An 88,330-nucleotide genomic window follows, 5' to 3' on the forward strand; every position below is an offset into this window, starting at 1 on the left:
CGCTCTGCGTCCTGAACACCTTGATATCCGGTGCTTCCGAGCCGTGGGACCGAGGACTCATCTCCGATCATGCGACCAAGCTCGGATACAAGGTGCCGCGGGTTATCGATCTAGCCCGCGTCGCCCTCGAATCGTTGATTGCCGAATGCGCCGAACACGGGGCAGTCGCGGTTGTCCTTCCGTCACTCGATCACCTCTCCATCAGTGCGCTGAAGACGTTGCAAGCGGCAGAGCTCGACGTTGCCACCGTCTATCCCGAAATCGCCCGTCACGACACTGTGAAGCCTGGTGCCCATTGAACGACTCGATCAATATCCGCTTGAAGCAGCTCAGTTACGAAACTTGCAGTGACCCGGTGACATGGCAGCGCGGCCGCATCGACCGTCCTCTAGATCATTTCGAAGCCGATGACCCACGCCGTCACGACACCGGCGTTCCCCAGAATCGCTCCGGGGAACAGTGGCCACCGGCGCTTTCCGCAGAAGATCGACAGTGTGATCCCAACAGCGGCCGCCACGGCGCCGCCGCCCAACATGATCGCCACGCCCAAGGTCGGATTGGATTCGCACGGAGGGTCCGCGCGGCAGATGTCGACTGAGACCATCATCGGGACGACGGCGATCAAGCTGATCGTCGCCAGCGTGCCGGGCACGATAAACCACAGCAGACCAGAAACGACGATGTCGGTGATCCGCAGCCAACCCAGCTTGTTCGGTGCCGACGGTGGCTGGATCGGGTATCCCTGTGGCACATAGTCATTCATGGTGCAAACCTGCCCATATCCTCGCTGTGCTCTCGGTACTCGTCCAGCGCTTGGACTATCTCGCGGGCAATGAGCTGGGCCAACGTCGTGGTGTTCGCGGGGATGATCGCCCGGGCGCGCCTTCCCGTTTCGAGATAGCGGCCATCCGGCCGGTCGTGCCACTGAATAGCAGAGATCCGGCGCGGCGGCTTCCCCTGCGTGGTGCGCGGCCCACGAAAGACCTGGATAAGCCCGGCAGACGTACAAGGCTCATCACGCAGTCTGCGGTAGCGCTCGCGCGGGCTCGGCCCGTCGATAACGGTCACCGAGGTCGGGTCCGCAGGTCGAAGGTCGATCTCGTCGTACCGCTCGGATGGTCGTTTTCCGGCCGCCGCTTCTGGCAGCACACCGGCGAGTCGGTGCGGAAGTCTTTCGGCGGCAATGATTGTGACGCGCACCCGGGCGCCACTCGCAGACTGTTCGGCGATTGCGGCGTGCTGGTCGTGGCGAGCCGCTACCGCTCGCAGCGGCCCACGCTCGTCGCGGCCGTGGATCTCCACCCATGCTTCAGGACCGGCCAGCACCTCGAACGCGCGATCGAGCTGCTCGGCCGAGTCCCAATCCAGACGTCCTTGTTCAGACCAATCATGGCGAACGGTGGACCGGAACTGCTCCAGTGCGTTCATGTGGCTGAAGCGGCTCAGGTAGTGCAGCGGGAACAACATGCGGTCAGCAGCCGGGCCGTACCAGAGCGCCGCGAACTCCTCGATATCGAAAACCCACGCCGTCATCGGTCACCGAGCACCGGCGGCACGGACTTGATGACGCCGAGCAGTTCGGTGGTGTGGTCGCCATGCGACAGGTCGACCTTCTTGTCCGACTTCTCTTGGTCCTCACCTTTACCGGCTGGTCGCCCAGCAGCGCCGGGCATACCGTGCATCCCGGTTCCAGCCGCATTCGCGGCGGCGGGCATCGCGGTACGGCCACCGGATGCAGATCCGGCACTCGACCCAGGCTGGGCGGCCCCGGGCGCAGGAACTGGAGATCCGCTCGAAATACCTTGTCCACCAGGGGTGCCGGAGCCGCCACCAGAACCGGCGGATAGCGGCGATGCTGATCTTGAGGGGTCGCTTCCGCCGGGGGATGTCGGCGAAGTGCCAGTCGGTGCATCAATCGCGGAACTCGGTGAGGCTGACGCGGCCTGGGTCGAGTCGTCCTGTGACGAGTCGGTCTGCGACCCATCCGATGCCGAATTGCCTTGTCCTACGCTGTCTTCTGTACCGCCGGTCGGCGACTCCGACTCATCCGATCCATCCGACGCCGCAGGATTCTCGGCAGGCGATTCAGGTTCGCTACCCGGTTCAGCAGGGTTGTTCGCAGCGACCATGTTCGGCGTTCCCGATGTACCACCGTTAACGGGCGATCCACCGGTTTCCGTGCCCGGAGCCTCACCGATCGCCATTGCTGGCGGAAAGGTCGGCAGCTTCTTGTCATGTTCCTGGAATCCGACGACGTAGCGTTCCTGCATGATCCGCCTGGCCTCGGCCTGCGCGGTCTCGGCTTCGCGCGTCTGCTGGTCGTAGCCTTCTGGGTCAGTGTTCTGGTCGGCGGTCACTGAAACAACAGGCGGGAGAAACGATTTCGACATAACAGCCGTCATCGCTGTGTTGCCGACAACCTGGGAGACCTCATCGAACAACTCGTCCAGTTCAGCCGAGTCGTTGCAGTACTGGGCGACCGTGGACACCGCGGAATCGGCTGCGGCTCCAGTCCAGTTGCCGTCCAAAGCTTTTCGAACTTCAGCAAGCATGCTCGTCGTGGAATCGCGGAAGTCAGCGTGCCCCTGCTTCCACACTTTGATCATGTTGCTCGTGGAGTTCACGACGGAGTTGAACGCATCGATGATCTGCTGATGAGTGAGCGCGTCGACATTCTCCGGATCGGTTATCCCCGGCGGATCGTATTGCTTCGTCATGGGTTTCCCCCGATGTCCAGACCCTGCGCGACCGCGAGTTCCTTGAACCTCGCAGCGAACGCGGCGTCGGTCTCTTCGTAGCGTTGACGAATGGTTCGGAAGAGGCTCAGCATTTCCTCGGCCGCTACTAGGTGACTCTCGAGCGCTGTCACTGCGTTGTTCGGTCCACTGTCGGCCTTCTCGCGAAATCGGCGTACAAGCGTTTGTGCTGATGTCAGAACAGCTGAGGCTTCGCCGAGGCCCCATGTCTCCTGCTCCGCAACCATGCGAATATCCTGTTGAATGATCGAGATCCGCTGCATACGCTCGGTCATTGTCTTCTCCAGTGCGACAAAGGCAGCGGGGTCTGCATTGAGCGAGAGTGCGCCGCTTTGCGCCTGGGCGATGAGATCCGCGACAGGGACAGCCATGATCATGCACCTTCAGGTATCGACGGAATCACCTTGTTGGCCAGGTCGGTAACCAGCTGGCAGCTGTCCATATGGCCGGTCTTCTTCCGCGTTGGAGGGTTGGCGAGATCGAACTCCAGGCTGCCGGTTTTCATCTCCAGGTTCATGACACAACTCTCGGATCCACGATCAGCGAACAAGCCGTAAAATGCGCCCGCGCGGGAACCGAACTGTTGTTCCCGATACGAATCGGGGAACTTGTCCTTGATCTGCGGCAACGTCAGGGTCGTACGAACTATTCGTACGTCATACCCTCCGACCATGAAGTAGCCGCAACCATGAGTTTTGATGCCGTTGCTATCACCATCCTCGGGCCGAGTCAGTGAAAGATTCTCTGACTTCAACACTTCGGCAGGGATGTCGGTGCACGGGTCGAAGTCTGCGGGTTTTGCGGTAGCCGGGGTCGGGTCGGCCGAAGTCGGCGCGGGGCCAGCGTTGTTGGAGCAGCCGACAGTTGCGAGCATCAACACGCAGGCTGCGAGGAGCTTGGGCCGTATCGCAGTTCGGTTGCTACTCATAATGTTTCGCATCGCTCTGGAATCTCCGAGTCTGCTCGTCGACGGTTACATCGAGTCGGTGTCACCGGTATGGTCCGCGCGTCAGCGCCGCACCTCTACGGCGTTTTGGGGGAGCCCTGCCACGATGGACGCGACGTTGTAGGTCGTTACCCTGGGAACCTCTTTACCGTCCACAGTTGCCGATCGGGGATAGTCGCTGTGGCCGGAGGCGCCGGGCAACGGTCGTGTGTCGCCTTCCAACGATTTCGACGCGTGCGTCTCGAGTTGCGTGAAATTCGGGTTCTTCGCCGGATCGGGGCCGAATCCGCCGTTGTCTGCGCCAACCCACGCATCCGCGACATAGGGGAACACGCCGCCCAGCCCTGGGACCCCGTAGTCGTTGACCTTCCCGACAATCGCCGGTCCGTCCTGCGACCATTTGATCGGGTCGTCATCGGTACGCATCACATACGCATGACCGTTGTCGAGGCCCAGTTGCTGGGGAGTCTCGGCCGCGATACCCGGAGAGCCGTAGACCACCATGTCAGTCACCGGGTGCTCGCCGTTTTGTAGGGCAAGTCCAGTGGTCAATGACCCGTAGGAATGCCCGACTGCGGTGATGTGCGGTGCCTCGCTACCCTCGTGTGACGCCTCGAGTCCGTTGTAGAACTGGTTGAGTAGCTTGCCACCTTCCGCGGCCTGGCCGGTTTGCCCGACCTCGGAGACACCTGCGGCGATATCGCCGAATTCTTCCTGGCTCTTGACTTGCGGCGGGTCATAGCCGATCCAAGCCACCGTCGCGACGCTCTCGCCTTCTCGACCAGGCTCCTGGCTGAGTTGGAACTGTGCTTCTTTCTGAAGTGCGGCAGCCTCATTCGTCATGCCGCCGATGCTCGTCACAGTCGTATCCAGCCCAGGCGTGGTGACGGATACATGATCGGCCTTGTCCGGATTGCCTACCGACACTGCTGCTCGAGTCTGGCGCCCGTTGGTGGTGTCGAGCAGGATCAGCTTGCGTTCAGATCCCGGTGCCACGTTCTCTGGGTTCGTCGCGGCCTTCTCCACCGCGCGTAGATCATCGAGCTTGGCAGTAGCGGCCTTGTATTGGTCGCTGTCGGTTCCGAACTGGGCCGCCACGGTCTGTTGATCACCCTCGGCAAGCGCGATGAGACCAGGCAGTCGGCCACGGTTCGCGGCGTCACGGGCTTCGACCGGGATACCGTCACGGTTGCCGATCAGATCGGGGTAAGTCGCGATCAGCTCCGTTCGCTGCGCGTCGGTGAGGGTGTTCCACCAGTGCCGGTTGGTTTCCACGCTGGCGTTGGCGGGCGGAACCGCCCCGATCGGTGTTGCCCACCGGTTCGGATCGGCGGCGGATTTGAAGTCTTTGAATGCGTCGCGGATCGCAGACTCAACGCGGAGATCGGCCGCGAGGAGGTCGGCCAGCGCTTGCTTGACCGTGGTTGTGCGGACTGCGGCATCGTCAACCAGTTTCTGCCACGTCTTCATCGCGAGTGCGGCGCCAACCCGGGCTACCAGCACCGTGTACATCTTCTTGCTGGCTGACACGGTGCCGTCGTCAGCAACGTCGTACAGGTTGGCGGTCGCATCATCAACGTGTTTGAGGGCGGTCACTCGATGTGACGAGATGTCGAGCGCACCGGTCGTTGCAGCTGTCGCGCCCAAGTCCAGGGCGGTGGCGACCTTGGATGCGTTGGTGTGGATGGTAGCGACCTGCGTTCGCATCGCGTCCCCGGAACCACCTTCCCAGTAACCGCCGGATTCGGCAGCCCCTGTAGTGACCGGAGTCACTTCATGCATGATCTTCTGAGAGGCCAGTTGCCACGCGATGCCGTGCAGGCCGAGTGTCTCGGGCTTCCAGCTTCGTGCTCGCGAAACAGTCATCGCAGCGACGGCGTTCGGGTCCGGGTTCATCGAACGCCCTGCGCGACCTTGTGGATACCATCCGCGATGGTTTCGTCCTTGCCGGTGAACTCGCTGACGGCGTGCAGCGTAGTCCCGCTGACCGCCAGGAACTCGGCCTTGACTGAGTTCAGCGCTTCGCGCGCCAGGCCAGACACAGTTCCGCACATCGATGCGCTCATCGAACCTGCTAGATCGCTCTGCACCAGGTCGAGGTTGCCGTCGACATCAGCGGCGACCACCGAGTAGGCAACAGTGTCGAGGCTGGTACCGAGCGTTCGCACGCGGTCCGGGTCGAAATTCAGCGTGGCCATCTGATCCCCTCCATCGAAGCAGGCCGTCTCCCGTTCGGGCTGCTTGCGGCGATTCTGCCATACTGTTTGGACACTAGTGGTGGGTCGAAGACCGGGGGATGGGTATGTCTTCAGACGTGAATCAGGTGGATCTACTCACCTTCGCGTTGAGCGAGCAGCGCACGATCATGACCGATCCGACGAACTCGGTGACGGTCGAGCTCACCGCGGACGGTTCGATCAAGGCGATCCGGTTGACTGAGAGCGGACATCGGATGACTCCGACGATGGTCGCCGAGCTGGTCATGTCCTTGCATACCGCTGGGCTGGCACAAGCACAGCTAGCGATCGAGGCCGCCCTGTTCTCTGATGCCGGGGATGGATTGACCGACCAGAGTGCCGTGTCGCAGCCCGCTGCGCCAGCCGCGACACCGTCCGCTCTTAGCAATCACCTTCCCGCAGTGGAAGTGTCACCTGAAGGGCTGGCCGAGGAGCTTGGTCTCCAGGCTTCGCCGGCCACCGGCGGGGATCGTTACGTGGCCGCGCCGACCGATGACAGCCCGCGACTGGTCTCAGCGCCAGGGGGCGCGAGGACGCACCATGACGGCGCCAATTTCGTTGCACCCCAACCAGCTGGGGCCAAATCCCGACCCGATGAACTCGTAGACGAGGACGAGGACGAGGACGAGTATTTCCGGAACTTCAGCGTCTTTGAACGCGACGATCACCGACCGCGAGCAACGGGACTTGGCTGATCGGCGGTGGCTGGTGAGGTGGGGGCCGAACATGACGCCCACGTCTTCCGATCCGCGCCTTACGGGACTGAAATGCCTGTGCCCCAAAGGGATCCAGCGCCACAGCGTACGCAAAATCGAGGAGACCTGATGGGATGGCACGGCTAGGCTTACGTAGGTGTCAGACGCTGCGACCGAAGGCCCAAGGACAGGGGTCCGATCTCTGTTTCCCGGCTACTACCCGCCAGACAGCGACGAGCTGAAGCGATTTGTAACGGAAGGTCTGGTAGTTCTCGACACGAACGCGCTGCTGGATATATACCGATTCACTGACGACGCCCGGTCGGAGTATGTCCAGGCATTAAGTTTGTTGGACGACCGGCTGTGGGTTCCACATCGAACCGCTCACGAGTTCCTCGATCGACGCACCACGGTAATCCGAAGCCGAAGTGCGGAGCGGGCCGAGTTCAATGAGGCGCTGAATGGTGCTCTCGCGGAAGCAACCGACGCTATTCTCCATTACGCCAAACGGCGCGGTCTAAGCCCTGGGGATGTTCAGTCCATTACTGCGCTGATCGATGATGCCCAGCAAAACATCCAGGAAACGCTTGACGAGGTGGTCGACTGTGGCACCGCCATAGACCCAGACTGTCATCCGGATAGCGATCCGATTCTGAAGCAGATCGAGGAAGTCGCCGACGGGAAGATCGGAAAGCAATCCTCCGACCCCAAGCAACTAGCAGCGCTGGAGAAGACTTGGCAGACGCGGCTCGCCGCGAAGATACCGCCGGGTTATGAGGACGCGAAGAAGGGCGACCGTTCGATTGGTGACTATCTGGTATGGCATCAAACGCTGGAAGAAGCGAAGCGCCGCCGTGGCATGCGAGTCTTGATGATCTCCAACGAGCAAAAACCAGACTGGGTTCGCCGGGACGGCTCCCATATCGGGCCTCGGCCTGAGCTAGTCAAAGAAATGCGCGATTACGCTGACCGAGCCTTTCATCTCATCGATGTCCGCACCTTTCTTAAGCTTGCGAACGAGTATCTCTCCGCTCGAATCAGTGAATCTACTGTGGACGAGGCATCGCGGCTGGGAGATAATTCAAAGTTGGAAGCGGCCAAGCGTCAACTGGAACAATTGGACCGGCAGATACAGATGGCAGGAATGGAACTTGAACGGGCTCATGCGCAATATTTTGACCTGTCCAACAATGCGCCCTCCGTCAAGAGCGCGTCGTTTCGTCGGGAACGAGACCAGTTGGCAACCGAGATCCGCTATGCCACACACAGGCATGAAGAGTTACAGGTAGAGCTGGATCATCACAGGCGTATCGTAGACGTGCTGACGCGCGGTGCATAACCGCATTGCAACCAGTGGACACTCCCAACTGCTGGGATGAACTCCGCTAGCTCTAGGGTGTCGGCCATAGTCGCTTCAGCTTTGAGAATGTGGATTCCTTTAGTTTGGTGGCAGGTTATGGGCAGGCTTGGGATTGGGTTGTTGAGAGGTGGGAAGAACAGGTAAGACGTAGGCCGGTCCCCGGAGTTGAATAGAGAATAAGAATCAGGTAGCCGGCAGAGAAGGGTTCAGTATCAGGTAAGAATACTTGCCGAATTTCTCTCTACAACATCAAGAGCGCGAACGCGCCGCCGCAGGGCCCCCTCCGCTACGCTCCGGGGACACCCGCGCGGCACGGAGCCCGGTGGCAAAACCCGTGCTCATTGGGGTGGATCGGTCAGAACGAATCGAATGATCCGCCAGCTTCGAACGCTGCCGCGCCCCGTACAGGGCTTGCCACGTATCGCAGGTGCGAGCGAACCCGCCGTCGCTTACCACTGGTGATCACTAGTGGTAAGCGACCTGTAGTGGCAGCAGCGCTCGAAATCGGACGCCTACCCACTATCTGTCGACAATCCGGACGGTTACCGCAATCCCTTCCTTGGCTGACTCGCGCATCAGATCCCGCTCAAGCCCGCGGGGATTCGCGAGCCTCCCGTCGTGATCCATTACTACACATACCAAGTGGCTAACATTCGGGTGAACCGCATACTTGTCGCGGTCGATCAGTAGCTCCTCACCGACTTTTCGTGCGGTCAGGCTTTCGCGGCTTTTCTTAACTTCTATTGCAATCCCATAGTCTGGCACCGTGAAATCGATTCGGGTCGCACCCCCAGCATAATCAGGTGACCAAGTCTCTTCTCGAACATCCTCAAAAAAGACGACGAGAAGCGACCGGAGGAGATCCTGTACGTCGTACTCATCTGTGACCTCAAGTGTCGGTCGCTGACTGTGACGTTTCTTCAAAGAGCGTTCGACGTACAGCATCCTATTAGCGAGCTGCAGAATTAACTTGACAGCATCGATCTGAGCTCCTGCGAATTCAACTGAGCCAGCCGACCCACTTGTAACCAGAGATCCGCTCATGAACCCGGAGAATAGCTGAGCGATGGCACGTGCCTTTTCTGAGGTGGAGCGCTGAATTGCGGTGTAATCTTCCTTGTCTGCCTTCTCTGCCTCGTCTTGACCTGAAATCCAATATCGTTGGCTCACCCTATTTAGCGCGACCAAATTTTTAAACTTTGGATGCGGGACGTAAGACTCGCCGTACTGTTCGGTAATGATCTGATCCAAATCGAACAGCCGGTCACTGGGTGGCCTGTACTGCGGCTCTTTTCCTGTGAGCCACCTGAATCGATTTGCGAGCGCTTCAAAACCGTAATCAGCCTTGTCCATATTCCAATGCAAGAGTTTTGCATCTTGATGCTCGTCCAGGAATGTAAAGAACCGCTCAAGCAATATTGACTCACGGTCCTCGCGAGAATCGCCTCGAATGTCTGAAAGACTGAAAGCTACATTGCTGCCGTGATCGTTGACCGATGTGGCGCTGATGCAAGTGACCGCGACTGGCTCGTTCTTAGCTTTATATAGGTTGTGCGAGGCGTAATGGACTGCCCAGATGGACTCTCCTCTGTCCATTGCCTGCTTGAGAACCTGTACCTGTATATCAGACGTGCCACTCACCGTGCTCCCCTAAATTGAATTACTGTGCGTTCTGGCCAGAGTAGTGCCGTGAGCGGAGCCCCGGGAATAGCTCCACAGCCGGTGTCGATCGCCATTAAGCCTTCTGAAATATAAGGACGACCATTCCGCTGTATGTAGTGCCCGCAGATTACCGTCTTACCAATATGTTCCAGTGGTGAAAATGAGAACAGTTCTGGATGAGATGCCGACGATACGGAATGTCGCGTTCGAGCTGTCGGATGCTTTGGGTCGAGGCCGCAGTGCGAGGCAAATACATCATCCCGTTCGAAGTAGTCCTCAAGATTTTCCAAGAAGTCAATATGTGTATCCGGCACCGTGCGTCTTAATTCACCCATCGTGTCAATGCCATATTGTCCCACGTATGAACGAGCTGTAGTCAGCCCTCCAAGCCGAACGAAATGCGCCGGGTCCGCACCTCTCATGAAGTCGAGGAATGCTTGATCATGGTTTCCGCGAAGGAGCGTAACGTGTTGGGGCCACAATTCTGTTGCCCCAATAAGGCAATTGATAACCTCTTTAGATCTCGGCCCCCGGTTCACATAGTCGCCGAGGAATATGATATGGCGAAGGCCGCCAAAAAATTTCAGGAGTTGATATAGCTCAGCGTCGCTCCCATGAATGTCTCCGGCGAACACGAGTCGTTCTGAGTTCATAATGGCGGCAGGGGCATATCGGCATAATTCAATGTATCTAGGTACTCAAGTACTTGCTGAATCAAAGCAGATGCATGCGGGTGCTCGGCAGCCAGTTCCCTAACTAGTTCCGAGAGGTTCTTGGATTCTTCTGGTTCTAGGCTAAAGGTGACCATCACCTTCGCCTGGATGGCCACCGCATCCTCGCGAGAAAGTGACTTCGCGCGACGTAAGCGCAGTATCTCTAGCATCTCGTTGTCGCCATGAGCCGTAGCGGCATCGTCGACTTCAAACGCAGTTATGCCAACTTTGACGTTCTCCAAGTATAGCCATGTTCGGAGTAGATATATACCCAGTCGTCCCAATTCTTCGTGAAGCGTCTCAAATTCAATTCCGTTTACTGCGACTGCACGCGCAGCCGACCGCAATTCGGCTAGGAGGCTTTCGTAGGAGCTGGGCGCTTTATACGCAGACAGTGCGTCACGTAACACTCCCTTGGGATCTTCCAGTTCTATTCCTTCTGATTGGAGATGTAGCACAAATAGGCTTCCGCGTTCGGCCATTCGTCGCAAATGCGCCGGTGTGTATGCAGTCACCGACACACGTCCATCCGAGTAGGAACCGGCCTTACGGTATGCGATTTGTAGGACGTCAACATCGGAGTTACTATCTGCGGACCCACGAGCCTGACTGCCATACAGCATCAACGCTACGGAGGGTCCGCGTACCACCGACTTGATCTCAGTCAGGAGCGAATCGCTCACAGTTTGGACCGCTCGGCCGTCGGCCTGCGAATTGACCTTGGACATGGACATACCGTACTCCAGGTTCTGGCCGGTTGTGCCCGAGATGCGCCAGCCAATGCTAAGCGGCTACGACTGTTGCGCCAGGACGATCGGATTGGGATGGAGGGGCCTCGTGTGCGATTGCTGTGGTGTTGCGAGCAGGGAGATGTGTGCGGCGTGTCTGGATCGCGACACGCACAAAGTCTCCCAATCAAGTCCCAATCAAATGTAATGCCATCGCCGTTGCCCGAACTGGCGCACGGTAGTCGAAAGTGGTCACTGATAGATCGTTTTACGAGTTCAGGGCGCTACTCAAGGTTGCCCTTGACTTTCCACAGTATTCTTTGGTAGTGCTTATCAGCTGTAATGAAAAGGTCGCGAGTTCGATTCTCGCAGGCGGCTCCACAAAAGGTCTCTGACATGTGTCAGGGACCTTTTTGCTGTCGAACGAAGAGTCGACATGCGTGCGCGATCTCCCACCGTGGCGGCGACCCAAATGTTGCATAAAGTTCTTTGCATAGATATTTGTGCAAAGAGTACGGTGCAAGTATGGCCGACGAGGTACCACCCAGAGAGATCACCGATCCGGCGGCGCTGCGGGCGCTCGCGCATCCGCTGCGTCAGCGCATTCTGCGCGCGCTCGCCGAGAACGGGCCTGCCACCGCGACAGCGTTGGGTGCTCGGTTGGGCGAGAACACCGGTGCTACCAGCTATCACCTGCGTCAACTCGCCGAACACGGATTTATCGAAGAGGCGCCGGAACTGGCCAAGGGGAAGGAGCGGTGGTGGCGTTCACCGCCGAAGGATCTGCGCTACCGGCTGGACAAGGAGCAGTCGCCGGAGATGCGTGAGCTGCTGGAAGGGCTTGTCGCGCAGCACATCACCGACGATATCGAGATGTTCCAGCGTTTTCAGGCCGAGCGGGCCGAGCTGGGCGAGTGGGCCGACATGATGCCCTTCTCTCGTGGCGCGATCTACGCGACGCCCGCCGAACTCGAGGAATTCTTCGAGGACTACATGGCACTGCTCAAGCGGTTTCAGGAGTCTCACCCGCAGGATCGTCCCGGCGCCCGCCGTGTGCTGACGCGCTTCCTCGCCTTTCCCGCACCTCGCACGAACACCGCAGACTAGGACTTGGCGTGCTCTCGATCTTTCGACGAATCATCCTGCTCACCATCATGATCGCCGCCGTCACGGGACTTCCGGCGGCGCACGCGCAGAACACCACGACCGTAGACATCGCCTTCACCCGCGCGGACGGCACGACCACAACCGGCACTGTGCACGCCCCGGCAGGCGCGACCGGCAGGCCGGGCGTCGTGCTCGTCCACGGATCGGGCAATGGCAGCGGCGAGCACTACGAATATGTCGCCGAGGCGTTCGCCCGTGCGGGCATCGTCGCGTTGCGCTACGGCAAGCGCACCGAGGGATACACGCCTTCGCACCGCGACTATTCCCTCCTGGCCGACGACGCGCTGGCCGGTGTCGCCGCACTGCGGAATCGGCCCGAGGTAGACCCGGCGCGAGTGGGTCTGTGGGGACTGTCGGAGGGCGGATGGGTCGCGCCCCTGGCTGCGTCGCGATCCGCCGATGCCGCCTTCCTGATCACGATCGGTGCGAATTCGGTCGCGCCCGCCGCGCAACAGAGTTGGGCGAACGAGACTCGGTTCGGCGCGGCGGGCGTGCGCGGTTCGATGGTCGATACGCTGGCCCGCAACGGTATTCGTCAGCTGGTCGCCGCCGGTCAGTTCGCGCAGGCCGACTACGACCCGATCCCGGTGCTGAACCGGATCGCGCAGCCGGTCCTCGCGATCTGGGGTGATCAGGACCGCCTCACCCCACCCGGTGACAGCCTGCGCGGCTTCCAGGTCGCCTTCGAGCAGGTCGGAAAAGCCAACTACACGCTGCGCACTCTCCCGAACGCCCAGCACGCCGGACAGCCGACCACCGACGGCTTCGACAAACTTCCCGGCTTGGCGCCGGGATACGGCGAGCTCATGGGCGAATGGGTCAACACGCTTCCCGGCTCCGCGACACCTCCGGCAACGGATCCGCCGGCGGCACAGGGGCATCCGGTGCGAGCACTGGCTCCCGCTTCCTGGTGGGAATCGACCGCGGTGCAACTGACCCTGCTGTTCGGCATGATCCTGGCGCTGGGCGGCTACACGCTCACCGGGATGGTCAAGTCCTGGCGACTGCCGGATCGGCTGCCCGCGCGAGTGCTGTTGTGCGCGACGGTGATCGGCATCGTGGGCACGGTCGTCCAGCTCGGCTACATCCTCACCACCCGCGCGACCTCCTTCGGCCCCTTGCTGTTCGGCCGCACCCTGCCGTGGCTGGCACTGCAACTGATCGCCCTCGGCGCGGTGGTGGCGCTCGGTTTCGTGCTCGCCCGCGCCCGCCACACGCTGGCAGGTGCGAGCGCCGGTGTCCGGGCTCGATGGGCCCTCTTGGTCTGCGGCGGAACAGGTTTCGTGTTCTGGGCACTGTATTGGGGCTTGCTGCTCCCCTGAACCAACGAGAAAGGCCCCCGACGAGGTCGAGGGCCTTTTTCGCGGTTACTCCTGAGCCGATCGCCGTTGATCGGTCTCAGGAGAACGGACTCGGGTCAGCGGGCAGCGACGTTGCGGCGGGTGGCCCGAGAGTTCACGGAACTGCGCAGGATCTGCTGGAGCACGGCGTCGAAGGCGTCGGTGTCTTCGATATTGCCGAGGTGACCGTGCGGCAGCACATGGAAATCGGCCAGATAACCGGTGCGGCGCAGGGTGTCGACGATCGGGCGCGAAAGGCGCTGCGGGAGCAGCCGGTCCTTGGCGCCTGCGATCACGGTGGTCGGCACATTCAGGTTGGCGGTGCCGGCCGACAGATCCATGTCGGCCATCGCGGCGGCGTGGCGGCCACGCGCGACCGGACGGCAGGAGCGGATGATGCCCATCGCGAAGTCGACCTCGTCGGCGGTGGCCTCGGGGGTGAGAATGCGACCGCGGAAAATCTGCTGGGTGAGCCAGCCGCCGGGGATCGGCAGCGGCGCGAACAGCAGCGACTCGCTGACCGGCTGCGGCATTCGCACCGGCGCGCCGAGCAGGGTGACCGGGTACTGCGCGACGGTGAGCTGCTTGTTCAGCACCGGCAGCATGTCGGTTTCCCAGCGGATCGCGGCATTGGCGGTGTTGGCGAGCAGCACGGCGGACGCGCGCCGCGACACCTGCTCAGGGTGGTGCTTGGCCCAGGCCTGGATGGTGAGCCCGCCCATGCTGTGCCCGGCCAGGACGGCCTTCTCGTCCCCACGCAGCGTCGCGTCGAGGACGGCGGACAGGTCGTCGGCCAGGGTGTGTTCGCTGGGTGCGGCGGTGCCGAGAGTGGATTCGCCGTGGCCGCGCTGGTCGTAGCTGACCACGCGGTACTCGCCGGCGAAGGCGGTGATCTGCGGGTTCCAGTATTCGATACTGCAGGCCCAGCCATGGATGAGGACCAGGGTGGGGGCGGTATCGGGACCGTAGACGTGAACCCGGAGCTGTGCGCCGTCCGCGGTGGTCACCGGGACGACCCGGTGCTCGGCGGTGGGGGCGTTCAGCTTCGCGGTCGCGAAACTGCGGGTTCGCAGCCCGGCACGGTACTGTGCGGTCAGTGCGCCGGTCTCGAGGTGAGAGACCATGGATCGCGCTGCCGCGAATGTCATCATCGACTTCGCAAGCATTGTCGGCACTCCTTTGTGTCGTAGGCCACCGTACAGTGCAAGCAGGGGTGCTAGCTAGGGTTAGCGGGTCACAGTGTCCCACTTGTTGTGAACTGGGTCACCGGCCGTTCTGGCATGGTGAAATCGTCGAAAATCGACGAAAAATTACACCGGAAGAGCACGATCGAGCATCGGTCGCACGAGACGTGTGCTGGCGGCGGCGGTCGGCCGCCGCTACCGTAGGGGAGTGGACAAAACGCACGTCACGGCCGAGTTTTCCGGCGCGGATCCGAACCAGGGTGCCGTGCGCTCGACCTGGCAGCGGATGACACCACCGCTGATCACCGCCGGTCTCGGCATCGGCACGCTGGCCCTGCTGCATTTGCGTGACCCACACGTCGAGGGCTCCTACGGTCTGTGCCCGGTGTACGCGCTGTTCGGGGTGTACTGCCCCGGCTGCGGCGGCATGCGCGCGATGCACAACCTCACCGACGGCAACATCATCGACTCGCTGCACAGCAATCTGCTCGCCCTGCCGCTGACCATCGTGTTCGCGGTCTTCGTCATCGACTGGATCGTGCGCGCCCGTCGCGGACAACGTTGGCGCCTGCCCGGCCTCAGCCCGGTGATCGTGTGGTCCTTCTTCGGCCTGCTCGCCGTCTACACCGTCGCGCGCAATACGCCGTGGGGCACCTGGCTCACCCCCGTCTGATGCTGGTGCGCGCGATGTTCGCCAGGCAGTCTGGAGAGATGGGCAATTCATTGAAGGACCGGGTCCGGCAGAAGCTGTTGCGCCAACTCGGCGAAGACGGTCCCGATCCCGAGCAGGACGACGCCCGCGCCATCTCGGTGGCCGCCGACCTCGAGGCGCTGGAGATGGTGTCCGACGACGATCCGCTGGTCGAGGAATTGGCCCAGCGCTATCTGGTGTTCTGATTCGCTTGTCCGCCCAGCGGCGGTAGCTGCGGCAGCGGCTTGGTCCCCAGCCAGATCGCGAACAACCCACGCAACGGCGCCACGCTGTAGTGACCGGCCAGGTCGACGAACTCCTCGGTGGTAATAGAGGAGTGCCGGTAGCGCGCGGTCCATTCCCTGATCAGTTCGAAGAACAGGTGATCGCGCAGTTCCAGCCGCAGCGTGTGCAGCGTGAGCGCCCCGCGCTTGTAGACCCGGTCGTCGAACATGTTCTTGGGGCCGGGGTCGCCGATGATGATGTCCTGCGGCTGACGGGCCAGGTTCGCGCGCGCGGCCCGAGCCAGTTGATCGGCGGTCGGTCCACCGGAGGCTTCCGACCAGATCCACTCCGCGTAACAGGCGAAGCCTTCGTGCAGCCAGATATCGCGCCACTGCTTCAGGGTGAGGCTGTTGCCGTACCACTGGTGCGCGAGTTCGTGGGCGACAAGACGTTCCGCGCCGCGCTTGCCATCGCAATGGTTGGCGCCGAAGATCGACATGCCCTGCGCCTCGATCGGGATGTCGAGTTCGTCATCGGTGACGACCACGGTGTAATCGTCGAACGGGTACGGCCCGAACTTCTCGGTGAACAGCGCCATCATCTCCGGCTGTCGCGCGAAGTCGTGGTCGAAGTTCACCCGCAACCGCGGGGGGACGACAGCGTGCATCGGCACCGGTTCGCCGACGGCGCCGACCCGGTACTTGCGGTAGTTGCCGATCTGGATCGTCGCCAGATAGCTCGCCATCGGCTCGGCCATCTCGTACACCCAGGTCGTCTGGCTGGCCTTGGCTTGCTTGCCGACCAGGGTGCCGTTCGCCACGGCATAGAACGGACTGTCGGTGGTGATCGAAATCCGGTAGGTCGCTTTGGAACTCGGGTGGTCGTCGCACGGGAACCAGGAGGCGGCACCGTTGGGCTGGCTCGCGACCAGCGCACCCTCGGTGAGCTCCTCCCAGCCGACCTCGCCCCACAGCCCGCGCACCGGTTTGGGCGTGCCCGAGTAGTGGATGGTGAGCTCGAGCACGCCACCGGCGGGGATCTTCTGCTGCGGGGTGACCGCGAGCTTGCCCTGCTGATGGACGAATTTCGCCGCCTTCAACCCGCTCACGAGCACCTTCGACACCGTCAGCGCCTGCGACATGTCGAGAGTGAACCACGGCCGCACCGCGGTGGTGATCGCGATGACCACCGCCCGTCCGGCGAGCCGATTACTGGCCGGTTTGTAGCTCAGTTCCAGCTCGTAGCGCGACACCCGGTAGCCGCGATTGCCGTTCTGCGGCAAGTACGTATCGATGGGATCCTCGTAGAACTTGCTCCGCATCAGGCGGCTCCGCGCTGCCTCGACTCCCGCGTCGAGGCGGGATCGGTCCAGTGCGAGATGGGGTTTCCCCACCAGCGAGTCGACGGCGGAACCACGTCGCCGCGCATCACGAGCGACGCCGGTCCGATGGTGGCGCCCGCCCCGATGTGGGCGGCGGGCAGGGCGACGCAGTGCGGGCCGAGGGTGGCGCCCGCGTCGAGTGTCACGGTGTCCATGGACATGATCCGGTCGTGGAACAGGTGCGTTTGCACCACGCAGCCGCGCTCCACGGTCGCGCCGTCACCGAGTGTCACCAGGTCCGCCTCCGGTAGCCAGTAGGACTCGCACCATACCCCGCGGCCGATCGTGGCACCGAGTCCGCGCAGCCACAGATTCATCACCGGAGTACCCGTGGCGGCCCGCGCGAACCACGGCGCCGCGACGGTCTCGACGAACGCGTCGGAGACCTCGTTGCGCCACACGAACGAGCTCCACAGCGGATACTCCACCGCGCGAATTCGCCCGACTATCAACCACTTGGCGGCCACGGCGATGGCACCGGCGAGCGCGCCGGCGGCCATCAGCACCAGTCCGGAGACGAGCGCGGCGACCAGGTAATCGGTGTGCTCGGCGATCAGCGCGAGCACGAGCAGCACGCCGAGGCCGATCGCGAAGGTCACCATCACCGGGATCAACCGGCAGGTCTCCACGAAGGCGCGGGCCAGCTTCAACCGCAGCGGTGGATCGAAAGTGCGTGAGGTGTCGCTGGATTCGGTCGCGCGACGCAGCCGCACCGGCGGGCTACCCAGCCAGGACGACCCCGCCTTGGCTTTGTTCGGCGCCGCCGAGAGCACCGCGACCAGGCCGTTCTTCGGCACGCGACGACCGGGCGCGGTCATGCCCGAATTGCCGAGGAAGGCGCGCTTGCCGACCTTGGATTCGCCGATGCGCAGCCAGCCGCCGCCGAGTTCGTAGCTGCCGATCATGGTGTCGTCGGCCAGGAACGCGCCGTCGGAGATCACGGTGAACTTGGGCAGCATCAGCACGGTCGACGCCTCGACGTTCTTGCCGATCTTCGCGCCGAGCAGCCGCAGCCAGACCGGGGTGAGCAGGCTGGCGTAGAGCGGGAACAGGAAGGTGCGCGCGGAGTCGAGCAGGCGTTCGGTGGCCCACACCTGCCAGCCGGTCCGGCTGCGCACGGGGTGGTAGCCCTCGCGCAAACCGATGCTGAGCAGGCGCACCGCGAGCACGGTGGCCACGGCGTACGCGCCGAGACTGAGCAGCGTGGCGAGCGGCAGGATGGCGAAACCGCGCAGGGCGGCGGCGCCGATGGTGGTCTCCTGGCGGACCCACCAGGCGATGAACGTGCCGCCGACGGCGAGGCCGAATACGGGCATCGCGGCCAGCACCATCGAGGACAGACCGAAGACGACCAGCCAGTGCCTGGCGCGTTCGGGGGAGTGGTCGGGCCAGCGGCGCGGTGCCTTACCGGTCTTGGTGGCAGGCGAGCCCGCCCATTCCTGATCGCCGCGGACCTTGCCCGATACCGCCGAACCGGGGGCGATCTCGGCCTTCTTGCCGATCTTGGTGCCGGGCAGCAGGATCGAGCGGGCACCGATCACCGCGCCGTCACCGATGGTGATGCCGCCGATGTGCACGATGTCGCCGTCGACCCAGTAGCCGGACAGGTCCACTTCGGGTTCGACGCTGGCGCCGTCGCCGAGTTCGAGCATGCCGGTGACCGGGGGCAGGCTGTGCAGGTCGACGCCCTTGCCGATCTTGGCGCCCAGCGCCCGCGCGAACGGGACCATCAGCGGTGCGCCGGAAAGACTTTCGGCACCGCTGGCTTCGGACAGACGTACAGCGGCCCATAGCCGCAAGTGCACCGACGAGCCGCGGGGGTAGGAACCGGGACGCAACCCGGCGAGCAGGATTCGGGCGCCGGCCACACAGATCGTCATCCGGCCGATCGGCGAGATGAACAGCACGAAGGCCAGCAGAATCCACCACCACGACAGGCGCGGCAACCACGGCAGCGAACCCGACCAGCCCGCGATGCCGGACACGACGGTCAGCCAGGTGACCCACTGCAATCCGGTGAGGGTGGTCAGCGGAATCGTGGCGAGCACCTGGGTGATCTGCGCGCGCAGCGGTGTCGGCTGCACGACACGTACGTCCACGGCCGCCACCGGTGCGCTGCCGTCCAGAAGTTCGACCAGCGAGCCAAGGCGCGGGTGGTCGTAGAGATCGGCGACGGTGATGTGCGGATACCGCTCACGCATCGCGCCGACGAGCTGCGCCGCCGACAGCGAACCGCCGCCCAGATCGAAGAATTCCGCATCGAGATCGGTGGCCTCGGCGCCGAGGATCGCGTCCCACAGGCCGGCCACCCAGGCCGCCGTGCCCGACAGCCCGGTCTCGGCGGGTTCGTCGGCGCTCGGCAGCGGCCATGGCAGTGCGTCGCGGTCGACCTTGCCGGAGGTGCGCGTCGGCAGGTCGGCGACGATCGCCAGGCGTGGCACCAGGGGCGCCGGAAGTTGTTCGGCCAGAATCTCTCTGGCCTTCTTCGCGTCGAAGCCGGGACCGGCGCCGGTGAGGTAGCCGACGAGAATCTTGTTGCCCGCCTTGGTGGTTCGGATCGCGGCGGCCGCGCCGCTGACACCGGGCAGGTGCTGTAGCGCGTTGTCGAGCTCGCCGAGTTCGATGCGACGGCCGCCGATCTTGATCTGGTCGTCGGCGCGGCCGAGGAAGATCAGGCCCTGGTAGTCGTTGCGCACCAGATCGCCACTGCGATAAGCGCGGTCCCAACCGAGGGCGGGCAGCGGCGCGTACTTCTCGGCGTCCTTGGCTGGATCGAGGTAGCGGGCCAGGCCGACGCCACCGATCACGAGTTCACCGGTTTCGCCTTCGGCCACCGGGTTGCCCTGCGGGTCGACGACGGTCAGATCCCAGCCGTCGAGGGGCAGGCCGATGCGAACGGGCATCTCACCGGTGAGCAGCGCCGCGCAGGCGACCACAGTTGCCTCGGTGGGGCCGTAGGTGTTCCACACTTCGCGGTCGGCACCCGCCAGCCGTTCGGCCAGCTCCGGAGGCACCGCCTCACCGCCGAAGATCAACAGCCGCACCGATTCCAGCGCTTCGGCGGGCCAGGTCGCGGCCAGTGTCGGCACCGTGGAGACGATGCTGATCTCGCGGCGCATCAGCCATGGGCCGAGATCGGCGCCGGTGCGCACCAGGTCGCGCGGGGCGGGGACCAGGCAGGCGCCGTTGCGCCAGGCCAGCCACATTTCCTCGCAGGAGGCGTCGAAGGCCACCGACAGCCCGGCCAGCACGCGGTCGCCGGGGCCGATCGGGGCCTTCCGCAGGAACAGGCGGGCCTCGGCGTCGACGAAGGCGGCGGCGTTGCGATGAGTTACCGCAACACCTTTGGGGGTGCCGGTGGAGCCGGAGGTGAAGATGATCCACGCGTCGTCGGCGGGGGTGGGCAGGGTGTTCCAGTCGTGGTCGCCCGCGGCCGTGGTGGCCGACTCGATGCCGTCGCCGGTGGCGATCGCGCTCACCCTCGCCTCGCCGAAGACGAGCTTGGCTCGCTCCTCCGGGTCGTCGGCGTCGACGGGCACATAGGCGGCGCCGCAGTAGAGCACGGCCAGAATCGTCACGTACAGCGCGGCGGAGCCCGACGGCATCCGTACGCCGACCCGGTCGCCCGGTCGCACGCCCGCCTCGACGAGCTCGGCCATCCTGGCCTCGATCGCGGCGATCAGTTCCATGTAGCCGAGCACGACGGTGCCGTCGTCGATGGCCGGTGCGTCCGGATGCGCGAGGGCGGTGCTGGTCAGGATGTCGACCAGGGTGCGCGGCGGCGCGGCGAGATCAGCGCGCAGCAGTGGGTCGCGAAGGACCGCCGGTACCTCAGTGTGTGGCTCGAGCATCGTGCTCAGTCCACCTCTCATCGGTTGACCCCCATCGGTGGTGTCTGTTGTTTCATGAGCGGGTTACCGGAGGGCAAACAGGATGGTCACCAGATGCCAACGGTACTCGGTGCGGGTGTTGCCGAGCGGCAGCGCGGGGCGTGCCGTCGGCGCTGTTCACGACGGCGATTCCGGCAATTCACCGAGGGCGATGACCGCCAGCCGGTGCAGCGTCCGTTGTTCGTCTTCGTCGAGGCGCCCGAGCACGCGCGCGGTGGCTTCGGCGATCAGCTTGTCGGTGCGCTTGCACTGCTTGCGGCCTGCCTCGGTGATCCGCAGCCGGTATTTGCGGCGATCCTTGCCGTCGCGGGTGCGTTCGACCAGGTCGGCGCGCTCCAGCGCGTCGATCAGGCGGACGACTTCACTGCGGTCGATGCCGAGCGCGTCGCCCACTTTCTTCTGCGTCAGGTCGGCGTTTTCGGAGATGAAGGTGAGCACCCAGTGATCGCGCAACGGGACGTCGATCTCGGCGTGTAGCGCCTTGGTGAGCCGGCCGAGCGCGTACACCGGATAGCGCGGCAGGCCGCGGACGGAGTTCGTGTTCGTGGACATGAGCGGGAACTATAGCAAATAGTGGAGGAGCCCAATCATTTGGATGCTCCATCATGGGGTGCATAGATGGTTGAGGAATGGGCGTGACCGGGCAACTCGCGGCAATCTTGTCAGGGTAAATCGCACGCGGACAGCCGATTTCCCGCTGCGGTCGAAACGGCCCGGCCGTCGTGCTGAACCGGGAGATGTCGTGCGGCGTCGGCGCGGACTCGGGGCGCAGTCGGTGGTGGGTGGTTGACAGGTCCGGCTGCCGTCTGTCACTCTCGTTGCAGGTCACGAGTACCAGCGTTCAGCCCCGGCTTGCTGGTCGGCAACCCTCCTCCGCGGTGGGGTGCTCCGGGTGACGACCAGGCCGACGTCCGAATTGGACGCGGCAAGCGCGGACCTCACCTCTTCTGGAGCGGGTCCCTGAGCCGACGGGATTTCGTCATGACCGCTGTAATCGACCCCACCTGTGCCATCGCCGCCGTTTCCGGTGCTGACCTGCGGGTTCCGCTCGTTCAAGGCGGCACCAGCTCCTACGCGAACTTCGACTACGCGGCGAGTGCGCCGGCGTTGAAGCAGGTTACCGACCGGATTTCGCAGTTGCTGCCGTTCTACGCCAGCGTGCATCGGGGCGCGGGGTACGCCTCGCGGATCTCGACCGAGTGCTACGAGGCTTCTCGTGGCGCGGTCGCCCGGTTCCTCGACGCCGACGCCGACCAGGTCGTCGTGTTCACCCGCAACACCACCGATTCGCTGAACCTGCTGGCCGGGTGCGTGCCGGGGGAGACCGTGGTCCTCGATATCGAGCACCACGCCAACTTCCTGCCGTGGACCGCGCACGGTCGCCGGGTCGTGCGGGCCGCCGACACCGTCGAGGAGACGATTCAGCGGATCGTCGCCGAGCTGTGCAGCAAGCCTGCCGCGTTGCTCGCGGTGACCGGGGCATCCAATGTCACCGGTGAGGTGCTGCCGCTGGAACGGCTCGCGACCATCGCCCACCTGTGTGGTGCCCGCATCCTCGTCGATGCGGCGCAGTTGGCGCCGCATCGGCGGATCTCCTTGCGCGAGAGCGGGATCGACTACCTCGCGTTCTCCGGGCACAAGCTGTACGCGCCGTTCGGTTCGGGCGTGCTCGTTGGCAGGCGGGACTGGCTGGACCAGGGCGAGCCGTACCTGGCAGGCGGCGGTGCGGTGCGCAATGTCGGTGTGTCAGAGGTCGAATGGGCTTGCGCGCCGCAGCGGCACGAGGCCGGTTCGCCGAACGTGCTCGGCGCGGCCGCTATCGCCGCCGCCTGCGACGCGCTCGCCGCGATCGACCCCACCGAACTCGTTGCCCACGAACGCTTCCTGGCCGACCGTCTCCGCGATGGCCTGTCCGCGGTCCCCGGCGTGAACCTGGTCAATATCTGGTCCGACAGCCCCGACTGTGTCGGCATCGTCGCCTTCACCATCGCCGACTACGCCCCCGGCAAGGTCGCCGCCTACCTCTCCGCCGAACACGCCATCGGCATCCGCGACGGCCGTTTCTGCGCCCACCCGCTGCTCACCAGCCTCGGCCTCGACGCCGCGCTCCGAGCCAGCATCGGCCTCGGCACCACCGCCGCCGACGTAGACCGCCTGATCGAAGCGGTCTCCACTTTGGTCACCAACGGCCCCACCTGGACCTACGCCGCCACCGACGGCCACTGGAACCCCACCCCCGAAACCCGCCCCCTCACCGCCTCTTCCCCCGAAGGCGCGGCCCCCTGTTTGATCGGGTAGGGGCGAACTACTCGTCGTAGTGGCCGCCGACACCGATGACGACTATTTCGGAATCGGTGACGTAGTAGACCATTCGGTGTTCTCTGGTAATTCGACGGGACCAGTTCCCCGCAAGATGATGCTTCAGTGGTTCGGGCTTGCCGATGCCCTCGAAAGGGTTCGCCAGAGCCGCGGCGATGACCTTATTGGCAGCCTTGAGGACGGTGCGATCTCTCATGAGCCACGAGGTGTACGTCTCCCACCCGAAGGCGCTGAACGCTAGCTTGCGGTCAGGCATCTGGATCAATCAGCTCATGGGCCTCGAACTTCCCATCGCGCGCGTCTCGTGCCGACTCGAGGAGTCGGACGCCGCCGTGTGTGGCAAGGACGTACAGAGTCTCTTGGATGGAGTTCCAATCGGCCTCGGAGACCAGCACGGCGTTCTCGCCTGACTTGGTTACGACAGTGACTGTGTCGTGGTCGTCATTGACCTGCTGAACGAGCTTGAACAAGTTCTGGCGGGCGGTCGAGATCGGTAGTGCAGTCATCGAAGCCTCACTCTGTAGTCGTACGAAATATAGTACGACTATGAGGTTGGTCTGTCGAACGCGATCACGGCGGGGCGTCTCAGGTGTCGAGGGCGGTGGGGCGGTGGTATTTGCCCTTGTAGTAGAGCAGCGGGGCCGCTGAGGGGGATTCTTCGGTTTGGTCGTGGACTCGGGTTACCAGGCCTACCGCGAGGGTGTGGTCGCCCAGGTCGATGAGTTTGTGGACGGTGGTGCGGAGCCAGATGGGGGTGCCGTGCAGGACCGGTTCGCCGGTGTCGAGGGTGGTCCAGAGGGCGCGGTCGGTGAAGCGGTCGGCGGCGGTGCGGGAGAAGCGGTGGGCCAGGTGTTGTTGGTGTTCGCCCAGGAAATGGATCACCACCGAGTCCGCGGCTCGCAGCGCGTCGATGCTCGATGAGGTGTGCGCGATATTGAACGACACCAGGGGTGGTTCCAGGGACAGGGAGGCGAACGAGGTCGCGGTGAAGCCCACCGGGCCGGTCGCCGAACCGATCGTCACCACGGTGACTCCGGCGGGATAGTGCCGCATCGAGCCCCGGTACTGCTCGGCCGTGATCGGACTCAGATCATCGGGAACCGTGAAGCCGGTCCGGGAAGGTTGCGCATCGCCCACCGCCCCAAACTACGCCCGGGTTTCGCTGGGGTCGCAGCCTTATCCGGTCGGGTTGTTTCAAATCACGGTAATAAAGATTGATTTAATCATGGCGTCATGACATCATTTCGTCATGATCTATCCGACCCCCACTCTGTCTTCTATCGACCTCGAAGTGCTGGCTGAGGTCGATCAGATGCGCGCGGACTTGCGGTTCGAGCTTCGGAGCCTGCCCGCGGTTTGGGTGGGCGGGCTTCGCAAGTTCCTCACCGCAGACGCCGTGTCGGCCTCGAACTCGATCGAAGGATTCAAGGTCTCGACCGTTGATGTGGAAGATGTGCTCGCGGGCGAGCGTGACGTCGACGTGTCGGAGGAGAACCGCGCCGAGACGGCCGCCTATGCGCGGATGATGACCTACATCCAGACGCTGCACGATGTCGAGGGCTTCGCCTACAGCGCGGGCTTTCTCAATGCGCTGCACTGGATGCTGCAAGGGCATCGACATTCGATGCGCAAACCGGCTGGGCAGTGGCGCCGCGGACCGGTGTACGTGACCAGTGCTCGAAATCCGCAGGTCGCCGCGTATACCGCGCCGCCCGCCGAAGAGGTTCCCGCGCTGATCGCGGAGCTGATCGACTGGCTCAACGAACCGGCGACGTCCCATCCGCTTGTGCGTGCAGCAATGGCGCACCTGCACTTGGTATCTATTCACCCGTGGGCGGACGGCAACGGGCGTATGTCTCGGTCACTGCAGACGCTGATGATTGCGCGCGAGGGGGTGCTCGCGCCGGAGTTCTCCTCGATCGAGGCATGGTTGGGAGAGCCCGGAAACACCTGGGAGTACTACCAGGTTCTGAATCGTCGAGGTAGCGAATTCCGGCCGAACCAGGATGTTGGCGAATGGCTTCGGTTCAATCTGACCGCGTACCACCAGCAGGCGCAGACGGTACGGATCCGAGCTGAGAGCTCGCGTCGGGTGTGGGACGTGGCTTCGGACTACCTGCGCGAGACCAACTCGGAAGAGCGGATCGTTTCGGCTCTGCATGACGTGGCCATGGCGGGCCGTGTTCGCCGCACCCGCTACGAGCAGGCGGAGGGGTTGAGTATGCAGCAAGCGCAACGCGACCTTCGTGATCTGGTGAAGCGGGAGGTTCTGGCCCCCGTCGGTCGCACGAGGGCTCGCTACTACGTTGCAGGTGAACGGTTTCCGGGGCGGATGCTCGAAATAGCGCGAACGCCTACCGCGCTGATCGACCCGTATCGTGACCGCGACTGACTCAGTCGATCTCGATCGGTAAGCCCGCGGTGATGCGGACCAGTTCGCGGAAGTTGGTGCGGAACACCGTGTTCGGGTGACCTCCCGCTGCCCAGACTTCGGGGTGGGCAGCCAGGGCGGTATCTACCCAGGTGGGGAGGTTGGTGGGGTGGCCGAGGGGGGCCGTGCCGTCGATGGGCTGGCCGGTGACGCGTTCGGCCAGGGCGGTGGGGGCGTGGGTGAGGGTGCCGTCGAGGCGTTTGCCGGTGCGGGCGAGGTCCACGTGGTGGTGGTCGGCGACCAGGAGCAGGACCGGGTCGTTGTCGAGAAGGAAGACCTGGGCGGTGAGGATCGCGGTGGGCTGGGCGCCCATGGCGCGGGCCGCATCGGCCGCGGTGGGGGCAGGCGTGTCGGGGCAGACGATGACGCCGTGGTGCCCTCGGGCGATCAGAGTTTCCGCGACCCGGCATGCGACCGGCGGTAATGACGACCTGCGCATGTCATCCAGAGTAGGTCGATTGCGGGAAATATGCTGTGTAACTGGAGCACTGGCGTGCTCGAGTTCGCGGCCCCGACGGTCGGTGCCGCCGCCCCCTCCTCGAGGTCGGGGGTGCGGGGCCCAGTGGTTGGCACGGTGGCAATAATCAGGGCATGAGCGAATGGAAAGCCTTTACCGTCGAGATCGCCGACAACGTTGCCCAGGTCACGCTGACCGGGCCGGGCAAGGGCAATGCGATGGGACCCGATTTCTGGCGCGAGCTGCCGGAAGTCTTCGCCGAGCTCGACGCGGACCCGCAGGTGCGGGCCGTGGTCCTCACCGGGTCGGGCAAGCACTTCTCGTTCGGCCTCGACCTGCCCGCGACCGGGGAATTGCTGGCTCCGGTGCTGGCCGACGACGCCAAGGCGGCGCCGCGCACGGAGTTCCTCAAGGAGATCCGCCGGATGCAGGACTCGATCACGGCGCTGGCCGAGTGCACCAAGCCGGTGATCGCGGCGGTGTCGGGCTGGTGCATCGGCGGTGGCCTCGACCTGATCACGGCTGCCGATATCCGTCTGGCCAGCGCGGACGCCAAGTTCAGCCTGCGCGAGGCGAAGGTCGCGATCGTTGCCGACATGGGTTCGCTGCAGCGGCTGCCCGGCATCATCGGCGAGGGCAATCTGCGTGAGCTGGCCTTCACCGCCAAGGACATCGACGCGGTGCGCGCCGAGCGGATGGGTCTGGTGAACGAGGTGTTCGCCGATCAGGAGGCCGTGCTGGCCGCAGCGCACGCGATGGCGCGCGAGATCGCGGCCAACCCGCCGCTGGTGGTGCAGGGCATCAAGGACGTGCTCGAGCAGCGGACCAGCCCGGCGGTGGCCGACGGCCTGCGTTATGTGTCGACGTGGAACGCGGCGTTCCTGCCGTCGAAGGATCTGCCCGAGGCGATCGCGGCGGTGTTCCAGAAGCGCGCGCCGGAGTTCAAGGGCGAGTAAAGGCAGGTCAAACGGTTGCCCCGGTGACCGTTCTGTCTACATACTTGCATCACACAACTAATTGTATGATGCAAGCAAAGGGGAGAGATGAGCGAGCCCGACCAGGCGATCGAGACGATCGCCTCCCAGCTCGTCCGGCTGCACCGCCTCCGCGACCGATCATTGGCCCAGATAAAAGACCGCTCGGGTGTCGACCCGGCCGGATTCGTCGTGCTGTTCCGGCTGGTGTGTGACGGCGCGATGCGCTCGGGGGCACTGGCCGACGCGGTGCATTCGGACGCGTCGACGGTGAGCAGGCAGGTCGCGCAGCTGGTCGAACGAGGACTGGTGGTGCGCACCGCCGACCCCGACGACGGCCGCGCGACCGTGCTACTCGCCACCGACGAAGGCCACGAAGTCGCCGCGCGCATCCGGGCGCGCAGTCAAGACAACATCGCGTTCATCACCGACGACTGGTCATCCGCCGACCGCGCGAGTTTCGCCGGCCTGCTCACCCGCTTCGTGAACGACTACGACCACGCCCGCGCGACCCTGCTCGCCCGGCCACATGCCATGAGCATCACCCCGACGGAGAACGATTCGTGACAACCACAGCCGCGCCAACGGTGGACTCGCCCGCCGGCTTCACCCATCGCCAGATCCTCACCATCCTGTCCGGCTTGATGCTCGGCATGCTGCTGGCATCACTCGATCAGACGATCGTGTCGACCTCCATCCGCACCATCGCCGACGACCTGGACGGCTACTCGCTGCAGGCCTGGGCAACCACGGCCTACCTGATCACGGCGACGATCAGTACCCCGCTCTACGGCAAACTCTCGGATATGTTCGGCCGAAAGCCGTTCTTCCTGGCGGCGATCGGCCTGTTCATCGTCGGTTCGCTGCTGTGTACGTTGGCTACTTCGATGTATCAGCTGGCCGCGTTCCGCGCGTTCCAAGGGCTGGGTGCGGGCGGACTGATGTCGCTGGCGCTGGCCATCATGGGCGACATCATCGGACCCCGCGAACGCGCCCGCTATCAGGGCTATTTCCTCGCCGTGTTCGGCATTTCGAGTGTGCTCGGGCCGGTGCTCGGTGGCCTGCTGGCCGGGCAGGACACCATTCTCGGTATCACCGGCTGGCGCTGGGTGTTTCTGGTGAACGTGCCGCTGGGGCTGCTCGCGCTGGTGGTGGTGACCCGGGTGCTGAACCTGCCGCGCAAGCCGCACGCCACCCACCGCATCGACTTCGCGGGTGCGATCGTGCTCGCGGTCGGCCTGGTTCCGCTGCTGATCGTGGCCGAACAAGGACGCGAATGGGGCTGGAGCAGTATCTCTTCGTTGATCTGCTACGCGATCGGCGCGATCGGCCTCGTCGGCTTCGTCGCGATCGAGAAGTTCATGGGCGACGCGGCGTTGATCCCGTTGCGGATCTTCAGCAACGTGACCTTCGCGCTCGGCGTGGTGATCTCGTTCGTCGTCGGTGCGGCGATGTTCGGCGGCATGCTGCTGCTGCCGCAGTACCTGCAGGTGGTGCGCGGTGCCGGGCCGACCGAGGCCGGTCTGCAGATGCTTCCGATGGTGCTCGGGTTGATGACCGGTTCGATCCTCTCGGGTCGGCTGATCTCGAAAACCGGCCGCTACCGGGCCTTCCCGCTGATCGGCGCGATCATGCTGACGCTCGGGTTGTTCCTGCTGCATCTGCTCGGCGCCGACAGCCCGCTGTGGCTGGCGATGGTGTTCATGGCGGTCACCGGCTTCGGCCTCGGCAACCTCATGCAGCCGCTGACCCTGGCACTGCAGAACGCGTTGCCGCCCAAGGACATGGGTGTGTCCACCGCGTCGGCGACCTTCTTCCGCCAGATCGGTGGCACCCTCGGTGCGGCGGTGTTCCTGTCGATCCTGTTCTCGCTGCTCACGCCGAATATCACCGCCGAAATGCAGCAGGCGGCGGCGGATCCCGCCTACCAGCAGGCCGTGATCGAAGGTGCGCGGAGCACCAATCCGGCCGATGCCGCGCTGGCCAAGGGCCTGCTCGCACACGACACTTCGGCCGCGGGCAAGGTGCTGCAGGACAGCTCGATCATCCAGCAGCTCGACCCCGACCTGGCCAAGCCGTTCCAGGTGGGCTTCGCCGACTCGATGTCGACGGTGTTCCTCGTCGCGGCCGCCGTCGCGCTGATCGCGCTGTTGCTCGTGTTGTTCTGGAAGGAAGTCCCGCTGCGGATGTCGGGCGGGATCCAGGCCGCGGGCAACGCGAAGCCCGCCGAAGGGGTGGGCAAGGAAGTGACCTAGGGGATACGAAAGCGGGAAGTCCGAAAACTCTTCGGACTTCCCGCTTTTCGTAGGTCTATCGGCTCAGTGGCCGGATTCCTTCAGCCGGGCGAAGGACTCGTCGATGATCTTCTCGGCCTCGGCGCGGCCCAGCCACTCCGAACCCTCGACGTACTTGCCGGGCTCGAGATCCTTGTAGCGCTCGAAGAAGTGCTTGATCGCCGACAGTTCGAACTCCGAGACGTCGCCCAGGTCCTGGATGTGGTCCCAGCGCGGGTCGCCCGCGGGGACACACAGCACCTTGTCGTCGCCACCGGCCTCGTCGGTCATGCGGTAGACGCCGACCGGGCGGGCCTCGACGATCACGCCAGGGAACACCGACTCGGGCAGCAGCACCAGCGCGTCGAGCGGGTCGCCGTCCTCGCCGAGGGTGTTCTCGATGAAGCCGTAATCGGCCGGGTAGCCCATGGAGGTGTACAGGTACCGGTCGAGCTTGACCCGGCCGCTCTCGTGATCGACCTCGTACTTGTTCCGAGAACCCTTGGGAATCTCGATGGTGACGTCGAACTCCACGCCATCTCCTTGCTCGTTCGAGTGCTGGTCTGTGCCGAATCGCCAGATCGTTCTGGGGAACCGTTGCGCAACGAGGATAGTGTGGTGTGCTGGTACACCGGTGCGGCAGGCGGCTGTAGTCGCGCAGTCGAGGCGTGTCGGACGGCGTTGAGGGAGACACGAGTCGTGGTCGATACAGGCGGCAGCAATCCGGGATCACCGGTGCAGGGGCGCCGCGGGTCCCGCTGGATCTGGTTGTCGGCGGTGGTCGTCGCGCTACTGGTGATCGCGGGCGGTTTCGCGGCGATCGCCCAGCCCTGGACGCCGGAATTCCGGCACGGCGGGCTCACCGTGGCGCCGCCGCCGGATACGGGCCAGGTGTTTCCCGAGGTGGCGCCTGCCCGCTCGGACGCGCCAGCGCCGACGATGGCGGGGATCGCCGCGGCACTCGCTCCGGTGGTCGGTAACCCTGATCTCGGTGCGTTCGCCGGGCAGGTCACCGATCCGAGCAGTGGGGCGGTGTTGTGGGGTCAGGATCAGGCCAAGGCCATGATTCCGTCGTCGACGGCGAAGATCATGCTGGTCGCGGCCGCATTGCTGACCTTGCCCGATGATCAGCGGGTGGTCACGAAGGTGCTCGCCGGTGCGCCCGGCGAGCTGGTGCTGGTCGCGGGCGGGGATCCGACGCTGACCACGCAGGCCGCAGGCGGCTACTACACCGACGGCGCGCGGATCTCGGATCTGGCCGCGCAGGTGCGGGCCGCGGGCAGGCAGGCGAACGCGATCGTGGTCGACACATCCGCCTACTCCGGGCCGACCATGGCTTCGGGCTGGGATCCGATCGACATTCCGGAAGGGTCGATCGCGCCGATCGAACCGATCATGCTCGATGGGGGCCGGTTCGATCCGTCGGCCGACTATTCCCCGCGCACCGCGAACCCAGCGCTCGACGCGGGTCGGGCGCTGGCTGCCGAGCTGGGTATCGACCCGGCCGCCGTGCGGGTCGGTCCGGCCGCGCAGAACGGAGCTCAGATCGCGAAGGTCGAGTCGGCACCTCTGCGAGTTCGCCTGCACGACATGATGATTCATTCCGACAATGTGCTGGCCGAGACCATCGGACGTGAGCTGGCGGTAGCGTCGGGACAGCCTGCCTCCTTCGCCGGAGCGGTCGCGGCTACCTCGGCGGCCCTGTCGGCGGCCGGATTCGATATCACCGGCCTGCATCTGGCCGACAGCAGCGGGCTTTCCGTCGATGACCGGGTGTCGCCGAAGCTGCTCGATTCGATCGTCGCGACCGCGGCCGAGCCGACCGGCACCGCGGCAGTGGTGCCCGCCGGAACCCAGGCCAGGCCCGAAAACGACCCGCGCGCAGCGGCTCTCGCGCCGATGCTGGATTACCTGCCCGTCGCGGGCGGCACCGGCACGCTCGCGCCGCGCTTCGTCACACAGAACCGGCAGGGCGCGGGATGGGTGCGGGCCAAGACCGGAACTCTGAGCGTGGCCAGCGCGTTGGTCGGATATGTACTCGACCGCGATGGGCGGGTGCTCACCTTCGCGCTCATGTCGAACGACCGGTTGCCGGAGCAGAGCAGGCCGGCGCTCGACGCGGTGGCGGGTGCCCTGCGCAACTGCGGATGCTCGTAGAGAACAGGTGGCGATGACCGACAAGACCGAACGCAAGAGTTCCGGATTCAGCGGAACGGTGGATTGGCGGCTGGCCGCGCGGACCGGGGCGCTGCTGGCGCCCTCCGGGCCGCGCGTGTCCAGGGCGACGGCGGAGCAGGTCGTCGCCGAGTTGGCGTCGGCCTCGGTGCTGGCCGAACTGCCGGTGCGTGAGGTCAGCGGGTTGCTCGACGATCGGCCGGTGCCGGAGGCACGGATCGTCGACCGGCCGGGGTGGATCTCCGCGGCCGCCGATTCGATGGCTGTGCTCACCGGCATCGATTCCGCCGACGGCGGCAAGCTCGTCGGGAAACCCGCGGGCGTCCAGGCCGGGACGATGCTGGCGTTCCTGTCCACCGCGATTCTCGGGCAGTACGACCCGTTCACCGGCGAGGACGGCACCTTGCTGCTGGTCGCGCCCAATATTCTCGGTGTCGAACGGGCGCTCGGCGTCGATCCGAGCGACTTCCGGTTGTGGGTGTGCCTGCACGAGGTGACCCACCGGGTGCAGTTCTCGTCGGCGCCCTGGCTGGCCGGGTATATGCGCACCAATGTGGACATCATGAGCGAGGTCGGCGAGGAGCCGATGAGCGAGATGCTCACCCGGTTGGTCGGTGAGGTGCGGGCTCGGCGCAATGGTGACAACGCCGACGATCCGAACAGCCGTGGCGTGGTCGGGCTGTTGCGTGCGGCCCAGGCGCCCCCGCAGCGAGAGGCGCTCGATCGGCTGTTGATGCTCGGCACGCTGCTCGAGGGGCACGCCGATCATGTGATGGACGCGGTGGGACCGGCCGTGGTGCCGACTGTCGCCGATATCCGGGCGGCCTTCGATCGGCGCAGGCAGCGGCCGTCGAATCCGATTCAGCGGTTACTCAGGGCGCTGCTCGGGGTGGATGCGAAGGTCGCGCAGTACGTCCGAGGCAAGAAGTTCGTGGACGCGGTGGTCGAGCGGGTGGGGGTCGCGGAGTTCAACACGGTGTGGACGAACGCGGACACGCTGCCGTTGCTGGACGAGGTCGACGATCCGGAGCGATGGATTCGCCGGGTACTCGGGTAGGCGTTTCCGCCTCCCAGCGTTGTACGCCGGACTCGGCTGCGTCAGTGTTCGTCGCGGTGAGTCAGCCCCTGCCCGGTGAGCGGCCCATGTACTCACGGTGGTCCGTCGTCGGCCTCGGTAGCCTGCACAGATGACTCACGCGGACGGGCGCGGTAGTGCCGGGCGATCTGGTGGTGGACCGCGGCTGCCGACATCGTCTCGTGAGATTCGCCTGCCGGAGACGCCTGCGGTGCTCGCTGTGCGGCGGGGTGTGCGGGAATGGGTTGCGGGGCAGGGCGGGCGTGGGCCGGTCGTCGTCGGGTTGTCCGGTGGGGCTGATTCGCTGGCTTTGGTGGCTGCCGCTGTTGTCGAGGCGGGTGAGGTGACCGCGGTGGTCGTCGATCACCGGTTGCAGGAGGGGTCTGGCGAGGTGGCCGCTCGGGCGGCTGAGCAAGCGATGGGGCTCGGGTGCGTTGGGGCGATGGTTGTGCCCGTCGAGGTGGGGCGCGAGGGGGGTGTGGAGGCGGCGGCTCGGGCGGCTCGGTATGCGGCGTTGGATTCGGTGCGCGACGGGCGGCCGGTGTTGCTCGGGCACACGCTCGATGATCAGGCCGAGACGGTGTTGCTCGGATTGGCTCGCGGGTCCGGTAGTCGGTCTATTCAGGGGATGGTGGCGTGGAATTCGCCCTGGGGGCGTCCGTTGCTCGGGGTGCGGCGGGCGCAGACGGTGCAGATGTGCGCGGATCTCGGGATCGAACCGTGGGACGACCCACACAACGCGGACCTCAGGTACACCCGGGTGCGCGTGCGTAATGAAGTGCTGCCGCTGCTCGAGGAGGTGTTGGGTGGCGGCGTGGCCAAGGCGCTGGTTCGCACCGCCGATCAGCTCCGTGCGGATGGGGCGGTCCTCGATGCCTACGCCGACGAGCTGTTTCGCGCGGCACGCAGGTACGGCCGGTCGCCCGACTCCGCTGCTGTGCCCAGACCAGGCGCGAGCGGCGATCGGTCCGACGACACGGTGGCGCGCGGACCCGGCACGGGCGACCGGTCCGGCTCAGCGACGCGCAGTGGCGTCGACGACAACGATCGACCCGCTCTCTCGACCGAGATCCTTGCCACTGCACCCGGAGCACTGCGTCGCCGGGCCGTACGACTCTGGCTCGCCGATCAGGGGATCGCCGGGCTCATGAATGCCCATTTGCAGGCGATCGACGAGCTGGTGAGTAATTGGCGTGGACAGGGCGGGGTGGCTGTGGGAGGCGGATCGAGGGACCACAGGTTGGTGGTGACGCGTGAACATGGCACGCTGGCGGTGCGAGCACAGCCGCGCATTTGATGCCACGAAGGGACACCCACTTCCGTGTACGGAGACGACATCGCATCGGTGCTGATCACCGAAGACGAGATCAAAGCCAAGATCGAGGAACTGGCCGAGCTCGTCGCCAAGCGATACCCGCCCGATTCCCCCGAAGGCGACCTCCTGCTGATCTGCGTCCTCAAGGGCGCGATCTTCTTCATGACCGACTTCGCCAGGGCGCTGCCGATTCCCACCCAGCTCGAATTCATGGCCGTGTCGTCCTACGGGTCGTCCACCTCGTCCTCGGGCGTCGTGCGGATCATGAAGGACCTGGACAAGGACATCGCGGGCCGCAACGTCCTGATCGTCGAGGACATCATCGACTCGGGTCTGACCCTGTCCTGGCTCAAGCGCAACCTGTCCACCCGCAACCCGGCCTCGCTGGAAGTAGTCACCCTGCTCCGCAAGCCCGATGCCTTGCGCACCCCCGTCGACGTCGCCCTTGTCGGCTTCGACATCCCCAACGAATTCGTCGTCGGCTACGGCCTCGACTACGCCGAGCGCTACCGCGACCTGCCGTTCATCGGGACTTTGGACCCGAAGGTCTATTCCTGACCCACTCGCCGCGAACCGACCACCTTGCCAGGGCACCGAGGTCGGCCTCGATGATCCGGAACAACACGTAGGACGCGACGAACCCGATCGCCCCGCCCACACAGATCGTGCGGAGCGGGGTGAGCGTCCTCAGCAGGTCCGGCATCGGCAGAAAGGTCGCGCTGGCCACCACCAACAGCGGGATCGATGCGGCGATGACGAGATAGCGCCGGCAGCGCCTGGCCAGCGTCGCCAGCAACCGCCGGTCATCGCGGAAGTAGCGACCGTGCCGCAGTAACGCCGGATACACGCAGCGCACCAGATACATGGTGATCAGGAAGAACGGGTACGTCATCGCCATGGCCGCGCAGATCACCCCGACCAGCAGTAGGTGCAACGCGGTGTGCACGGGCAGTGCCCCGTCGACTATTCGAAGGGTGATCGCGTAGAGCGCGGCGGCGGCGAGCCACAGCGCCGACACCACCACGACGGCCTGATGGCCCAGCCGCAGACAGTCTTGGCGGGCCCGGTCGAGGGTGGCGGGGTCGCAGCGGCTTCCGGTGCGTATTCGGCGCGGGATGGTCAGCAGCCGACGCCCCTGGTAGATCAGGACCACGGCGCCGGCGGAGAAGAAGACCAGATTCGCGATATTGGAGACGGCCCGCTGGGTCGCCCCGGTCTCGGGGGCGAGTCCGCTATGGATCAGCGCCGTATTCAGCTGGCGCTGGTAGTAGGCGGCGATCAGATTCGGGAGCGCGATCGACAGCGCCAGAAGCGGAAACAGATACGGCTGCAAGCGGATTCGCCAGCTGCCGGGTGGTGGATCGGTCAGGTCGCGAGCGTGCGGGTCGAGGCAGAGGTCGAGCTGCGCGGCCAGCATGTCGCCGTCGTCCCAACGGTCGGCACGATCGGCGGCCAGACAGGTGAGCAGCACTCGCTGTAACGCAGCCGGGCAGTCAGCGGGCACCAGGTCAAGGGCTGCCGGGGCGATACCCGCTGCGCGCCGCTCCAGCGCGGCGTCCAGTCCGAGCTCGGTGTGCCGGTCGCTGTCGGGGACGGTCGTGTCGTCGAACGGTTTCACGCCGGTCAGCAGTTCCCACAGCAGTACGCCGAGAGAGTAGATGTCGGCGCGCGTGTCGAGGTCGGCGGCGGTGCGGTCGTTTCGAGGGTGACCGGCTTCGAGCTGCTCGGGTGACATGTATGCCAGTGACCCACCGAAGTACGACGTCGGGCTCGCGTCGGGTACCGAGCGGCTGAAGCTGATGTTGAAGTCGGCCAGTTTCGGCACGCCCTCGGCGGTGAGCAGTACATTGGCCGGTTTCACGTCCCGATGAAGTACGCCGTTGTCGGCCGCGTGATGCAGGGCGGCGGCCAGTCTGCTGCCCAGCCACGCGACTGTCTCCGGCCAGCTCAGCCGCGCGATCTCGGCGCGCACGGCCGAGTCGGCCGGGCGGATCTCGCCCTTCTCCTCCATCGCCGCGTCGACGGCGTCGAGCAGGAGCTCACCCGTGCGCTCGGTCGGTGGGCTCGCGCGGACCCAGCGCAGCAGGCCCAGCAGCGTGCCCCCCGGGACGAGCTCCATGTACAGCATCCGCAGCCGGGGTGACCCGTCGGCGGGCTGGTCGAGCAGTTGCTGGTCGAATACGCGCACGATGAAGTCGTGGTCGAGTTGGGCCAGCGTCTGTGGTTCGGTGCCGGTATCCGCCGAGATCTTGACCGCGACAAGCCGCTGCATCGACCGCTGGCGGGCCAGGAAAACCCGGGCGAACGCGCCCGCCCCCAGCTCTGTGAGCAGCTCGAAGTCCCCGATCCGCAGACCGACCTCGATCCGGTCGAGACCGCGCCGATCCTCCGGATGCGCGGCGTCGGTCCGATCGAGCGCGGGCCGGGTCACCTCGCTGAGACGTGTTGAGCTCACGCTCGGTGGTACGGACGCGCCCGGCCGATAGTTCATCACGATCTGCTGACCGCCTGCCGACGCACGGAAGTTCATCCGCGCCGGCATCAGTCAGCCGACTACGCGTTCCAGGGCTTTCAAGTCGGCTTCGAGCGCCCGGAACAGCAGGTAGGAGGCGATGAAGGCGAAGATGCCGCCGACGCAGAGGACCCGAACGGCGACGATCACGGCCGGGATATCGCCGGGCGGGAGGAAGGTGACACCCGCTACGGCGAGCAGGGGCACCGAGGCCGCGACCGCGAGGTACCAGGTGCAGCGGCGGCTCAGCCCGCGCAGCCAGATGCTGTCGTCGGTGCTGATCTCACCGTGCCGAAGGAAGATCGGGTAGATGCAGCGGACCAGGTAGTACGTCACGAGGAAGAACGGGTACGCGACGGCTATCGCGCCGCAGACCAGCAGGGATGCGAGGAAGTGGACCACGGCGCGGACGGGGACATCACCGGCGGCCAATTGCAGTGCGATCGGGAAGGTGAGTCCTGAGACCGCCCACAGCGAGAACACGACGATCACGACCCGGTCGCCGATGCGCAGGGTGTCGTGCCTGGTGCGGCGCAGGATCTCTGGGTCGTAGCGGCGTCCGTGGCGAAGCCCGCGCGGCACGGAGAGCACGAAACGGGCGAGGTAGATGAGCACCGCGGCACCGAGTGGGAAGAAGACCACGTTCACGCCGGCGGTGATCACGACGAACGATTGCTGGGCGGTCTCACTGAGCCGGCTCACCACCAGATTCTGATTGTGCGCAATGTTGTACCAGGATGCCAGTGCGTTGGGAACGCCGATCGCCAGGATCATCACCAGCAACGGCCACTTGCGCCACTGCATCCGCCAGCTCTTCGGCGGCGGGTCGACGAGGTCGCGGGCGCGGGCGTCCAGGCACAGGTCGAACTGTTTGGCCAGTACGCCACCGTCGGCCCAGCGACGCGACCTGTCCGGGTCGAGGCAGGTCAGCAGAACGCGACGCAGGGCAGTGGGACAGTTCGCCGGAACCCGCTCGAGCGCGGCCGGGTCGACGCCGAGTGTTCGTCGTTCGAGCATCGCCTCGAGGGTGGTTTCGTCGCCACGACCCTCGGCTTCGGCGGTGCTGTCGTCGAACGGCTTCGCGCCGGTCAGCAGTTCCCACAGGACGACGCCGAGGGAGAAGATATCGCTGCGGGTGTCGAGGTCGGCGGCGGTGCGGCCGAGGCCGGGGTGACAGGCCTCCAGCTGTTCGGGCGACATGTAGGACAGCGATCCGCCGAAGTAGGCCACCGGGCTGGTGCCTGCGACGGTGCGGCTGAAACTGATGTTGAAGTCGGCGAGCTTGGGGACGCCCTCGGCGGTGAGCAGCACATTCGCCGGTTTCACATCGCGGTGCAAGACCCCGTGCGCGGCCGCGTAATCCAGGGCCTCGGCCAGCCGCCTGCCCAGCCAAGCGACCGTTTCCGGCCAGCTCAGTGCGGCGATCTCGGAGCGCACGCTCGAATCGGTCGGGCGGATCTCGCCCTTCTCCGCCATGGCCGCGTCCACCGCGTCGAGCAGCAGTTTGCCGCTGCGCTGCGCGGGTGGGGTCTCGCGGACCCAGCGCAGCAGGCCGAGCAGGGTGCCGCCGGGCAGGAACTGCATGTAGAGCAGGCGAAGGCGACGCGAACCCGAGGGGGCCGAGTCGGTGTCGAGCAGCCGTTGGTCGAACACGCGCACGATGTAGTCGTGGTCGAGTTGGGCCAGGGTCTGGGGTTCGGTGCCGCGGTCGGCGGAGATCTTCACCGCGACCAGACGCTGCATCGACGTCTGCCGAGCCAGGAAGACCCGCGCGAACGCACCGGCACCGAGCCCGGTGAGCAGTTCGAAATCGCCGATGCGCTGGCCGACTTCGATGCGGTCGAGCGGCTCGAACTCTCCGGGCCCGGAGTGCGCGACCGTCGCGGCCGACGTGGCGGTCGCGGTGAGGTCGAGCTGTGGGCTGGTCATCTCGATACTACGAGTCGAGTCCGGCGTTTGGTTCATCGTGGCGTCGAGATCGTCGGCCCTGCGGGTGCTCTGGTCGAGCTCGTCGGTATTGAGCAGGCCGCGCAGACTGGCCGCCTGCTCGGGGTATTCGCGCAGACAATCGCGCGGATCGACGCGCTCGCCGCTGTGTCTGCGGATGACGAATTCCTCGAACACCAGCCCGGCGGGCAGCGTCGCGCGATCGAGTTCGGGGAACTCGGCGCAGTAATTGATCAGCCGCTTGCGTGCGATGTCGGTGCCCGTGTGATGTAGCCAGCGCTGGCGCAGGTCGACCCGGATCAGTTCGTGCAGCGCCTGCGCGCGCAAGGTGGCCGCGTCGGGGAGGAACTCGGCGATCTCGGGCGGGCGCGCGGCGGCCGTGCCCCACGCGGCGGCGAACGCCTCGACCATGTCGACGCGCACATTCGTGGCCCGACCGGGTGTTGAGTCGGGTTGTTCCCCGCTTCCGGTGCTATCGCTCATCAACCGACCTAAGTGTTCGCGCGGATCGGTGCGAAATTCATTCCGCCACACCCGCCGCCATCGCCGGAGAGCTGTACTTGAAATGATAACTTGCGCCTCTAGAGCTGATCACCCGAATTTCGACGACCATGCGACGGGGGCGAATCCGCAGATGAACGAAGACCTCACAGCGGTAGCATGGGAGTCCGTCGACGACGACGGCGTAATGGACGCTGAGGTGACGATGGACTCGTCCCGCCCTCCTGCCGACGAATACCCCATCGGCGGCCCCGCCGCGGCACTGGCTGCCCGGGTTCGCGCGGGCACCATCACGCCCGCCGACGTCACCGCCGACGCGCTCGCCCGCATCGCCTCGGAGAATCGCAAGATCAACGCGTTCACGGTGGTGCGAGCCGAGCGGGCCAGAGCCGAAGCGCGCGAACTCGCCGCCCGACAAGACCTCGACGAGCTGCCGCTGGCCGGTGTGCCGGTGGCGGTGAAGCAGAACATCGCGGTGACAGGGGAGCCGACCCGCGCGGGTTCGGCGGCCACCTCCGCCGAGCCGGCCGGCGTCGATCACCCGGTGGTGGCCAGGTTGCGGGCCGCGGGCGCGATCGTTGTCGGGTTGACGGCCATGCCCGAACTCGGCATGTGGGCGAGTACCGACTCCGCAGGATGCGTCACGCGCAATCCACGCGATGTCGGCCGGTCATCGGGTGGATCCTCGGGTGGCGCGGCCGCGGCGGTGGCCGCCGGACTCGTCCCGATCGCGCACGGCAACGACGGCCTCGGCTCGATCCGGGTGCCCGCGGCGGCGTGCGGAGTTTTCGGAATCAAGCCGGGTAGACACGTCGTGCCCTCGCAGATCGGCGCTGACTCCTGGGCGGGACTGGCCGAGAACGGCGTCCTCGCGACGACGGTGTCGGACGCGGCACTGGCGCTTTCGGTGCTGGCGGGCCGCTCCGACCTGGCCGAACTACGCAAGCCACAGCGACTACGCATCGGACTGGCCGTGGCTCCGCCGTCGCGACTGGTCCGCATGGATCGGCATTGGACGGCGGCGGCGCGCACCGCGGGTGCGCGCGCGGCAGTGGCCGGGCACGAGGTGCGACCGGTCGAGCTACCCTACGGCGACGCGGCGCTGTTGCTGCTGCTGCGCTGGCCGAGCGCGGGTCTGGCCGACGCCGACACGCTCGCGAACCCCGAACTACTCCAGCAACGCACCCGGCGTCATCTGGCGCTCGGCCGGGTGATCCGGCGTCTCGGCCTGGTTCGCCCGAGTCAGGTCGACCGGACCGAAGCCAGACTGCTCGAATTCTTCGAAGACTTCGACGTGGTGATCACTCCGACGCTCGCCGCGCCGCCGCCGAAGGCCAGGCAGTGGAGCGGGCGCGGTTGGCTCGCGAATGTCGTGTCTTCGGCGCGCTACGCGCCGTTCACCGGGCTGTGGAATCTGCTCGGCTGGCCCGCGGCGTCACTGCCGATGGGCACGCACCCCGAGGCGCACACCCCGTTGGCCGCGCAACTGGTGGGTCCGCCGGGGAGCGAGGCCACTTTGCTCGGCCTCGCCGCCCAATTGGAACTGTCGAACTAGGCGTACTTCGCTCCGGCCATGCGCAGTCGAGGAGCGCCTGTGTCCTTTAGACCGCGATCGGCTGCGGCTGCGGCGTCGGCTCGGAGAAGCCGCCGTCGACGGCGCGAGCGGCGAATTCCAGGATGGTCGGGCGGGTGTCGTCGGCCCGCCACGCCACCGCCAGCTCACACGGGGTGAGACCGGCGACCGGACGCGCGGTCAGCCCGGGCCAGCGGTACATCGGCACATTGTTCTCGGCCAGCAGGCACACGCCGAGGCCGAGGCTCACGGCCTCGAGCTTGTCCTCGGGGGTGGCCGCCTCGGCGCCGATCTTGGCCGCCTTGCCGCCACGGGCATCGTTGCCGAGCCAGAAGTCGCGGACCGCGCCCGCCTCGGTTGGCAGCGCGACGAAGGGCTCGTCGAGCAGATCGGCGAAGTCGATGCTGTCCTGCTCGGCCAGCGGGTGCGACTCGGGCAGCAGCACCCAGCGCGGCTCGGTGCGCAGCACCTGCCAGCGATAACGGTTGGGGTCGGGCAACGGCAGCCACACCAGCGATAGGTCGGCCTGTCGACCGGCCAGGCCACTGGACGGGTCGTTCCAGGACGCGGCGTGCAGGGCGAGGCGGTGACCGCTCGCGCTCTCGAGGTCGTTGAGCAGACCGCGGCCGAGCGCGGACTGGATACCGACGCGCAGCACCTCGCCGGCTTCCTGGAGGGACACGTTGGTCACCTCCCACAGCTCGAGGATCTTGCGTGCGCCTTCGAGCAGTTCCTTACCGGCGACGGTCAGGGCGACACTTCGCTGGTTGCGGTCGAACAGGACCACGTCGAGCTGGCGTTCGAGCTGGCGGATCTGGCGTGACAACGTCGGCTGAGCGATATGCAGCCGCTGTGCGGCGTTGGTGAAATGCAGTTCCTCAGCGACGGCGACGAAATACCGCAGATCGCGCAAATGCGGGTCCATAGCACCTTGCTATCAGAATCGGTCGGGAAAATCCAGCCAAAACGGGCAAGGAAGTTCGCGGAGGTGGATCAAAACAGTCACCAGGTTGGTAATGCACAGCATATGGCCTGGCATGGTGAGCTGCACCATCGGATTGCCTTTTGTTCACGGCAATCGACCGTTGAGCGGACCGGCAGTGAAGCTGGGCGGCTGACCAGCGAAAATGCGTCGGCGTTCACACTCGCTGCCCGAATGCGGGCCGCGCCGCCTCGCTCTCGTGCACGCCGAAAGGTGCCGCTGACCACGGCGCTCGCCGCGGGGGCGGTTAGGGGGTGACGTTGATCACAAACGAGTTTCGAAGCGACGAATCCGGCTGCGAGCGAGTGCGCGTCGCAGCCGGAAAACAGCTACTCGCTCTTCTTGAGGCGCAGCACCGTCGGCAGGTCGATCCGGCGCATCCCACGCGCACCGGCGGCCCGCATCGCGGCGACCGCGACCACCAGCTTGTTCATGTCATACGGGTACCAGAACAATTCCTTGCCCATGGTCGGCAGCTTCGGCTTCGTCATCGCCTGCGCGCGACAGTATTTCCGCAGGCCAGAGGCGCCACCCCAGCGCGCGCCGACGCCGGATAGGCCCCAGCCGCCCATCGGCATCGCGGGATTGAACAGGTTCGAGAACACGTCGTTGATGTTCACCGCGCCCGTGTTCAACTGCCTGGCCACGCGTTCGCCGCGCGCCTTGTCGCCCGTCCAGACCGATGCCGAGAGGCCGTAGATCGAGTCGTTGGCCAGCCGGATCGCCTCGGCCTCGTCGGCCACCTTCATCACCGGCAGCGTGGGGCCGAAGGTCTCCTCGGCGACACACGACATCGAATGGTCCACATCGACGAGCACGGTCGGCTCGAAGAAAGTACCGACGCCGGTGCGTTTGCCGCCGGTGGTCACCCGCGCGCCCGCCGCCACCGCCTCGTCGACGTGGCGCTGCACGATCAGCACCTGGTTCTCGTTGGCCAGCGCGCCGACGTCGTTCTTCGATGCGCGACCGTCGGCGCCCTGGCGCAGTGCGGCGACCGCCGCGGTCAGCTTCGTGACGAACTCGTCGTAGACCGGTGCCTCGACGTAGACCCGCTCGACCGAGATACACACCTGCCCGGCGTTGAACATGCCGCCGAAGGCGATGCCGTGCGCGGCGCGGTCGATGTCGGCGTCGGCGAGCACGATCGCCGGATCCTTACCGCCGAGCTCGAGGCTGTAGGGCACCATCCGCTCCGCGCAGGTGGCCGCGATCTTGCGGCCGGTCGCGGTGGAACCGGTGAACTGGACGTAGTCGGCGTTGTCGACGACGGCCGCGCCGGTCGCGCCCGCGCCGGTGACCACCTTGAACACCGGCGGGGCACCGATCTCGGCCCAGCCGCGGGCCAGCTCCACCGCGGACAGCGGCGTCACCTCCGACGGCTTGAGGATCACCGCGGCACCGGCCGCAAGGGCGGGGAACACATCGATCGCCGGCATCGCGAGCGGGAAGTTCCACGGCGTGATCACCCCGACCACGGGATAGGGCCGGTAGGCGACGGTCAGCGACTTCACCCGCGCGAGCGGGCTGTGCGGGGACGGGTGCTCGTCGGCGAGGAACTTGCCCGCCCGGCGTGCGTAGTAGCCGAGGATGTCGACCGCGAACGCCGGATCGATGATCGCGTCGACGCGCGGCTTGGCGGTCTCGGACTGCAGCACCGCGGCCAGGTGCTCGGTGTTGTCGATCAGCCAGTCCTGCATCTTCAGCAGCCACATCTTGCGGCCCGCCGGTCCGATCGCCTCCCATTCGGGCTGGTAAAGGCGCAGTTCCCGCACCGCGGCCGCCACGTCGTCCGGCGTGGTGACCGGTACGGTACCGGCGAGTTCGCCCGTTGCCGGATTGTGTACTTCGATCACCGAGGCGGTCTTGTCGAGTTCGCTCACCGGTCGCTCCTCACGCATTGTCAAGAATTCAGCTCACCGACTATCGCGCGCGCCCCAACCAACAGGAGACGGCGTTCCTACTCGAGAGTAATAAGTCGGTGCGATACCTATGTCGTTTCCTGAACCTCACTCTCGCGCGCCGCGATCCGGCGCAGTGGCGGCTCGGTGGGCGGCGGGACCCGGCGATCGGGGAGCTCGGCCAGCAGCGCTGTGGTGGCCGCGGCGATGGCCGCGACAGCTTTGTCGACGGCGGGTTTGGTGGCGCTACTCAGGCCGGAGATGCCGCCGACTTTGCGCACATATTGCAAGGCGGCAGCGTAGATCTCCTGCTCGGTGGCGGCAGGCTCCAGACCACGCAAGACGGTGATATTTCTACACATGTCAGAACCATAGACCTGTGAGGCATGACACGACAGGCGAAGAATAAGGGGATCTGAAAATCTCGTAACCCACGTGAGATTCGCAGGCCGCCCGTGATCGCGGTCACCGCACTAGACTCGGCCGCATGGCTGCCAGGGGAGTACCAGCGCTGACCACTTTTCCCTACCCGGAACTAGATGAGCGCGAAGAAGATCACTGGTCGGGCGCGGGGGTGAGCGACGACGAACTGCGCGCACTCGCCCTCGGTGCCTTCTACTCCACGCGCTGGGACGCCTTCCACGACGCGATGGTGCTCGGCCCCGAACGCGAGCACCCGCTCGGTGACCGCCGTGAACTCGCCATCGACACCCTCACCGGTGCCTGGGGTATCACCGACGGCACCGAGGCCCGCGCCTCGATGGAGCAGCTGTTAGAGGGCATGCACGCACCGTTGTATTCACTGGTGCATCCGCTGGTGATGGCCTCGGTCAATGCCAGTGAGCGCGACCGTTTCGGTGAGCGGGCCGACAAGCAGCGCGCGTTTCTCCGCCAGGTCGGTTCGTTTCGGGGGATGGACAACCCCGAGGCGCTGGTCCGCGACTACGACATCTGGGCCCAGGCCATCAAGATCGGCTTCACCGACCATCTATCGCGCCCACTACCCAACGACATCCACGCCTGGGACCTGGCCCGCGTCGTCGCGGTGGCCCGCATGGCATTCACCGCGGGTTACATCGACGCCGACGTGGCGTGGGAATACTGCATGCGCGCGCTGGTCCCCGCGCAGCGTCGCTACCGCAACTGGCGCCAGTTCGGCGACGCCTACCTCACCGGCTGGACCTACTGGCAGGCCACCGAGGACCTCGCGGAACTGAAGAACGGCGGCGTCGACCGGCGGATGGAACTGGTGCGCCTGTGGACCCGGCCCACCAGCCCGTGGCGCCGTATCGAGCTCAACGAGCCGGATCAGAAGGCGGAAACCGAAGCGACCGAACCGAATTGAGTATTCGGTTCGGCCGCCGGCGATTACAGGCTGCGCAGAATCCCGCGGCCGTAGCGCTGGAATTGCGTGTCGTCGACCATGCCGAGCGAATGCCGCTCGACCAGTAATTCCCACTCCGCGTAGAGCTGGTTGACACCCGGGTCGGCAGGGCCTGCGGCACCGTCGGCGGCCTGCCTGCGGACGGCGAAGTTCACCGCGCAGGTGACCCGCTCGGTGTCGGCGCGATCCACGCCCGCGAAATGCAGGGTGCGATTGCCGTCGTTGATGTCGATGCCCGATCCACCGTGGCGCGTATCGACCTCGCCCGGCGCCGAGCGCGCGCCCTCGACGGTGCGGGCGCCGAGAATCGCGGCCACCGATAGTTCGAAGGCGTAGCGGTCGCCGCTGCCGATGGAGATGAACAGCACCCGCGAGGTTGTCGCCGCGATCAGGCCGGTGCCCGATCCCGCGGGCGGGGTGGCCACGGCAATGGCCGTTTCCAGGACGTATTCGTCGGGGGTGACATACCGGTTCAGCGCGGTGACGGCCGATCGGGCGTCCTTGCGCGGCGCCATGCGGCGCACGGCGCGCTCGACATCGGCGCGGGTCGGCCCCGACTTGCCCCACTCGGGAGCGGGTGGGGTGAGATCCGGCGCGGCTACGTCGATGCGCTGGGTCGTCATGATCTGGTCGTTGATCCGGTCGACGATGCCGAGGGCGGCAGGCACGTCGTGCTCGGCGATGAGCACCGGAAGGGGAGTGCGGTCGGCGGGCACCCCGGTGAGGACCGCCGTGGGATAACGCAGATAGATCTCGATCACCACCGCTTCGTCGGCGCGCCGATTGAGGCGCACCTTGAGCAGGTCGGCAATGGGAACGTCGAGAACACGTTCGCCGTCGGTACCCGGTCGGAGGACGACGAGCCGTCCACCGCCGTGGCGCAGAATCGCTGTGGGTGTTCGTAGCTCGACGATCTCAATACCCCCATGCGCTGTAGTTGTGTCGTGGCCCACGATAAGGCGGGCATGACATGATTGTGGCCACTTGCCACAACCCGGTCGGAGCGTTCGGGAACCTCTTGCGTTCTCCGGCCGTTTATCAGTGCAACTGCACCAGCAGCCGAACTGCGCGATGTATCGAACTAGACCGTACGCGGTAACGTGGCATGTCCGCATCCGAAACCCGCCGATCTCGACGCTTCGCTAGCACACCCGGAGTAATAACCGGAAAGGACTGGGCCGTCCGGCCGACGCTCTATGAACCGCAAGACAGTGTTTCGCACCTTGGCGATCATCTCGGGCATCATGCTCATGATCTGGCTGTTCAGCTTTCTCAGCGATGACACGCGCGGCTGGGAGAGTGTCGACACTTCCGTGGCGCTGACCCAGCTCGAAGACAAAGCGAACGTCAAGAATGTGCAGATCGATGACAAGGAGCAACAGCTCCGCATCGAACTGAACAACGGCAACGAAGCCACGAGCAACAACGCCAAGATCGTCGCCAAGTACCCCAGTGGTGGGGAGAACTCCGCGCAGATCCTCGACGCCGTGCAGAAGTCCGGCGCGCCGTACGACACGGTGGTCAAGCAGGAGAGCTGGCTTTCCCAGCTGCTGCTTTTCATCGTGCCGATGGTGCTGTTGGTCGGCCTGTTCATCTTCGTGATGTCGCGCATGCAGGGCGGTGGCCGTGGCGGAATGATGGGCTTCGGTAAGTCCAAAGCCAAGCTGCTGACCAAGGACATGCCGAAGACCACGTTCCAGGACGTGGCCGGTGCCGACGAGGCCGTCGAAGAGCTCTACGAGATCAAGGACTTCCTTCAGAATCCGGCTCGTTACCAGGCACTCGGCGCGAAGATCCCCAAGGGCGTGCTGCTCTACGGGCCGCCAGGAACCGGTAAGACGCTGCTGGCCCGCGCGGTCGCGGGCGAGGCCGGGGTGCCGTTCTTCACCATCTCCGGTTCGGACTTCGTCGAGATGTTCGTCGGTGTCGGCGCCTCCCGTGTGCGCGACCTGTTCGAGCAGGCCAAGCAGAACAGCCCGTGCATCATCTTCGTCGACGAGATCGACGCGGTCGGCCGCCAGCGCGGTGCCGGCCTCGGCGGCGGTCACGACGAGCGCGAGCAGACGCTCAACCAGCTCCTGGTCGAGATGGACGGCTTCGGCGATCGCTCCAACATCATCCTGATCGCGGCCACCAACCGGCCCGACATCCTCGACCCCGCGCTGCTGCGTCCCGGCCGTTTCGACCGGCAGATCCCGGTCGGCAATCCCGACCTGGCCGGTCGTCGCGCGATCCTGCGGGTGCACTCGGCGGGTAAGCCGATCTCGCAGGAAGCCGACCTCGAGGGTCTGGCCAAGCGGACCGTCGGAATGTCGGGCGCCGATCTGGCCAACGTCATCAACGAGGCCGCGCTGCTCACCGCCCGCGAGAACGGTTCGGTCATCACCGGCGAATCGCTCGAGGAGTCGGTCGACCGGGTGATCGGTGGCCCGCGCCGCAAGAGTCGCATCATCAGCGAGCACGAGAAGAAGATCACGGCTTATCACGAGGGCGGCCACACCCTGGCGGCCTGGGCGATGCCCGATATCGAGCCCGTCTACAAGGTCACCATCCTGGCCCGCGGCCGCACCGGCGGTCACGCCATGACGGTGCCCGAGGACGACAAGGGCCTGATGACCCGCTCGGAGATGATCTCCCGGCTGGTCTTCGCGATGGGTGGCCGTGCCGCCGAGGAGCTGGTGTTCCACGAGCCGACCACCGGCGCGTCCTCCGATATCGACCAGGCCACCAAGATCGCCCGCGGCATGGTCACCGAGTACGGCATGAGTGCCCGCCTCGGTGCCGTCCGCTACGGCCAGGAGCAGGGCGACCCGTTCCTCGGCCGCTCGATGGGCGTGCAGCCCGACTACTCGCACGAGGTCGCCCGCGAGATCGACGAGGAGGTGCGCAACCTCATCGAGGCCGCGCACACCGAGGCGTGGTCGATCCTCAGCGAGTACCGCGAGCAGCTCGACGCGTTGGCTACCGCGCTGCTCGAGCGCGAGACGCTGCACCGCAAGGATCTCGAGACCGTCCTGGCCGGTGTCGAGAAGCGTCCGCGGATCACCGCGTTCAACGATTTCGGTGACCGCCACCCGTCGGACAAGCCGCCGGTGAAGACGCCGGGCGAGTTGGCCGTGGAGCGCGGCGAGCCGTGGCCGCCGGTGCAGCCCGCGCCGGTGCCGGTACCCAATGGGGCGCCGCCGGTGGAGCCCAACGGCTACCCGGGTCAGCCTTACGGCCAGCCGGCACCGCCCGCGGCTGGTTACCCGCTGCCCGCCGCACCGACCCAGGCGTTCCCCCGGCCGTCGGGAACGCACGGTTCGCGGCCCGACTACGGCGCACCGGCCGGTTGGTCGGCTCCCGGCTGGCCGCCGCGCGAGGAGCAGCAGCAGGCACCGCAACAGCAGCCGCCGCAGCAACAGCCGCAGCCGCCGCAGCAGCAGCCGCCACAGGACCAGGGCAGTGCCTGGGGTCGACCCGAGCAGCAGCAGCCGCGGCACGCCAGCGACGGCTTCCAGCCGTGGGGTGCCCAGCCGCAGCCGCCCGTGCGTGACGCCGATCCGGAGAACAAGGACTGGGAAGGGCCGAACGGCCGCCACTGACCAGTGGCCAACTACGCTCGAACGTCGAATGCCGGATAACTTCGGCATTCGGCACTGGTTCTCGGACTACGCCCGGCTTTCGAATGTCAGGTAGTCGCCGGATTTTCGGCTCTGGTTCTCGGCCCGCCCGCCTCTGGACTGAGTGGAGGGTGCGACGAAGGAGTACCCGGAGGGAGGGAAGAGGCGGGGAACAGGGCCGAGAACCCGCGGCGCCAGCCGCAAGGATTACGGAGGTGCGGAGAAGTTGTCGGCCAACAAGCAGGATCTCGATCCGGCAGGTGAGCTGGGTGCCACGAGTCCGTCGGTGCTGACGGCGCTGGCGACCGGTTTGCCGTTCGATCAGGCGCGCGCCGAGAACGCGGTGCGTGAGCTGCTGCTCGCCGTCGGTGAGGACCCGGACCGCCCCGGTCTGCTCGACACGCCCGCCCGGGTGGCGCGCGCCTACCGGGAGATGTTCGCCGGGCTCTACACCGAGCCCGACGCGGTGCTGGCGACCACGTTCGACGAGGGTCATCAGGAACTTGTGCTGGTGCGCGACATCCCGATGTTCTCCACCTGTGAGCATCACCTGGTCTCGTTCCACGGCGTCGCGCACGTCGGCTACATCCCCGGCTCGCACGGCCGGGTGACGGGCCTGTCGAAGCTGGCCCGCGTCGTCGATCTCTACGCCAAACGCCCGCAGGTGCAGGAGCGGCTGACCAGCCAGATCGCCGACGCGGTGATGCGCAGGCTGGATCCGCGCGGCGCGATCGTGGTGATCGAGGCCGAGCACCTGTGCATGGCCATGCGGGGAATCCGCAAGCCCGGCGCCAGCACCACCACCTCGGCGGTGCGCGGCCAGCTGCAAACCGACTCCGCCTCGCGAGCCGAGGCGCTGGACCTGATCCTGCGCAAATGAGCGAGCCACTGGTGACCGCCCGTGACCACCGTTCGTGTGTGGTCATGGGAGTCGTCAATGTGACCGCTGATTCCTTCTCCGACGGCGGTCGGTACCTCGATCCAGAACTCGCGATCGCGCACGGTGTCGAGCTGTACGAGGCGGGCGCCGATATCGTCGATGTGGGTGGTGAATCCACCAGGCCGGGTGCCGACCGGGTCGATCCGGCCGCCGAGGCCGCTCGGGTCGCTCCGGTGATTCGCGGGCTGGTCGCCGCGGGTGTGCCGACCAGCGTCGACACCATGCGCGCCGAGGTCGCCGAGGCCGCGCTGGCGGCAGGCGTCTCGGTGGTCAACGATGTCTCCGGCGGCCGCGCCGACCCGAACATGGTGAAAGTCGTCGCCGAAGCCGGCGTGCCGTGGATCCTCATGCACTGGCGGGCCGACGCCGACTACCGGCACACCGGCCCCGCCGACCACTACGACGATGTGGTCGCCGAGGTCGGCGCCGAACTCACCGCCCAGGTCGACCTGGCTGTCGCCGCCGGCGTGACGCCGGACCGGCTGATCCTCGACCCCGGCCTGGGTTTCGCCAAGAACGCCGAACACAATTGGGAACTCCTGGCCGCCCTCCCGGAACTGGTGGCAGGCGGCTTCCCGATCCTGATCGGCGCCTCCCGCAAACGCTTCCTCGGCGCCCTCCTGGCCGATGAATCCGGCCCCCGGCCGCCGGACGGCCGCGAAACCGCCACCGCCACCCTGTCCGCCCTCGCGGCCACCCACGGCGCCTGGGGCGTGCGAGTCCACGACGTCCGCGCTTCGCTCGACGCGATCACCGTCGTCGACGCCTGGCGCCGAGCCACCCAATCGCGAGCCGCTGCCACCCGAGGAGCCACTCGGTGACCGCCGCTGCCGCCCGTTCCGACCAGCCGACTGCCGACGGGGTTCACCTCGTCCGAGGAGCTATCCGATGAACTCGCCTTTGCTGCCGCCGCCCGCGGGCAGGCCCGCGTCGTCGCGGATCGAGTTGCGCGGGCTGACCGCGTTCGGCAGGCACGGCGTGTTCGATTTCGAGCGTCGTGACGGCCAGGAGTTCGTCGTCGATCTGACGGTGTGGGTCGATTTCGCCGCGGCCGCCGCGTCCGACGACCTCGCCGACACCGTCGACTACGGCGTGCTCGCCGAGCGGGCAGTGCGCATCGTGACCGGTCCGCCGCGCGATCTGATCGAAACGGTGGTCTCCGAGATCGCCGACGACGTGATGGCCGATCCGAGGATCGAGGCGGTGGAGGTGGTCGTGCACAAGCCGTCGGCGCCGATCCCGCACACGTTCGCCGACGTGCGCGTGGTGGCCACCCGGAATCGCACGCTGGCCCCGGAGCCGCGGCGATGACTCGCGCGGTGCTCTCGATCGGCTCGAATCTGGGCGATCGGCTCGCGCATCTGCGCAGCGTGCTCGCCGCGCTGGGGGAGCGGGTTGTGGCGGTCTCGCCGGTCTACACGACCGCGCCGTGGGGCGGCGTCGACCAAGACGATTACCTCAATGCTGTTGTCATCGCAGAAGATCCGGCCTTCGACGACTACGCCTGGCTGCGTTTCGGTCAGGAGCTCGAGCAGGCGGCGGGCCGCGTGCGCGAGATCCGCTGGGGTGCGCGCACCCTCGACGTCGACGTGGTCCAGTGCGCCGACAACACCGGAACGGCGATCGCCCGCGTCACCGACCCCGCACTGATCCTCCCGCACCCGCAGGCCCACAACCGGGCCTTCGTGCTCATCCCATGGCTGGCCGTCGAACCGTCCGCGCATCTGCTCGTCGACGGTGTCGCCCGCCCGATCACGGAACTGCTCGCCGGACTCGACCCGTCCGAAAAGGACGGCGTGGTTCGCACCGATCTGGTGCTCGGCGACGAAAGCGCCCGCTCGTGCTGAAACCCACCCGGGTACTCGACCTCGCGCTGAACGTGGTGATGGCCGCCGCGGTTGCCTGGGTCGCCACCCGGTTCGCCTATTTCAGCTTCCCGGCGATCTCGGTGGCCGCCGGTGCCTCGCTGCTGCCGGTCGCCGCGATCGAGGCGGCGCTCGGGTTCGCGATCAAGGCCAAGATCGCCGATGAGCAGATCGGCGACGGCTCGGGGCAGATGCATCCGATCAACGTCGCCAGGGGTGTGGCACTGGCGAAGGCGTCGCTGCAGGTGGGTTCGCTGGCTGCCGGTGTGTGGCTGGGATTTCTGCTGTGGGTTTTCCCACAGCGCGGGACGGTGACCGCGGCTGCTGCCGATTCGCCGGGTGCGGTAGTTGGTCTGCTGGCTGGTTCAGCCCTGGTTGCTGCGGCTTTGTGGCTGGAGTATTGCTGTCGGGCACCCGAGGACCCGCACGAGGATCCCGCTACTACATAGCAATTTTCGAATGGAATCACCGCGGACTTTGGTGGGCCGACCAGCCGATTCCGGCTACCCTGGCCCTCATGGTTTCACCCTCCCGCAGCACGGCGCCCCGACGACGGCGGGACGACGCGGGAAAATTCTTCGTCGGTTTCCTCATTCTGCTCGGTCTGACGGCCAGTGTTTTCCTGATCTTCAGCGAAAACGTCCAGTACGTTCGGATCGGCCTGGTAGCAGCCCTGTGGGCAGCGGTGATCGGCGCGCTCGCGGCAACCCGTTACCGCAAGGACGCGGCCGTCGACAAGGCGAAGGTGCGCGATCTTCAGACGGTGTACGAGTTGCAGCTAGAGCGCGAGATCAACGCCCGTCGTGAGTACGAGATGGGTGTCGAGGCGCGGGTGCGGGCCGAAGTCGGCGCCGACTCCTCCGAAATCGCCGCACTGCGCGCCGAGCTGACCCTGCTTCGCCAGAATCTGCAGGTCCTCTTCGAGGGCGCGCTACCCGACGAGCAACCGGCGCTGCAGGCCGATGCTGTGCGGATCGACGCGTTGCCGGCCGGTGGCTTCAATGCCTTCGACGAGCCAGACCACGATTTCGACGTTAGCCCCGAGGATGCCACCGCCGCCTGGTTCGGTCCATGGCAGCAACCGCCCAGCGCACTGAAACCCGTCTTCATGCAACCGGTTTCGGCCAATTTCGCCGACCCCTACGACGACCCGGTCACCGCCGAAACCTCGGCCATCCAGCTCGACGAGTACGCCGAAACCCAGCAGGCGACCACCACACCGCAGCCCGCCGCGCCGACCACCCCGTCGGGAAAGACACCCCCGCCGCGCCTGTCCTCGCCGAACACCCGCCAGGTAACGGATACGGTCCTCCCGACCGAACCCACCTCCAACGGCAATTCGTCGACCCCCGCTCCGGCCGAGCCCACTGCCACCGAGCCGACCCCGGTCCCGGTCGCCACCGCCGAACCCACTCCGGCACCCGCAGCCGATCCCACCCAGACGCCCGCGGCCACGGCCGACCTGGAGCCCGCTCAACCCCCGGCCACCCGCCCCGAAAAGGCCCCGTCGGTCGGCACCAGCTCCCGCCGACGCCGCCGCGCCGAAACCGAAGGCACCACCCGCCTATCGGTGGCCGACATCATGGCCAACCTGGAATCAGAATCCACCCGCTGACCCAACAACTGATTTCGCAAGAACATCGGTAACTCCCCGGGCACGAGCAAACGCACCACACCACCTGCCCGCCGGCCGCCAACACCCAGTTCACACCACCTAGATCTGGCCTGAAGACGCGGAGAGGCGGGGAGGGCGTGCGCTAGATCACGGTGGGGGGTGATGGCGTCTCGCCCACAAACCCCTCTATCCTCGACCCGTAACGTCTGGTACCCGCATCGCGGGACTGGAACGCAATCGAGAGGACAACGTTGACCTCGAGAAGTGTCAACTCTGATGGCGCGAGTACGAGTGTTGACCCAGCGCCCGCACGACTGACGGTAGGAATCGTCTCGGCGGGACGAGTGGGTTCCGCACTCGGCGTAGCGCTCGAGCGAACCGGCCATGTGGTCTTCGGTGTCGCCGCGATCTCTGACGCCTCGGTGCATCGCGCCCGTACCCGACTGCCCGAGGCCCAGGTTCTGCCCATCGAGCAGATCGCTCAGCGCAGTGAACTACTCCTGCTCGCGGTTCCCGACGCCGAACTGGCCGGTCTGGTCCGCGGCCTCGCCGGTGCGAACGTGGTCCGCCCCGGCACCATCGTCGTGCACACCTCCGGTGCGAACGGCGTCGCGATTCTCGAGCCGCTGACGAAACAGGGTGCGCTCGGCCTCGCGATCCACCCCGCCATGACCTTCACCGGCCACGACGAGGACATCGCGCGCCTGGCCAACGCCTGTTTCGGCGTCACCGCCGCCGACGAGGTCGGTTACGCCATCGCGCAGGCGCTGGTGATCGAGATGGGTGGCGAACCGGTCCGCGTCGAGGAAGACCAGCGTTCGCTCTATCACGCGGCTCTCGCCCACGGCAGCAATCACCTGGTCACGGTCATCGTCGACGCCGTCGCGGCCCTGCGCGAATCCCTCTCCGGCCCCGGTCTGCTCGGCCAGCCGCTGGTCGACGATCAGCCCGGCGGCCTCCCCGCACGTCTGCTCGCCCCCCTCGCCTCGGCCGCCCTCGACAACGCACTGCGCCGCGGTCAGGCGGCGCTGACCGGCCCGGTCGCCCGCGGCGATGTCGCTGCCGTGGCCGCCCACCTCGCCGCGCTCGCGCAGGTCGACGACCGCCTGGCCGAGGCCTACCGCGCCAACTCGCTGCGCACCGCCGAACTCGCACAAACCGATCCGGCACTGCTGGAGCTCCTCGCCAAGGAAGGCCACTGATGGAACCCCGAGAAGTGCATCACCACCAGGGCGGCGCGCGCGCCACCGGCGCCTTCAAGGCGGGCGTCCTGACCGTGCACCACAACCCCGAGGTGCTCGACACCGTCGCCAAGGCACTGCGCGGTGCCGGGCGCACGGTCGGTTTCGTGCCGACCATGGGCGCGCTGCACGAGGGTCATCTGGCGCTCATCCGCCAGGCCAAGCTCGCCAACCAGGTCGTGATCGTCTCGATCTTCGTCAACCCCCTGCAGTTCGGCGCGAACGAGAACCTCGACGCCTATCCGCGCACCCTCGACGCCGACCTCGAACTGCTCCGGACCGAGGGCGTCGACCTGGTCTTCGCGCCGACCGTCTCCGACATGTACCCGGAGGGCATGCGCACCACGATCCAGCCCGGCCCGCTCGGTGCCGAGCTCGAAGGCGGCAGCAGGCCGACGCATTTCGCGGGCATGCTCACCGTTGTCGCGAAGCTGCTCAACATCACCCACGCCTCCGAGGCGTATTTCGGTGAGAAGGACTACCAGCAGCTCACCTTGATCCGGCAGATGGTGCGCGACCTGAACATGGACGCCACGATCGTCGCCTACCCGACGGTCCGCGAGCCCGACGGCCTCGCCCTCTCCTCGCGCAACCGCTTCCTCGACGCCACCCAGCGTGAGTCGGCACTCGCCCTGTCGGCCGCACTCGCCGCGGGCCGCCATGCCGCCGGTCTCGGCCCGGACGCGGTTGTCCAGACCGCCCGCTCGGTCCTCGACGCGGTCGACGGCCTCGATGTCGACTACCTCGAACTGCGCGACTCGAACCTGGGTCCGGCTCCCACCGCGGGCAACGCCCGCCTGCTCGTCGCCGCCAAGCTCGGCGACACCCGCCTGATCGACAACGCTCCCGTTGTACTCGGCGCCCAGATCGATGGGCACCCCGACGCGAACTCCCTACCTGCCTCGCAGGCGCACTGAAAGGCGACGACGATGTTGCGCACCATGATGAAGTCGAAGATCCACCGTGCCACCGTGACCCATGCCGACCTGCACTATGTCGGCTCGGTGACCGTCGACCAGGACCTGCTCGACGCCGCCGATCTGCTCGAGGGTGAGCAGGTCTGCATCGTCGACATCGACAACGGCGCCCGCCTCGAGACCTATGTGATCGCCGGCGAGCGCGGTTCGGGCGTGATCGGCATCAACGGTGCCGCCGCCCACCTCGTGCACCCCGGTGACCTGGTCATCCTCATCGCCTACGGCCAGATGGACGAGGCCGAGGTCCGCGACTACGACCCCAAGGTGGTCTTCGTCGACGACCACAACCGTCCGGTGGAGCTGGGCAGCGACCCCGCGCACGCACCGGAGGGCTCCGGCCTCACCTCACCGCGTTCACTGTCGTTCGTCTGAGCCGGGCGGGGGAGCCAGGACAATGCTGCTGACGATCGACGTCCGCAACACGGGGATCGAGCTCGGCCTGTTCTCCGGCAGCGGTGAACACGCGACGCTGGTGCGGCACTGGCGGATTCACACGAATCCGCTGATCACCGCGGACGAGTTCGCGATGCAGGTGCGTGGCCTGGTCGGCGACGACCTCGACCAGATCGTCGGCGTCTCGGCGCTGTCGACCGTGCCGCCGGTGCTGCGCGAACTGCGCGCCATGCTCGCGCGCTACTGGTCTCATGTGCCGCATGTGCTGGTGGAACCCGGTGTGCGAACCGGTATTCCGCTGCTGGTCGACAATCCGAAGGAAGTCGGCGCCGACCGTATCGTCAATTGCCTCGCCGCCTTCCGTAGCTTCGGCGGGCCCGCGATCGTGGTCGATTTCGGCACCGCGATCTGCGTCGACCTGGTTTCGGCCAAGGGCGAATTCCTCGGCGGCGTGATCGCGCCCGGTGTGGAGATCTCCGCCGAGGCGCTGGTGGAACGCAGTGCGATGCGCCGCGTCGAGCTGGCGCGGCCGCGTTCGGTGGTGGGCAAGAACAGCATGGAGTGCATTCAGTCCGGCGCGATTTTCGGCTTCGCCGGGCTGGTCGACGGGCTGGTCGACCGCATCCGCGACGAATTCGACGCGTTCGCGGGCACCGATGTCACCGTCGTCGCCACGGGGGCGGGCGCACCGCTGATCGTGCCGGAGTCGGAAACGATCGACCAGCACGTACCGCACCTCACGCTGACCGGCCTGCGCCATGTCTACGAGCGCAACAAAAAGTAGTGTCTGCTAAACTAGCGCTCGTGATCTTTCGTGTGAGCACCCAGGAGTGTTGTCGAGGCTAATCTGCCTCGACCGTTCGAGGCTGACGTTTTCCCTCGACCGATTCTCACCTCCTGGAGATGCGCTCATGCGTTCTTCTGTCCTTTCCCTTCCGTCCGCACGCGACGAGTACTCCGCGACGCCCCCGCTCGACCGGGCGATCGCCTCGGCATTGCCGACCCGGTTGCGTCCCGCTGACCTGCTGCGACTCACCGACGAAGGCGCCGAAGACGTGCTCTCCGGCCGCTTCGACCACCTCCTGCCCGCCGACGGCATCTGGCCGGCCGACGAACGCTGGGCGGTCCGCCTTTCCCACGACGACGAGGTCGATGTCTGGCTGATCAGCTGGACGCCGGGCAAATTCACCGATTTGCACGATCACGCCGGCTCGCTCGGCGCGTTGACCGTGCTCAGCGGCGCCCTCTCGGAATACCGCTGGAATGGTTCGGAGTTACGCAGGCGCACGCTCGCCGCGGGTGATCAGGCATCGTTCCCGATCGGCTGGGTGCACGACGTGGTGCGCGCCCCCGCCGCCGCCGAATCTGTCGGCCCGCTGGACCCCACCTTGAGCGTGCACGCCTATTCCCCGCCGTTGTCGGCGATGTCGTATTACGAAGTGACCGGCCACGGCACGCTGCGCCGAACCAAAACCGTCCTCACCGACCAGCCCGAAGGTGATCTGTGATGAGCCGTTTGTCGATTGATCAGATGCTCGAGAACGCGCGCGCGCGATTGGACCGGGTGTATGTGTACGACGTGGCCGCCGCGCTGGAGCGCGGCGCGATTCTGGTCGACATCCGGCCCGCCGCCCAGCGGGTGCGCGAAGGCTCCCTGCCCGGCGCGCTGGTGATCGAGCGGAATGTCCTGGAATGGCGGCTGGATCCAACCTCGTCGGCACGGTTGTCCCTCGCCGTAGATCACGATGTGGAGTGGATCATTTTCTGCTCGGAGGGGTACACGTCGAGTTTGGCCGCGGCCGCCTTGCAGGAGTTGGGGTTGCACCGGGCCAGCGATGTGATCGGCGGGTACCAGGCGCTGAAGTCGGCGGGGTTGTTGACGGTCGGCACCGGCGTCCCGCATTTCGCCCGTGAGGTCGACGCGCTGGCTTCGCTGTAAGGGGGTCGCCGCCCGCGAGTTGGGTTGTCCACGTGGGCAATCAGAGGCCGTCGCGGGCGGTTTGTGTTTCAGTTATGTGACGTTGATTGCATCCGGCGGGGGAATGGTCGGTGTGGGGCGGGGTTTGCCCCCCGTACTTTGCGGGCGGGGGTAAATCCATTTCGCGGTGCCGCTAATGTTGTCGGACGTGAGCACTCCTAACCCCGCCGCACCCGGCCGCGCCGCCACTTCCGCTGTGGACATCGACGTTCCCGAGCAGATGCGGATTCGCCGGGACAAGCGCGAACGGCTGCTCACCAACGGTGGTGAGGCCTATCCGGTGGTGGTGCCGCGCACCCACACGCTGGCCGAAATCCGTGCCGCCTACCCGGATCTGGAAGCCGACACCCAGACCGGTCTGCAGGCAGGAATCGCGGGACGCGTCATTTTTGTTCGTAATACCGGCAAGCTGTGCTTTGCCACGCTGCAGGAAGGCGACGGCACCAAGCTGCAGGCCATGATCAGCCTCAACGGTGTCGGTGCCGACGCGCTGGCGGCCTGGAAGGCCGATGTCGACCTCGGTGACTTCGTTTTCGTGCAGGGCGAGGTCATCTCCTCGCGCACCGGTGAATTGAGCGTAATGGCCGATTCCTGGTCGATGGCGGCCAAGTCGCTTCGCCCGCTGCCGGTGGCGCACAAGGAGATGAACGAGGAGTCGCGCGTCCGTGCGCGCTATGTCGACCTGATCGTGCGTCCCGAGGCCAGGGAAATGGCACGTACCCGGGTGAATGTGGTCCGTGCGCTGCGCACCGCGCTCGAGCGCCGCGGCTTCCTCGAGGTCGAGACCCCGATGCTGCAGACCATCCACGGCGGCGCCGCCGCGCGCCCCTTCGTCACCCATTCCAACGCGCTGGACATGGATCTTTTCCTGCGTATCGCGCCGGAGCTGTTCCTCAAGCGTTGCGTGGTCGGCGGCTTGGAGAAGGTCTTCGAGATCAACCGGAACTTCCGCAACGAAGGCGCTGACTCGACCCATTCGCCCGAGTTCGCGATGCTGGAAACCTACGAGGCCTACGGCACCTATGACGACTCGGCGACGATGACTCGGGAATTGATCCAGGAAGTCGCGCAAGAGGCATTCGGCACCCTCCTTGTGACACTTGCCGACGGCACTGAATATGATCTCGGTGGCGAGTGGACGACCGTCGAGATGTATCCCTCGCTGTCGGAGTCGATCGGTGTCGAGGTCACTCCGGAAACCACTGTCGAGGAATTGCTCGCACTCGCCGATCGGGTGGGTCTGGAAATTCCCACCGGCAAGGGCTACGGTCACGGGAAACTGGTCGAAGAACTATGGGAGCACGCGTATGGCGACAAGCTCTACGCGCCGACTTTCGTTCGCGACTTCCCGGTCGAGACTTCACCGCTGACGCGTCAGCATCGCAGCAAGTCCGGTGTCACCGAGAAGTGGGACCTCTATGTTCGCGGCTTCGAGTTGGCAACGGGCTATTCGGAACTGGTGGACCCGGTGATCCAGCGGGAACGCTTCGTCGACCAGGCGCGGTTGGCCGCGGCAGGCGATGACGAGGCCATGGTGCTCGATGAAGACTTCCTCGCCGCGATGGAACACGGCATGCCGCCGACCACCGGAACCGGTATGGGAATCGATCGCTTGTTGATGGCACTCACGGGTTCGGGAATCCGGGAAACGATCCTGTTCCCGATTGTGCGACCCACTAGTCGCTGACCAGTGAATTCATGGGGTGAAGACCCCATGTTGGAAATTTCGCATTTCGGGGTATTCTTGCCTCGGGTATTCGGCCTGGAGGCAGGCTTGACGATTTCGAGAGGACGTTCATCTCATGGCAAAGAAGGTCACCGTTAGCCTGATCGACGATGTCGACGGTGAGTCCATCGCGGACGAGACCATCGAGTTCGCTATCGATGGGGTGTCGTACGAGATCGATCTGTCGGACGCAAATGCGGCGCGCCTGCGTGAAGGCCTGGACGAGTGGGTCGCCAACGCCCGCCGTGTGAGTGGCCGTCGCCGGGTGAAGGCTGCCGGTGCACCCGCGCCGCAGGGCAAGAGCCGCGTTTCCATGGACCGTGAACAGAGCGCCGCAATTCGCGAATGGGCTCGCCGTAAGGGCCACAAGGTCTCGGCTCGCGGTCGTATCTCGGCGGAAATCACCGACGCGTACAACAAAGAGGTCGGCAAGAGCTGAGTTTTTGGCGGCGCGGGCGCCGCGTGGTTCGCGGCCCCGCCGGTCCCGTCGTTGCGACCTCGAGACTAACGCCTTCGGCGTAGCGCTTTCGAGGCCGCAACGACGGGACGGCCGCGAACGGCAGGCTGCGCCTGCCTGCCCCTCCTCAGGGTCGGGGCGTGCGGGGCCGGGTTTGTGGGGTTGGGTCTCGAGTCCGGATCGTGTGGAGTTGGGGTCGTAGGGAAGTAGACTGTTGGCCGTGCACAAGGTGTTTCGAGTATCCGGCGGTGGTGCGCGGTGAGCTCTTTCCTGCGGTACACCGACGACACCGGTAAGCAGCATGAATTGGCCTTGGAGGCCGGGCAGCAGCGCGTCACCATCGGGCGCAATGTGCAGGCCGACCTCGTGCTCGCGTGGGACGCCGAGGTTTCGCGTCTGCACGCGGCCGTCGAGCATCTAGGTGCGCACTGGACCATCATCGATGACGGACTTTCCCGTAACGGCACCTTCGTCAACGGTGAGCGGCTGGTCGGGCGGCGCAGGTTGAGTCCTGGCGACCGGATTCGGGTCGGGACCACGCTCGTGCATTTCTTCGATTTCGGCGGTGTGGTGGACGACGCGACGCATACCGCGTCCGGATCCATCCCCACGATGCGCTCACTGACCGAGACCCAGCGCGCGGTGCTGGTCGCGCTGTGCCGGCCGTACAAACACGGCACCGGATTCGCGACGCCCGCGTCGAATCAGCAGATCGCCGAGGAATTGTTCCTCTCCATCGACGCCATCAAAACCCACCTGCGCGCGTTGTTCGCGAAGTTCGGGGTGGAAAACCTGCCGCAGAACCAGAAGCGCACCCGGCTGGCCGCGCTGGCCATGCAGAGCGGCCTGATCTCCGACCACGATTTGTGACCGTGACGCTCGCGTAGGTCGATGAGCGTTTGAACTATGTCGTGGACGGGCGCTGGACGGTTGACTTACTCGTATCACCGGAGCGCGGGATCTCGAGCTCCGGACCACGAGTCAGGAGACGTCACATGTTCGCAGTTCGGATGGCCACCATGGTGCTCGCCGTGCTCAGTACGGGGCTCATCGCCGGGGTGTTCTACGCCTACGCGATCTCGGTGATGCCCGCGCTGGCCCGCGCCGACGACCGCACGCTCATCGACGTGATGCAGAAGATCAACGTCGTGATCATCAACCCCTGGTTCATGTTGGGCTTCATGGGCACGGTCGGCTTCACCGCGCTGGCAGCCGCTCTGCACCTGGGCAGCGACCAGCGCACGGCCCTGATCTGGCTCGGAATCGCGTTGGTGCTCAACGTGATCGCGTTCGGCGTCACCGTCGGACTCAATGTGCCGCTCAACGATGCGCTCGCCGCGGCGGGTGATCCGGCGTCGATCGCCGACACCGCTGCTGTCCGTGCCGATTTCGAGGCCACGTGGGTTCGCTGGAACATCGTCCGTGCGGTGCTGCACACCGCCGCGTTCCTGGTGCTGTGTGGCGCGTTGTTCGCCGCGGGCGTGCAGCAGGGCAAGTCGAATTCGACCACCGACGCGGTTGCCGGCCAGTCGTTCGCCCAGGTCAGTGGGCAGGCGGTCGCTCAGACCGGCGGTCCTGTCGCCGGACAGCGGTTTTCGCAGCAGCCCGGCAGCCCGGCAGCCGGTGCGCCGTACGGCCAGCAGCACCAGCGTCGATGAATTCCGGTCGGTAGTGCCACGCGATCACTAGAACGTGTTCCATGATCAGTGGAACACGTTCTAGTGAGGAGTCGTTCATGCGACGTAGTTCGCTTCTGGTGATGGCCGCGGCGGCCCTGCTCGCCTGCCTGCCCGCCACCGCGTCAGCCCAGCCGCTCCCGGTCGACTACAACTTCTTCGCCGGCATCCCGAATGAGCTCGCCGATCCCGGTGGCTCGCTGCCCGGTTCCAACGACTGGTCCTGCCGCCCGAGCGCTATGCATCCGAATCCCGTCGTGCTCATTCACGGCACGGCAGGTGGCGCACAGACCAATTGGGGCGCGTACGTTCCGCTGCTCGCGAATGAGGGCTACTGCGTCTACGCCCTCAACTATGGCGCGCTGGATGTGCCGTGGCCGCTGTCGGCCATGGGCGGAATGCGTCCGATCGCCGAGAGCGGCGCGCAGTTGGCCGCTTTCGTGGAGCGCGTGCGGTCGGCCACTGGCGCGCGACAGGTGGACTTCCTCAGTCACTCGCAGGGGAGTCTGGTGGGGAGTTACTACCTGAAGCGTCTCGACGGTGCTGAGACGGTGGACAAGTTCGTTTCCCTGGCGGGACCGTGGCTGGGTGTGTACGGCGATCAGATGGACGTATGGCGGACCGTCGGGCAGCGGCTCGGCGTGGCCGCCGACGATCTGGACCGCATGGTCTCCGCCGGCGTGTGCTCGCCGTGCTCGGAATTGATGGGGGGATCGGCGTTCATGCGGGCGCTGAACGCCGACGGCGTCTATGTCCCTGGCGTCGCCTACACCAACATCGCTACGGTCTACGACGAGATAGCCACCCCCTACACCAGCGGCCTGGTGGCCGGGCCCAACGCGGCGAATATCGTGGTGCAGGACGGGTGCCCGGCTGACTTCTCCGAGCACCTGGCAATCGCGGGCAGCCAACGCGCGGCCGGTTACGTCCTCAACGCTCTCGATCCCGCCAGGCAGGCCGCGGTGCCCTGCGAGTTCGTCCCACCCTTCACCGGTTAACCAACCCCGGCGCGATTTCGCTGTAGGCAAAACTGAAGGGGAAACGAATGCCGCGACGTGCGCGTTGTGAGTGAATGACCATGTTGTCGCCGGTCTTCAATAGGGTGGACCGGCGGCGGCGGAATCCCCTGCCAACTAGAGTGGATGGCGGGGGCCGCAACCCCCGGGCTTCATGGCAGGCTGACGGCGAAAGTTGTCGGTCCGACGCCCTAGGTTGTATCGAGCATACTGCGGCGTCTGTTGCCAGAATGTCGGAGCAGGAGAGTGAGGGAGCGATGTTCGAGAGGTTCACCGACCGCGCGAGGCGTGTCGTTGTCCTGGCCCAAGAAGAGGCCCGGATGCTCAACCACAACTACATCGGCACCGAGCACATCCTGCTTGGGTTGATCCACGAGGGCGAGGGTGTGGCGGCGAAGTCGCTGGAGTCCCTTGGTATCTCGCTGGAGGGTGTGCGTAGCCAGGTCGAGGAGATCATCGGGCAGGGCCAGCAGGCGCCGTCCGGTCACATCCCCTTCACCCCGCGTGCCAAAAAGGTGCTGGAGCTGAGCCTTCGCGAGGCGCTGCAGCTCGGCCACAACTACATCGGTACCGAGCACATCCTGCTCGGCCTCATCCGCGAGGGCGAGGGCGTTGCGGCCCAGGTGCTGGTCAAGCTCGGTGCCGACCTCAACCGTGTCCGTCAGCAGGTCATCCAGCTGCTGTCCGGGTACCAGGGCAAGGAGCCCGTCGAGGGCGCCGGTCCGCGCGGCGAGGCGGGCACTCCGTCCACATCGCTGGTGCTCGACCAGTTCGGCCGCAACCTCACTCAGGCCGCGCTCGAGGGCAAGCTCGACCCGGTCATCGGCCGCTCGAAGGAAATCGAGCGCGTCATGCAGGTGCTGAGCCGCCGCACCAAGAACAACCCGGTGCTGATCGGCGAGCCCGGTGTCGGTAAGACCGCGGTCGTCGAGGGCCTCGCACAGGCCATCGTCAACGGCGAGGTCCCCGAGACCCTCAAGGACAAGCAGCTCTACACCCTCGACCTGGGCTCCCTGGTCGCGGGCAGCCGCTACCGCGGTGACTTCGAAGAGCGCCTCAAGAAGGTGCTCAAGGAGATCAACACCCGCGGCGACATCATCCTGTTCATCGACGAGCTGCACACGCTCGTCGGCGCGGGTGCTGCCGAAGGCGCCATCGACGCGGCCTCGATCCTGAAGCCGAAGCTGGCCCGTGGCGAGCTGCAGACCATCGGTGCCACCACGCTCGACGAGTACCGCAAGTACATCGAGAAGGATGCCGCCCTGGAACGCCGTTTCCAGCCGGTCCAGGTGGGCGAGCCGACCGTCGAGCACACCATCGACATCCTCAAGGGTCTGCGCGATCGCTACGAGGCACACCACCGGGTCTCCATCACCGATAGTGCGCTCGTCGCCGCCGCCACCCTGGCCGATCGCTACATCAACGACCGGTTCCTGCCGGACAAGGCGATCGACCTGATCGACGAAGCGGGCGCGCGCATGCGCATCCGCCGGATGACCGCTCCGCCGGACCTGCGCGACTTCGACGACAAGATCGCCGATGCTCGCCGGGAGAAGGAAAGCGCTATCGACGCGCAGGACTTCGAGAAGGCCGCGCGTCTGCGCGACAAAGAGAAGCAGCTCGTCGCCAAGCGTGCCGAGCGCGAAAAGCAGTGGCGCTCAGGCGATCTGGATGTCGTGGCCGAGGTCGACGACGAGCAGATCGCGGAGGTGCTCGCCAACTGGACCGGCATCCCCGTCTTCAAGCTCACCGAGGAGGAGACCACCCGTCTGCTCCGCATGGAGGACGAGATCCACAAGCGGATCATCGGCCAGGAGGATGCCGTCAAGGCCGTCTCCAAGGCGATCCGCCGCACTCGCGCCGGTCTGAAGGACCCCAAGCGTCCGTCGGGCTCGTTCATCTTCGCCGGCCCCTCGGGTGTCGGTAAGACCGAGCTCGCCAAGTCGCTGGCGAACTTCCTGTTCGGCGACGACGACGCGCTCATCCAGATCGATATGGGCGAGTTCCACGACCGCTTCACCGCTTCTCGTCTGTTCGGTGCCCCTCCCGGGTACGTGGGCTACGAGGAGGGCGGCCAGCTCACCGAGAAGGTGCGCCGCAAGCCGTTCTCGGTGGTGCTGTTCGACGAGATCGAGAAGGCGCACCAGGAGATCTACAACACCCTCCTGCAGGTGCTCGAGGACGGTCGTCTCACCGACGGTCAGGGTCGTACGGTCGACTTCAAGAACACCGTGCTGATCTTCACCTCGAACCTGGGCACCTCCGACATTTCCAAGGCTGTCGGCCTGGGCTTCACCCAGTCCAACGCCGAGGGCTCGAACTACGAGCGGATGAAGCTCAAGGTCAACGACGAGCTGAAGAAGCACTTCCGCCCCGAGTTCCTCAACCGCATCGACGACGTGATCGTCTTCCACCAGCTCACGAGCGAACAGATCGTGCAGATGGTTGACCTGATGATCGCCCGCGTCTCGAAGCAGCTGAAGAACAAGGACATGGCGATGGAGCTGACCGATCAGGCCAAGAGCCTGCTCGCCAAGCGCGGTTTCGACCCGGTCCTCGGTGCGCGTCCGCTGCGTCGCACGATCCAGCGCGAGATCGAAGACCAGCTGTCGGAGAAGATCCTCTTCGGCGAGATCGGCGCGGGCCAGACCATCGTGGTCGACGTCGAAGGCTGGAACGGCGAGGGTCTCGGCGAGGACGCCAAGTTCACCTTCACCGGCAAGACGAAGCTGACCAAGGCTTCCGCGGGCGACGACAAGCCCGAGGTGGTCCTCACCGGCGCAGCCGAGGGCACCGCGCCCGAGTCTGCCGCCTCCGGCGAGTAGTCAGCAGAACCGAAAAAGCCCGCCCCCGAACTGTTCGGGGGCGGGCTTGTTCGTTATCCGAACCGGCTAGCCGTCTTAGCCACCGGTGACTTCGCGAGACCGCGCGAGGACCGGGGCGAAGGCGGTAGTCAGCCGAATCGCTACTTCTTCCCGCGCGGTTCGCTCAGCACCGCGAGCCTGGTGCGGTATTCGTCCTCGGTGATCTCGCCGCGAGCGAAGCCTTCACGCAGCGCGCCCACCGCGCCGCCGCGTCCCACGCACCGTCGGCGGGCGAAGAAGAGCAGTCCGATCACGGCGATCCAGAAGATCACGGGGAAAATCCAGAAGAACGGCCAGGGATGCCACCCTCCGTCGTAGTGGTCGGCCAGCAGGGTCAGCGTTGTCGCGCTATCGAAAATGTTCATGTCTCGAGCGTGCTCGCTCGAATGATCGACGACATCGGCCGCGAGACCCGACCCGGTGTACGTCCCGACGCGTACGAGCCGCCGACCGGTACCGTGAAGTGCAGCCGAATTCCATCATGAGGGGTGCGCAGTGACGCAGACAGATGGTGCGCTGAGCCTCGATGATGTGTTGGCCGGTGTGCAGTGGCGGTTCGCGGGGCGCGACGAGTTCGCGCTGACGGCGGGCCAGTGGGAGTTCATGACCGAACCGAGTGCGCTCGTTGTGCTCGACGGGCTGGTCCGCGTCGAAGGGCTCAGTACGGCAGAGGATCTGGCCAGCGGTGACTTTCTGTTCGTCCCTGGCACAACACGATTCGCGATCAACGCGCTGTCGGCGGGCCGGGTGCTTCGGGTGCGCCTCGAACCCGTCGGGACCGGCAGCGCCATGGCAGCGCTGCCGCAACGGCTGCTGCTGACCGGTTTCGTCGACCACACGCCGCTGGCCGCGACCATGTTTCGCCACTTGGTCGAACAATGCCCTGATCCATTCGGTGTTCAGGGCGACCGGGTGGCCACGTTGATCACCTCGATGGCGATCGAGTCCTGGCACGCTCGTGGCTGCGCGCCGCCACGGTGGCTACTGCGGGTGAACGAGCCCGGATTGGCGCATGCGGTGGCCGCGATGCATGCCGACCCGGGACAGGTTTGGACCGTCGAGGGGCTGGCGAAGATCGCGCTGGCCTCGCGGTCCGGGTTCGCCGCCAGGTTCCAGGCAGCGACCGGTCTCACGCCGGGCCGGTACCTGACGAAACTGCGGATCGAGCGGGCGCAACTGCTGTTGGCCGACCACGCGGTGCCGGTCGGCACGGTGGCCCGCCGCCTCGGCTATCGCTCGGAGACGGCATTCGGCCGGGCGTTCCGGCGGCACACGGGTCGCACGCCGTCGGATTGGCGGCGTGCGACCCGTGTATCGATGTCAGTGCCCCGCTCGGGTGAGTGAGCGCCGGATCAGCACGCCGCCGAGTACCGCGGCGACGGCGCCGAGCGCGTAGGTAGGGGCCAGACCGATGCTGTCCACGCCGCGTCCACCGACCGCGGAGCCGAGAATGATCGCCAACTGGAAACCGCCGACGACCAGCCCGCTGCCCGCTTCCATCCGATCGGGCAGCACCCGCGACACCCACACCTGCACGAGATTGAGGATGCCGCCGAACGCGGTCCCCCAGATGACCACGGCCAGGTAGGCGAGCGGGGCGAACGCCGCGGAGGCGATGATCGCCAGCAGGGAAAGCCCGATGGCCGTTGGCACCGCCAGCAGCAGGGCCCCGAGGTGGCGGTCGGCGAGTGCGCCGAGGACGAAGTTGCCGAACAGACCACCGACACCGAACAGGGCGAGCAGGACCGGGATCGCCGCTGGGCCCGCGCCGAGCAGGTCGGCCATGGCCGGGCGGATGTAGGTGTATCCCGCGAAGTGCCCGCCGACAACGGCGACCATGCTGGCCAGGCCGAGCGTCACCCCCGGAGCCCGCAGCGCGCTACCGAGTGCGGCGAACCCGATGCCGTTGCTCGGCGCGATCGGCGGCAGCACCAGCCGCACGGCGACGGCGGTGGCGGCGGTCAGTGCGGCCGTGACCAGAAATGTCGTCCGCCAGCCGGCGTAGGTGCTCAACAGCACCCCGAGCGGCACCCCCGCCACCGTCGCGACCGTGGTCCCCGCGTTCACGATCATCATTGCCTTGCCGAGCCGTTCGGCGGGCACGAGCTTCGCGGCGATCACCAGCGCCATCGACCAGTAGCCACCGACGGCGAGCCCGAGCAGCAGCCGCGCGATCAGCAACAGCGCGATGTTCGGTGCAAGCGCCACAACAACATTCGAAACCGCGGCCCCGATGGTCAACACGATCAGCAACGTGCGCCGATTCACCCGTGGAAACAGCGAACCCAGCCCGAGCGCGGCCACCAAAGCGGTCAGCGCCGTCGCGCTCACCGACAATCCGACAACCCCTTCGGGTACACCGAGGTCGTTCGCGAGCGCGGTGAGCACGCCCGGCGGCAGGAACTCCGCGGTCACCAGCGTGAAGCTGCCGAGGAACATGGTCAGCAAGGCGGGCAACGCGGCGCGACGCGAAAGTCCCGATGCCGCAGCGCTCGTCGTCAATGTGTTGGTCATGTCGGATGCAACAGCGCGAACATCGCCGGCACGCGACCCAAACGCCACGGCGATCGACCTGAACGCCAATGTCGCGCTTGCTGGTTCGCCACCGGATCGGCAGTTCTCGGCAATGGCCGTGGCGGGTTACGCGAATCGACCGATAACCGCAGAATTCGTCGAAGACGCGTAGGCGAAGAATTCCCGCAGTTGGGCGTAGCCGTCGCCCAGGTATTCGAGCGCTTCGTCGCGGTCATCCCAGATGTCCGGGCGCGCGGCCTCCTCGTCCATCAACTCGGGGGAGAAAACCGCGGCGAGCCGGTCGAACGGTGTCGAGCTGAGGACCTTCGCTGCCGCGGCGACCTCTTCCGGGGTCCACACGCTGAGGCAGTCCTCTCGATGAGTCGGCTGGTCGTCGTGCAAGAGGTCGAAGTCGACGGCGGCCGCGGGGAACAGCAGGCGCAGTCCGTCCCATGCTTGGTCGAGGTCGCCGGACGGTTCCCCCTCGGCCAGGGTCGGTGCGTCGAGGAATTCATCGGGGACATCGAGTGACCCGGTGATGCGGTCGGCATCGGCGGGGGAAATGCGGGTGAAGATGAAAATGATGCTCATGGCGTGACGCTCATTTCGGACGCGGTGGCGGGATCGTGGTGACGGTAGAAATCGCGCCTTGGCGATAGCTTGGCGTCTGCTTTTCGCCGGCTCGACAGCGCAATTGCGCGGCGTACCGTGGGAATTGCTCTATCCAACCGACACGGGGGTGTTCGCACACATGACTGATACCGACCGCACTCTGATTGCCGTTCTGCTCGATCGTTCCGGGTCGATGCAGACGATCAAGGCCGATACCGAAGGTGGGTTGGCCGCCTATTTCGAGCAGCAGCGGGCGGTGCCGAAGCAGATCGAGGTCACGCTCGCTCAGTTCGACACCACCTACGACGTCGTCTACTCGAACGTGCCGCTGGCCCAGGTGCCAGCGCCGAGTCTGCATCCGCGGGGCGGGACCGCGCTCTACGACGCACTCGGCAAGCTCGTCACCAGCGTGGGCGCCGAACTGGCCGAGCGCCCCGAGCACGAACGTCCCGGCACCGTGATCATCGTCGTCCTCACCGACGGTCACGAGAACTCCAGCCGCGAATGGACGCACGCCGCCGTGAAGTCGCTGATCACCCAGCAGCAGGACGTCTACAACTGGACCTTCGTCTTCCTCGGCGCCAACATGGATGCCGTCGAAGTAGGCTCCAACCTCGGCTTCGACCCCGGCTCGGCCATCACCTACGCCCCGGTCGCCGGCGGCGTCCGAGGCGCCTTCGACGCCCTCTCCGCCTACTCCGCCCGAGCCCAAGCCGCCCCCGCGGGCGCCGCCCGCCGCGCCCGCTTCTCCGCCTCCGAACGTCGACAAGCAGACCAGGGCAAGTAGTCACCTATCGCCAACCTGGGCGGACCAGGCCTGATTCGTAGGCGAGGACTACGAGTTGGGTGCGGTCTCGGGCGTCGAGTTTGGTGAGGATTCGGCTGACGTGGGTGCGGGCGGTGGCGGGGGACATGTAGAGGCGGGCGCCTATTTCGGCGTTGGTGAGGCCCTCGGCCACCAGGGTCATCACCTCGCGTTCGCGGTCGGTGAGTTCGGCGAAGGCGGCGGGGGGTGGTTGTTTGGCGTGGGTGGAGAACTCGGCGAGGAGGCGACGGGTGACGCCGGGGGAGAGGAGGGCGTCGCCCGCGGCTACGACGCGGACGGCACGGAGCAGGTCGGCGGGTTCGGTGTGCTTGACCAGGAAGCCCGCGGCGCCGGCGCGGATCGCTTCGAAGACGTATTCGTCGAGTTCGAAGGTGGTGAGGACGACGACGCGGACCGGCGCGAGCTGGGGGTCATCGGCGATCATCCGGGTGGCGGCGAGGCCGTCGAGGATCGGCATGCGGATGTCCATCAGCACCACATCGGGGACCAGGGCGCGGGTCATCCGGACGGCCTGCTCACCGTTTTCGGCCTCGCCGATCACCTCGATGTCGTCCTGGGCATCGAGCAGGGCGACGAATCCGCCGCGAACCAGCGCTTGATCGTCGGCGACGAGGAGACGGATCTTCGCAGGTCCCACACCGATCGGCGGCACGTCGGCACCTGAGAAGCCGGAACTGTGCGGGGTGCTCATGCTTGGTCCGTTCGGCGGCCTGGGTCCGGGCGTCGGCCGCTCATGCGCTGGCCTCCTTACCGTTGGTCGACGTCGGGCTGGCATCGGTAGCCGCTGGTCGAGCGGGCAATCTCGCCGCCACTCGGAACCCGCCCGAGGGGCGCGGTCCCGCGGTGAGCGCCCCACCCAAAGCGTGTGCCCGTTCCCGCATCCCGATGATCCCGTTGCCGCCGATCCCGGTTCGGACAGCGGTCTCGGTCGGCCGGGTGTTGTCGACGGTGATGTCCACCGATTCCGGTGTGTACCGCAGGGTGATCAGCGCTGTCGCGCCGGGCGCGTGCCGCACCACGTTGGTCAGCGATTCCTGAACGATCCTGGCCGCCGCCACATCGATAACGCTGGGCAGTTTCTTGGGCGTACCGATGATCTTGGTGTCGACGTCGAGCCCGGTCGCCCGGGTGCGCTCGAGCAGGGTGTCGAGGTCGTCGAGGGTTGGTGCGGGAGCACGCGGCGCGGGGCGTGGCGGAACGGGCACGTCATCGGACACGCCAACATGTTCGGGGTACTCCGGCACCACCGCGGTCCCGCTGCGAATCGCGTGCAGCAGCGTATGCACCTCGGTCAGCGCCTCTTTCGACGTTGTCTTGATGGTCGCCAACGCCGCGGCCGCCTGCTGCGGCTTGCGATCGAACAGCTCGAGCGCCACCGACGACTGCACATTGATCAGCGAAAGACTGTGCGCGAGAACATCGTGCAGCTCCCTGGCAATGGCCAACCGCTCCTCGGACGCCGCCCTGGCCTGCTGTGCCTGTTCGTCGCGCTGGGCCGCCTCGGCCCGCTGCTTGCGCGCGAGCACCACCGCGCGCCGCTGCCGTACCCCCTCCGCGATCGCGACCAGCACGCCCATCCAGGCCAGCAGCCCGAAGATCTGCCACGCGTCGGAGTGCCGCCCGAGCAGGGCGGGCAACGGCCACACCATCGTCAGGTAGACGATCGCGACCACCGGGTATGTGCGCCATCGTGATCCGGTGATGGCCGCCGTCAGGAAGGCGATCACCAGCGAAAGGAAAATCGGCCCGTACCCGTAGTCGCGCAACACATACGTCACCGCGGCGACCAACGCCACCAGCAGCACCGGTTCGGGCACCAGCCGCCGGAAACCGAGCGCGATCGGTCCCGCGAGCAGCAGCAGATACGCGAGCGCGTCCAGCGACCGCACTCCGGTTTGATGCGAATTCGCACCCGAACTACCGGCCAGCTGGATCAGCGCGACCACCACTGCCAGGCCCCAGTCCGCAACGACTGAGCCACGCTCCCACTTCGCAGACGTTCCCACGTGTCCAACCCTATTGCGTACCCGTGCCAGCCGCGTCGGCCTGCGCGCGTATTTCCCGCGAGAGGCGCACTGGGCCACCGCTTCGGCCGGTCAGCAGGCCCTTCTCGCCGGATACTCGCCGACGCTGTCGACCTGCCGTAGTCCGCGCGGCGTAGCACGATGCACGCCGCAGGACGGATGCCCCGGCACCCACTGAGCGCGGATTCTGAGTCCCATGAACGAATCGATCGTGGTCACCACCGAGCTGACCAAACGCTATGGCGAGCACCTCGCCGTGGACGCGGTGAGCATGCGGGTCGCGGCCGGGGAGATCTACGGATTCCTCGGACCCAACGGCGCGGGCAAGACCACCACGCTGCGAATGCTGGCCGGCCTCATCCGGCCCAGTGCGGGCACCGCGACCGTCCAGGGCCTGTCGCCAGGCGACCCGGAGGTGCTGCGCCGGATCGGCGTACTCATCGAAGGCCCCGGCTTCTACCCGTACCTCTCCGGTCGCGACAACCTGCGGGTACTGGCCCGTTATCGCGGCCACGGCAGTGCCGAGGTCGAGACGGCGCTGGAACGCGTCGGCCTGGCCGACCGGGCAGGCGACCGCTTCCGCACCTATTCGCTCGGCATGAAACAGCGCCTCGGCGTCGGCGCGGCCATGCTCGGCGACCCGGACCTGCTGATCCTCGACGAACCGACCAACGGCCTCGATCCAGCGGGCTTGGCCGAAATGCGCACGCTCATCACCGATCTCGCGGCTGACGGCCACACCGTGCTGCTGTCGAGCCACCAGCTCACCGAGGTGCAGGAGATCTGCCACCGCGTCGGAGTGATCTCCGGTGGCCGCTTGCTCGCGGAATCTACGGTGGCCGAATTGCGCGGAACCGCAACGCTTCTAGTTCGCGCAGAGCCCGTGGACGTGGCTCTCGACGCGGTGCGGGCGGTCACCGATGCGCCCGCACGGGCGGGCGCGGACGGCATCAGAGTGGAAACGAGCGCCGCGATGGCGCCGGATGTCGCGCGAGCTGTCGTATCGGCAGGCGCGGACCTGCTCGAACTGCTGGTGGACGAGAAATCCCTGGAAGAAGTGTTCTTCGAGATGACGGCTGTGGAGGTAGCGAAATGAACACCATGACAAGGGATCTCACCGCGAGCGTGCGCGCGGAAGCGGTACGCCTGAGCCGCTGGCCCGCCTTCTGGATCGTCCTCGGCACCTGGATCCTGCTCAACCTGACCTTCGCCTACCTCTTCAACTACCTCGCCTACACCTCGGGCGAAAACGGTGCGATGTCGGACGGGCTACCCCGCGACGTCCTCCTCGGACAACTCATGCCCGCCGCCGTCCCCGAGGTGTTCACCCAGGGCATGTCGATGTTCGGCGGGGCGCTGGTGCTGATCCTCGGTGCCCTCGCTGTCGGCAGCGGATATGGCTGGGGCACTTGGAAAACCGTGTTCACCCAGGGGCCGAGCCGGGCCGCGGCGGTGGCGGGACTCCTGTTGACCCTGCTGGGGGTGGTCATCGCCCTCGTTCTGGTCGCCTTCGCCGTCGACGTCGGGATCGCTACCGTGATCGCGGCCGGCGAATCCCAGCCGATCACCATGCCCTCGCTCGAGGATTCTCTCGTCGGAATCATCACCGGTACAGCCATTCTCGGCATGTGGACCTTCGCCGGTGCCCTCATCGGTGCCATCGCCCGCGGCCCCGCCCTCGCCGTCGGCCTCGGGCTGGTCTGGGTCCTGGTCGTGGAGAATCTGCTCCGCGGCGTCGCGGGGATCTTCGGCCCGATCGAAGCCGTCACCAACTTGCTCCCCGGCACCGCCGCGGGCTCGCTGGCCGGAGCGATGCGCACCGTGGAGGGCCCAGCCAACCCGGGCGTTCTCGACATCCTCACCCGCGGCGAATCTTTCGCTCTGCTGGCTGTCTACGTGACGGCCTTCGCGGGCGGCACGATCTGGCTCATGACCCGCCGCGATCTCACCTGACCCGCGCCTGCGAGCACGCCTCAACCCCGGCGTCGTTCCCGACGATGCCGGGGTTTTGCGCGAGAACTAAGACGCACCCAGGATTCGGTGGGCAAGCGTCGACAGGCCCTCGGCGATCTGCTCGGGTGACAACCCACGTTCGCGTTGCTGGAGGTAGACCTCGGCGGCGAGTGGCGCGAGGACTGTGTCGACCAGCGAATCCGGTTGTGGCACAGCAGCGTCGATCAGCAGCGATCGCACGTGCATCGACCAGAACCCATAGGCGCCGGTGGCGAAGCGGGCACCGCCGGTTTCCGCGCCGAGTACCAGATGCGCGTGGGCGGTGAGCAATTCGATCATCGCCGCGTAGAAGGCGGCGAGTCGATCGGCGGGGGGAGCGCCGGGGCCGAGTGGGGGTGCGCCGCGGAGCAGCTGTTCCTGGAGGGCGCGTTCGTGCTCGTCGAGGAGGGCGACGGCGATCGCGGTGCGGTCGGGGTAGCGGCGGTAGAGGGTGCCGCGGCCGACGCCGGCGGCCTTGGCGATGTCGTCCATCGTGACGGTGCGTGGGTCGCGGGTGGCGAAGAGTTCGGCGGCGGCCGCCAGCACTTTCGCGCGATTGCGGGCCGCGTCGGTGCGCTCGGCAGGTGGCGGCGCATCCCGCGCTGCGCCGGTGAGCAGGTCGGATCGGGGCTCCATGGGTCGACTGTAGCCCAGCGAGAAGTATCTGGACAGTCTGTCCGTTTGTGTTCTATCGTCGAGGAATCAACAAGCGGACAGGCTGTCCAGTTAGGAAAATGTCATGACGCACCTGCTGCATCTCGACGCCAGCGCTCGAACGAACTCCCTCAGTCGCAAGCTGGGTGCCGAATTCGTCCGCGCCTGGCGCGACGCGGAACCCGGCGGTACTTACACCTACCGCGACCTCGCCGCCGAGCCGACGCCGTTCATCGAGGAGGGCTGGACCGAACTGTGTGACGCCGTCCTCGCCGCCGGGGTCACCGACCTCGACCGGCTCGCGGAACTGGCCGTCACGCCCGCGGCGAAGACCGCATGGCAGATGGTCGAACCGCTGCTGGCGCAGGTGCTGGCCGCTGACGTGATCCTGATCGGCACCCCGATGTACAACTACTCCATCCCCGCCGCCCTCAAGGCGTGGCTCGACCAGATCACTTTTCCCCGAATGTCGCTGGGGCGGCGCAGGTTCGTTGTGGTCACGGCCCGTGGCGGTGCGTACTCGCCCGGCGCGCCGAAAGCCGCGTTCGACTATCAGGAGCGTTTCCTGCGTGACTTCTTCGCGGGCCACTTCGCCGTCACCGACACGGTTTTCGTCAACGCGGAACTGGCCAATGCCGTTCAGGACCCGAACCTGTCACACCTGCGCGACGTACACGAAGCCTCGCTCGCCGCCGCGCAGGCCGAAGTGCGCTCTCTCGCCAAGGAATACGCGCGATGAGCTGGCTGGTGCTCGGCCTGGCCGGGCTGGTCGAAATCGTCTGGTCGCAGACCATCAAACCGACCGAGAACTTCACCAAACCCGTCCCGACCCTGCTCTGCGTCGCGCTCGGCTCGCTGGCCGTCTACCTGCTCTCGCGCGCTATGCAGACCCTCCCGGTGGGCACTGCCTACGCGGTATTCACCGGAATCGGGGCACTCGGCGCGATCGGTCTCGGCGTGCTCGTGCACAAGGATCCGCTCAGCGCGGGCCGAGCGCTGGCACTGGCGCTGATCCTCGGCGGCATCGTGCTCGCGCGCGTGACGAATCCCGAGTAACGCTGTCGCGCACCCGATGCGAGGATCAGCCGGTCATGACCGGTAAGGTCGGCTGATGGACCAGCCAGTTCGCCCTCCGGACCTGTCCACGCGGCCACATGAGCTCACGGTCGAGCGCGTGATGAAAGCCTCGCCCAGCCTGCTCTACGCGGCCTGGACCCAAGGCATGGACCTGTGGCTGGCCGTCCCCGGATCGGTGCTGATGCGCCCCGCCGTCAACGAGCCCCTCTACTTCGACACCGGCTCGCCGGAAAAACGCAACCCCCATTACGGCCGTATCCTGCTGCTCGAGCCGAACCGGCGCATCGAATTCACCTGGGTCACCGCCGCCACCGACGGTGTCGAAACCGTGGTCGCCGCCGAATTCCTCAAGCAGCCACGCGGCATCCGCCTGCGCCTACGCCACTCCGGTTTCCCCACCGCGGCGATCCGGGATCTGCATCAGCAGGTCTGGCCGGACAAACTCGAGCGTCTCGACGAAATCACCAGCGCCACCGCCTGAGCACCCGAGTAGGTTCGTCATCGCAACGCAAGACAACTCGAACCGAAAGGATCGCAATGCCGACTCGTAGCGCACGCACTCTCTGGTCAGGCGGACTGCAGGATGGGTCCGGGCAGGTCGAACTGGTCAGCTCGGGTGTGGGCAAGTTCGATGTGAGCTTCCCGCGCCGGGCGGCCGAGACGGCCGAGGGCACCAGCCCGGAGGAACTGATCGCGGCGGCGCATTCGTCGTGCTATTCGATGGCGCTCTCGGCGGAGATCGCCAACGCCGGTGGGACACCGGAAGGCCTGGACGTCAACGCCGATGTGACGCTCGCGCCCGACCCGGCCGGTGGTTTCCAGATCAGCAAGATCAAGCTCACCGTGCGCGGGCGTGCGTCGGGCCTTGACGCCGACGGGTTCGCCGCGGCCGCCCTCGCGGCGAAGAACGGTTGCCCGGTCAGCAAGGCGCTCGCCGGGGTGGCCGACATCGAACTGGACGCGGCACTGGCCTGATCAAAACTGGCGTATTCGTGCGATCGGCCGTCGCAGAATCAGAAAACTGATTCCGGACGGCCGTTTTGCACGATTACGCCGGTGCTCACCGCTGGGTGAACCAGCGATGCGCAGCAGGGGTGTACATGGCCGGAATCGCGATGGCGACGGCCAGGATATGCACAGTGCGGCAGCTGGCCAGCACGATCGAACTGTCGGACATGCCGTCGAACAGTGTCGTGTAGTCGTCGGTGGACAACACGACCGCCAGCGGCTCGATGATCAGCGAGACCAGGCCGACCACGCCGATCCCGACGGTGAGCACCGCGCGGGCCACGCGGCTGCCGTTCCACATGTACAGCGCGACCCCGGCGACGGCCAGGTAGATGGCGAGTCGAGGTAGCAAACCCGTGGCGGTGGCGCCGAATTCGTCGCCGCCACGCACAGCGCGCAACAGTCCTTCCGCGACTCCCGCCGCCAGGGCGGTGATGAGTCCGCCGAACGCGACATTCACGGCGCGGGGGCGAGTGCGGGAAACAAGAAAGGCAGTGCCGGTCATGACACCGACACTGCCGTCCTCAGCTGCTCGCAGGGATCACCCTGCGGTAGGAACCTGGTCCACTACCGGAGTGCTACGCCGCGAAGCGAATTCCGTGAGCGCGGCGAACGCCAGCCCCAAACTCACCCACAGGGTGGTGGTTTCGGCCAGCGAGGCCACCCGGAAATTCCACAGCAGGGTGGCGGGGAAGTCGTCGGCCACCTCGTTCACGCCGGGCAGCAGCACGTAGCCGACCGTGGTGACCACGACGAACGCACCCACTCCGGCGATGAGCCGCAGCGTGTCCGACGCGGCGAGCGCGCGGTAGGCCGCGACGGCTGCCGCGACGGCCAGCAGGCCGAGGACGACGGTCGCGACCCACAGCCAGGTGCGGTCGTTGATGGTTTCCGGATCACCGACCGCGGGCGGGTTGGCCGGATACTTGAAGAACGGCACCGCGACGATCGCCGCCCACGCGAGAACCGCCGAGGTCAGCGACAATTGGGGCCCGGACAGGGTGGTGAACCGGCGTGCCACATTCACCGCCGACGCGAACAACGCGCCGAACGCCATGCCTGCCAAGCCGAGCGCGAGGAACTGTCCCGCCTTCTGACCCGACCGGCTGACCAGCGGTTCTTCTTCGCCTCCGTGGGAATGGCCCTGCGGTTGCGCGGCTTCGTGGCCGTGTTCGGCCGGCGCGGCCGCGGCTTCTTCGATAGCGATCGCGGCGTCCACCTGGGGCTCGCCGACGAAGTAGCCCACTGTCGCGGCCAGCAGGCCGGCGATCAGGCCGGCCAGCAGGCCGCGCAACAGCAGGGTCTTGAGTGATCCGATCAGTGGCACGGAACACCCAGCAGGTGACGTCCGTCGTGCATCAGCTCATGCAAGAACATCCCGCTACGCGAGACGGCCCCCTGGTCGAAACCGACCAGGTACAGGGCGAGCAGTGCAAGCAGGACGACACCGACCGTGACGAGCACGGTTGCGAGGGTGTCGAGGCCGGTAGACCGGCTGGGTGAATGCGCGATAGCCATTCGGGTCCTCCTCTAGGGATACGCGTCCCACGGTTGAAGTGTGGTGCGAAGGTGCCGGTGTCTGGCTCTCCGGCACCGGTGACCCGGTACTTGGATACAGTGGCGCGACCGCTCCGGACTCACACCGGAATTACCGCGCACCCTCGCGGATGTTCCCTCGAACTGTGACAGCCGCGAGCCACCCACGTCAATACACGCAACCGCATGTCCAGCGGAAACGCCGCTGTCAGGCCTTCGCGGGCACGTCGAGGACAACCTCGAACTCGAGCAGCGAGGCACCTGTCGATACCGGCTTCGGACGCTCACCGTCGCCACCGTTCCCGGCGTGCGCCGCGCGGGCCGGACCGTCACGCCACGCGGCGAACGATTCCTCCGAATCCCATTGCGTCACCACGAAATACCGGTTGTCGCCGGCCACCGGGCGCAGCAACTGGAAGCCGAGGAAACCGGGGGAGTTCTCCACCGCACCCGCACGCGCGGCGAACCGCTTCTCCAGCTCGGGGCCCGCGCCCTCGGGAACTTCGATCGCATTGATCTTCACAACAGCCATAGGGCTGACAATACGACCGCGCGGGAAACATCCCGCTCTGGGGCACAATCGGCAGGGTGTTGAACGACGAAGGTGGGTCCGGTGTCCCGATCCTGCTGCTGCACGGACTGATGGGGAGTGCGCGGACCTGGGCCGACCAGGTGCCGTGGTTGCGCGGATACGGGCATGTCTATGCCGTGGATGCCGCTGGGCACGGGCGGCCGACACCGGCCGAGCTCACGACGGAGGCGTTCGTGGCCGACCTGGCCGAGCGCACCGCCACGATCACCGAACCGATGGTGATCGTCGGGCATTCGATGGGCGCGATCCACGGTTGGGTGTTCGCGGCGACCTATCCCGAACGGGTGCGGGCGATCGTCGTCGAGGACATCGCCCCCGATTTCACCGGCCGCACCGCCGCCCACTGGGCCGAGCTGATCCACTCCTGGCCACAACCGTTCGCCGACGAGCAGGCGGTGCTCGACTACTTCGGCCCGGTCGCGGGCACCTACTTCCTGCGCGCGTTCACCGCGGCACCGGACGGCTACCGCCTACACGGCGAGGTGGACACCTTCCGCGCGATCTCCGAAGAGTGGGGCACGCGCGACTTCTGGGCCGAGTGGAAGTCGCTGCGGGTGCCCGCGTTGCTCATCGAAGGTGAGCACACCATCACCCCGCCGGGCCAGATGCTGACGATGGCCGAGGTGCATCCCGATGCGGAGTACGTACGCGTCGACGGGGCGGGGCATCTTGTGCACGACGAACAACCCGAGGCATACCGCGAACACGTCGGCCGGTTCCTGCGACGCGTCACGAGCTGAGCCGGTTGGCGCCGGCGGCCCGGCGGCGGTGCTGGTCGACCGGCGAAGGCAGTCGGTTCCTTCGGCCTGAGCCGGTTGGCGGCGGTGCTGGTCGACCGGCGAAGGCAGTTGGTTCCGGACGGGCCGACCTCTCGCCACGTGTCGAGATCCAGGGTTACCCGGCGGCGCTTCCTTCGCCCGCGAGCGCGAACAGTCCGTCATCGGTCTGCTCGATCAGCCCGTCGACCAGCAGCGAGTCCAACGCCCGCGCTCGCTGACCCGGATCGCGGGTCCAGGCCAGGTCGAGGCGAATTCGTTCAACCGGACCCGATGAGTCGCGCAGCACATCGAGGAGCCGCCCACGCGCCTGGCGGTCGGTGCCCTCGTACTTCTGCACCTTGCGCGCGACTTCGGCGGCGGGTTTGCCCGCGGCGACCCAGGCGCAGCTAGGCAGGGGGCAGCGGGCGCAGTCGGGGTTGCGGGCGGTGCAGACCAGGGCGCCCAGTTCCATCAGGGCCGCCGAGAACGTCGCCGCTCGCGGTACCGGAACAGGAAGCAGCGCTTCGGTTTCGGCGAGATCGCGCGACGAGGGGTTGCCAGGCTCGCGGCCGTGCACCGCACGCGCGACAACGCGCCGAACATTGGTGTCCACCACGGGAACTCGCTGGCCGTAGGCGAAACAGGCCACCGCGCGAGCGGTGTACGCGCCGATGCCGGGCAGGCCGAGCAGCACGTCGACATCGGCGGGGACCACGTCACCGTGTTCGGCCGCCAGCACCCGCGCGCACTCGTGCAACCGCAACGCCCGCCGCGGATATCCCAACTTGCCCCACGCCCGCAGCACCTCCGCTTGCGACGACGCTGCCATCGCCGACGGCACCGGCCAGCGCGCCACCCATTCGCGCCAGATCGGCTCCACCCGCACCACCGGCGTCTGCTGCAGCATGATCTCGCTCATCAGGATGTGCCAAGCGGTCGCGTCCCGCTCGCGCCACGGCAGCGCCCGCGCCGTGTCGCCGAACCAGTCGAGCAGGGATTCCGCGTCGATACTCACCGTTCTCGTTTTCTCTCGGTCGGGCGCTCTTTGCCGATGCGTAACGTGGCGGACTCGCTGGTAGCCAAGGGCATGTGCACAATGGTCGGTATGCCTGGTTCTAATCCGATAAGTGCCTGGAAGTCGTTGCGCGAAGGCAACGAGCGTTTCGTCAATGACACGTTGCAGCATCCTAGCCAGGGTGCCGCGGACCGAGCCAAACTCGTCAAGGGCCAAAACCCCCACGCGATCCTGTTCGGCTGCGGTGATTCCCGCGTCGCCGCCGAACTGATCTTCGACCAGGGACTCGGCGACATGTTCGTGGTGCGCACCGCGGGCCACGTCGTGGACAGCTCGGTGCTCGGCTCGATCGAATACGGCGTCGAGGTGCTCAACGTGCCCCTGATCGTGGTCCTCGGTCACGACAGCTGCGGCGCCGTGAAGGCCACCATCGACGCGCTCGACGGCGGCGAGGTGCCCGGTGGGTTCATTCGCAGCCTGGTCGAGCGGGTGACGCCGTCGATCCTGCTCGGACGCCGCGAAGGACTCGACACGGTCGACGAGCTAGAGGCGCGCCACGTGGAGGAGACCAGCAAGCTGCTCATGCAGCGTTCGATGATCATCTCCCAGCGGGTTGCCACTGGTCAGTTGGCTATCGCCTGTGTCACCTACCAGCTCGAAGACGGGCGTGCGCAGTTGCGGCGCACTGTCGGCAACATCGGCGAGGTGGTCTGAACCGCAGGCGCTGACCCGGTTCGGCTTCCGACACGCCGAGGTCATCGAGCATGCCCTTGTGTGCTGCGCTTACCGTTGAGGCGTGCTGGAACCGAATGGACCGCTGTCACCGGAGATCTACTGGCGCCGCCGTGCACTCGCGATCGGTGTCATCGTCGTCGCGCTCGCGATCGTGATCTGGCTCGTCACCATGGTCGCGCGCGGTGGGGACTCGTCCGGGGCCGATAACGCGGCCGCGACTACCACCACCTCGGCGGAGCCGACCGCGAGTGCGTCGGAGACGAGCTCAGCGCCGAGCAGCGCGTCGAGTACGCCCAGCAGTGGGTCGGCCACGCCGAGCACCACCGCGAGCGCCGCCGACCCGGCGGCACAGCCGTGCTCGGATCAGTCGCTGGCGCTGAAGGTGACAGTCGGCCAGCCGACCTATCGCGTGGGCGACCAGCCCGCGTTCGGCACCGTGATCACCAACATCTCGTCCGCGGCGTGCTCGCGCGACCTCGGTGCGGGCCCACAGTTCCTCGTCTACACCCTCGACGGGCAGCGCAGGCTCTGGGCGAGCAACGACTGCAACCCTGACGGCCCGGTGGACCAGAAGACACTGGAGGCCGGTCAACAACTCTCGTACAAGGGCACCTGGTTCGGCACCACCTCGCAGCCGCAGTGCGCGGGCGACCGACTGCAGGTGCCCGCGGGCGCGTACATGGTCGTCGCCCAGCTCGGTGCCGTTCGCAGCGCCGCGGAGCCCTTCAACCTCGCCTCTTGACGCCGTATTCGCGCATGCCGGGGCATTGTGCGGGTGCGCCGTAGGTCACATGTTCGAGATGGGTTGATTTGCAGTGTTCGCAGGATCGGCCACCCCGTCAATGGACATTGGCGGGGAGATAGCTGATGGGCGCTGATTCGGGCGATTGCCGGGGTTATTCCACGGCCACCACCTCGCGGGGTGCGCGGGATTTGCGGAGTTCGGCCAATCGCAGCGCCGAGCGCAGATCCCCGACCTCGTGGATACGCATCGTGCCGGTCTTGGTCTTCTCCGAACCGGGCGGAACGAGAGCCGTGGTGAACCCCAAACGCTCGGCCTCGGCCAGGCGTCTGCCCAGCCCGGTGACCTTGCGAACCTCACCCGCCAGCCCGACCTCGCCGAGGATCACCCAGCCCGCGGGCAGGGCGATATCGGCCTCGGCGGACGCGATGGCCAAGGCGATGGCCAGATCGGCCGTCGGCTCGAGCAGGCGCATGCCGCCGACGGTCGCCGCGTACACATCGTGCTTGCCGAGAAAGACGCGCCCTCGGCTCTGCAGCACCGCGAGCACCATGGCGACGCGGTTGTAGTCCAGCCCGCTCACGGCACGGCGCGGCTGCGGAATCTCGGTCTTGACGGTCAGCCCCTGTACCTCGGCCACCAGCGGCCGTTTGCCGTCCATCGCGACGGTCACCGCGGTGCCGGGGACGGTGTCGGTGCGATGGTGCAGGAATAGCCCGGACGGATCGTCGACGCAGGCGATGCCGTCGTCGTGCAGTTCGAAGCAGCCCACCTCGTCGGCGCTACCGAAGCGGTTCTTGATGCCGCGAACCATCCGCAGCGACGAATTCTTGTCACCCTCGAACTGCAGCACCACGTCCACCAGGTGCTCGAGCGTGCGCGGGCCCGCCACATTCCCGTCCTTGGTGACGTGGCCGACCAGCAGCACCGCGATCCCGGTCGCCTTGGCCAGCGAGGTGAGCGCCGCGGTGACCGCGCGCACCTGGGTGACACCGCCGATCACACCGTCGACCTCCGGCGCCAGCATGGTCTGTACCGAGTCCACCACCAGCAGTGACGGCCGTACCTGCTCCACATGTCCGAGCACGATCGACAGATCTGATTCGGCCGCCAGATATACCCGGTCGTGCACCGCCCCGGTCCGATCGGCCCGCAACCGCACCTGTCCGGCCGACTCCTCGGCGGTGACGTACAGCGCGGTCTCCTCGCGCGCCGCCGCCCACCGGAACGCGACCTCGAGCAACAGCGTCGACTTGCCTACGCCCGGCTCACCCGACAGCAGCACCACCGACCCCGGCACCACACCGCCGCCGAGTACCCGATCGAGCTCGCTCACCCCCGTCGACCGCGCCTGCGTGACCTTGGCGTCGATCTGCGACAGCGGTGCCGCCGCGGTACTCGGCAGCATCGCCCGCCGACCCGGCGCGGCGGTGGACGCCGAGACGGCCACCTCGTTCACCGTGCCCCAGGCACCACAATCAGGGCACTTACCCACCCATTTGGACACCTCGTGCGTGCACGCGGAGCACCGGAAGACTGCTTTGGTCTTGGCCACAGGCGCACCCTACGGACGTGGACCGACACAAAAGAAAAGCCGCCGCGAAGTTCGCGACGGCTCTTCCTTACTGCTGGTCTCAGTGACCGCCGCCCGCACCCTCGGGCGCGGGGCCGGACTTCTCGTTCTCGATGCGCGCGACCGCGGCGGCGTCGACCGGGACGGCCACCTGCACGGTGCCCGCGTCCTTGAAGTTGAAGGTGACGTTGTAGGTGAGGCCGGGCACGATGTCCTTGGCCAGGCCCGTGATCTCGATCGTGGCCGGGTCCGTCACCGGATCGATCGACGGGGTGTCCTGGCCGGCTGCGGCAGTGGTCGGTGCGGCCGTGGTGGTCGGCGCCGCCGTGGTGGTGCCGTGGTGATCGTCGGCCGCGGCGGGCTTGGTCTCGCCCGTGCCGACGACCACGGTCTGCTGGGGCTTCAGCACGAACTTGGCGTCGCCGCCAGGCCCGGTGATCTTGATCTGGCCCAGGTCGGTGCTCACACTGGTCAGCTCGTCGGTGACGGTCTCGCTGGTGTTGATGATCGACAGCGCGATCACCGCCTTGCCGCCCTTGCTGTGCTCGGCGGTGGCCTCGGGGTACACGATGTGCACGTTGCGCAGGGCGATGTCGCCGACATTGGCGTGGTTGCCGTTGATGGCGGCGGCCTGCGACGAGGTCTGGGTGATCTGGCCGGCACTGCAGCCGGTCAGGGCGATACCCGCGGCAGCGGCGAGCGCGGCAACCGTCACCATGCGACGTCGCGCCGACAGGGCGGTCACAGCTTTCAGGGCAGTCACGGTTTGTCCTCCATGTCGACCGGGCTCACTCCGTCCACACGGGGATCGGAGGGTAGTAACTAGGCAGCGTAGTAGTTCACTCCGCGCGGGTGACGTTCGGGCTCGCGACGCGCGGGTGCGGAAGTAACAGTTCGGTGTCTCGAGCCGGTTTGCCGGATCGATGCCGGGTTCCCGATGTGCGATAACCGGTCGCTATGCTGGTGGTTAACCCGTTCTGGCGCAACACAATGCACAACGATTCTCATATGTCAACCCCCGCGATGCCCTCGTTGTGGCCCTGACCTGCACAGTTGATCGCGCCGTTATCGAGTCGCATGTTAAACTGTGAACATCGAAAGGGGCACGGGACACATGATTTTTAAGGTCGGAGACACCGTCGTTTACCCCCACCACGGAGCGGCGCTGATCGAAGCAATCGAGACCCGCACCATCAAGGGTGTGCAGAAAGAGTATCTGGTCCTGAAGGTTGCGCAAGGCGACCTGACCGTTCGGGTTCCCGCAGAGAACGCTGAATACGTCGGCGTCCGTGACGTCGTCGGCCAGGAAGGTCTCGACCGCGTCTTCCAGGTGCTGCGCGCGCCACACACGGAGGAGCCGACCAACTGGTCCCGCCGTTACAAGGCCAACCTCGAGAAACTCGCCTCCGGCGATGTGAACAAGGTGGCCGAAGTGGTTCGTGACCTGTGGCGTCGTGAGCAGGACCGCGGCCTGTCCGCCGGTGAGAAGCGAATGCTCGCCAAGGCTCGTCAGATCCTCGTCGGTGAGCTCGCGCTCGCCGAGGGCACCGACGACGGCAAGGCGGAATCGCTGCTCGACGAGGTCCTCGCCGCGGCTTCCTAGAAATTTGAACAAGTGCGACCTGTCGTAGCACTGGTCCCTGCCGCCGGTCGTGGCGTGCGCCTGGGTGAACCCACCCCGAAGGCGTTCGTTCCGGTCGGCGGCACACCTATGGTCCGGTTGGCCGTCGACGGTCTGATCGCGTCCGGTGCGGTGCACCGGGTTGTCGTGGTCGTGCCCGCCGAACTGGTCGAGGCCGCATCCGCGCTGCTGTCCACCACCACCTCGCTGACCGGCGGTTCGATGCCCCCTGTGCCGGTGCAGGTGGTCGTGGGCGGCGCCGAGCGCACCGATTCGGTGCGCGCGGGCATCGCGGCCGCGCCCGACGCCGCGTTCTACCTCGTGCACGATGCCGCACGCGCGCTCACGCCACCGGAGCTGATCGCGCGGGTGGCCGCCGAGTTGCAAGCGGGAAGCCAGGCCGTGGTCCCCGCGCTGCCCGTTGTCGACACCGTGAAATCGGTCGACGACGCGGGCGTCGTCACCGGCACTCCCGATCGCGCCCACCTGCGCGCCATCCAGACGCCCCAGGGCTTCGACGCGGACCTCCTGCGCCGCGCGTACGCCACCGAGGTCGGCGCCACCGATGACGCGGGCCTTGTCGAACGCCTCGGCGTCGACGTGCGGACCGTCGCCGGAGACCCCCTCGCCTTCAAGATCACGACCCCGTTGGACCTCCGCTTGGCCGAAGCACTGCGCGCCGACTCCCCGGCTGCCGCTGCCGACGCGACGACTGGCCAGGGCGACCGGACGGTCCTGGCCGCTCAGGCCGACTCGGCCGATCACGCTACCGAGGCGGTTGCCCGATGAGAGTCGGAATCGGCAGCGACGTGCACCCCATCGAGCCGGGACGCCCCTGCTGGATGGCCGGTCTGCTGTTCGCCGACGCCGACGGTTGCGCCGGCCACTCCGACGGTGACGTGGCCGCCCACGCCCTCTGCGATGCCCTGCTCTCCGCCGCGGGCCTGGGCGACGTCGGCGCCGTTTTCGGCGTCGGACGCCCCGAATGGGCCGGAGTCACCGGCGCCGCCATGCTCACCGAGGTCCGCAGGCTGCTGGCCGAAGACGGCTTCGAAGTCGTGAACGCCTCGGTGCAGGTCATCGGCAATCGTCCGAAGATCGGCCCCCGCCGCGTCGAGGCGCAAAAGGTACTCGGCGAACTCCTCGACGCCCCGGTCTCGGTGTCGGGCACCACGACGGACGGTCTCGGTCTGACCGGACGCGGCGAGGGTATCGCCGCCATCGCCACCTGTTTGATCGCCGCATGTTCGTAGCCCCGACGGGCCACTGAAACTTTCCTACCCGCAGTGCCTTCTCGCCGATTCGATCAGCCGTTGCATAAACCACGGCGCCACGAACCGGCCGGTCAACCCCACCACAATCCCACCGACTAGGATCGAATGCCGTGACCTTGCGCCTTTTTGACACCGACACGCGGACCATGCGGGAATTCACCCCGCTGGTCCCCGGCCGTGCCTCGGTGTATCTGTGTGGGGCCACCGTGCAGGGGCAGCCCCATATCGGTCACGTGCGCAGTGGCGTCGCCTTCGACGTGCTGCGGCGCTGGCTGCTCGCGCACGACTACGACGTGCTGTTCATCCGCAATGTCACCGATATCGACGACAAGATCCTGAACAAGGCCGCCGAAGCGGGCAGGCCGTGGTGGGAATGGGCCGCGACCCACGAGCGCGCTTTCGACTCCGCCTACGAAACCCTCGGTGTCCTGCCGCCTTCGGCCGAACCGCGCGCCACCGGTCACATCACCCAGATGGTCGGCCTGATGCAGCGTCTGATCGAGCGCGGCCACGCCTACGCCGCCGACGGCGACGTGTATTTCGACGTGATGAGCTGGCCGAATTACGGCGAGCTGTCCGGCCACCGCCTCGACGACGTGCACCAGGGCGAAACCCCGACCCGCGGCAAACGTGATCCCCGCGACTTCACGCTGTGGAAGGCCGCCAAGCCCGGCGAACCGAGCTGGCCTTCGCCGTGGGGTCCCGGTCGCCCCGGCTGGCACCTGGAATGCTCGGCGATGGCCGAGTTCTATCTCGGCCCGGAATTCGATATCCACTGCGGTGGAATGGATTTGATTTTCCCGCACCACGAGAACGAGATCGCCCAGTCCAAAGCGGCAGGCGACGGTTTCGCGCGTTACTGGCTACACAACGGCTGGGTGACGATGGGCGGGGAGAAAATGTCGAAGTCACTCGGCAATGTGCTCTCGGTGCCGAATGTGCTCACCCGGGTGCGCCCGGTAGAATTGCGTTTCTACTTGGGCAGCGCGCATTACCGCTCGATGCTCGAATACTCCGACAAGGCACTCGACGACGCGGTCGCCTCGTATCAGCGCATCGAAGCCTTCGTGCAGCGAGTGCTGGACCGAGCGGGCGAGGTGCCGGTCGGAAAATGGACCGACGGATTCGCCGCCGCGATCGATGACGATCTGGCAATCCCCAAGGCGCTCGCCGAAATCCACCACGTGGTGCACGAGGGCAATCGCGCGCTGGAAGCGGGTGCGGTGGAGACCGCGGCCGAACTGGCCGGTCAAGTGCGGGCGATGCTGGGAATTCTCGGCGTCGACCCGCTCGACGAACACTGGTACACCCCCGCCGACAATTCGGCGGCGATCGACGCGCTCGACGTGCTCATCCGCACGGAGCTGGATCGCCGGGCGAACGCGCGGGCCGAAAAGAATTGGGCAGAAGCCGATGCCGCACGGGATCGGCTCATCGCCGCGGGTATCGAGGTAACCGATACCCCGCAGGGGCCGGAATGGTCGCTGGGCGCATCTAGCGGAAAGGCGAACTGATGGCAGGCAATTCACAGCGACGCGGAGCAGTACGGAAGGGCGGCACCAAGAAGGGGCAGGTCGCCGGTTCCGGTGGCAAGCACCGCCGCGGGCTGGAGGGCCGGGGTGCGACCCCGCCTGCCGTCGCGCGCACCAAGCACCCCGCCGCCAAGCGGGCCCGAGCGGCCGAGAAGGCCAAAGCCAATGCCGCACAGGGCCGTCCGACCGGTAAGTCCGGTGTGCCGCGCGTCGGCCGCAAGTCCGACGAGGGTCCCGAGTTGGTGCTCGGCCGCAATCCCGTGCTCGAGTGTCTGCGCGCCGACGTGCCCGCGACCGCCCTGTACGTGGCGGTCGGCACCGAGAACGACGACCGGCTCTCGGAGAGCGTGCAGCGCGCCGCCGACATGGGCATCTCCATCCTCGAGGTGCCGCGCACCGATCTGGATCGGCTCAGCGCCAATGGTATGCACCAGGGCGTCGCCCTGCAGGTGCCGCCGTACCGCTACGCCCACCCCGACGACCTGATGGACCGGGTGAAGGCCACGGCCGAGCCCGCGCTGCTGGTCGCGCTGGACAACATCACCGACCCGCGCAACCTCGGTGCTGTGATCCGTTCGGTGTCCGCGTTCGGTGGGCAGGGCGTGGTGATCCCGCAGCGTCGCAGCGCGAGTGTCACCGCCGTGGCATGGCGTACCAGTGCGGGTGCCGCCGCCCGGCTGCCTGTCGCGCGGGCTACCAATCTGACTCGCACGCTGAAGGATTGGGCCGCGAACGGCATCCAGATCGTTGGCCTCGATGCCGATGGTGACACCACCCTCGACGATTTCGACGGCAGTGTCCCGACGGTCGTGGTCGTTGGCTCCGAGGGCAAGGGGCTCTCGCGCCTTGTGCGTGAGAACTGTGATTCGATTCTTAGCATCCCGATGGCGGGTCCGGTCGAGTCTTTGAATGCTTCGGTTGCCGCTGGGGTTGTTCTGGCTGATATTGCTCGACAGCGGCGGTTGGGGTGATGCGCGGATTCTGGGTTCGGTAGTCCCAGAGGTTTGAGGCTGTGTTTATTGGCGCGCTGGCGCGCGCGTGTCCGCGGCCCTGAGGGGTCGCCGATCAGGGCTCGAGACTAACGCCTTCGGCGTAGCGCTTTCG

The 88,330-nt window shown here is 66.4% G+C and carries 90 protein-coding genes, 1 pseudogene and 1 riboswitch (1 of these 92 running past the window's edge); of the genes and pseudogenes, 53 read left to right on the plus strand and 38 right to left on the minus strand.

Annotated elements, in window-relative coordinates:
• Positions 1-299, plus strand: the 3' portion of a protein-coding gene (locus ACFWO8_RS23940; RefSeq protein ID WP_378962051.1) for a hypothetical protein. Its footprint begins 25 nt before the window's first position; 299 of the gene's 324 nt are visible here — the last part of the coding sequence; the start codon falls outside the window, past its left edge; it ends in the stop codon at positions 297-299.
• Between the two features lie 89 nt (positions 300-388).
• Here the strand turns inward: ACFWO8_RS23940 and ACFWO8_RS23945 are convergent, their stop codons facing one another.
• The 7 genes from ACFWO8_RS23945 to ACFWO8_RS23975 form a co-directional block, all read right to left on the minus strand.
• A complete protein-coding gene (locus ACFWO8_RS23945; protein WP_378962054.1) occupies positions 389-763 on the minus strand; it encodes a hypothetical protein in 375 nt (124 codons plus the stop codon).
• Positions 760-1,533: an ESX secretion-associated protein EspG gene (locus ACFWO8_RS23950; RefSeq protein WP_378962062.1), complete on the minus strand. Its 774-nt coding sequence runs from the start codon at positions 1,531-1,533 to the stop codon at positions 760-762. The genes ACFWO8_RS23945 and ACFWO8_RS23950 overlap by 4 nt, the downstream gene beginning before the upstream one ends.
• Positions 1,530-2,717 (minus strand): hypothetical protein, encoded by a 1,188-nt coding sequence (locus tag ACFWO8_RS23955; RefSeq protein ID WP_378962066.1) that lies wholly within the window; start codon positions 2,715-2,717, stop codon positions 1,530-1,532. Before ACFWO8_RS23955 ends, ACFWO8_RS23950 begins: the two co-directional genes overlap by 4 nt.
• Positions 2,714-3,127 (minus strand): hypothetical protein, encoded by a 414-nt coding sequence (locus ACFWO8_RS23960; protein ID WP_378962073.1) that lies wholly within the window; start codon positions 3,125-3,127, stop codon positions 2,714-2,716. The genes ACFWO8_RS23955 and ACFWO8_RS23960 overlap by 4 nt, the downstream gene beginning before the upstream one ends.
• A 2-nt stretch (positions 3,128-3,129) precedes the next feature.
• Positions 3,130-3,630: a DUF3558 domain-containing protein gene (locus ACFWO8_RS23965; protein ID WP_378962079.1), complete on the minus strand. Its 501-nt coding sequence runs from the start codon at positions 3,628-3,630 to the stop codon at positions 3,130-3,132.
• 135 nt (positions 3,631-3,765) lie between these two features.
• Positions 3,766-5,598, minus strand: a complete 1,833-nt coding sequence (locus tag ACFWO8_RS23970) for an alpha/beta hydrolase (protein ID WP_378962089.1) — start codon at positions 5,596-5,598, stop codon at positions 3,766-3,768.
• A complete protein-coding gene (locus tag ACFWO8_RS23975) occupies positions 5,595-5,900 on the minus strand; it encodes a hypothetical protein (RefSeq protein WP_378962101.1) in 306 nt (101 codons plus the stop codon). The genes ACFWO8_RS23970 and ACFWO8_RS23975 overlap by 4 nt, the downstream gene beginning before the upstream one ends.
• 104 nt (positions 5,901-6,004) lie before the next feature.
• On the opposite strand from ACFWO8_RS23975, the gene ACFWO8_RS23980 reads away from it, so the two are divergent.
• Complete coding sequence (locus tag ACFWO8_RS23980) at positions 6,005-6,634, plus strand: hypothetical protein (protein WP_378962107.1); 630 nt, start codon at positions 6,005-6,007, stop codon at positions 6,632-6,634.
• 157 nt (positions 6,635-6,791) lie between these two features.
• Positions 6,792-7,973 (plus strand): PIN-like domain-containing protein, encoded by a 1,182-nt coding sequence (locus tag ACFWO8_RS23985; RefSeq protein ID WP_378962120.1) that lies wholly within the window; start codon positions 6,792-6,794, stop codon positions 7,971-7,973.
• Positions 7,974-8,513: 540 nt separating this feature from the next.
• Here ACFWO8_RS23985 and ACFWO8_RS23990 read toward each other — a convergent pair.
• The 3 genes from ACFWO8_RS23990 to ACFWO8_RS24000 are packed head-to-tail and all read right to left on the minus strand — an operon-like array spanning position 8,514 to position 11,097.
• Complete coding sequence (locus tag ACFWO8_RS23990; RefSeq protein WP_378962127.1) at positions 8,514-9,635, minus strand: hypothetical protein; 1,122 nt, start codon at positions 9,633-9,635, stop codon at positions 8,514-8,516.
• Positions 9,632-10,309, minus strand: coding sequence for a metallophosphoesterase (locus tag ACFWO8_RS23995; protein WP_378962136.1), 678 nt, complete (start codon positions 10,307-10,309; stop codon positions 9,632-9,634). Before ACFWO8_RS23995 ends, ACFWO8_RS23990 begins: the two co-directional genes overlap by 4 nt.
• Positions 10,306-11,097, minus strand: coding sequence for a hypothetical protein (locus ACFWO8_RS24000; RefSeq protein ID WP_378962141.1), 792 nt, complete (start codon positions 11,095-11,097; stop codon positions 10,306-10,308). Before ACFWO8_RS24000 ends, ACFWO8_RS23995 begins: the two co-directional genes overlap by 4 nt.
• A gap of 525 nt (positions 11,098-11,622) precedes the next feature.
• Between ACFWO8_RS24000 and ACFWO8_RS24005 the strand changes: the two genes are divergently transcribed.
• Both ACFWO8_RS24005 and ACFWO8_RS24010 read left to right on the plus strand, forming a co-directional pair.
• Positions 11,623-12,204 carry an ArsR/SmtB family transcription factor gene (locus ACFWO8_RS24005; protein WP_378962148.1) on the plus strand — a complete coding sequence of 194 codons (582 nt, stop codon included), beginning with the start codon at positions 11,623-11,625 and terminating at the stop codon, positions 12,202-12,204.
• Between the two features lie 8 nt (positions 12,205-12,212).
• Positions 12,213-13,586 (plus strand): alpha/beta hydrolase family protein, encoded by a 1,374-nt coding sequence (locus ACFWO8_RS24010; protein ID WP_378962155.1) that lies wholly within the window; start codon positions 12,213-12,215, stop codon positions 13,584-13,586.
• Positions 13,587-13,681: 95 nt separating this feature from the next.
• Here ACFWO8_RS24010 and ACFWO8_RS24015 read toward each other — a convergent pair whose 3' ends face one another.
• Positions 13,682-14,770, minus strand: a complete 1,089-nt coding sequence (locus tag ACFWO8_RS24015) for an alpha/beta fold hydrolase (protein ID WP_378962163.1) — start codon at positions 14,768-14,770, stop codon at positions 13,682-13,684.
• A gap of 226 nt (positions 14,771-14,996) precedes the next feature.
• Here ACFWO8_RS24015 and ACFWO8_RS24020 point away from each other — a divergent pair, with 226 nt between their 5' ends.
• Together ACFWO8_RS24020 and ACFWO8_RS24025 are read left to right on the plus strand one after the other, a co-directional pair.
• Positions 14,997-15,461, plus strand: coding sequence for a DUF2752 domain-containing protein (locus ACFWO8_RS24020; protein WP_378962171.1), 465 nt, complete (start codon positions 14,997-14,999; stop codon positions 15,459-15,461).
• 38 nt (positions 15,462-15,499) lie between these two features.
• Positions 15,500-15,685 (plus strand): hypothetical protein, encoded by a 186-nt coding sequence (locus ACFWO8_RS24025; protein ID WP_378962176.1) that lies wholly within the window; start codon positions 15,500-15,502, stop codon positions 15,683-15,685.
• On the opposite strand, the gene ACFWO8_RS24030 is transcribed toward ACFWO8_RS24025, so the two are convergent.
• From ACFWO8_RS24030 to ACFWO8_RS24040, 3 genes are all read right to left on the minus strand, one after another.
• Positions 15,670-17,025, minus strand: coding sequence for a M1 family metallopeptidase (locus tag ACFWO8_RS24030; RefSeq protein ID WP_378962189.1), 1,356 nt, complete (start codon positions 17,023-17,025; stop codon positions 15,670-15,672). The two genes, ACFWO8_RS24025 and ACFWO8_RS24030, sit on opposite strands and share 16 nt — an antisense overlap.
• A complete protein-coding gene (locus ACFWO8_RS24035) occupies positions 17,025-20,936 on the minus strand; it encodes a Pls/PosA family non-ribosomal peptide synthetase (RefSeq protein WP_378962207.1) in 3,912 nt (1,303 codons plus the stop codon). Before ACFWO8_RS24035 ends, ACFWO8_RS24030 begins: the two co-directional genes overlap by 1 nt.
• Positions 20,937-21,092: 156 nt before the next feature.
• Complete coding sequence (locus tag ACFWO8_RS24040; RefSeq protein WP_378962221.1) at positions 21,093-21,527, minus strand: MarR family winged helix-turn-helix transcriptional regulator; 435 nt, start codon at positions 21,525-21,527, stop codon at positions 21,093-21,095.
• 271 nt (positions 21,528-21,798) lie between these two features.
• Positions 21,799-21,913, plus strand: a riboswitch (SAM riboswitch).
• 43 nt (positions 21,914-21,956) lie between these two features.
• Here ACFWO8_RS24040 and ACFWO8_RS24045 point away from each other — a divergent pair.
• Entirely contained in the window at positions 21,957-23,273 is a 1,317-nt protein-coding gene (locus ACFWO8_RS24045) for an aminotransferase class V-fold PLP-dependent enzyme (protein WP_378962230.1), read from the plus strand.
• Positions 23,274-23,280: 7 nt separating this feature from the next.
• Here ACFWO8_RS24045 and ACFWO8_RS24050 read toward each other — a convergent pair whose 3' ends face one another.
• The 3 genes from ACFWO8_RS24050 to ACFWO8_RS24060 form a co-directional block, all read right to left on the minus strand.
• Entirely contained in the window at positions 23,281-23,550 is a 270-nt protein-coding gene (locus tag ACFWO8_RS24050; RefSeq protein WP_378962242.1) for a Txe/YoeB family addiction module toxin, read from the minus strand.
• Positions 23,543-23,800 carry a type II toxin-antitoxin system Phd/YefM family antitoxin gene (locus ACFWO8_RS24055; protein ID WP_378962266.1) on the minus strand — a complete coding sequence of 86 codons (258 nt, stop codon included), beginning with the start codon at positions 23,798-23,800 and terminating at the stop codon, positions 23,543-23,545. The genes ACFWO8_RS24050 and ACFWO8_RS24055 overlap by 8 nt, the downstream gene beginning before the upstream one ends.
• A gap of 79 nt (positions 23,801-23,879) precedes the next feature.
• Positions 23,880-24,347: a flavin reductase family protein gene (locus ACFWO8_RS24060; protein WP_378962759.1), complete on the minus strand. Its 468-nt coding sequence runs from the start codon at positions 24,345-24,347 to the stop codon at positions 23,880-23,882.
• A 196-nt stretch (positions 24,348-24,543) separates the two neighbouring features.
• Here ACFWO8_RS24060 and ACFWO8_RS24065 point away from each other — a divergent pair, with 196 nt between their 5' ends.
• Positions 24,544-25,686 carry a Fic family protein gene (locus ACFWO8_RS24065; protein ID WP_378962273.1) on the plus strand — a complete coding sequence of 381 codons (1,143 nt, stop codon included), beginning with the start codon at positions 24,544-24,546 and terminating at the stop codon, positions 25,684-25,686.
• Between the two features lies 1 nt (position 25,687).
• On the opposite strand, the gene ACFWO8_RS24070 is transcribed toward ACFWO8_RS24065, so the two are convergent.
• Positions 25,688-26,164, minus strand: coding sequence for a YbaK/EbsC family protein (locus ACFWO8_RS24070; RefSeq protein WP_378962304.1), 477 nt, complete (start codon positions 26,162-26,164; stop codon positions 25,688-25,690).
• Between the two features lie 152 nt (positions 26,165-26,316).
• On the opposite strand from ACFWO8_RS24070, the gene ACFWO8_RS24075 reads away from it, so the two are divergent.
• From ACFWO8_RS24075 to ACFWO8_RS24085, 3 genes are all read left to right on the plus strand, one after another.
• Complete coding sequence (locus tag ACFWO8_RS24075; protein WP_378962315.1) at positions 26,317-27,138, plus strand: crotonase/enoyl-CoA hydratase family protein; 822 nt, start codon at positions 26,317-26,319, stop codon at positions 27,136-27,138.
• Between the two features lie 87 nt (positions 27,139-27,225).
• The gene (locus tag ACFWO8_RS24080) at positions 27,226-27,723 is read left to right on the plus strand and encodes a MarR family winged helix-turn-helix transcriptional regulator (RefSeq protein WP_378962333.1); all 498 of its coding nucleotides are present in this window, start codon (positions 27,226-27,228) and stop codon (positions 27,721-27,723) included.
• The gene (locus tag ACFWO8_RS24085; protein WP_378962348.1) at positions 27,720-29,411 is read left to right on the plus strand and encodes an MDR family MFS transporter; all 1,692 of its coding nucleotides are present in this window, start codon (positions 27,720-27,722) and stop codon (positions 29,409-29,411) included. The genes ACFWO8_RS24080 and ACFWO8_RS24085 overlap by 4 nt, the downstream gene beginning before the upstream one ends.
• Positions 29,412-29,474: 63 nt before the next feature.
• On the opposite strand, the gene ACFWO8_RS24090 is transcribed toward ACFWO8_RS24085, so the two are convergent.
• Positions 29,475-29,963 (minus strand): inorganic diphosphatase, encoded by a 489-nt coding sequence (locus ACFWO8_RS24090; protein WP_266297542.1) that lies wholly within the window; start codon positions 29,961-29,963, stop codon positions 29,475-29,477.
• A 165-nt stretch (positions 29,964-30,128) separates the two neighbouring features.
• On the opposite strand from ACFWO8_RS24090, the gene dacB reads away from it, so the two are divergent.
• From dacB to hpt, 4 genes are all read left to right on the plus strand, one after another.
• The gene (dacB, locus tag ACFWO8_RS24095; protein ID WP_378962363.1) at positions 30,129-31,586 is read left to right on the plus strand and encodes a D-alanyl-D-alanine carboxypeptidase/D-alanyl-D-alanine-endopeptidase; all 1,458 of its coding nucleotides are present in this window, start codon (positions 30,129-30,131) and stop codon (positions 31,584-31,586) included.
• Positions 31,587-31,599: 13 nt separating this feature from the next.
• Positions 31,600-32,661, plus strand: coding sequence for a zinc-dependent metalloprotease (locus tag ACFWO8_RS24100; RefSeq protein ID WP_378962367.1), 1,062 nt, complete (start codon positions 31,600-31,602; stop codon positions 32,659-32,661).
• 205 nt (positions 32,662-32,866) lie between these two features.
• Positions 32,867-33,976 (plus strand): tRNA lysidine(34) synthetase TilS, encoded by a 1,110-nt coding sequence (tilS, locus tag ACFWO8_RS24105; protein ID WP_378962770.1) that lies wholly within the window; start codon positions 32,867-32,869, stop codon positions 33,974-33,976.
• A 24-nt stretch (positions 33,977-34,000) separates the two neighbouring features.
• Complete coding sequence (gene hpt, locus ACFWO8_RS24110) at positions 34,001-34,552, plus strand: hypoxanthine phosphoribosyltransferase (RefSeq protein WP_378962379.1); 552 nt, start codon at positions 34,001-34,003, stop codon at positions 34,550-34,552.
• Here the strand turns inward: hpt and ACFWO8_RS24115 are convergent.
• Positions 34,518-36,449 (minus strand): serine/threonine-protein kinase, encoded by a 1,932-nt coding sequence (locus ACFWO8_RS24115; protein ID WP_378962390.1) that lies wholly within the window; start codon positions 36,447-36,449, stop codon positions 34,518-34,520. The two genes, hpt and ACFWO8_RS24115, sit on opposite strands and share 35 nt — an antisense overlap.
• Before the next feature lie 90 nt (positions 36,450-36,539).
• Positions 36,540-38,936, minus strand: coding sequence for a protein kinase (locus ACFWO8_RS24120; protein ID WP_378962406.1), 2,397 nt, complete (start codon positions 38,934-38,936; stop codon positions 36,540-36,542).
• A 223-nt stretch (positions 38,937-39,159) separates the two neighbouring features.
• On the opposite strand from ACFWO8_RS24120, the gene ACFWO8_RS24125 reads away from it, so the two are divergent.
• Positions 39,160-40,509 carry an amidase gene (locus tag ACFWO8_RS24125; protein WP_378962785.1) on the plus strand — a complete coding sequence of 450 codons (1,350 nt, stop codon included), beginning with the start codon at positions 39,160-39,162 and terminating at the stop codon, positions 40,507-40,509.
• Positions 40,510-40,555: 46 nt separating this feature from the next.
• Here the strand turns inward: ACFWO8_RS24125 and ACFWO8_RS24130 are convergent, their stop codons facing one another.
• The 3 genes from ACFWO8_RS24130 to ACFWO8_RS24140 form a co-directional block, all read right to left on the minus strand.
• On the minus strand, positions 40,556-41,452 hold the full coding sequence (locus tag ACFWO8_RS24130) for a LysR family transcriptional regulator (RefSeq protein WP_378962416.1): 897 nt from the start codon (positions 41,450-41,452) through the stop codon (positions 40,556-40,558).
• A gap of 386 nt (positions 41,453-41,838) precedes the next feature.
• Complete coding sequence (locus ACFWO8_RS24135) at positions 41,839-43,389, minus strand: aldehyde dehydrogenase family protein (RefSeq protein WP_378962422.1); 1,551 nt, start codon at positions 43,387-43,389, stop codon at positions 41,839-41,841.
• Positions 43,390-43,496: 107 nt separating this feature from the next.
• Positions 43,497-43,769 (minus strand): DUF2277 domain-containing protein, encoded by a 273-nt coding sequence (locus ACFWO8_RS24140; protein ID WP_378962427.1) that lies wholly within the window; start codon positions 43,767-43,769, stop codon positions 43,497-43,499.
• A 125-nt stretch (positions 43,770-43,894) separates the two neighbouring features.
• Here ACFWO8_RS24140 and ACFWO8_RS24145 point away from each other — a divergent pair, with 125 nt between their 5' ends.
• Positions 43,895-44,752 (plus strand): DUF1266 domain-containing protein, encoded by an 858-nt coding sequence (locus ACFWO8_RS24145; protein WP_378962431.1) that lies wholly within the window; start codon positions 43,895-43,897, stop codon positions 44,750-44,752.
• A 23-nt stretch (positions 44,753-44,775) separates the two neighbouring features.
• Here the strand turns inward: ACFWO8_RS24145 and ACFWO8_RS24150 are convergent, their stop codons facing one another.
• Complete coding sequence (locus ACFWO8_RS24150) at positions 44,776-45,744, minus strand: hypothetical protein (protein WP_378962435.1); 969 nt, start codon at positions 45,742-45,744, stop codon at positions 44,776-44,778.
• A 243-nt stretch (positions 45,745-45,987) separates the two neighbouring features.
• On the opposite strand from ACFWO8_RS24150, the gene ftsH reads away from it, so the two are divergent.
• The 19 genes from ftsH to ACFWO8_RS24245 all read left to right on the plus strand — a co-directional run bounded on the left by ftsH (position 45,988) and on the right by ACFWO8_RS24245 (position 65,102).
• Positions 45,988-48,375 carry an ATP-dependent zinc metalloprotease FtsH gene (ftsH, locus tag ACFWO8_RS24155; RefSeq protein WP_378962448.1) on the plus strand — a complete coding sequence of 796 codons (2,388 nt, stop codon included), beginning with the start codon at positions 45,988-45,990 and terminating at the stop codon, positions 48,373-48,375.
• A gap of 283 nt (positions 48,376-48,658) precedes the next feature.
• A complete protein-coding gene (gene folE / locus ACFWO8_RS24160; RefSeq protein WP_378962794.1) occupies positions 48,659-49,273 on the plus strand; it encodes a GTP cyclohydrolase I FolE in 615 nt (204 codons plus the stop codon).
• The gene (gene folP / locus ACFWO8_RS24165) at positions 49,270-50,154 is read left to right on the plus strand and encodes a dihydropteroate synthase (RefSeq protein WP_378962456.1); all 885 of its coding nucleotides are present in this window, start codon (positions 49,270-49,272) and stop codon (positions 50,152-50,154) included. Before folE ends, folP begins: the two co-directional genes overlap by 4 nt.
• 67 nt (positions 50,155-50,221) lie before the next feature.
• On the plus strand, positions 50,222-50,644 hold the full coding sequence (folB, locus tag ACFWO8_RS24170; RefSeq protein ID WP_378962465.1) for a dihydroneopterin aldolase: 423 nt from the start codon (positions 50,222-50,224) through the stop codon (positions 50,642-50,644).
• Complete coding sequence (gene folK, locus ACFWO8_RS24175; RefSeq protein ID WP_378962471.1) at positions 50,641-51,180, plus strand: 2-amino-4-hydroxy-6-hydroxymethyldihydropteridine diphosphokinase; 540 nt, start codon at positions 50,641-50,643, stop codon at positions 51,178-51,180. Before folB ends, folK begins: the two co-directional genes overlap by 4 nt.
• Positions 51,174-51,647 (plus strand): DUF3180 domain-containing protein, encoded by a 474-nt coding sequence (locus tag ACFWO8_RS24180; protein ID WP_378962478.1) that lies wholly within the window; start codon positions 51,174-51,176, stop codon positions 51,645-51,647. The genes folK and ACFWO8_RS24180 overlap by 7 nt, the downstream gene beginning before the upstream one ends.
• 68 nt (positions 51,648-51,715) lie before the next feature.
• On the plus strand, positions 51,716-52,813 hold the full coding sequence (locus tag ACFWO8_RS24185) for a DUF6779 domain-containing protein (RefSeq protein WP_378962485.1): 1,098 nt from the start codon (positions 51,716-51,718) through the stop codon (positions 52,811-52,813).
• 251 nt (positions 52,814-53,064) lie between these two features.
• Positions 53,065-54,015 (plus strand): Rossmann-like and DUF2520 domain-containing protein, encoded by a 951-nt coding sequence (locus tag ACFWO8_RS24190; protein WP_378962490.1) that lies wholly within the window; start codon positions 53,065-53,067, stop codon positions 54,013-54,015.
• Positions 54,015-54,971 (plus strand): pantoate--beta-alanine ligase, encoded by a 957-nt coding sequence (panC, locus tag ACFWO8_RS24195; protein WP_378962505.1) that lies wholly within the window; start codon positions 54,015-54,017, stop codon positions 54,969-54,971. Before ACFWO8_RS24190 ends, panC begins: the two co-directional genes overlap by 1 nt.
• Before the next feature lie 12 nt (positions 54,972-54,983).
• Entirely contained in the window at positions 54,984-55,403 is a 420-nt protein-coding gene (gene panD / locus ACFWO8_RS24200; protein WP_056819033.1) for an aspartate 1-decarboxylase, read from the plus strand.
• A gap of 22 nt (positions 55,404-55,425) precedes the next feature.
• Entirely contained in the window at positions 55,426-56,208 is a 783-nt protein-coding gene (locus ACFWO8_RS24205; RefSeq protein WP_378962517.1) for a type III pantothenate kinase, read from the plus strand.
• Positions 56,209-56,335: 127 nt separating this feature from the next.
• Positions 56,336-56,932, plus strand: a complete 597-nt coding sequence (locus tag ACFWO8_RS24210; protein WP_378962521.1) for a cysteine dioxygenase — start codon at positions 56,336-56,338, stop codon at positions 56,930-56,932.
• An 8-nt stretch (positions 56,933-56,940) separates the two neighbouring features.
• Positions 56,941-57,363, plus strand: a complete 423-nt coding sequence (locus tag ACFWO8_RS24215) for a rhodanese-like domain-containing protein (protein ID WP_378962798.1) — start codon at positions 56,941-56,943, stop codon at positions 57,361-57,363.
• Between the two features lie 259 nt (positions 57,364-57,622).
• Complete coding sequence (gene lysS / locus ACFWO8_RS24220; RefSeq protein ID WP_378962801.1) at positions 57,623-59,089, plus strand: lysine--tRNA ligase; 1,467 nt, start codon at positions 57,623-57,625, stop codon at positions 59,087-59,089.
• Between the two features lie 115 nt (positions 59,090-59,204).
• A complete protein-coding gene (locus ACFWO8_RS24225) occupies positions 59,205-59,567 on the plus strand; it encodes an Lsr2 family protein (RefSeq protein WP_266297504.1) in 363 nt (120 codons plus the stop codon).
• 276 nt (positions 59,568-59,843) lie between these two features.
• The gene (locus ACFWO8_RS24230; RefSeq protein WP_101464728.1) at positions 59,844-60,455 is read left to right on the plus strand and encodes an FHA domain-containing protein; all 612 of its coding nucleotides are present in this window, start codon (positions 59,844-59,846) and stop codon (positions 60,453-60,455) included.
• Between the two features lie 125 nt (positions 60,456-60,580).
• Positions 60,581-61,243 (plus strand): DUF1772 domain-containing protein, encoded by a 663-nt coding sequence (locus ACFWO8_RS24235; RefSeq protein ID WP_378962534.1) that lies wholly within the window; start codon positions 60,581-60,583, stop codon positions 61,241-61,243.
• Between the two features lie 77 nt (positions 61,244-61,320).
• Positions 61,321-62,259 carry an esterase/lipase family protein gene (locus ACFWO8_RS24240; RefSeq protein ID WP_378962538.1) on the plus strand — a complete coding sequence of 313 codons (939 nt, stop codon included), beginning with the start codon at positions 61,321-61,323 and terminating at the stop codon, positions 62,257-62,259.
• Between the two features lie 275 nt (positions 62,260-62,534).
• Positions 62,535-65,102 (plus strand): ATP-dependent Clp protease ATP-binding subunit, encoded by a 2,568-nt coding sequence (locus tag ACFWO8_RS24245; RefSeq protein WP_378962548.1) that lies wholly within the window; start codon positions 62,535-62,537, stop codon positions 65,100-65,102.
• Between the two features lie 140 nt (positions 65,103-65,242).
• Here the strand turns inward: ACFWO8_RS24245 and ACFWO8_RS24250 are convergent, their stop codons facing one another.
• Entirely contained in the window at positions 65,243-65,506 is a 264-nt protein-coding gene (locus tag ACFWO8_RS24250; protein ID WP_378962551.1) for an SHOCT domain-containing protein, read from the minus strand.
• A gap of 130 nt (positions 65,507-65,636) precedes the next feature.
• Between ACFWO8_RS24250 and ACFWO8_RS24255 the strand changes: the two genes are divergently transcribed.
• Positions 65,637-66,485, plus strand: a complete 849-nt coding sequence (locus ACFWO8_RS24255) for a helix-turn-helix domain-containing protein (RefSeq protein ID WP_378962556.1) — start codon at positions 65,637-65,639, stop codon at positions 66,483-66,485.
• Here ACFWO8_RS24255 and ACFWO8_RS24260 read toward each other — a convergent pair.
• A complete protein-coding gene (locus ACFWO8_RS24260; protein WP_378962564.1) occupies positions 66,462-67,655 on the minus strand; it encodes an MFS transporter in 1,194 nt (397 codons plus the stop codon). The genes ACFWO8_RS24255 and ACFWO8_RS24260 overlap by 24 nt on opposite strands.
• A gap of 126 nt (positions 67,656-67,781) precedes the next feature.
• Positions 67,782-68,246, minus strand: a complete 465-nt coding sequence (locus ACFWO8_RS24265; RefSeq protein ID WP_378962572.1) for a DUF1877 family protein — start codon at positions 68,244-68,246, stop codon at positions 67,782-67,784.
• Between the two features lie 160 nt (positions 68,247-68,406).
• Here ACFWO8_RS24265 and ACFWO8_RS24270 point away from each other — a divergent pair, with 160 nt between their 5' ends.
• On the plus strand, positions 68,407-69,054 hold the full coding sequence (locus ACFWO8_RS24270) for a VWA domain-containing protein (RefSeq protein WP_378962576.1): 648 nt from the start codon (positions 68,407-68,409) through the stop codon (positions 69,052-69,054).
• A gap of 4 nt (positions 69,055-69,058) precedes the next feature.
• Here the strand turns inward: ACFWO8_RS24270 and ACFWO8_RS24275 are convergent, their stop codons facing one another.
• Both ACFWO8_RS24275 and ACFWO8_RS24280 read right to left on the minus strand, forming a co-directional pair.
• Positions 69,059-69,784 carry a response regulator gene (locus ACFWO8_RS24275; RefSeq protein ID WP_378962582.1) on the minus strand — a complete coding sequence of 242 codons (726 nt, stop codon included), beginning with the start codon at positions 69,782-69,784 and terminating at the stop codon, positions 69,059-69,061.
• Positions 69,785-69,824: 40 nt separating this feature from the next.
• Positions 69,825-71,099, minus strand: coding sequence for a sensor histidine kinase (locus tag ACFWO8_RS24280; protein WP_378962591.1), 1,275 nt, complete (start codon positions 71,097-71,099; stop codon positions 69,825-69,827).
• 214 nt (positions 71,100-71,313) lie between these two features.
• On the opposite strand from ACFWO8_RS24280, the gene ACFWO8_RS24285 reads away from it, so the two are divergent.
• Both ACFWO8_RS24285 and ACFWO8_RS24290 read left to right on the plus strand, forming a co-directional pair.
• Positions 71,314-72,213: an ABC transporter ATP-binding protein gene (locus ACFWO8_RS24285; RefSeq protein WP_378962602.1), complete on the plus strand. Its 900-nt coding sequence runs from the start codon at positions 71,314-71,316 to the stop codon at positions 72,211-72,213.
• Positions 72,210-73,070, plus strand: a complete 861-nt coding sequence (locus ACFWO8_RS24290) for an ABC transporter permease (RefSeq protein ID WP_378962606.1) — start codon at positions 72,210-72,212, stop codon at positions 73,068-73,070. Before ACFWO8_RS24285 ends, ACFWO8_RS24290 begins: the two co-directional genes overlap by 4 nt.
• A 66-nt stretch (positions 73,071-73,136) precedes the next feature.
• On the opposite strand, the gene ACFWO8_RS24295 is transcribed toward ACFWO8_RS24290, so the two are convergent.
• Complete coding sequence (locus ACFWO8_RS24295; RefSeq protein WP_378962612.1) at positions 73,137-73,745, minus strand: TetR/AcrR family transcriptional regulator; 609 nt, start codon at positions 73,743-73,745, stop codon at positions 73,137-73,139.
• Between the two features lie 103 nt (positions 73,746-73,848).
• Here ACFWO8_RS24295 and ACFWO8_RS24300 point away from each other — a divergent pair, with 103 nt between their 5' ends.
• From ACFWO8_RS24300 to ACFWO8_RS24315, 4 genes are read left to right on the plus strand one after another with little or no spacing between them, the layout of a single operon-like run.
• Complete coding sequence (locus tag ACFWO8_RS24300; protein WP_378962617.1) at positions 73,849-74,502, plus strand: FMN-dependent NADH-azoreductase; 654 nt, start codon at positions 73,849-73,851, stop codon at positions 74,500-74,502.
• Positions 74,499-74,819, plus strand: a complete 321-nt coding sequence (locus tag ACFWO8_RS24305) for a DMT family transporter (RefSeq protein ID WP_378962624.1) — start codon at positions 74,499-74,501, stop codon at positions 74,817-74,819. Before ACFWO8_RS24300 ends, ACFWO8_RS24305 begins: the two co-directional genes overlap by 4 nt.
• Before the next feature lie 55 nt (positions 74,820-74,874).
• Positions 74,875-75,321, plus strand: a complete 447-nt coding sequence (locus ACFWO8_RS24310; RefSeq protein ID WP_378962628.1) for an SRPBCC domain-containing protein — start codon at positions 74,875-74,877, stop codon at positions 75,319-75,321.
• Positions 75,322-75,377: 56 nt separating this feature from the next.
• Positions 75,378-75,815, plus strand: a complete 438-nt coding sequence (locus tag ACFWO8_RS24315; RefSeq protein ID WP_378962637.1) for an OsmC family peroxiredoxin — start codon at positions 75,378-75,380, stop codon at positions 75,813-75,815.
• A gap of 85 nt (positions 75,816-75,900) precedes the next feature.
• On the opposite strand, the gene ACFWO8_RS24320 is transcribed toward ACFWO8_RS24315, so the two are convergent.
• The 4 genes from ACFWO8_RS24320 to ACFWO8_RS24335 all read right to left on the minus strand — a co-directional run bounded on the left by ACFWO8_RS24320 (position 75,901) and on the right by ACFWO8_RS24335 (position 77,916).
• Entirely contained in the window at positions 75,901-76,353 is a 453-nt protein-coding gene (locus ACFWO8_RS24320; protein WP_378962645.1) for a hypothetical protein, read from the minus strand.
• Between the two features lie 36 nt (positions 76,354-76,389).
• Complete coding sequence (locus tag ACFWO8_RS24325) at positions 76,390-77,175, minus strand: CbtA family protein (protein WP_378962655.1); 786 nt, start codon at positions 77,173-77,175, stop codon at positions 76,390-76,392.
• On the minus strand, positions 77,166-77,366 hold the full coding sequence (locus tag ACFWO8_RS24330) for a CbtB-domain containing protein (protein WP_019044677.1): 201 nt from the start codon (positions 77,364-77,366) through the stop codon (positions 77,166-77,168). The genes ACFWO8_RS24325 and ACFWO8_RS24330 overlap by 10 nt, the downstream gene beginning before the upstream one ends.
• A gap of 226 nt (positions 77,367-77,592) precedes the next feature.
• A complete protein-coding gene (locus ACFWO8_RS24335; RefSeq protein WP_101464713.1) occupies positions 77,593-77,916 on the minus strand; it encodes an antibiotic biosynthesis monooxygenase in 324 nt (107 codons plus the stop codon).
• A 56-nt stretch (positions 77,917-77,972) separates the two neighbouring features.
• Between ACFWO8_RS24335 and ACFWO8_RS24340 the strand changes: the two genes are divergently transcribed.
• Positions 77,973-78,716 (plus strand): alpha/beta fold hydrolase, encoded by a 744-nt coding sequence (locus ACFWO8_RS24340; RefSeq protein ID WP_378962676.1) that lies wholly within the window; start codon positions 77,973-77,975, stop codon positions 78,714-78,716.
• Positions 78,717-78,870: 154 nt separating this feature from the next.
• Here ACFWO8_RS24340 and ACFWO8_RS24345 read toward each other — a convergent pair whose 3' ends face one another.
• Positions 78,871-79,749, minus strand: coding sequence for an A/G-specific adenine glycosylase (locus ACFWO8_RS24345; protein ID WP_378962680.1), 879 nt, complete (start codon positions 79,747-79,749; stop codon positions 78,871-78,873).
• A gap of 90 nt (positions 79,750-79,839) precedes the next feature.
• Here ACFWO8_RS24345 and ACFWO8_RS24350 point away from each other — a divergent pair, with 90 nt between their 5' ends.
• Positions 79,840-80,463, plus strand: coding sequence for a carbonic anhydrase (locus tag ACFWO8_RS24350; protein ID WP_378962688.1), 624 nt, complete (start codon positions 79,840-79,842; stop codon positions 80,461-80,463).
• Positions 80,464-80,545: 82 nt separating this feature from the next.
• The gene (locus tag ACFWO8_RS24355; RefSeq protein WP_378962691.1) at positions 80,546-81,226 is read left to right on the plus strand and encodes a hypothetical protein; all 681 of its coding nucleotides are present in this window, start codon (positions 80,546-80,548) and stop codon (positions 81,224-81,226) included.
• A gap of 154 nt (positions 81,227-81,380) precedes the next feature.
• Here ACFWO8_RS24355 and radA read toward each other — a convergent pair whose 3' ends face one another.
• Positions 81,381-82,781, minus strand: coding sequence for a DNA repair protein RadA (gene radA / locus ACFWO8_RS24360; RefSeq protein ID WP_378962695.1), 1,401 nt, complete (start codon positions 82,779-82,781; stop codon positions 81,381-81,383).
• 79 nt (positions 82,782-82,860) lie between these two features.
• Positions 82,861-83,562, minus strand: coding sequence for a hypothetical protein (locus ACFWO8_RS24365; protein WP_378962702.1), 702 nt, complete (start codon positions 83,560-83,562; stop codon positions 82,861-82,863).
• A 351-nt stretch (positions 83,563-83,913) separates the two neighbouring features.
• On the opposite strand from ACFWO8_RS24365, the gene carD reads away from it, so the two are divergent.
• From carD to rlmB, 5 genes and pseudogenes are all read left to right on the plus strand, one after another.
• Positions 83,914-84,402 carry an RNA polymerase-binding transcription factor CarD gene (carD, locus tag ACFWO8_RS24370; RefSeq protein ID WP_019044685.1) on the plus strand — a complete coding sequence of 163 codons (489 nt, stop codon included), beginning with the start codon at positions 83,914-83,916 and terminating at the stop codon, positions 84,400-84,402.
• Between the two features lie 12 nt (positions 84,403-84,414).
• A pseudogene (gene ispD, locus ACFWO8_RS24375) lies at positions 84,415-85,095 on the plus strand (2-C-methyl-D-erythritol 4-phosphate cytidylyltransferase); the annotation flags it as partial.
• Between the two features lie 110 nt (positions 85,096-85,205).
• Entirely contained in the window at positions 85,206-85,673 is a 468-nt protein-coding gene (ispF, locus tag ACFWO8_RS24380) for a 2-C-methyl-D-erythritol 2,4-cyclodiphosphate synthase (protein WP_378962714.1), read from the plus strand.
• A gap of 131 nt (positions 85,674-85,804) precedes the next feature.
• Positions 85,805-87,208, plus strand: a complete 1,404-nt coding sequence (gene cysS / locus ACFWO8_RS24385) for a cysteine--tRNA ligase (RefSeq protein ID WP_378962718.1) — start codon at positions 85,805-85,807, stop codon at positions 87,206-87,208.
• A complete protein-coding gene (rlmB, locus tag ACFWO8_RS24390; RefSeq protein WP_378962725.1) occupies positions 87,208-88,197 on the plus strand; it encodes a 23S rRNA (guanosine(2251)-2'-O)-methyltransferase RlmB in 990 nt (329 codons plus the stop codon). The genes cysS and rlmB overlap by 1 nt, the downstream gene beginning before the upstream one ends.
• Positions 88,198-88,330 lie beyond the last annotated feature (133 nt).

The sequence above is a fragment of the Nocardia sp. NPDC058480 genome (assembly GCF_042720495.1).
Lineage (GTDB): Bacteria > Actinomycetota > Actinomycetes > Mycobacteriales > Mycobacteriaceae > Nocardia.

What these genes read in the sequence shown, in the direction of transcription:
- ACFWO8_RS23945 (WP_378962054.1), bottom strand. Translation starts at nt 763, where the DNA reads ATGAATGACTATGTGCCACAGGGATACCCGATCCAGCCACCGTCGGCA.
- ACFWO8_RS23950 (WP_378962062.1), bottom strand. Translation starts at nt 1,533, where the DNA reads ATGACGGCGTGGGTTTTCGATATCGAGGAGTTCGCGGCGCTCTGGTAC.
- ACFWO8_RS23955 (WP_378962066.1), bottom strand. Translation starts at nt 2,717, where the DNA reads ATGACGAAGCAATACGATCCGCCGGGGATAACCGATCCGGAGAATGTC.
- ACFWO8_RS23960 (WP_378962073.1), bottom strand. Translation starts at nt 3,127, where the DNA reads ATGGCTGTCCCTGTCGCGGATCTCATCGCCCAGGCGCAAAGCGGCGCA.
- ACFWO8_RS23965 (WP_378962079.1), bottom strand. Translation starts at nt 3,630, where the DNA reads ATGCTCGCAACTGTCGGCTGCTCCAACAACGCTGGCCCCGCGCCGACT.
- ACFWO8_RS23970 (WP_378962089.1), bottom strand. Translation starts at nt 5,598, where the DNA reads ATGAACCCGGACCCGAACGCCGTCGCTGCGATGACTGTTTCGCGAGCA.
- ACFWO8_RS23975 (WP_378962101.1), bottom strand. Translation starts at nt 5,900, where the DNA reads ATGGCCACGCTGAATTTCGACCCGGACCGCGTGCGAACGCTCGGTACC.
- ACFWO8_RS23980 (WP_378962107.1), top strand. Translation starts at nt 6,005, where the DNA reads ATGTCTTCAGACGTGAATCAGGTGGATCTACTCACCTTCGCGTTGAGC.
- ACFWO8_RS23995 (WP_378962136.1), bottom strand. Translation starts at nt 10,309, where the DNA reads ATGAACTCAGAACGACTCGTGTTCGCCGGAGACATTCATGGGAGCGAC.
- ACFWO8_RS24000 (WP_378962141.1), bottom strand. Translation starts at nt 11,097, where the DNA reads ATGTCCAAGGTCAATTCGCAGGCCGACGGCCGAGCGGTCCAAACTGTG.
- ACFWO8_RS24005 (WP_378962148.1), top strand. Translation starts at nt 11,623, where the DNA reads ATGGCCGACGAGGTACCACCCAGAGAGATCACCGATCCGGCGGCGCTG.
- ACFWO8_RS24015 (WP_378962163.1), bottom strand. Translation starts at nt 14,770, where the DNA reads ATGCTTGCGAAGTCGATGATGACATTCGCGGCAGCGCGATCCATGGTC.
- ACFWO8_RS24025 (WP_378962176.1), top strand. Translation starts at nt 15,500, where the DNA reads ATGGGCAATTCATTGAAGGACCGGGTCCGGCAGAAGCTGTTGCGCCAA.
- ACFWO8_RS24030 (WP_378962189.1), bottom strand. Translation starts at nt 17,025, where the DNA reads ATGCGGAGCAAGTTCTACGAGGATCCCATCGATACGTACTTGCCGCAG.
- ACFWO8_RS24035 (WP_378962207.1), bottom strand. Translation starts at nt 20,936, where the DNA reads ATGCTCGAGCCACACACTGAGGTACCGGCGGTCCTTCGCGACCCACTG.
- ACFWO8_RS24040 (WP_378962221.1), bottom strand. Translation starts at nt 21,527, where the DNA reads ATGTCCACGAACACGAACTCCGTCCGCGGCCTGCCGCGCTATCCGGTG.
- ACFWO8_RS24045 (WP_378962230.1), top strand. Translation starts at nt 21,957, where the DNA reads ATGACCGCTGTAATCGACCCCACCTGTGCCATCGCCGCCGTTTCCGGT.
- ACFWO8_RS24050 (WP_378962242.1), bottom strand. Translation starts at nt 23,550, where the DNA reads ATGCCTGACCGCAAGCTAGCGTTCAGCGCCTTCGGGTGGGAGACGTAC.
- ACFWO8_RS24055 (WP_378962266.1), bottom strand. Translation starts at nt 23,800, where the DNA reads ATGACTGCACTACCGATCTCGACCGCCCGCCAGAACTTGTTCAAGCTC.
- ACFWO8_RS24060 (WP_378962759.1), bottom strand. Translation starts at nt 24,347, where the DNA reads ATGCGGCACTATCCCGCCGGAGTCACCGTGGTGACGATCGGTTCGGCG.
- ACFWO8_RS24065 (WP_378962273.1), top strand. Translation starts at nt 24,544, where the DNA reads ATGATCTATCCGACCCCCACTCTGTCTTCTATCGACCTCGAAGTGCTG.
- ACFWO8_RS24070 (WP_378962304.1), bottom strand. Translation starts at nt 26,164, where the DNA reads ATGCGCAGGTCGTCATTACCGCCGGTCGCATGCCGGGTCGCGGAAACT.
- ACFWO8_RS24075 (WP_378962315.1), top strand. Translation starts at nt 26,317, where the DNA reads ATGAGCGAATGGAAAGCCTTTACCGTCGAGATCGCCGACAACGTTGCC.
- ACFWO8_RS24080 (WP_378962333.1), top strand. Translation starts at nt 27,226, where the DNA reads ATGAGCGAGCCCGACCAGGCGATCGAGACGATCGCCTCCCAGCTCGTC.
- ACFWO8_RS24100 (WP_378962367.1), top strand. Translation starts at nt 31,600, where the DNA reads ATGACCGACAAGACCGAACGCAAGAGTTCCGGATTCAGCGGAACGGTG.
- ACFWO8_RS24120 (WP_378962406.1), bottom strand. Translation starts at nt 38,936, where the DNA reads ATGAGCGATAGCACCGGAAGCGGGGAACAACCCGACTCAACACCCGGT.
- ACFWO8_RS24125 (WP_378962785.1), top strand. Translation starts at nt 39,160, where the DNA reads ATGGACTCGTCCCGCCCTCCTGCCGACGAATACCCCATCGGCGGCCCC.
- ACFWO8_RS24130 (WP_378962416.1), bottom strand. Translation starts at nt 41,452, where the DNA reads ATGGACCCGCATTTGCGCGATCTGCGGTATTTCGTCGCCGTCGCTGAG.
- ACFWO8_RS24140 (WP_378962427.1), bottom strand. Translation starts at nt 43,769, where the DNA reads ATGTGTAGAAATATCACCGTCTTGCGTGGTCTGGAGCCTGCCGCCACC.
- ACFWO8_RS24145 (WP_378962431.1), top strand. Translation starts at nt 43,895, where the DNA reads ATGGCTGCCAGGGGAGTACCAGCGCTGACCACTTTTCCCTACCCGGAA.
- ftsH (WP_378962448.1), top strand. Translation starts at nt 45,988, where the DNA reads ATGAACCGCAAGACAGTGTTTCGCACCTTGGCGATCATCTCGGGCATC.
- folP (WP_378962456.1), top strand. Translation starts at nt 49,270, where the DNA reads ATGAGCGAGCCACTGGTGACCGCCCGTGACCACCGTTCGTGTGTGGTC.
- folB (WP_378962465.1), top strand. Translation starts at nt 50,222, where the DNA reads ATGAACTCGCCTTTGCTGCCGCCGCCCGCGGGCAGGCCCGCGTCGTCG.
- folK (WP_378962471.1), top strand. Translation starts at nt 50,641, where the DNA reads ATGACTCGCGCGGTGCTCTCGATCGGCTCGAATCTGGGCGATCGGCTC.
- ACFWO8_RS24185 (WP_378962485.1), top strand. Translation starts at nt 51,716, where the DNA reads ATGGTTTCACCCTCCCGCAGCACGGCGCCCCGACGACGGCGGGACGAC.
- panC (WP_378962505.1), top strand. Translation starts at nt 54,015, where the DNA reads ATGGAACCCCGAGAAGTGCATCACCACCAGGGCGGCGCGCGCGCCACC.
- panD (WP_056819033.1), top strand. Translation starts at nt 54,984, where the DNA reads ATGTTGCGCACCATGATGAAGTCGAAGATCCACCGTGCCACCGTGACC.
- ACFWO8_RS24205 (WP_378962517.1), top strand. Translation starts at nt 55,426, where the DNA reads ATGCTGCTGACGATCGACGTCCGCAACACGGGGATCGAGCTCGGCCTG.
- ACFWO8_RS24210 (WP_378962521.1), top strand. Translation starts at nt 56,336, where the DNA reads ATGCGTTCTTCTGTCCTTTCCCTTCCGTCCGCACGCGACGAGTACTCC.
- lysS (WP_378962801.1), top strand. Translation starts at nt 57,623, where the DNA reads ATGCGGATTCGCCGGGACAAGCGCGAACGGCTGCTCACCAACGGTGGT.
- ACFWO8_RS24225 (WP_266297504.1), top strand. Translation starts at nt 59,205, where the DNA reads ATGGCAAAGAAGGTCACCGTTAGCCTGATCGACGATGTCGACGGTGAG.
- ACFWO8_RS24235 (WP_378962534.1), top strand. Translation starts at nt 60,581, where the DNA reads ATGTTCGCAGTTCGGATGGCCACCATGGTGCTCGCCGTGCTCAGTACG.
- ACFWO8_RS24240 (WP_378962538.1), top strand. Translation starts at nt 61,321, where the DNA reads ATGCGACGTAGTTCGCTTCTGGTGATGGCCGCGGCGGCCCTGCTCGCC.
- ACFWO8_RS24245 (WP_378962548.1), top strand. Translation starts at nt 62,535, where the DNA reads ATGTTCGAGAGGTTCACCGACCGCGCGAGGCGTGTCGTTGTCCTGGCC.
- ACFWO8_RS24250 (WP_378962551.1), bottom strand. Translation starts at nt 65,506, where the DNA reads ATGAACATTTTCGATAGCGCGACAACGCTGACCCTGCTGGCCGACCAC.
- ACFWO8_RS24260 (WP_378962564.1), bottom strand. Translation starts at nt 67,655, where the DNA reads ATGACCAACACATTGACGACGAGCGCTGCGGCATCGGGACTTTCGCGT.
- ACFWO8_RS24265 (WP_378962572.1), bottom strand. Translation starts at nt 68,246, where the DNA reads ATGAGCATCATTTTCATCTTCACCCGCATTTCCCCCGCCGATGCCGAC.
- ACFWO8_RS24270 (WP_378962576.1), top strand. Translation starts at nt 68,407, where the DNA reads ATGACTGATACCGACCGCACTCTGATTGCCGTTCTGCTCGATCGTTCC.
- ACFWO8_RS24275 (WP_378962582.1), bottom strand. Translation starts at nt 69,784, where the DNA reads ATGAGCACCCCGCACAGTTCCGGCTTCTCAGGTGCCGACGTGCCGCCG.
- ACFWO8_RS24285 (WP_378962602.1), top strand. Translation starts at nt 71,314, where the DNA reads ATGAACGAATCGATCGTGGTCACCACCGAGCTGACCAAACGCTATGGC.
- ACFWO8_RS24290 (WP_378962606.1), top strand. Translation starts at nt 72,210, where the DNA reads ATGAACACCATGACAAGGGATCTCACCGCGAGCGTGCGCGCGGAAGCG.
- ACFWO8_RS24295 (WP_378962612.1), bottom strand. Translation starts at nt 73,745, where the DNA reads ATGGAGCCCCGATCCGACCTGCTCACCGGCGCAGCGCGGGATGCGCCG.
- ACFWO8_RS24300 (WP_378962617.1), top strand. Translation starts at nt 73,849, where the DNA reads ATGACGCACCTGCTGCATCTCGACGCCAGCGCTCGAACGAACTCCCTC.
- ACFWO8_RS24305 (WP_378962624.1), top strand. Translation starts at nt 74,499, where the DNA reads ATGAGCTGGCTGGTGCTCGGCCTGGCCGGGCTGGTCGAAATCGTCTGG.
- ACFWO8_RS24310 (WP_378962628.1), top strand. Translation starts at nt 74,875, where the DNA reads ATGGACCAGCCAGTTCGCCCTCCGGACCTGTCCACGCGGCCACATGAG.
- ACFWO8_RS24315 (WP_378962637.1), top strand. Translation starts at nt 75,378, where the DNA reads ATGCCGACTCGTAGCGCACGCACTCTCTGGTCAGGCGGACTGCAGGAT.
- ACFWO8_RS24320 (WP_378962645.1), bottom strand. Translation starts at nt 76,353, where the DNA reads ATGACCGGCACTGCCTTTCTTGTTTCCCGCACTCGCCCCCGCGCCGTG.
- ACFWO8_RS24330 (WP_019044677.1), bottom strand. Translation starts at nt 77,366, where the DNA reads ATGGCTATCGCGCATTCACCCAGCCGGTCTACCGGCCTCGACACCCTC.
- ACFWO8_RS24335 (WP_101464713.1), bottom strand. Translation starts at nt 77,916, where the DNA reads ATGGCTGTTGTGAAGATCAATGCGATCGAAGTTCCCGAGGGCGCGGGC.
- ACFWO8_RS24350 (WP_378962688.1), top strand. Translation starts at nt 79,840, where the DNA reads ATGCCTGGTTCTAATCCGATAAGTGCCTGGAAGTCGTTGCGCGAAGGC.
- carD (WP_019044685.1), top strand. Translation starts at nt 83,914, where the DNA reads ATGATTTTTAAGGTCGGAGACACCGTCGTTTACCCCCACCACGGAGCG.
- ispF (WP_378962714.1), top strand. Translation starts at nt 85,206, where the DNA reads ATGAGAGTCGGAATCGGCAGCGACGTGCACCCCATCGAGCCGGGACGC.
- rlmB (WP_378962725.1), top strand. Translation starts at nt 87,208, where the DNA reads ATGGCAGGCAATTCACAGCGACGCGGAGCAGTACGGAAGGGCGGCACC.